105 protein-coding genes and 2 pseudogenes (2 of these 107 only partly in view) are annotated in these 114,967 nt (G+C 63.3%); 57 read left to right on the top strand and 50 right to left on the bottom strand.

What is annotated here, in order from left to right; all coding sequences use genetic code 11:
- Positions 1–399: the 3' end of an efflux transporter outer membrane subunit gene (locus M3I54_RS05105; protein WP_254333583.1), read on the top strand. It extends 1,125 nt beyond the left edge of the window; 399 of the gene's 1,524 nt are visible here — the last part of the coding sequence; its start codon lies beyond the left edge, outside the window; its stop codon occupies positions 397–399.
- Between the two features lie 34 nt (positions 400–433).
- Positions 434–1,729 carry an HlyD family efflux transporter periplasmic adaptor subunit gene (locus tag M3I54_RS05100; RefSeq protein WP_254333581.1) on the top strand — a complete coding sequence of 432 codons (1,296 nt, stop codon included), beginning with the start codon at positions 434–436 and terminating at the stop codon, positions 1,727–1,729.
- Here the strand turns inward: M3I54_RS05100 and M3I54_RS05095 are convergent.
- The 4 genes from M3I54_RS05095 to M3I54_RS05080 are packed head-to-tail and all read right to left on the bottom strand — an operon-like array spanning position 1,726 to position 6,468.
- Positions 1,726–2,670, bottom strand: coding sequence for a LysR family transcriptional regulator (locus tag M3I54_RS05095; protein WP_254333578.1), 945 nt, complete (start codon positions 2,668–2,670; stop codon positions 1,726–1,728). The genes M3I54_RS05100 and M3I54_RS05095 overlap by 4 nt on opposite strands.
- A 59-nt stretch (positions 2,671–2,729) precedes the next feature.
- Positions 2,730–3,029: a helix-turn-helix transcriptional regulator gene (locus M3I54_RS05090; RefSeq protein WP_254333576.1), complete on the bottom strand. Its 300-nt coding sequence runs from the start codon at positions 3,027–3,029 to the stop codon at positions 2,730–2,732.
- 28 nt (positions 3,030–3,057) lie between these two features.
- Entirely contained in the window at positions 3,058–3,624 is a 567-nt protein-coding gene (locus tag M3I54_RS05085) for a DJ-1/PfpI family protein (protein ID WP_254333574.1), read from the bottom strand.
- Between the two features lie 18 nt (positions 3,625–3,642).
- Positions 3,643–6,468: a 2-oxoglutarate dehydrogenase E1 component gene (locus tag M3I54_RS05080; protein ID WP_254333572.1), complete on the bottom strand. Its 2,826-nt coding sequence runs from the start codon at positions 6,466–6,468 to the stop codon at positions 3,643–3,645.
- A 466-nt stretch (positions 6,469–6,934) separates the two neighbouring features.
- Between M3I54_RS05080 and M3I54_RS05075 the strand changes: the two genes are divergently transcribed.
- Positions 6,935–7,900 carry a GlxA family transcriptional regulator gene (locus tag M3I54_RS05075; RefSeq protein ID WP_254333570.1) on the top strand — a complete coding sequence of 322 codons (966 nt, stop codon included), beginning with the start codon at positions 6,935–6,937 and terminating at the stop codon, positions 7,898–7,900.
- The gene (mug, locus tag M3I54_RS05070; protein WP_254333568.1) at positions 7,893–8,450 is read left to right on the top strand and encodes a G/U mismatch-specific DNA glycosylase; all 558 of its coding nucleotides are present in this window, start codon (positions 7,893–7,895) and stop codon (positions 8,448–8,450) included. The genes M3I54_RS05075 and mug overlap by 8 nt, the downstream gene beginning before the upstream one ends.
- On the opposite strand, the gene M3I54_RS05065 is transcribed toward mug, so the two are convergent.
- Both M3I54_RS05065 and M3I54_RS45090 read right to left on the bottom strand, forming a co-directional pair.
- The gene (locus tag M3I54_RS05065; protein WP_309249588.1) at positions 8,447–9,184 is read right to left on the bottom strand and encodes a LysR substrate-binding domain-containing protein; all 738 of its coding nucleotides are present in this window, start codon (positions 9,182–9,184) and stop codon (positions 8,447–8,449) included. The two genes, mug and M3I54_RS05065, sit on opposite strands and share 4 nt — an antisense overlap.
- Positions 9,185–9,280: 96 nt before the next feature.
- Positions 9,281–9,436 (bottom strand): annotated as a pseudogene (locus tag M3I54_RS45090) (LysR family transcriptional regulator); the annotation flags it as partial.
- 519 nt (positions 9,437–9,955) lie between these two features.
- Here M3I54_RS45090 and M3I54_RS05060 point away from each other — a divergent pair.
- The 5 genes from M3I54_RS05060 (at position 9,956) to M3I54_RS05040 (ending at position 21,646) form a co-directional block, all read left to right on the top strand.
- Entirely contained in the window at positions 9,956–11,581 is a 1,626-nt protein-coding gene (locus tag M3I54_RS05060) for an MFS transporter (RefSeq protein ID WP_254333564.1), read from the top strand.
- A 12-nt stretch (positions 11,582–11,593) separates the two neighbouring features.
- Positions 11,594–12,682 (top strand): HlyD family secretion protein, encoded by a 1,089-nt coding sequence (locus tag M3I54_RS05055; RefSeq protein WP_254333562.1) that lies wholly within the window; start codon positions 11,594–11,596, stop codon positions 12,680–12,682.
- Entirely contained in the window at positions 12,679–14,202 is a 1,524-nt protein-coding gene (locus M3I54_RS05050) for an efflux transporter outer membrane subunit (protein WP_254333560.1), read from the top strand. The genes M3I54_RS05055 and M3I54_RS05050 overlap by 4 nt, the downstream gene beginning before the upstream one ends.
- A 127-nt stretch (positions 14,203–14,329) precedes the next feature.
- Entirely contained in the window at positions 14,330–19,858 is a 5,529-nt protein-coding gene (locus M3I54_RS05045; protein ID WP_254333558.1) for an ATP-binding sensor histidine kinase, read from the top strand.
- Positions 19,859–20,128: 270 nt separating this feature from the next.
- Positions 20,129–21,646, top strand: coding sequence for a CoA-acylating methylmalonate-semialdehyde dehydrogenase (locus M3I54_RS05040; protein ID WP_254333556.1), 1,518 nt, complete (start codon positions 20,129–20,131; stop codon positions 21,644–21,646).
- 105 nt (positions 21,647–21,751) lie between these two features.
- On the opposite strand, the gene M3I54_RS05035 is transcribed toward M3I54_RS05040, so the two are convergent.
- The 4 genes from M3I54_RS05035 to M3I54_RS05020 form a co-directional block, all read right to left on the bottom strand.
- Positions 21,752–22,141, bottom strand: coding sequence for a nuclear transport factor 2 family protein (locus tag M3I54_RS05035; protein ID WP_254333554.1), 390 nt, complete (start codon positions 22,139–22,141; stop codon positions 21,752–21,754).
- Positions 22,119–22,397 (bottom strand): hypothetical protein, encoded by a 279-nt coding sequence (locus tag M3I54_RS05030; protein WP_254333552.1) that lies wholly within the window; start codon positions 22,395–22,397, stop codon positions 22,119–22,121. The genes M3I54_RS05035 and M3I54_RS05030 overlap by 23 nt, the downstream gene beginning before the upstream one ends.
- 161 nt (positions 22,398–22,558) lie before the next feature.
- The gene (locus M3I54_RS05025) at positions 22,559–23,458 is read right to left on the bottom strand and encodes a LysR family transcriptional regulator (protein WP_254333550.1); all 900 of its coding nucleotides are present in this window, start codon (positions 23,456–23,458) and stop codon (positions 22,559–22,561) included.
- A 93-nt stretch (positions 23,459–23,551) separates the two neighbouring features.
- Complete coding sequence (locus tag M3I54_RS05020) at positions 23,552–24,472, bottom strand: LysR family transcriptional regulator (RefSeq protein ID WP_254333549.1); 921 nt, start codon at positions 24,470–24,472, stop codon at positions 23,552–23,554.
- A gap of 142 nt (positions 24,473–24,614) precedes the next feature.
- On the opposite strand from M3I54_RS05020, the gene M3I54_RS05015 reads away from it, so the two are divergent.
- The 9 genes from M3I54_RS05015 to M3I54_RS04975 all read left to right on the top strand — a co-directional run bounded on the left by M3I54_RS05015 (position 24,615) and on the right by M3I54_RS04975 (position 37,291).
- Positions 24,615–25,844, top strand: a complete 1,230-nt coding sequence (locus M3I54_RS05015) for an MFS transporter (protein ID WP_254333548.1) — start codon at positions 24,615–24,617, stop codon at positions 25,842–25,844.
- 75 nt (positions 25,845–25,919) lie between these two features.
- The gene (locus M3I54_RS05010) at positions 25,920–29,108 is read left to right on the top strand and encodes an efflux RND transporter permease subunit (protein ID WP_254333547.1); all 3,189 of its coding nucleotides are present in this window, start codon (positions 25,920–25,922) and stop codon (positions 29,106–29,108) included.
- The gene (locus tag M3I54_RS05005; protein WP_254333546.1) at positions 29,098–30,276 is read left to right on the top strand and encodes an efflux RND transporter periplasmic adaptor subunit; all 1,179 of its coding nucleotides are present in this window, start codon (positions 29,098–29,100) and stop codon (positions 30,274–30,276) included. The genes M3I54_RS05010 and M3I54_RS05005 overlap by 11 nt, the downstream gene beginning before the upstream one ends.
- Positions 30,269–31,693: an efflux transporter outer membrane subunit gene (locus tag M3I54_RS05000; protein ID WP_254333545.1), complete on the top strand. Its 1,425-nt coding sequence runs from the start codon at positions 30,269–30,271 to the stop codon at positions 31,691–31,693. The genes M3I54_RS05005 and M3I54_RS05000 overlap by 8 nt, the downstream gene beginning before the upstream one ends.
- Positions 31,694–31,720: 27 nt before the next feature.
- The gene (gene dxs / locus M3I54_RS04995) at positions 31,721–33,514 is read left to right on the top strand and encodes a 1-deoxy-D-xylulose-5-phosphate synthase (protein ID WP_254333543.1); all 1,794 of its coding nucleotides are present in this window, start codon (positions 31,721–31,723) and stop codon (positions 33,512–33,514) included.
- A gap of 123 nt (positions 33,515–33,637) precedes the next feature.
- Positions 33,638–33,838: a copper chaperone gene (locus M3I54_RS04990; RefSeq protein WP_254333541.1), complete on the top strand. Its 201-nt coding sequence runs from the start codon at positions 33,638–33,640 to the stop codon at positions 33,836–33,838.
- A gap of 295 nt (positions 33,839–34,133) precedes the next feature.
- A complete protein-coding gene (ilvB, locus tag M3I54_RS04985; protein WP_254333539.1) occupies positions 34,134–35,999 on the top strand; it encodes a biosynthetic-type acetolactate synthase large subunit in 1,866 nt (621 codons plus the stop codon).
- Positions 36,000–36,185: 186 nt separating this feature from the next.
- Entirely contained in the window at positions 36,186–36,827 is a 642-nt protein-coding gene (locus tag M3I54_RS04980) for a DsbA family protein (RefSeq protein WP_254333537.1), read from the top strand.
- 101 nt (positions 36,828–36,928) lie between these two features.
- The gene (locus M3I54_RS04975) at positions 36,929–37,291 is read left to right on the top strand and encodes a nuclear transport factor 2 family protein (RefSeq protein ID WP_254333535.1); all 363 of its coding nucleotides are present in this window, start codon (positions 36,929–36,931) and stop codon (positions 37,289–37,291) included.
- Positions 37,292–37,358: 67 nt separating this feature from the next.
- On the opposite strand, the gene M3I54_RS04970 is transcribed toward M3I54_RS04975, so the two are convergent.
- Complete coding sequence (locus M3I54_RS04970) at positions 37,359–38,066, bottom strand: SDR family NAD(P)-dependent oxidoreductase (protein WP_254333533.1); 708 nt, start codon at positions 38,064–38,066, stop codon at positions 37,359–37,361.
- 174 nt (positions 38,067–38,240) lie between these two features.
- Entirely contained in the window at positions 38,241–39,203 is a 963-nt protein-coding gene (locus tag M3I54_RS04965) for a GlxA family transcriptional regulator (RefSeq protein ID WP_254333530.1), read from the bottom strand.
- Positions 39,204–39,532: 329 nt separating this feature from the next.
- Here M3I54_RS04965 and M3I54_RS04960 point away from each other — a divergent pair, with 329 nt between their 5' ends.
- From M3I54_RS04960 to M3I54_RS04950, 3 genes are all read left to right on the top strand, one after another.
- The gene (locus M3I54_RS04960) at positions 39,533–40,192 is read left to right on the top strand and encodes a response regulator transcription factor (protein WP_254333528.1); all 660 of its coding nucleotides are present in this window, start codon (positions 39,533–39,535) and stop codon (positions 40,190–40,192) included.
- A gap of 156 nt (positions 40,193–40,348) precedes the next feature.
- Positions 40,349–40,744: a response regulator gene (locus M3I54_RS04955; protein ID WP_254333526.1), complete on the top strand. Its 396-nt coding sequence runs from the start codon at positions 40,349–40,351 to the stop codon at positions 40,742–40,744.
- Positions 40,745–40,944: 200 nt separating this feature from the next.
- Positions 40,945–41,919, top strand: coding sequence for a LysR family transcriptional regulator (locus tag M3I54_RS04950; protein WP_254333524.1), 975 nt, complete (start codon positions 40,945–40,947; stop codon positions 41,917–41,919).
- Between the two features lie 607 nt (positions 41,920–42,526).
- Here the strand turns inward: M3I54_RS04950 and M3I54_RS04940 are convergent.
- Complete coding sequence (locus M3I54_RS04940; RefSeq protein WP_254333522.1) at positions 42,527–43,942, bottom strand: PLP-dependent aminotransferase family protein; 1,416 nt, start codon at positions 43,940–43,942, stop codon at positions 42,527–42,529.
- A gap of 57 nt (positions 43,943–43,999) precedes the next feature.
- On the opposite strand from M3I54_RS04940, the gene M3I54_RS04935 reads away from it, so the two are divergent.
- The 8 genes from M3I54_RS04935 to M3I54_RS04900 all read left to right on the top strand — a co-directional run bounded on the left by M3I54_RS04935 (position 44,000) and on the right by M3I54_RS04900 (position 48,956).
- Entirely contained in the window at positions 44,000–44,356 is a 357-nt protein-coding gene (locus M3I54_RS04935; RefSeq protein ID WP_254333520.1) for a hypothetical protein, read from the top strand.
- 21 nt (positions 44,357–44,377) lie between these two features.
- On the top strand, positions 44,378–44,581 hold the full coding sequence (locus M3I54_RS04930) for a DUF2970 domain-containing protein (protein WP_133179356.1): 204 nt from the start codon (positions 44,378–44,380) through the stop codon (positions 44,579–44,581).
- Between the two features lie 188 nt (positions 44,582–44,769).
- Positions 44,770–44,934: a hypothetical protein gene (locus M3I54_RS04925; RefSeq protein ID WP_254333518.1), complete on the top strand. Its 165-nt coding sequence runs from the start codon at positions 44,770–44,772 to the stop codon at positions 44,932–44,934.
- Between the two features lie 61 nt (positions 44,935–44,995).
- A complete protein-coding gene (locus M3I54_RS04920) occupies positions 44,996–45,151 on the top strand; it encodes a hypothetical protein (RefSeq protein WP_254333516.1) in 156 nt (51 codons plus the stop codon).
- 207 nt (positions 45,152–45,358) lie between these two features.
- On the top strand, positions 45,359–45,670 hold the full coding sequence (locus M3I54_RS04915; protein ID WP_254333514.1) for a DUF485 domain-containing protein: 312 nt from the start codon (positions 45,359–45,361) through the stop codon (positions 45,668–45,670).
- The gene (gene actP, locus M3I54_RS04910) at positions 45,667–47,337 is read left to right on the top strand and encodes a cation/acetate symporter ActP (RefSeq protein ID WP_254333511.1); all 1,671 of its coding nucleotides are present in this window, start codon (positions 45,667–45,669) and stop codon (positions 47,335–47,337) included. The genes M3I54_RS04915 and actP overlap by 4 nt, the downstream gene beginning before the upstream one ends.
- A 23-nt stretch (positions 47,338–47,360) precedes the next feature.
- Positions 47,361–47,915 carry a cytochrome b gene (locus M3I54_RS04905; protein ID WP_254333509.1) on the top strand — a complete coding sequence of 185 codons (555 nt, stop codon included), beginning with the start codon at positions 47,361–47,363 and terminating at the stop codon, positions 47,913–47,915.
- A gap of 3 nt (positions 47,916–47,918) precedes the next feature.
- Positions 47,919–48,956: a nitronate monooxygenase family protein gene (locus M3I54_RS04900; RefSeq protein ID WP_254333507.1), complete on the top strand. Its 1,038-nt coding sequence runs from the start codon at positions 47,919–47,921 to the stop codon at positions 48,954–48,956.
- A 24-nt stretch (positions 48,957–48,980) separates the two neighbouring features.
- On the opposite strand, the gene M3I54_RS04895 is transcribed toward M3I54_RS04900, so the two are convergent.
- Positions 48,981–49,931, bottom strand: a complete 951-nt coding sequence (locus M3I54_RS04895) for a LysR family transcriptional regulator (RefSeq protein WP_254333505.1) — start codon at positions 49,929–49,931, stop codon at positions 48,981–48,983.
- Between the two features lie 121 nt (positions 49,932–50,052).
- Between M3I54_RS04895 and M3I54_RS04890 the strand changes: the two genes are divergently transcribed.
- A complete protein-coding gene (locus tag M3I54_RS04890; protein ID WP_254333503.1) occupies positions 50,053–50,292 on the top strand; it encodes a hypothetical protein in 240 nt (79 codons plus the stop codon).
- 126 nt (positions 50,293–50,418) lie between these two features.
- Here M3I54_RS04890 and M3I54_RS04885 read toward each other — a convergent pair whose 3' ends face one another.
- The 4 genes from M3I54_RS04885 to coxB all read right to left on the bottom strand — a co-directional run bounded on the left by M3I54_RS04885 (position 50,419) and on the right by coxB (position 55,362).
- Positions 50,419–51,744 carry a ferric reductase-like transmembrane domain-containing protein gene (locus M3I54_RS04885; protein ID WP_254333501.1) on the bottom strand — a complete coding sequence of 442 codons (1,326 nt, stop codon included), beginning with the start codon at positions 51,742–51,744 and terminating at the stop codon, positions 50,419–50,421.
- 98 nt (positions 51,745–51,842) lie between these two features.
- Entirely contained in the window at positions 51,843–52,181 is a 339-nt protein-coding gene (locus tag M3I54_RS04880) for a hypothetical protein (RefSeq protein WP_254333500.1), read from the bottom strand.
- On the bottom strand, positions 52,178–54,715 hold the full coding sequence (gene ctaD / locus M3I54_RS04875; protein WP_254333499.1) for a cytochrome c oxidase subunit I: 2,538 nt from the start codon (positions 54,713–54,715) through the stop codon (positions 52,178–52,180). The genes M3I54_RS04880 and ctaD overlap by 4 nt, the downstream gene beginning before the upstream one ends.
- Complete coding sequence (gene coxB, locus M3I54_RS04870) at positions 54,712–55,362, bottom strand: cytochrome c oxidase subunit II (protein WP_254333498.1); 651 nt, start codon at positions 55,360–55,362, stop codon at positions 54,712–54,714. Before coxB ends, ctaD begins: the two co-directional genes overlap by 4 nt.
- Before the next feature lie 96 nt (positions 55,363–55,458).
- Here coxB and M3I54_RS04865 point away from each other — a divergent pair, with 96 nt between their 5' ends.
- Positions 55,459–55,971, top strand: coding sequence for a DUF2231 domain-containing protein (locus M3I54_RS04865; RefSeq protein ID WP_254333497.1), 513 nt, complete (start codon positions 55,459–55,461; stop codon positions 55,969–55,971).
- On the opposite strand, the gene M3I54_RS04860 is transcribed toward M3I54_RS04865, so the two are convergent.
- Together M3I54_RS04860 and M3I54_RS04855 are read right to left on the bottom strand one after the other, a co-directional pair.
- A complete protein-coding gene (locus M3I54_RS04860) occupies positions 55,935–56,447 on the bottom strand; it encodes a CopD family protein (RefSeq protein WP_254333496.1) in 513 nt (170 codons plus the stop codon). The genes M3I54_RS04865 and M3I54_RS04860 overlap by 37 nt on opposite strands.
- Positions 56,444–57,100 carry a cytochrome c oxidase assembly protein gene (locus M3I54_RS04855; RefSeq protein ID WP_254333494.1) on the bottom strand — a complete coding sequence of 219 codons (657 nt, stop codon included), beginning with the start codon at positions 57,098–57,100 and terminating at the stop codon, positions 56,444–56,446. Before M3I54_RS04855 ends, M3I54_RS04860 begins: the two co-directional genes overlap by 4 nt.
- 802 nt (positions 57,101–57,902) lie before the next feature.
- Between M3I54_RS04855 and M3I54_RS04850 the strand changes: the two genes are divergently transcribed.
- From M3I54_RS04850 to M3I54_RS04785, 14 genes and pseudogenes are all read left to right on the top strand, one after another.
- Positions 57,903–59,015: an efflux RND transporter periplasmic adaptor subunit gene (locus M3I54_RS04850; RefSeq protein WP_254333492.1), complete on the top strand. Its 1,113-nt coding sequence runs from the start codon at positions 57,903–57,905 to the stop codon at positions 59,013–59,015.
- Complete coding sequence (locus M3I54_RS04845) at positions 59,012–62,083, top strand: efflux RND transporter permease subunit (RefSeq protein WP_254333490.1); 3,072 nt, start codon at positions 59,012–59,014, stop codon at positions 62,081–62,083. The genes M3I54_RS04850 and M3I54_RS04845 overlap by 4 nt, the downstream gene beginning before the upstream one ends.
- Complete coding sequence (locus M3I54_RS04840; protein WP_254333488.1) at positions 62,083–62,610, top strand: Na+/H+ antiporter subunit E; 528 nt, start codon at positions 62,083–62,085, stop codon at positions 62,608–62,610. The genes M3I54_RS04845 and M3I54_RS04840 overlap by 1 nt, the downstream gene beginning before the upstream one ends.
- Positions 62,603–62,827 (top strand): annotated as a pseudogene (locus M3I54_RS04835) (monovalent cation/H+ antiporter complex subunit F); the annotation flags it as partial. The gene M3I54_RS04840 and the pseudogene M3I54_RS04835, both read left to right, overlap by 8 nt.
- 56 nt (positions 62,828–62,883) lie before the next feature.
- Complete coding sequence (mnhG, locus tag M3I54_RS04830) at positions 62,884–63,177, top strand: monovalent cation/H(+) antiporter subunit G (RefSeq protein ID WP_028202235.1); 294 nt, start codon at positions 62,884–62,886, stop codon at positions 63,175–63,177.
- A complete protein-coding gene (locus M3I54_RS04825; RefSeq protein ID WP_254333484.1) occupies positions 63,174–64,118 on the top strand; it encodes a hydrogenase subunit MbhD domain-containing protein in 945 nt (314 codons plus the stop codon). The genes mnhG and M3I54_RS04825 overlap by 4 nt, the downstream gene beginning before the upstream one ends.
- On the top strand, positions 64,115–64,465 hold the full coding sequence (locus M3I54_RS04820; protein WP_254333481.1) for a sodium:proton antiporter: 351 nt from the start codon (positions 64,115–64,117) through the stop codon (positions 64,463–64,465). Before M3I54_RS04825 ends, M3I54_RS04820 begins: the two co-directional genes overlap by 4 nt.
- The gene (locus M3I54_RS04815; protein ID WP_254333479.1) at positions 64,462–65,976 is read left to right on the top strand and encodes a proton-conducting transporter membrane subunit; all 1,515 of its coding nucleotides are present in this window, start codon (positions 64,462–64,464) and stop codon (positions 65,974–65,976) included. Before M3I54_RS04820 ends, M3I54_RS04815 begins: the two co-directional genes overlap by 4 nt.
- A gap of 2 nt (positions 65,977–65,978) precedes the next feature.
- Positions 65,979–67,625, top strand: a complete 1,647-nt coding sequence (locus tag M3I54_RS04810; protein ID WP_254333477.1) for a proton-conducting transporter membrane subunit — start codon at positions 65,979–65,981, stop codon at positions 67,623–67,625.
- Between the two features lie 70 nt (positions 67,626–67,695).
- Positions 67,696–69,162 (top strand): efflux transporter outer membrane subunit, encoded by a 1,467-nt coding sequence (locus tag M3I54_RS04805; protein WP_254333475.1) that lies wholly within the window; start codon positions 67,696–67,698, stop codon positions 69,160–69,162.
- A gap of 102 nt (positions 69,163–69,264) precedes the next feature.
- The gene (locus M3I54_RS04800; RefSeq protein ID WP_254333473.1) at positions 69,265–70,119 is read left to right on the top strand and encodes a patatin-like phospholipase family protein; all 855 of its coding nucleotides are present in this window, start codon (positions 69,265–69,267) and stop codon (positions 70,117–70,119) included.
- Complete coding sequence (locus M3I54_RS04795; RefSeq protein WP_254333470.1) at positions 70,094–70,696, top strand: hypothetical protein; 603 nt, start codon at positions 70,094–70,096, stop codon at positions 70,694–70,696. The genes M3I54_RS04800 and M3I54_RS04795 overlap by 26 nt, the downstream gene beginning before the upstream one ends.
- Positions 70,697–70,747: 51 nt before the next feature.
- A complete protein-coding gene (locus tag M3I54_RS04790; protein ID WP_254333468.1) occupies positions 70,748–71,200 on the top strand; it encodes a MarR family winged helix-turn-helix transcriptional regulator in 453 nt (150 codons plus the stop codon).
- Positions 71,201–71,214: 14 nt separating this feature from the next.
- Positions 71,215–72,438 (top strand): MFS transporter, encoded by a 1,224-nt coding sequence (locus tag M3I54_RS04785; protein ID WP_254333466.1) that lies wholly within the window; start codon positions 71,215–71,217, stop codon positions 72,436–72,438.
- A 22-nt stretch (positions 72,439–72,460) separates the two neighbouring features.
- On the opposite strand, the gene M3I54_RS04780 is transcribed toward M3I54_RS04785, so the two are convergent.
- Positions 72,461–73,816: an MFS transporter gene (locus M3I54_RS04780; protein WP_254333464.1), complete on the bottom strand. Its 1,356-nt coding sequence runs from the start codon at positions 73,814–73,816 to the stop codon at positions 72,461–72,463.
- 418 nt (positions 73,817–74,234) lie between these two features.
- On the opposite strand from M3I54_RS04780, the gene M3I54_RS04775 reads away from it, so the two are divergent.
- Complete coding sequence (locus tag M3I54_RS04775) at positions 74,235–75,794, top strand: methyl-accepting chemotaxis protein (protein WP_254333462.1); 1,560 nt, start codon at positions 74,235–74,237, stop codon at positions 75,792–75,794.
- Between the two features lie 53 nt (positions 75,795–75,847).
- Positions 75,848–76,945 (top strand): beta-propeller fold lactonase family protein, encoded by a 1,098-nt coding sequence (locus tag M3I54_RS04770; protein WP_254333460.1) that lies wholly within the window; start codon positions 75,848–75,850, stop codon positions 76,943–76,945.
- Positions 76,946–76,970: 25 nt separating this feature from the next.
- Here the strand turns inward: M3I54_RS04770 and M3I54_RS04765 are convergent, their stop codons facing one another.
- The 4 genes from M3I54_RS04765 to M3I54_RS04750 all read right to left on the bottom strand — a co-directional run bounded on the left by M3I54_RS04765 (position 76,971) and on the right by M3I54_RS04750 (position 81,187).
- Entirely contained in the window at positions 76,971–77,897 is a 927-nt protein-coding gene (locus tag M3I54_RS04765) for an MFS transporter (protein WP_254333457.1), read from the bottom strand.
- A 134-nt stretch (positions 77,898–78,031) separates the two neighbouring features.
- Positions 78,032–79,246 (bottom strand): MFS transporter, encoded by a 1,215-nt coding sequence (locus M3I54_RS04760; RefSeq protein WP_254333455.1) that lies wholly within the window; start codon positions 79,244–79,246, stop codon positions 78,032–78,034.
- A complete protein-coding gene (locus M3I54_RS04755; protein WP_254333453.1) occupies positions 79,243–80,034 on the bottom strand; it encodes a DeoR/GlpR family DNA-binding transcription regulator in 792 nt (263 codons plus the stop codon). The genes M3I54_RS04760 and M3I54_RS04755 overlap by 4 nt, the downstream gene beginning before the upstream one ends.
- A 118-nt stretch (positions 80,035–80,152) precedes the next feature.
- A complete protein-coding gene (locus M3I54_RS04750) occupies positions 80,153–81,187 on the bottom strand; it encodes a LacI family DNA-binding transcriptional regulator (RefSeq protein ID WP_254333452.1) in 1,035 nt (344 codons plus the stop codon).
- Positions 81,188–81,438: 251 nt separating this feature from the next.
- Here M3I54_RS04750 and M3I54_RS04745 point away from each other — a divergent pair, with 251 nt between their 5' ends.
- Genes M3I54_RS04745 through M3I54_RS04730 form a run of 4 tightly spaced genes read left to right on the top strand, consistent with a single transcriptional unit; the run spans position 81,439 to position 85,227 of the window.
- The gene (locus tag M3I54_RS04745; RefSeq protein WP_254333451.1) at positions 81,439–82,497 is read left to right on the top strand and encodes a fatty acid desaturase; all 1,059 of its coding nucleotides are present in this window, start codon (positions 81,439–81,441) and stop codon (positions 82,495–82,497) included.
- Positions 82,498–82,548: 51 nt separating this feature from the next.
- Positions 82,549–82,872: a non-heme iron oxygenase ferredoxin subunit gene (locus M3I54_RS04740; RefSeq protein ID WP_254333450.1), complete on the top strand. Its 324-nt coding sequence runs from the start codon at positions 82,549–82,551 to the stop codon at positions 82,870–82,872.
- Between the two features lie 55 nt (positions 82,873–82,927).
- Positions 82,928–83,962 carry a sugar ABC transporter substrate-binding protein gene (locus M3I54_RS04735; protein ID WP_375542091.1) on the top strand — a complete coding sequence of 345 codons (1,035 nt, stop codon included), beginning with the start codon at positions 82,928–82,930 and terminating at the stop codon, positions 83,960–83,962.
- A 17-nt stretch (positions 83,963–83,979) separates the two neighbouring features.
- Positions 83,980–85,227: an NAD(P)/FAD-dependent oxidoreductase gene (locus tag M3I54_RS04730; RefSeq protein ID WP_254333449.1), complete on the top strand. Its 1,248-nt coding sequence runs from the start codon at positions 83,980–83,982 to the stop codon at positions 85,225–85,227.
- Positions 85,228–85,327: 100 nt separating this feature from the next.
- Here the strand turns inward: M3I54_RS04730 and M3I54_RS04725 are convergent, their stop codons facing one another.
- The 10 genes from M3I54_RS04725 to M3I54_RS04680 form a co-directional block, all read right to left on the bottom strand.
- On the bottom strand, positions 85,328–86,458 hold the full coding sequence (locus M3I54_RS04725; protein ID WP_254333448.1) for a patatin-like phospholipase family protein: 1,131 nt from the start codon (positions 86,456–86,458) through the stop codon (positions 85,328–85,330).
- A gap of 143 nt (positions 86,459–86,601) precedes the next feature.
- A complete protein-coding gene (locus M3I54_RS04720) occupies positions 86,602–87,342 on the bottom strand; it encodes a GGDEF domain-containing protein (protein WP_254333446.1) in 741 nt (246 codons plus the stop codon).
- A 22-nt stretch (positions 87,343–87,364) separates the two neighbouring features.
- Complete coding sequence (locus tag M3I54_RS04715) at positions 87,365–87,751, bottom strand: DUF1987 domain-containing protein (RefSeq protein WP_254333444.1); 387 nt, start codon at positions 87,749–87,751, stop codon at positions 87,365–87,367.
- Positions 87,752–87,769: 18 nt separating this feature from the next.
- The gene (locus M3I54_RS04710; RefSeq protein ID WP_254333442.1) at positions 87,770–88,333 is read right to left on the bottom strand and encodes a SiaB family protein kinase; all 564 of its coding nucleotides are present in this window, start codon (positions 88,331–88,333) and stop codon (positions 87,770–87,772) included.
- 14 nt (positions 88,334–88,347) lie between these two features.
- Positions 88,348–89,580, bottom strand: a complete 1,233-nt coding sequence (locus M3I54_RS04705; protein WP_254333440.1) for a SpoIIE family protein phosphatase — start codon at positions 89,578–89,580, stop codon at positions 88,348–88,350.
- Between the two features lie 178 nt (positions 89,581–89,758).
- The gene (locus tag M3I54_RS04700) at positions 89,759–90,067 is read right to left on the bottom strand and encodes a non-heme iron oxygenase ferredoxin subunit (RefSeq protein WP_254333438.1); all 309 of its coding nucleotides are present in this window, start codon (positions 90,065–90,067) and stop codon (positions 89,759–89,761) included.
- Positions 90,068–90,112: 45 nt separating this feature from the next.
- Positions 90,113–91,183: a fatty acid desaturase family protein gene (locus M3I54_RS04695; RefSeq protein ID WP_254333436.1), complete on the bottom strand. Its 1,071-nt coding sequence runs from the start codon at positions 91,181–91,183 to the stop codon at positions 90,113–90,115.
- A 131-nt stretch (positions 91,184–91,314) separates the two neighbouring features.
- Entirely contained in the window at positions 91,315–92,436 is a 1,122-nt protein-coding gene (gene alr, locus M3I54_RS04690) for an alanine racemase (protein WP_254333434.1), read from the bottom strand.
- A gap of 133 nt (positions 92,437–92,569) precedes the next feature.
- Complete coding sequence (locus M3I54_RS04685; protein ID WP_254333432.1) at positions 92,570–93,172, bottom strand: alpha/beta fold hydrolase; 603 nt, start codon at positions 93,170–93,172, stop codon at positions 92,570–92,572.
- A gap of 37 nt (positions 93,173–93,209) precedes the next feature.
- The gene (locus M3I54_RS04680) at positions 93,210–94,103 is read right to left on the bottom strand and encodes a LysR family transcriptional regulator (protein ID WP_254333430.1); all 894 of its coding nucleotides are present in this window, start codon (positions 94,101–94,103) and stop codon (positions 93,210–93,212) included.
- A 102-nt stretch (positions 94,104–94,205) separates the two neighbouring features.
- On the opposite strand from M3I54_RS04680, the gene M3I54_RS04675 reads away from it, so the two are divergent.
- Positions 94,206–94,631, top strand: a complete 426-nt coding sequence (locus M3I54_RS04675) for a VOC family protein (RefSeq protein ID WP_254333429.1) — start codon at positions 94,206–94,208, stop codon at positions 94,629–94,631.
- Between the two features lie 22 nt (positions 94,632–94,653).
- On the opposite strand, the gene M3I54_RS04670 is transcribed toward M3I54_RS04675, so the two are convergent.
- Both M3I54_RS04670 and M3I54_RS04665 read right to left on the bottom strand, forming a co-directional pair.
- Positions 94,654–95,727, bottom strand: a complete 1,074-nt coding sequence (locus M3I54_RS04670; protein WP_375542093.1) for a linear amide C-N hydrolase — start codon at positions 95,725–95,727, stop codon at positions 94,654–94,656.
- 317 nt (positions 95,728–96,044) lie between these two features.
- The gene (locus M3I54_RS04665) at positions 96,045–96,350 is read right to left on the bottom strand and encodes a hypothetical protein (protein ID WP_254333427.1); all 306 of its coding nucleotides are present in this window, start codon (positions 96,348–96,350) and stop codon (positions 96,045–96,047) included.
- A 351-nt stretch (positions 96,351–96,701) separates the two neighbouring features.
- Here M3I54_RS04665 and M3I54_RS04660 point away from each other — a divergent pair, with 351 nt between their 5' ends.
- Positions 96,702–98,909: a TonB-dependent siderophore receptor gene (locus M3I54_RS04660; protein WP_254333426.1), complete on the top strand. Its 2,208-nt coding sequence runs from the start codon at positions 96,702–96,704 to the stop codon at positions 98,907–98,909.
- A gap of 58 nt (positions 98,910–98,967) precedes the next feature.
- Here the strand turns inward: M3I54_RS04660 and M3I54_RS04655 are convergent, their stop codons facing one another.
- The 10 genes from M3I54_RS04655 to M3I54_RS04610 form a co-directional block, all read right to left on the bottom strand.
- The gene (locus tag M3I54_RS04655; RefSeq protein WP_254333425.1) at positions 98,968–99,633 is read right to left on the bottom strand and encodes a DUF2278 family protein; all 666 of its coding nucleotides are present in this window, start codon (positions 99,631–99,633) and stop codon (positions 98,968–98,970) included.
- A 156-nt stretch (positions 99,634–99,789) separates the two neighbouring features.
- On the bottom strand, positions 99,790–100,143 hold the full coding sequence (locus tag M3I54_RS04650) for a RidA family protein (protein WP_254333424.1): 354 nt from the start codon (positions 100,141–100,143) through the stop codon (positions 99,790–99,792).
- A 55-nt stretch (positions 100,144–100,198) separates the two neighbouring features.
- A complete protein-coding gene (locus M3I54_RS04645) occupies positions 100,199–101,380 on the bottom strand; it encodes an FAD-binding oxidoreductase (protein ID WP_254333423.1) in 1,182 nt (393 codons plus the stop codon).
- Positions 101,373–102,803, bottom strand: coding sequence for an FAD-dependent oxidoreductase (locus tag M3I54_RS04640; RefSeq protein ID WP_254333422.1), 1,431 nt, complete (start codon positions 102,801–102,803; stop codon positions 101,373–101,375). The genes M3I54_RS04645 and M3I54_RS04640 overlap by 8 nt, the downstream gene beginning before the upstream one ends.
- The gene (locus M3I54_RS04635; RefSeq protein ID WP_254333421.1) at positions 102,793–103,167 is read right to left on the bottom strand and encodes a (2Fe-2S)-binding protein; all 375 of its coding nucleotides are present in this window, start codon (positions 103,165–103,167) and stop codon (positions 102,793–102,795) included. The genes M3I54_RS04640 and M3I54_RS04635 overlap by 11 nt, the downstream gene beginning before the upstream one ends.
- 7 nt (positions 103,168–103,174) lie before the next feature.
- On the bottom strand, positions 103,175–104,317 hold the full coding sequence (locus M3I54_RS04630) for an FAD-binding oxidoreductase (RefSeq protein WP_254333420.1): 1,143 nt from the start codon (positions 104,315–104,317) through the stop codon (positions 103,175–103,177).
- A complete protein-coding gene (locus tag M3I54_RS04625) occupies positions 104,314–105,111 on the bottom strand; it encodes an ABC transporter permease (protein WP_254333419.1) in 798 nt (265 codons plus the stop codon). The genes M3I54_RS04630 and M3I54_RS04625 overlap by 4 nt, the downstream gene beginning before the upstream one ends.
- Positions 105,112–105,123: 12 nt before the next feature.
- The gene (locus tag M3I54_RS04620) at positions 105,124–105,996 is read right to left on the bottom strand and encodes an ABC transporter permease (protein ID WP_254333418.1); all 873 of its coding nucleotides are present in this window, start codon (positions 105,994–105,996) and stop codon (positions 105,124–105,126) included.
- Positions 105,983–107,053: an ABC transporter ATP-binding protein gene (locus tag M3I54_RS04615; RefSeq protein WP_254333416.1), complete on the bottom strand. Its 1,071-nt coding sequence runs from the start codon at positions 107,051–107,053 to the stop codon at positions 105,983–105,985. Before M3I54_RS04615 ends, M3I54_RS04620 begins: the two co-directional genes overlap by 14 nt.
- A gap of 49 nt (positions 107,054–107,102) precedes the next feature.
- Positions 107,103–108,170 (bottom strand): ABC transporter substrate-binding protein, encoded by a 1,068-nt coding sequence (locus M3I54_RS04610; RefSeq protein ID WP_254333415.1) that lies wholly within the window; start codon positions 108,168–108,170, stop codon positions 107,103–107,105.
- Between the two features lie 180 nt (positions 108,171–108,350).
- Between M3I54_RS04610 and M3I54_RS04605 the strand changes: the two genes are divergently transcribed.
- Positions 108,351–109,298 carry a LysR substrate-binding domain-containing protein gene (locus tag M3I54_RS04605; RefSeq protein WP_254333413.1) on the top strand — a complete coding sequence of 316 codons (948 nt, stop codon included), beginning with the start codon at positions 108,351–108,353 and terminating at the stop codon, positions 109,296–109,298.
- A 9-nt stretch (positions 109,299–109,307) separates the two neighbouring features.
- Here M3I54_RS04605 and M3I54_RS04600 read toward each other — a convergent pair whose 3' ends face one another.
- Positions 109,308–110,237 carry a LysR family transcriptional regulator gene (locus M3I54_RS04600; protein ID WP_254333411.1) on the bottom strand — a complete coding sequence of 310 codons (930 nt, stop codon included), beginning with the start codon at positions 110,235–110,237 and terminating at the stop codon, positions 109,308–109,310.
- Between the two features lie 128 nt (positions 110,238–110,365).
- Here M3I54_RS04600 and M3I54_RS04595 point away from each other — a divergent pair, with 128 nt between their 5' ends.
- From M3I54_RS04595 to M3I54_RS04585, 3 genes are all read left to right on the top strand, one after another.
- Positions 110,366–111,316: a hydroxymethylglutaryl-CoA lyase gene (locus M3I54_RS04595; RefSeq protein WP_254333409.1), complete on the top strand. Its 951-nt coding sequence runs from the start codon at positions 110,366–110,368 to the stop codon at positions 111,314–111,316.
- A 16-nt stretch (positions 111,317–111,332) separates the two neighbouring features.
- Positions 111,333–112,484, top strand: a complete 1,152-nt coding sequence (locus M3I54_RS04590; protein ID WP_254333407.1) for a CaiB/BaiF CoA-transferase family protein — start codon at positions 111,333–111,335, stop codon at positions 112,482–112,484.
- A gap of 166 nt (positions 112,485–112,650) precedes the next feature.
- Complete coding sequence (locus tag M3I54_RS04585) at positions 112,651–114,090, top strand: MFS transporter (RefSeq protein ID WP_254333404.1); 1,440 nt, start codon at positions 112,651–112,653, stop codon at positions 114,088–114,090.
- A 48-nt stretch (positions 114,091–114,138) separates the two neighbouring features.
- Here the strand turns inward: M3I54_RS04585 and M3I54_RS04580 are convergent, their stop codons facing one another.
- On the bottom strand, positions 114,139–114,477 hold the full coding sequence (locus tag M3I54_RS04580) for a DUF2322 family protein (RefSeq protein ID WP_254333648.1): 339 nt from the start codon (positions 114,475–114,477) through the stop codon (positions 114,139–114,141).
- 218 nt (positions 114,478–114,695) lie between these two features.
- Positions 114,696–114,967, bottom strand: the 3' portion of a protein-coding gene (gene tssE, locus M3I54_RS04575) for a type VI secretion system baseplate subunit TssE (protein ID WP_254333402.1). The gene runs 160 nt beyond the window's last position; only the last 272 of its 432 coding nucleotides appear in the window; its start codon lies off the right edge, out of view; it ends in the stop codon at positions 114,696–114,698.

The following is a 114,967-nucleotide window of genomic DNA, read 5'->3' as shown; positions in this document are numbered from 1 at the left end:
TACGCCGAGTTCGATTACGCGGTGGCCGCTTACGATCAGACGCTCATTGGTGCGCTGAGCGGCGTAGCCACGCAGCTTGCGCAGATTCACTCGAGCGATGCGCAGCTCGTCGATGCGCAAACCGCGCAGCAGGCGGCACGCGACGCCGACCAGCTCGCGATCACGCAATACAAGGGCGGCCTGACCAATCAGCTCACGGTGCTCAACGCCGACGTCACGGCACTGAACGCCGACGAAGCCATCGCCAACCTGAAGATGGATCGCCGCGACGAGCAGATCGCGCTGGCTTCGGATCTGGGTGGCGGCTATGTCGACACCTCAGCCGATACCGGCCACCGGGCGGACGTTGCCGCCCAACCCACCCATCAAGCCAATTCCGTCATTGCCGCGGCTCGTTGAACGGCATGTTTGCAAACCAGTCAGGAGAACTGAAATGAGCGAAACGATCACGACCGACCGCGAGGCGGTGGATCAACTCGACGAGAAGAAAGGCGGCGCGCAAGCGGCCCCGGCCCAAGACAACAAGCAGGCCACGCCTCCGGGCCGCCGCAAGCGCCTGATCGTGTTGCTTGGCGCCGTTACGCTGATTGCGGGCGCGGCCTATGGCGCGTACTACTGCACGGAAGGCCGCTTTCACGAATCGACCGACGACGCCTATGTGAGCGGCAATCTCGTGCAGCTCACGCCGCAGGTTACGGGCACGGTGGTCGCCGTCAACGCCGACGACACGCAGATCGTGAAGGAGGGCGACCCTGTCGTGACGCTCGATCCTGCCGACGCAAGAATCGCGCTGGCCGATGCCGAAGCGTTGCTCGGGCAAACCGTGCGCCGCGTGAGCGGGCTCTATGTCAACAACGACTTCTATGCCGCGAACGTGGCGCAGCGCGAATCGGACCTGGCTCGCGCCAACGACGATCTGCGCCGCCGCGTGGCGGTGGCGGACTCGGGGGCCGTTTCCGCCGAGGACATCGCCCACGCGCGCGACGCCGTGCAGGCCGCACAGGCCGCGCTCGACGCAGCACGCCAGCAAGGGGCGGCGAATCACGCGCTGACCGATCGCACGTCGGTCGAACAGCATCCGGATGTGCTGGCGGCCGCCTCGAAGGTGCGCGCTGCGTGGCTCGCGTATGCCCGCGATACCTTGCCCGCGCCGGTGACGGGTTATGTGGCGCAGCGCCAGGTGCAGGTCGGCCAGCGCGTGTCGCCTGGCACGCCGCTCATGGCGATCGTGCCGCTCGACGGTGTGTGGGTGGACGCGAACTTCAAGGAAGTGCAGCTCAAGCACATGCGCATCGGCCAGCCGGTGACGCTCACTTCGGATGTCTATGGCTCGAGCGTGAAGTATCACGGTCGAATCGAAGGCTTCTCGGCGGGTACGGGCAGCGCATTCGCGACGCTGCCGGCGCAGAACGCCACGGGCAACTGGATCAAGATCGTACAGCGCCTGCCGGTGCGCATCGAGCTCGATCCACGCGAACTCGCGGCGCGTCCGTTGCGCATCGGCCTCTCGATGACGGTGGATACCGATACGCGCGACGATTCCGGCTCGCAGCTCGGCGCGGCGAAAAACACGCGCTATCGCACCGACGTCTTCGCGCAGTACGATGCGCAAGCCGACGGCGAGATCGAAAAGATCATCAAGCAAAACGAAATGGCTGCGTCTGCGAGTGCGTCACAACCCGCGGCGCAACGTGTAGCCGCGCGCGATCACAAGGGAAACGCGGGCTAGGGTAGTCTAGTGGCCCGGCACAGCGCTTGCGCATCCGCGGCGAGCGCTTTGGGCACCGCCTCGCGCAGGTGATCCATGAACGTCTTGATCTTGGCGTCAAGGTACTTTCGCGAGGCGTGCACCGCATAGGCGGTAAGCTTCTGCAGACGATATGCCGGCAATACACGAACCAGCGCGCCACTATCGAGCATGGCTAACGCCGTGGACATCGGCAGCGCGCCGATGCCCACGCCTTCGCGAAGGGCGACACTGAGTGCATCAGGAAGATTGATTTCGACGGGCGCCTTCGGGAACGCCACTGTCTCCCGGCCGTTGGGGCCGTTCAGATGCCAGCGATCGCGCGGAAAAAACGACGTAACAAACTGCAGGCACGTGTGACCTTCAAGGTCGTGCGCCGTGTGCGGCACGCCGTGTGCATCCAGATAGGCGGGTGCGGCACACAACACGTTATGGACATCGCCTAGCCGATGCGACACGAGCCGCGAGTCCGGTAACTCAGTCGTACTCAATTGAAGCATCACGTCGTAGCCTGCCTCGATGATATCGGGCGCATGCTGCGACAACGTCAACTCGATCGACACCGCGGGATAACGCTCGCGATAACGCACGAGCGCCGGGACCACATAGGCCTGGCCGAAGCTCGGCGACGCATGAACGCGCAGCCGCCCGGAGGGATCGACCTGCGCATTGGCCGCCTCGGCCTCGGCCTCGTCGACATACGCAAGTATCCGCTCGCATCGCTCGAGATAGCGCTGGCCCGCCTCGGTTAGGGAGAGCCGCCGGGTACTCCGATGAAGCAAACGCGTGCGCAATTGCGATTCGAGTTGTGTGACCGCCCGCGACGCATTGGCTGTTTGAATGTTCAGGCGCGAGGCCGCGCCGGTAAAGCTTCCTTCTTCCGCTATGCGGACAAATATCCGCATCATGTCCAGCTTGTCCATTGCGTGTTTTCCACGGAAAGATCTGCCTCGCACGCAACTTCGCGCTACGCCAGTTCCTCCTATAAATGTAGGGAAATCTGTTCGGCAAATGTCCGTATCACTTCTTCATTACGTGAAAGAAACATCCATTGCCCGACTCGCGTCGAAACGAGCAGTCCCGCTTCGACCAGTACGGCAAGGTGTGCCGAAACGGTCGACTGCGAGAGCCCGCTGCGTGCCTGGATGGCGTGTGCGGGCACGCCGCGACCCAAATCGACATGGCCCTCTGGAAAGGCATCCACCGGGACCTTCAGCCACGCCAGGATGTCGCGCCGGAGTGGATTGGCGAGTGCCTTATGAATCAGATTCGCGTCTATCATGGCGTTCCTTGCGCGCGCTCGCAGCGCTTCAATGCGGCTGCCTCAACAACATTCTGGCAATCGTTCCCACCGCACTTTCTCCAAGGTCTTCCCGCACGATCGACAGCGCCAGATGAATACCGGCGCATGCGCCGCCCGATGAATAGAGGTTGCCATCCCTCAGGCAGCCGGGACTGGACATGACATGCACCCGTGGATATTCGGCTGCGAGGCGGTGAGCGTCGTGCCAATGCGTGGTCAGCCAGCGACGGTCGGCAACGCCGGCGCGCGCCAGCAGAAACGCGCCATTGGAAATGCAGGCTAGCCTTCGCGTGCTGGGCCCCGCGTCGCTGAGCCACGTTACGAGTTCGCGATGCTCACGCGCCGAACTGACCACTGGAGACCCGGGTACCACGACCACGTCGAACGGCGCGCTCGTTTCGAACAGGCATTCTGTCGTGCCCACCGCGATGCCGTTGGAAGACAGCACGGGCCCACACGAGGTCCCGACGAGGTGCGGTTCATAAAACGCGCCGCCGTACAGGCGATTTGCTGCATGAAACACATCCATCGGGCCGCTCACCTCGAGCAGTTGAAACCCCGCATAGAGCATCATTGCGACCCGCATGCGCCGTCACCCCGTGAACGCCTGCTCGACCAGCGCAGATTGCGCGGCCACGTGCGCCGAATGGTAGCCCGGCGCTGTCGATGCACCGGCGTCAGGACCGGCGTAGACCAGCTTCGCACCCGAAGGCAGAAGCTCGCGTAACTGCGGCTCGACGAAACTCCATGCGCCCTGGTTGCGCGACTCCTCCTGGCACCAGACGACGGTCTTCAGGTTGGGATAGCGCGCGAGTTCGGCGGCCAACTGTTTTGCGGGAAACGGATAAAGCTGTTCGACGCGAATGATCGGCGTGTCGGTCGCGTTCGCGCGGCGATGCTCGAGCAACTCGAAATACACCTTGCCCGTGGCCACGATGACGCGTTCGACGCTGGAAGCCCGCGACGCCTCGACCTGTGTATCCGGGAGAACGTCGCGGAATTCACCCTCGCTCAACTCTTCGAACGTGCTGACCGCTTCCGGGTGCCGCAACAGCGACTTGGGCGTCATGACGACGAGCGGGCGGCGATCGCTCGCGAGCGCCTGCTTGCGCAGCAAATGGAATAGCTGCGCGGGCGTGGTCGGCTGGGCGACGCGCATGTTGTCCTGCGCGCTCAGCTGGAGATAGCGTTCGAGCCTCGCCGATGCGTGCTCGGGTCCCGCGCCTTCCTGCCCGTGAGGCAGGAAGAGCGTCAGGCCGCTGCGTTGCCCCCATTTGGCGGCGGCCGCTGCGATGAACTGGTCGATCACCACCTGCGCGCCGTTTGCGAAGTCGCCGAATTGCGCTTCCCAGATCACCAGCGCATCGCGGTTCACCGTCGTATAGCCGTACTCGAAAGCGAGCACAGCCGCTTCGGAGAGGATGGAGTTCGTCACGCTAAAGTGGCCCTGTGCATTGCCACTTGCATCACCGATATGATCGAGCGGAATATAAACGCCATCCGGCCGGTTCATCCGCGTTTGATCGTGCAACACGGCGTGACGATGATTGAACGTCCCGCGCGCGCTATCCTGCCCGCTCAGTCGAATGCTGACCCCAGCGCCAAGCAGTGAAGCGAATGCCAGATGCTCGCCCATGCCCCAATCGAGCGGCCGGTTTCCCGCGGCCATTTCCTGCCGCCCGGTCATCATCTTCTTGACGAGCGGATGAAGCGCAAGGCCTTCAGGAACGGTCGAAATCTGATGCGCGAGACTGCGCAGCGTTTCAGTCGAAGGGGCGGGGGAGGAAACCGGGCTCACCGCTTCCTCGCGTGAAGAGGAAGCATCGGAGCTGTCGGTTTCATTCGCACGCTTGAGAAGCTCACGCCGCGCGCTGACGTAGCCCTCGGCTTCTTCGGCTGTCAACACGCCTTGTTGAATCAGCTTCTGCGCGTAGCGTGTTCTCACGCCAGGATGACTCGCGATCGCGCGATACATGAGCGGCTGCGTGATGCCTGGCGTGTCCTGTTCCTGGTGCCCGTATTTGCGAAAGCACACGAGATCGATGACCACGCTCCGCTTGAACGCGGTGCGATAGTCGAGGGCGAGGCGCACCGCCATCGCGACGGCCTCGGGGTCGTCGCCATTCACATGCAGAATGGGCGCCTCGATCATCTTCGCGATGTCCGTGGTGTAGAACGACGAACGCGTGTCGCGCGGATCGGAAGTCGTGAAGCCGATCTGATTGTTGACGACGATGTGAAGGGTGCCGCCCGTGCCGTGTCCGCGCGTATAGGAGAGGCTCAAGGTTTCCATCACGACACCCTGGCCGGACATCGCCGCGTCGCCGTGAATCTCGACCGGCAGAACCTCGACGCCGTCGGCGCTGCCCAGGATCTCGCCCTTGGCGCGCGCCATGCCTTGCATAACCGGGTTCACGATTTCCAGATGCGACGGGTTGAACGCGAGCATCACTTCAACCGGCCCCTCAGGGGTATCGACCGAACTCGCAAAGCCCTTGTGATATTTCACGTCGCCTGCGGGAAGTCTTTCGGGATCCTTTCCATCGAACTCGTCGAACAGCGCGCGCAACGGCTTGCCGACGATATTCACCAGAACATTCAGGCGTCCGCGGTGCGCCATCCCCATCACCACCGTGCGCAACTTTTTCGAAGCACCGTAGCGGACGACTTCGTCGAGCATCGGAATCAACGATTCGGCGCCTTCGAGCGAGAAGCGCTTTTGCCCGACGTAGCGCGCGTGAAGGTACTTCTCGAGACCTTCTGCTGCGCTCAAGCGTTCCAGGAGCCGGCGTTTTTCCGCGGCCTGCAGCGACGGCCTGGCTCGCGTGGATTCGAGCTGCATCTGCCACCAGCGCCGCTGCTCTGCGTCGGTAAGATGCATGAACTCGGCGCCGAGCGTGCCCGTGTAGGTTCGCTCCAGCGCCGTGACGAGCTCTTGCAGCGTGGCGTCGTCGTCGAACAGGAACGTGTCGGCGGTGCTGAATGTCGTCGACATGTCCGTGGCCGTCAGGCCATAGTAGGCGGGGGTCAACTCGGCGTAGGCGCGTGGCGGCGTCCACATCAGCGGATCGAGATCGGCCGTGCGCGTGCCGATCGTCCGGAACGCGGCGATGAGCGACTGTACCGCGACCTGCTTGCGTGCGAGGCCAAGGCCGGAGTCACTGGCGAGCGCGGTATCGGCCTGGGCGATCGCGCGCGGCGACCGCTTCGCAAGCGCGACAAAGCTGGAAATGACGGGGGCGTGCGGCTCGTCGTCGCGATCGCTGCCATCGATAGCGGGCGTTTCGCGCAGTGCATCGAACCACGCCCGCCATTCACTGGTGACGGCATCCGGGTCAGCCAGGTAAGTTTCATATTGCTCTTCGACGTAAGGGGCATTGCCCCCGAACAGGAAAGAGGTCTGACGTTCCTTCAACATGATGAATCTGCCCTTGGTCGGTGTGCGGTCCAATATCGAGCGCAACACGTGGAGTGACGGCGATAACGCCTTCCGGTCCGCCCACGGTTCAACCTGGGACAGGCGCGCGTCACAATCGCCGTCCTGAGCGGGAAATTACCCGGTACGCCCGGGTTGTTTCCCCAGCCGCAATCGTCAACACAGTCTAGTTAAGCGAGGCAGCGAGAGATACGCGCGCATGGTGCCGCCGCCTGCCAATTAGTGGACGTTTTGGGCCACGCCTCCCAATTTGCCGAGAACTAACGACGCTTGGGATTTGGCCGAGGATTTGTTACACCGAAGCAAAATACTTTTTCCGGGGACAGACGGCATCAGCTATCCACGATGCGTTAAGCTCCCGGACGGTCCTTGTCGGGACACGGCGTGTCGATCTCGCGCCGGCCCGCAGTACGACGCAAACATAGCTACCATCACTGAAGGTCACGGCATGAAAGTCGCCATTGTTGTATTCGATGGTGTGCAGGCGCTAGATGTTGCAGGCCCACTCGACGTGTTTGCCGAGGCGAACACGTTTCTTTCCGAACATCAGCGCTACGAGGTGACGCTCGTAGGGCGTGAGGCGGGCGCCGTGACCTGCTCGAACGGCATGCAATTGGCGGTCTCGCTTGGCTATGCCGACCGCGACGTTCAATGGGACCTGCTCCTCGTAGCCGGTGGGCCGCAGTTGCCCGACGTTCATCCGTCGAACGAGTTTCTGGCGTGGCTCCAAAATCAGGCGCGCAGTGCAAGCCGCTTTGGTTCGGTGTGCAACGGCGCATTCGTGCTGGCGCATGCGGGGCTGCTCGACGGCAAGGAAGTGACGACCCACTGGTCGGATGCCGGCCGCCTGTCCAATGAATTCCCGCACGCCAATGTGCAGCCAGACCGGATTTTCGTTCGTGACGGGCGGCTATTCACGTCGGCGGGCGTGACCGCGGGCATCGATCTGTGCCTGGCGCTGGTTGCGGAAGACTGGGGACACGAACTAGCGGTGCGGGTTGCGAAGCGACTGGTGGTGTATATCCAGCGCGAAGGCGGTCAGTCTCAGTACAGCCCGTATATCGGCGCCGGCAAGGACGAGGACCCGATACTCAGCAAGGTATATCGCTACGTGAGCGAACATATCACCGATACGCTTTCGATCGAGGCGCTAGCGAGCGCGGCTGCCGTGAGCCGGCGCACCTTGTCGCGCATATTCGCCAAAAATGCAAAGGTCACGCCCTCCGTATTCGTCGAGCAGGTTCGCGTCGACACGGCGAGGAAGCTCCTGGAGGACACGGATTCGCCGCTCAAGACGGTCGCATTCAAATGCGGCTTTCATAGCGCCACGCATATGCGCACGACGTTCTCGCGGCGCCTGAATGTCACGCCAAAACAATATCGCCAGCGATTCCGGGGGGAGGCGAGTGCATAGCGACGATTCGCTGGTGGAGTTGGCGAACGCCCGTTCCGCGCCATTCCTTCCCGATATCATCGAGCCAGGTTTGTCGGTATTGTTTTGCGGGATCAATCCGGGCATGCGTGCGGTGGCCACGGGGCGCCACTTCGATGGCCGAGGGAACCGGTTTTGGCGAGTTCTCCATCGCGCTGGCTTTACGCCGGGGGAGTTTCGCCCCGAGAACGACCGTGAATTGCTGCAGGTTGGCTTTGGTCTGACTACGGCGGTCTCGCGTGCGACGGCGCGCGCGGACGAATTGTCGAGAGCGGAGATTCAAGCTGCCGCGGCGCAATTCGAACTGAAGGTTCAACACTACGCGCCACGGTTTATCGCCTTTCTTGGCAAGATGGCGCTTGCCGAAATGTCCGGCACGCGAGATATCCAGTGGGGTCTGCAATCCAGCAACTTCGGCGGCGCGCGCGCATGGGTTCTGCCGAACCCAAGCGGCTTGAATCGCGCATTCAGCCTCGACGCGCTCGTGAGTGCCTACCGCGAACTTCGTATTGCGGCTGAGTTGTCGATTTAATGAATCAGTGGCTGTAGATATTGCGCACGCGCTTCGGAATGCGTTTCGAGTTCGCGATTGCCTTGACGCCGCGCACATTCGCCTTCGCTTGTCACGCCGCTTTCACATTGAAGGTGTGGATTGTTTCGCAACGTTTCGGTAACGAACTCCACGAAGGACCGAATCTTTCCGCTCGTTCCGCGCCGTTCGACATGAAGCAGGTTGACCGGCGTCGATTCGGGCTCGTATGCCCGCAAAATGGGCACCAGATTTCCAGAAGAGACTTCACTCGCGGCCTGATAAGACAACAACTGGGTGATACCGACGCCGTCTTCCGCCGCCGAAATGGCGGCGGGTGCCAGATTGACAATCAATCGCGGCTGAAGCTTTACGGGGATTCTTGAATTATTGTCGTAAAACATCCACTCGAGCGGTTGGGAAACGCCGGTAAAGGAAACGCAGCGGTGGCTGACCAGGTCTCGCGGATGCACGGGTTCTCCACGCTCGGCGAGATAAGCGGGAGACGCAAAGGTCTGACGCCGCACGGATCCCAACCGCACCGCGAACGTCGACGAATCTTCGAGATGACCAATACGTATGGCGATATCCACGCCTTCTTCGAGCAGGCGCGTGGGACGATCGAGGTAAACCGCGTTCACGCTGACGTCGGGATAGCGCAGGGTGTAGGCGTTGACTAGCGGAGCGATGAAGCGCTGGCCGAGCTGGACCGGCGCCGTGATCGTGAGCGTGCCCACGGGGTTCGCGGGATCCGCGGCGATATGCGACTCCACGTCGGTGATGCCATCCAGCAGCTTGCGGCAGGCGTCGAGGTAAGCGACGCCCGCGTCCGTGGGCCGGACCGAGCGTGTCGTGCGCGCGAGGAGCTGGGCGCCCAGGCGCGTTTCGAGCGAGTTGACCGCCCGCGAAACCGCCGCTCGCGACAAGCCGAATTTTTCGGATGCGGCGCTGAAGCTGCCGCGTTCGATGATGGCTACAAAAACCTCCATCTCGCGTAATCTGTCCATCTTGACTTCCCAATCTGAGTCTCTTGCAAACGGATAACAAAAGTAAAAGCCTTTCGGCGCCTACCGTTGCTGGTTCGTTTTCAAACCTTCGTTAATCGTGTCTACCGCGATTAACCCGCGGCCTGGATGCATACGTCGCGATTCTAAGCATCGTGTGCCGCCTGGTAGCGCCTCGCAACCTGGATTGGCTCAAAAGCGTGCAGAAATGACCCATGCGTAATCAGTCAGGTTTGCGTTGCCGCAGCGCACACGCGCTGCCGGATCATGACCGGAGGGCCTGGCAAAATTCTCGTACTAGATGGCCCAAAATCAGACCAGGCGAGACTTTAAGAAATTGGGTTCATCTCTGACAATAAAGCACTCAGTGAACAGCAACAATGCGCGGCGCACCGACGGTGTGGTCATCGCATCGCGTGCGGACGCAGGAAGCTGAATTGCCTCGCAGTGAAATAGCTACATCAAACAGCACAGCTAACGAAACCAGAGAAGTTGCCGATCCTCATGACAACTGCTAACCCTTTGACGACTGGACCGGAAGCGGCAACGGCCCCGCAGGCGCAGGAGCCAGGCCCCGTACGCGAAGCCGTGGCGCCGACGCAGCCTGCCCCCGCGCAAATGGCGTTTACGGGGCGCATTGTCGTGGGCCTGCTCGGCATGTTGTTCGCTTCGTTGCTGGCTATCCTCAACGAACAGGTTACCGCGGCAGCGATGGCCGATATCCAGGGCGCGTTTCTGATCGGGCATGACGACGGGACGTGGCTGACCTCGCTCTTCGAAGCCGCCAACGTCGCGACGATGGTATTTGCGCCCTGGTTCGGCATCACCTTTACGCTGAAGCGCTTCACGATCGGCGCCGTGCTCGCCACGATGTTCTTCGGGCTGCTTTGCCCGTTTGCGCCGAACCTGGCGACGCTCTACGTCTTGCGTATCTGCCAGGGAGTCGCGGGCGGATGTCTGCCCCCCATGCTGATCATCGTGGCGCTGCGCTATCTGCCGCCCAAATTCAAGCTGTATGGGCTCGCCGGCTATGCGCTGACGGCGACCTTCGGGCCGGCGCTCGGCACACCGCTCGCGGCGTTGTGGACGGAGTTCGTGAGTTGGCGCATGGCGTTCTGGCAAATCATTCCGCTCGGCGTGCTGTGCTGTATCGCGATTCAGCAGGGGCTTCCCGCCGATCCGGTCAAGCTCGAGCGCTTTCGTTCGTTCAACTGGATCGGGTTGATGACAGGCTTCCCAGCGTTTGCCATGCTCGTGACCGGGCTTTTGCAAGGCGACCGGCTCGACTGGTTCGAATCGGAGTTTATCTGCGTCATGTTCGGCGCAGGCGGCCTGCTGCTCGTGGTCTTCCTCGTCAACGAGTGGTTTCAGCCCGTGCCTTTCTTCAAGCTCCAGTTACTGAAGCGCAGAAATTTCACGCATGGACTCTCGACCTTGCTCGGCACTGTGATCCTGCTGGTGGGCGTCGCGGCCATACCCGGCCAATTTCTCGCCCAAATTCACACGTACAGGCCGCTGCAGACGGCGCCGCTCTCGCTGTTGCTTGCCATTCCGCTGCTGATTACGCTGCCTTTGACGGCCGCTTTATTGAATACGCGGCGCGCCGATCATCGCTGGGTGATCGCGATAGGTCTGTCGCTGATGTTCGCGACATGCGCACTCGGGAGCTTCATGACGTCCGAGTGGATTCGCGACAACTTCTACGCGCTGCAGGCGCTGCAGATCATCGCCCAGCCGATGGTGATCATGTCGATTCTCATGGGCGTCACAACGGGTTTGCCGCCAACAGAGGGCCCGTTCGCTTCGGCAATGTTCAATACGGTCAAGACGTTCGCTGCCGCAATCGCGACGGGTCTCATAGAGGGCGTGGGCACCGCGCGCGAACATTTCCATTCGAGCATGCTCGTCGACCAACTGGGAAACCGCGCACTGGTGGCAAGCCCTGGCCTCGACATACCCTACGCGCTGGGGCAACTCGCGCACCGTATTCACGAGCAGGCCGTCGTTCTGACTTCCGCCGATCTCTATCGGGTGATGGCGTGCATTGCGCTCGCTCTGCTTCTTCTTGTTCCTGTGCTGCCGGTGCGTATCTATCCGCCATGGAGCACTACGCCGCCCGCTTCGAAATGAGGTACGTTTTTCATGTCATCGACCAAACCCACCCCCACACCGTCCAGGTTGAAATGGCTTCGTATTGCAGCAGTCATCGTCGTCATCGTCGTCGCTGTGTGGGCCGGCACGAAGCTTTTGTCTCACTCCAGTTCGGAATCCACGAACGACGCCTACGTCACCGCGGATTTCACGCTCGTCGCGCCGCGAGTCGCGGGGCAGATCACGGACGTATTGGTGAATGACAACGAGGACGTGAAGGCGGGTCAGCTGCTGGTGCGAATCGACGACCGCGACTTTCGCGCCGCTTTGATGAGCGCCGAGGCGGAGGTGGTGGGGGCGAAGGCGTCGGTCGCGAACTTCGAGGCGGAGATCGCGCGCCAGCCCTCGCTCGTCGATCAGGCGCGCGCCACGCTGCGCTCCGACGAGGCGGCGATCGGCTTCGCGCGGGCCAACGCTTCGCGCTACCAGAACCTTTCCACGGCGGGTGCGGGGACCGCGCAGGAGCAACAACAGGCTTCGAGCACGCTCGCCGAGCAGCTCGCGCAGCAGTCGCACGATCAGGCGGTGCTGACGGCCACCCAGCAGAATCTGGACGTCCTGCGCACCGAGCGAGACAAGGCCGCCGGTGCACTTCAACACGCCGAAGCGGTGCTTGAACAGGCGAAGCTCAACCTCTCCTATACGGAGATCCGCGCGCCAGTCGATGGCAAGGTGGGACGCCGGTCGGCGCGGGTCGGCGCATTCGTGACGCCCGGCGCCCCCGTGCTGGCCATCGTTCCGCTTTCGGATGCGTATGTCGTCGCCAACTTCCAGGAGAGCCAGATCACGCATATGCGGCCCGGCGAAAGCGTGCGCGTGACGGTCGACAGCCTTCCCGGCGTGGTGATTCGTGGCCGCATCGACAGCCTGGCGCCGGCGACCGGCGTGAGCTTCGCGCCGATCGCGCCCGACAACGCAACGGGCAACTTTACGAAGGTGGTGCAGCGCGTGCCAGTCAAAATCACGATCGATCGCGGGCAGCCTGCTGCAGCGCAGTTGAGCGTTGGGCTCTCGGTGGAAGCGGAAGTGGCCGTTGGCCGGGGCACAGACGCGACGGCCGAGGGAGCGGAAAGAAAATGAACACGAGCAAATGTACTATCCGCGCGATTCCCCTCACGGTTCTCGCCTGCGTGGCAATAGGCGGTTGCACGCTCGGTCCCAACTTCGAACCTCCGAAGTCGCAGACGCCGGAGGTCTTCAACCGCACGCAGATAGCGCAGGCGCCGAGCAAAGCCGTGGAAGGGCAGTTTGGTCCCGAATGGTGGACGCTTTTCAACGATCCGGTATTGAACGGCCTGGAAAAGCAACTCGCCGACGCGAACCTGGACGTGGCGGCCGCCTCCGCGCGCTTGCTGCAAAGCAGGGCCGAGCGCCGCGTGGCGGGCGCAGCCGAATATCCGACGCTCGACAGCGCCGCGTCGTATTACCGCGAACGCGGCAGTGAAAACGGCATTCTCTCGCTGCTTGGCGTGACGCCGTCGCAAAGTCAGCCGCAGTCTGCCTCCGGCAGCGCGCCCCTCGGCGTGTCGGCGATGCCGGGCTCCAAGGGTTCGCCCGCCTACAACCTGTATCAGGTCGGCTTCGACGCTTCATGGGAGGTCGATATCTGGGGCCGCGTGCGACGCAGCGTGGAAGCGGCGACGGCGCTTTCCGAAGCCTCGTATGAGGACCGGAACGCGGTCTTGCTGAGCGCACGCGCTGAGCTTGCGCGAGACTATATCGACCTGCGCGGCACGCAGGAACTCCTGCAAATCGCGCATCAAAATCTGGACATCGCCAACGACGCGCTGAAGCTCACGCAGGTGCGCGCGCGTGAAGGCGTCACCACGGATCTCGATGTCTCGAACGCTTCTGCGCAGGTGGAGAATATCGAAAGCCTGATTCCCACGCTCGAATCGCACTCCGAAACGACGATCAATGCAATCGGCCTGCTGCTCGGCGAGGAGCCAGGCGCGCTGCGGCAGACACTGGCTGCGACGCAGGAGGTGCCCGTGCTGCCCGCGCAGGTCCCGATCGGCTTTCCTTCCGAACTCGTGCAGCGCCGGCCGGATATCCGCAAGGCGGAAGCCGAGTTGCACGCGGCGACGGCATCGATCGGCGTGGCGAAGGCCGATTTTTATCCGCGCATCATGCTCAATGGCAGCGCGGGCTTTCAGAGTCTTCAACTCTCGAGTCTGGCCAGTTGGGCGTCCGGGCAGTTTGTCGCTGGCCCCTCCATTACCTTTCCCATATTCGAAGGCGGTCGCCTGAAAGGGACGCTCCAGCTGCGTGAGGCGCAACAACAGGAAGCCGCGATTGCCTACAAGGAGACGGTGCTGCGCGCGTGGCAGGAGGTGGACGACGCGCTGGTCACCTACGACGCGGAGCAGCGCCGCCGCGACCGGCTGGCCCAGGCCGTGACGATGAACCAGCGCGCGCTCTCGGTGGCGCGGGAGCGGTACAAGGCCGGGGCGCTCGATTATCTCGACGTCTTGAACGTGCAGAAGCAGTTGCTCGAAGCGCAAAGCAATCTCGAGCAAAGCAGAGCCTCGGCGGCCACGAATCTCATTACGCTTTGTAAAGCGCTTGGAGGGGGATGGGAGTCGACATATGGGGGGTAATCCGTAGCACGCATGCACGCTTGTCTCGCACGTCATCATTGTTCAGGACAATCGATGACTTTGCGGCGCTGGCAATGGCGCGAAGACAGGCGCGCGTGCACAATCATTTCCGGATGAGAATCGCATCATGACAGGAGTGTCCGTCGTGGATCTCGCTGGATATGAGCTTGAGCCGCTGCGCGACGACGGCGATTTTTCACTGTATCGCGCGCGCAAACGCAGCCATCCCGTCTCGGTGCTCGCGCTAGTCGCCACGCGGGCGAACTCGGTGGGCGTGAAGCGGCTCGAGCGCGAATACGGACTCGCCGCGCTGCTCGATTCCCGCTGGGCGGCGCGGCCTCTTGCGTTCTACGGGCACAGAGAGCCGCCCATGCTCGTGCTCGACGACGACGGCGGAGAACCACTCGATCGCTCGCTCGCTGGCCCGTTCGAACTCGCACGGCTGTTGCGCATTGCGGTCAATCTGGCGAAGGTGGTCGGCCACGTGCATCGATGCGGCCTCGTTCACAAAGACATCAAGCCAGCGAATGTGCTCGTCGACAGCAGCGGCAACGTGCGGCTCACCGGCTTCGGCATCGCTTCGCAACTGCCGCACGAACATCAGCCGCCCGCGCCGCCCGAGATCGTTGCCGGAAGCTTCGCGTATATGGCGCCTGAGCAGACGGGCCGCATGAATCGTTCGATCGACACGCGCAGCGATCTCTATTCGTTCGGCGTCACGCTGTACGAGATGCTCACCGGGTCGCTGCCGTTCAAGGCGTCGGACGCGATGGAGTGGATTCATTGCCATATCGCGCGCAAGCCCACGCCACCACGGGCCCGCCGCGACGCGATTCCCCAGGTGCTCGAGGGCATCGTGCTGAAGCTGCTCGCGAAGGCCGCCGAGGACCGGTATCAGACTGCGGCGGGCGTGGAGGCCGATCTTCGCTCATGTCTCACGGCATGGGAAGCGCGCCATCGCATCGACCCATTCCCGTTGGGGGAGCACGACGCGTCCGGCCAATTGCTGATTCCCGAGAAGCTGTACGGGCGCGAAGCTCAAATCGAAGCACTGACTGCCGCGTTCGACCGTATGGTGGGGAGTGGGTCGGTCGAGCTGGTGCTGATCTCGGGCTATCCGGGCATCGGCAAGTCGTCGGTCGTGAACGAGTTGCACAGGGTGTTGGTCCCGCCGCGCGGTCTCTTCGCTTCCGGCAAGTTCGACCAGTACCGGCGCGGCATTCCGTACGCGCCATTCGCGCAAGCCTTCCAGACACTCGTGCGCAATCTGCTGAGCAAGCGCGAAACCGAGGTCGAGCCGTGGCGGCGCGCGCTGAGGGAAGCACTCGGGCCCAACGGGCAACTCATTGTGAATCTGATCCCTGAGCTTGCGCTCATTATCGGCGAGCAGCCCGCCGCACCGACGCTGCCGCCTCAAGACGCACAAAATCGCTTCCAGATCGTGTTTCGACGCTTTCTCGGTGTATTTGCGCGGCCGGAGCATCCACTCGCATTGTTTATCGACGATCTGCAATGGGTGGATACGGCGACGCTCGATCTGCTCGCGCATCTCGCCACGCATCCGGACGTGCAGCACGTTCTGCTGGTGGGCGCCTATCGCGACAATGAGGTCGACGCTTCGCACCCGTTTGCGCGCACGCTCGAGTCGATTGCCCGCGCCGAGGGCAAAGTGCAGCAAATCGAGCTTGCGCCGCTGACAAGGGACAGCGTGACGCAACTCGTGGTGGATGCGCTTCACTGTGACCGCGCGAGCGCCGCACCGCTGGCGCAACTGGCGCATGAGAAAAGCGGCGGCAATCCGTTCTTCACGATCCAGTTTCTAACCGCGCTCGCCGATGAAGACCTGCTCACATTCGACCCACATGCCGCGAAGTGGGGCTGGGAGCTGCCGCGCATTCGCGCGAAGGGCTACACCGAGAACGTCGCCGATTTGATGGCGGCAAAGTTGAGCCGGTTGCCGTCCGCGGTGCGTGACGCACTAGGCCAGTTGGCGTGCCTTGGCAACGTTGCCGAAGTCGCCGCGCTCACCTGGGTTCAGGGCGGCTCCGAAGAGAAGATGCACGCGGACCTGTGGGAAGCCGTGCGAACAGGCCTGGTCTATCGCGAGGCCAATGTCTACGAATTCGCGCACGATCGCGTGCAAGAGGCAGCGTACGCGCTGATTCCCGCCAACGAGCGTGCTGCCGCGCACCTGCGGATCGGGCGGGCGCTGGTGTCGCGCACGCCGCCAGACGCACTCGAAGCTGCGATCTTCGACATCGTGAACCATCTCAATCGCGGCGCGGCGCTGATCGCAGATGAAACGGAGCGTGAGCGGGCCGTTACCTTGAACCTCATCGCGGGCAGGCGGGCCATGAGTTCGACGGCATACGTGGCCGCGCGCGGCTATCTGGCGCAAGGCGTTGCGTTGCTGTCGCCCGATGCGTGGACGCTGCGATACGAGAGCACGTTCGAACTCTATCTCGCGCTTTCGGAGTGCGAATTTCTGGTGGGCGATTTTGCAAAAGCGGACGCCCTGGCGGACATGATGCTCGCCAGGGCGCGCTCCAGTCTCGATTGCGCAAAGGTCAACAGCTTGCGCATCGAGTTGTATCAGCTTGCCGGAAGATATGACGAAAGCTTCGCGGTCGCGCTCGTTGCGCTTCGCGGCTTCGATATCCACTTTCCCGAGACCGATGAGGATATTCAGGCAGCCTTCCATACCGCTTTGCAGGACGTTCGCGTCAATCAGGCTGGCCGTTCTATCGGCGAACTCGTTGAGGCGCCGGTGGCGACGGACCCTGCGATCCACGCGATCGTCAATCTTCTCCTTCAGGCGATGAACTGCGCTTTTGCCGCGCGGCCCGCGTTTTATCCGCTCATCACCCTCAAGGCGGTCAATCTCTCGTTGCAGCACGGCAATACTGATAACTCGAGTTTTGCGTTCGGCAATTACGCGCTCATGCTGGTCTCGCTGATCGGCGATATTCCCACAGCGGTTCAGGTTTCGGAGATGTCACTCAAGCTCAGCGAGAGGTTCGGCAATCGGCACCTGAATGGAAAGCTGCTTCATCTGTATGGCGCACACGTCAATTTCTGGCGCCGCCACATCGCTGCGAATCTTCCGGTGCTGGAACGGGCGACAGCCGAGTGCATGGAAGTGGGTGATTTCGTTTTTGCGGGCAACGTGGCGTTCAATGCCGTTTGGCAGACGCTGGAGAGCGGGGCCGCGCTCGAAGACGTGCAGGCGATAGCCGAAAAGTACGCGGCGCTCATGCGGCAGAGTCACAACGACGCGGTCTACGAATTGATTCGGGTTGAGCGGCAATGCGTCATCAGTCTGCGGGGCAGGACGGCGAAACCGTTCGACCTGAATGACGAGACGTTCGACGAAACCGCCTGTTTCGAGGCGATCGTCAAGTCGAATTTCGGTTGTGCCATTGGCGTCTATCGAATCATCAAAGTCATTCTCGCGTTTCTCGATGGCCGCTACGTCGACGCTCTGGAGGCCGCGCAGCGGGCGCAGGCAGTGCTGAGTTCGGTGATGGCGCTGGCGATCGAACCGACTTTTCACTTTTTTCATATGCTCACCTTGACGGCGCTGTATCCCGAGTCCTCCGCCGGGCAGCAGAAAATCTACGAACGCATGCTTGCCGAGACGCTCAAGAAGTTTGAAACGTGGGCGGGACATTGTCCGGAGAACTATCAGAACCGCTATGCGTTGCTCAGCGCGGAACTCGCGCGTCTGGAGGGGCGCGATCTCGACGCCATGCGCCTCTACGAGGAGGCCATTCACTCCGCTCGCGAGAATGGCTTTGCGCATCACGAAGGCATTGCCAGCGAACTGGCTGGCCGTTTCTATTTGCGCATGGGCCTCGCGACGAGCGCCGAAGGCCATTTGCGCAATGCGCGCCGGTGCTTCGACGCCTGGGGCGCGCAAAGCAAGATCATGCAGCTTTACTGCGAATTCCCGCGCCTGACCGATCTGGAAGGGAACACGCTGGCGTCGACGCTCAGCTTCGATTGGCGCCAGTTCGATGCGGCAATGCTGCTCAAGGCTTCCCACGCGCTCTCCAGCGAGATCGAACTGAAGAACCTGATCGAGCGCCTGATGACGATCGCGCTGGAAACCGCAGGCGCCAACCGTGGTCTGCTGATCGTGCCCGAGCAGCCAGACGGGCACCGCATCGAGGCGGAAGCGCGTATCAACGGCAGCGGGATCGAGGTGAGGCGTTTGCCGGATACCGGCTCGGCCACCCCCGCCGCGCTGCTGCGGTACGTCATGCACACGGGCAAGCGCGTCATCATTGACGATGCCGTGACATCCAGTCTCTTGCCCGAAGACGAGTATCTGGCGAGCGGAGCCACGCGGTCCGTATTCTGCCTGCCGCTTGTCAGACAGGGAAAACTCAGTGGGCTGCTGTATCTGGAGAATACCGAGACTTCACATGTCTTCACCGCACGCCGCTCCGCGCTGCTCGATTTGCTCGCGTCGCAGGCCGCCATTTCTCTGGAAAATACGCGCCTATATGCCGATCTTCAGGAACGTGAAGCAAAGGTCCGGCGCCTGGTTGACTCCAATATCATCGGCATTCACATATGGGACTTCGAAGGGAATGTTATCGACGCCAACGATGCATTTCTGCGCATTGTGGGTTACACCGCAGCCGATCTCCGATCCGGGCAGATTCGCTGGCCCGATCTGACTCCGCCGGAATGGCATGAACGCGACGAACGTGTGAGGGCCGAATTGAAGGCCGCGGGAAGCGCCAAACCCTTCGAGAAGGAATTTTTTCGCAAGGACGGCAGCCGGGTGTCCGTCATGGTTGGCGCAGCGGCGTTTGGCGATCGCGAGGGGCAGGGCGTCGCGTTCATACTCGATCTGACCGACCAGAAGCGTGCGCAACAGGAAGTGCGCGACAGCGAACGACGCTACCGCGAACTCCAGATGGTGCTGGCGCATTCGAATCGCGTGGCGACGATGGGGCAGCTGTCGGCGTCGATCGCGCATGAAGTGAAGCAGCCGATCACCGCCATAGCGGCGTACGCGAGTGCGGCCTTGCGCTGGCTCGCGGCGCGCCCGCCGAATTTCGACGAAGCGCGTCTCGCGCTCACCCGGATCGTCGCGGACAGCGACCGCGCCAACGGCATTGTCGACAGGACCCGCGCCTACTTCAAGAAAGAGCCGCTGCGCACAGATGGGCTCGATGTCAACGACATGATTGGGGAGCTGATCGCGCTCATGCGCGGCGAAGCCAGCAAGTCCGGGGTTGAACTCACGGTGCAGCTCGCGGAGGGGTTGCCACGCGTTCAGGGCGACCGGGTGCAATTGCAGCAGGTCATGCTCAATCTCATGATCAACGCCCTCGAAGCGATGAGCGAAGTGAAAGCCGGCGAGCGGACGCTACTGATCCGAACCGGCAAGACCGACGAAAACGAACTTTGCATTACCGTGCAGGATTCCGGGCCCGGACTCGCCGGCGGCAATCTCGAGGGCGTATTCGAGGCTTTTTTCACGACCAAGCCCGCCGGCCTCGGCATGGGGCTGCCCATCTGCCGCTCGATCGTGCAAAGCCACGGAGGGCGCTTATGGGTGACGCCGAACGCTCCCGTTGGCGCGAGCTTCCATTTCACGCTTCCCGCACAAGGTCAGGCCTCGCTGCCTGCGCGTGTTTAGCGCCACGTCGCCAAGCCATTCGACCCTTCAGATAGCGGGAATTTCCGCTTTGTCGCGATGGCCGGAAACGAGCCGGGAATGTCCCCAAACCGTCGCAGCTAGCCCATCGGCCGAGAGCCGTAAAACGTAGACTTGTTGTCGTCGGCGATCAATGACTGCCGATCCTGGCGGGGAGTCATGGAGATGCCCGGCCACTTGACTTGATGCGCGCTGCAATGCGGATGCTATTCGATCCGCGCGCAGCGCCCGGACCCCCTAAAGGAAAGACGTATGAGCGAAGCAAACCAGGGCGCGGTGCGCCAACTGAGTCATTTCATCGACGGTCAAAACATCGCTGGCGTGAGCGGGCGATTCAACGACGTATACGATCCCGCGCAGGGCCGCGTGACGGCGCGCGTGCCGGTTGCGAATACCACTGAGGTTGCCACCGCCGTCGCGGCCGCAAAAACCGCGTTTGCGGCCTGGCGCGAAACCCCGCCGCTCAAGCGCGCGCGCTTGATGTTCAAGTTCAAGGAGTTGCTCGAGGCGCACCTGGACGAAGTCGCCGAACTCATTACACGCGACCACGGCAAGCTCTTTTCGGACGCCCGGGGCGAGGTGATGCGCGGTATCGAAATCGTCGAATTCGCGTGCGGCATCCCGAACCTGCTCAAGACCGATTTCACCGATCAAAGCAGCAGCGGTGTAGACAGCTGGAATTTGCGTCAGCCCGTGGGCGTGATTGCCGGCGTCACACCGTTCAATTTCCCCGTGGTGGTGCCGTGCTGGATGTTCGTCATGGCGGCCGCGACCGGCAACACATTCATCCTCAAGCCTTCGGAGCGCACGCCGTCGTCGTCGATCCGGCTCGCTGAACTCTTCATCGAGGCGGGTTTTCCCAAAGGTGTCTTCAACGTGGTGAATGGCGACAAGGGCACCGTCGATGCGCTGATTCAGCATCCCGACGTGGCCGCGATGTCCGTCGTCGCCTCCACGCCGGTGGCCGAATATATCTACGCAGAGGGCGCCAAACGCGGCAAGCGCGTGCAGGCGTTGGGGAGTGCCAAGAATCATCTCGTCGTCATGCCCGACGCGAATCTCGATCAAGCCGTCGATGCGCTGATCAATTCGGCATACGGCTCGGCGGGCGAGCGGTGCATGGCGACGTCGGTCGCGGTGGCGGTAGGGAGCATCGGCGACGAACTGATCGAGCGTCTCGCGCCGCGCGTGCGCGCGCTGCGCCTCGGTGCGGGCATGGAGCCCGATCTGGACATGGGGCCGCTCATCAGCGCCGCGCATCGCACCAAGGTGCTGGGTTATATCGATGCGGGTGTCGCCGCTGGCGCGAAGCTCGTGGTGGACGGGCGTGGCCAGACCGTGGCGGGGCACGAAGAGGGTTTCTTCCTCGGCGGCTCGCTCTTCGACGACGTGCAGCCGGATATGAAAATCTATCGGGAAGAGATTTTCGGGCCGGTGCTTTCGGTGGTGCGCGTGCCGGATCTCGCCAGCGCAATTGAACTTGTCAACGCGCACGAACTAGGGAATTGCGTCACCCTGTTCACGGCCGATGGGGCCGCGGCACGCACGTTTACCCGGCAAATTCAAATCGGCATGGTGGGCATTAACGTGCCGAGTCCGGTGCCGTCGGCGTGGCATTCGTTCGGGGGCTGGAAGCGCTCGCTGTTCGGCGATCATCACGCATACGGCGAGGAAGCCGTGCGCTTCTACACGCGCTACAAGAGCGTGACGCAGCGCTGGCCCGACAGCATCGACAAGGGCGCGGAATTCGCCATGCCCGCGTCGAAATAAGCCAGGCGCGGCGTGAGTACGCCGCGCGCTCGAAGATAGCCGGCGCGGGCATGGCCGGCTATCACTCGCTTCCCAGCTCGCGTAGTGGATCTTTCGAAGCGGACGTTAACTGGGCGTAATCTTCTGAACCCATTGGCTGCGCCAACCGGGCGCTTCAAAGGAATCCGAAAAATATTGGGTCTCGTGTACGACCTTGCCGTCACGGAATTCCATGATGCTAACGGTGAAAGCAGATCGCCCCTGGTAAGCGATGGTGTATTCGGTCACCCAGAGATTGCCTTCGCCCTGCATTCGCCTGACTTCGAAACCGGAAGGCTTGTCGGGATGATGTCCGCGAAGCGCCTGCAAATTCCTGCGCCCGAGAATGCGTTCACCCGATTGTGGATAGTCGCAGATGGCGTCGTCGGCGTAGATGTCGTGTTCGGCTTCGAGATCGCCAGCCGCCGACGCCTGCCAGTGCGCATTCAGCGCTTCATGTAGATTCGCGTGTTGCATGAAAAACCTCCGGGATAAAGTGTGGCAGCACTTCGCTGTGCAACTCCCCCAGTACGTCGGCGTACGGGCGCGGCGTGACTTTCGGATTCAGCGCGACGTGGCTCACGCCCGCTTCGCGTGCCTGCTCGAGAAAATCCTCGAGCGAGCGGCTGCCGATGGCGAATCCGCCCTTGATGGCGCGGAACGGATAGTCGGGCCTCGGATGCAGATAGAGGTAGCCGCCAAAGGCAATCGGCTTGAAGGCTTCGCGGCCCATCGACTGAGCGACCTGATCTTTCCAGCGGTGATTGCTGACATATCCATTGCGTTTCGCCTTGCGTTTCCCCTATCGGGAGCCAAGGTTACCCACGAACGACGCTGATAAAAACCACCTGCGATGAACAACAGTTGATACTCGCGGTCAATAACGCGGGGAACTCAAACGGCGGACATGCGCTCCTTGAGGCGCGGTGACATGAAGTCGAGAAACGCGCGCAGCTTGAGCGGCAGCGGCGTTTGGCCGGCATGGACGAGATGGATCGGCATGGGCGCCAGCTCGAACGTTTCCAGAACCAACTGCAACCGGCCTTCCTGCACGGCGCTCGCGACCTGATAAGACAGAACCCGAGTCAAACCGGTCCCGAGCGTCGCGGCGTCGATGGCCGATTCCGCCGTGTTGGTCACGAGCCGCGCGTGGATGGGCACGTTCTGTTCCGATTTTCCGCCGCCAAACGTCCACGCGCGCGACGCATTGATTCCCTCGAAACCGATGCACGCATGATTGGCGAGATCGGCCGGGTCATGCGGCGTGCCACGCTCGGCAAGATACGCGGGGCTCGCGCACACCACGGGGCGCGTTTCACCCAGGCGTATCGCAACGAGGCTGCTGTCCGGCAATTGGCCGATACGCACCGCAACGTCCACGTGGTCTTCGAGAAAATTGACGTTGCGATCGGTCAGCACGAGGCGGGCGTCGATTTCCGGATAGTGCGCGAGAAATGCCGCCATGACAGGGACGACGTGCAGCCGCCCAAAGACCACGGGTGCCGTGGCCACGAGAGAGCCTTTCGGGGCCGCATACTCGCCGGTCACGGCGCGCTCGATTTCGCCGATGTCCTCGAGAATGCGCCGGCACGAAGCGACATAGGACTCGCCGGCCTCGGTGAGCGAGAGGTGCCGCGTGGTGCGATGGAGCAGGCGGGTCTTCAGGTGCGCTTCGAGATCGCCGACTTTGCGGCTGACTGTCGCCAGCGGCTGGCCGAGCTGCCGGGCCGCGGCTGACAAACTGCCTGCATCGACGACTGCGACCAGGATGGACATCCCTTCGAGACGGTCCATGGTCTTCTCGATTATTGGAAGAGAGATTCCCGATGTTAACGGATTCGCTCCCGGTGCGAGCGCGGAGCGCCTTTACGCGGGTGGCTCAGGTGCTCACGCGGTCACAGCGTTCGCGAGTTCGCCCGACGTGCGCTCGCGCAGGCGCGGCGACGCGAAATCGAGGAAAGCGCGCAGCTTCAACGGCAGGGGCCCTTGCCCCGCATGCACGAGATTGACGGGCAGCGGCGCCGCTTCAAAAGCGTCGAGCACGACGCGAAGTTCGTCGGCGCGTACGGCGTGCGCAACCTGGTAGGACAGCACGCGTATCAGCCCCACGCCGAGGATCGCGGCTTCGATAGCGGCGTCCGCCGTATTCACGGCAAGCCGCGAATGAACGGGCACGGACTGCTCCGACTTGCCGGAGCCGAAAGCCCAGGCGCGCAGCGACGCGAGCGCCTCGAAGGTAATGCATTGATGGCCGGCGAGGTCCGCGGGCTCAGCAGGCACGCCATGCTTCGCGAGATAGGCGGGGCTGGCGCAAATGACCCGTCGCACCATGCCCACTCGGGTCGCGATCAAGGTGCTATCGGGCAACTCGCCAATACGGACCGCGACGTCCGCGTGTTCATCCATCAGATGAACTACGCGATCCGTCAGCAGGAGATTGATGTCGATCTCCGGATAGTGCGCGAGGAATTCCGCCACCACCGGCACCACGTGCAAGCGGCCAAACGCAACGGGCGCGGTGACCACGAGCTCGCCTTTGGGCGCGGCGTATTCCCCCGTTGCGGCGCGCTCGGCTTCGCCGATGTCTTCGAGAATGCGCCGGCACGCGGCGACGTATGCGCTGCCGGCTTCCGTCAATGAAAGCTTTCGTGTCGTGCGGTGAAAGAGACGCGTCTTCAGGTGCGACTCGAGTTCCCCAACCTTGCGGCTGACCGTGGCGAGCGGCATGTCGAGGCGCCGAGCGGCAGCCGAGAGACTGCCGGCGTCGGCGACCGAAACGAGGATGGCCATGGCTTCGAGGCGATTCATGGACCCTATCAAATAGTGGAAGGATGAATCTTGATCGTGAGGGATTCTCTTCGTAAATGCAAGCGCGTAACGTTCGACCTCAATCTGGATCGCGGCAATTCGCTGCGAAGACCGGAGAAATTCAACGAATAAGGAGGTTGTCTTGAGCGGCTTACCCAGCACCCCAGAACGTGCAGCTACGCCCGCCGTCGCTTCGCGCGGCAAGATCGTCATGATGGCGATTGTCGCGGGAGCAGTGATCACCAACATCTATTGCACGCAGCCGATCCTGCCGCTGATCGCTGCGGGTCTGCAGGTCAACATCACAACGGTCGATCTCGTCGCGGCGGCGGCGCTGCTCGGCTTCTCGACCGGCCTCGCGTTGCTGTTGCCGCTTGGCGACCGCTTCGACCGGCGCAAGCTCGTGCTCACCCAGATCGCCCTCGCACTCGTTTTTGCGGCGACGGCGGCGGTTGCGCCCGGCATCTGGGCACTGATCGCGGCTTCGTTTGCGCTTGGTATCGTGAGCTGCGTGCCACAGCAGCTCGTGCCCTTTGCCGCCGTCATGTCGTTGCCGAGCGAGCGGGGGCGTAACGTCGGCACCGTCGTGAGCGGCATCATGGTCGGCATCCTGGTCGGCCGCACGATCGCCGGTGTGATCGGCGCGGCGTGGGGTTGGCGTGCGGTCTACGGCGCGGAAGCCGCGTTCATGGTGCCGGTCTTTATCGCCGCCGCGACGCTTCTGCCGAAGGGCGTGCCGTCCACGAATCTTTCGTATGGGCGTCTGCTCGCTTCGTTGTGGCCGCTCGTTCGCGACAATCGTCCGATTCGTGAATCGATGATTATCCAGGCGTTGCTTTGGGCCTGTTTCAACGCCTTCTGGGTCAATCTCGCGGCGCTGCTCAAAAGCGGGCCGTGGCACCTCGGCAGCGCCTGGGCGGGCGGCTTCGGCATCATCGGCGCAGCTGGCGCGTTCGCCGCATCGTTGGGTGGTAATGCCACCGACCGGGTGGGATTTCGCAAGGTCATCGGCGCGAGTATCGGCATTGCAACGCTTGCCTACCTGCTTCTTTCCGGCGCGGCCACGTCGCTCACGCTGCTGATCGTGGGCGTGATCGTGCTCGACATCGGCGTGCAGTCCGGTCTCGTTTCTAACCAGACTCGCGCTTTTTCGGTCGATCCGAAAGCGCAGGGCCGAATCAACAGCCTCTATATGACGGCCACCTTTTTCGGCGGCGCCTTCGGTGCGACGGTCAGCGGCTGGCTCATGAGCCGCTTCGGCTGGTCGGGCATCGTCGTCTTTGGTGTCGTGCTCGGGATCGTTGCTTCCGCCATCCACTGGATCGGTGCGCCTCGCGAGTCCGCGGGCCAGGTCCCATCAAACGCAGATTGATTCAGGGCATCGCGAATCTGCTTGCTGGAATCCGCCGCGCTCAGGTCGATGCCAGCTTCGAATACTGGAATTATTATGATTGGCATCGTGCGCGTTGCGCTGAAACGGCCTTATACATTCGTCGTTCTGGCCGTGTTTATCCTGATCGTTGGCGTTCTGTCGGCGTTTCGTACCCCTACGGATATTTTTCCTCCGATCAATATCCCGGTGATTAGCGTGGTGTGGCAGTACACGGGGCTTTCGCCCGACCAGATGGAAGGTCGCGTGATGGCTCCGTACGAGCGGGTGTTGACGACCACCGTGAACGGCGTTCAACACATCGAGGGCACCTCGCTTACCGGCTACGGTATCGTCAAAATCTTCTTTCAGCCGGGCACCAATATCGGTACGGCGAATGCGCAGGTGACGGCCATTTCGCAGGAGATTTTGAAGCAGTTGCCGCCTGCGGCAACGCCGCCGTTCATCATCAATTACAACGCTTCGACCGTTCCGATTATCCAGCTCGCGCTTTCGGGCAAGGGCCTCTCGGAACAGAATCTGGCGGACCTCGGCAAGAACCAGCTGCGGCCGATTCTCGCGACGGTGAACGGTGCGGCGATCCCGTTTCCGTTTGGCGGCAAGGACCGGCAGGTTCAGATCAACATCAAGCCGTCCGAACTCGAAGCGCGCTCCTTGTCCGCTGAGGATGTGCTCAATGCGCTGACGGCGCAGAACCTCGTGACGCCGGTCGGCACCGAAAAGATCGGCAACTACGAGTACACGCTGCAGTTGAACGATGCGCCGGCGACGATCGCGGCCATTGCGAATCTGCCCATCAAGTCCGCCAACGGCACGGTTGTGCACATGCACGACGTCGCCGACGTGACCGACGGCAGCCCGCCGCAGCCGAATATCGTTCACGTGGAGGGCAAGCGTTCGGTGCTGCTCACCGTGTTCAAGAACGGTTCGGCATCCACATTGTCGATTATCGGCGGCATTCGTCAGAAGGTTGCCGATGCGAAGGGCTCCTTGCCCGACGCGCTTCAAATCGATGCGATTGGCGACCAGTCGATCTTCGTTCGGTCTGCGATCAAGGGCGTGGCGCGTGAGGGCTTGATTGCCGCCTTGCTCACGAGCGTGATGATCCTGCTGTTCCTGGGTAGCTGGCGCTCGACGGTCATCATTGCGACCTCGATTCCGCTCGCGATTCTCGGGTCGATTGCCGTGCTCTCGGTGCTCGGCGAAACGCTCAATATCATGACGCTCGGCGGGCTCGCGTTGGCGGTGGGCATTCTCGTGGACGACGCGACAGTGACCATCGAGAACATCAACTGGCACCTGGAGCAAGGCAAGGAGGTCGAAAGCGCGATTCTCGATGGCGCGGCACAAATCGTGACCCCGGCGCTCGTCTCGCTGCTTTGCATCTGCATCGTATTCGTGCCGATGTTCTTCCTGAATGGCGTGGCGAGGTTCCTGTTCGTGCCGATGGCCGAGTCGGTGATCTTCGCCATGATTTCATCGTTCATTCTGTCGCGTACGCTCGTGCCGACGATGGCGAAATACCTGCTGAAGTCGCAGGCGCATGAACAGGGACATCGCGAGTCTTCCGGTGTGTGGGCGCGCTTCCACCGTGGTTTCGAGCAGCGCTTCGAGCGCGTGCGCTCGAACTACGCTGCGATGCTCGAACGGGTGCTGGAACGTCGCCGCACGTTCGTGATTGGCTTCTTTGCATTCGTCGTGGTGTCGTTCGCGTTGATGCCGCTGCTTGGGCGCAACTTCTTCCCGGACGTCGACGCGGGCCAGATCCTGCTGCACGTGCGCGCGCCGGTGGGTACGCGTGTGGAGAGAACCGCCGAGATTTTCGCCGAAGTGGAAGCTCAGGTTCGCACGACGATTCCGCCGTCCGAACTGGGCACTGTGGTGGACAACATTGGACTCTCCACCAGCTCCATCAATACGGCCTACAACAACACGGGCACGATCGGCCCGCAGGACGGCGACATTCAGATCTCGCTGAAAGAAGGCCATGGGCCCACGGCCGCCTACGTGCGCAAGTTGCGCGAATCGCTGCCGCGCGCGTTCCCTGGCGTGACGTTCTCGTTCCCGCCTGCGGACATCGTGAGCCAGATCCTGAACTTCGGCTCGCCCGCACCGATTGACTTGCAGATTCGCGGCAACAATCTGCCGGCCGATTTTGCCTACGCAAACTCGCTGCTGCGTCAGATCCGGCACGTGCCTGGCGTTGTCGATGCGCGCATCGAGCAATCGCAGGCCAACCCGCAATTCAATATCGACGTCGATCGCGACCGCGCATCGCTTCAGGGCCTGACCGAACGCGATGTGACCAATAGCCTGGTGGTGCACATGGCGGGATCGAGCCAGATCGACCCGACCTACTGGCTCAATGCGGCCAACGGCGTGGAGTATTCGATCGTGCTCCAGACGCCGCAATACAGCGTGGATTCGCTCTCATCTCTGGTGAATCTGCCCGTGAGCGGCGGGGCCGAGGCGAACGATGGGCAAATCCTTGGCGGGGTGGCGAGCATTCACCGCACGGCGAGCAACGAAGTGGTGAGCAACTACAACGTGCAGCCGATGGTCGAGGTGTTCGCCACGACCCAGGGCCGCGATCTGGGTGCCGTCGCCGCCGACATCCGCCACATCGTTTCGGCCAATGCCAAGGACGCGCCCAAGGGTGCGAAGGTCGTTCTGCTTGGCCAGGCGCAGACGATGAACAACGCTTTCGGCGGATTGTCGTTCGGGATTTTGGGCGCTGTCGCGCTGATTTACCTGCTCATCGTCGTCAATTTCCAGTCGTGGTCCGATCCGCTCGTGATCGTGGCCGCCTTGCCTGGCGCGTTGGCCGGCATCGTCTGGATGTTGTTTGCGACGGACACCACGCTTTCGGTGCCCGCACTGACCGGCGCAATCATGTGCATGGGCGTGGCGACGGCCAATTCCATTCTGGTAGTGAGTTTCTGCCGCGAACGTCTGGCCGAGCACGGCGACGCGTTCAAGGCGGCGTTGGAAGCCGGTGCGACCCGGTTTCGGCCGGTCCTCATGACGGCGCTCTCGATGATCATCGGCATGGCGCCGATGGCATTGAGTCTTGGCGAGGGCGGAGAGCAAAACGCGCCGTTGGGCCGAGCGGTGATTGGCGGGCTGCTGTTCGCCACTGCCGCGACGCTTTTTCTCGTGCCCGCTATTTTTTGCATGATCCACTCGCGTCGGGGTCGCACATCGACGGCCGCGCAGATTACCGGAGATTCGATCCATGTCCTCTGAACCCACAACGCGCGCCGCGCTCGCGCAACGTCAGCTTTCTTTTACAGGCATTGTCGGCGGTGCACTCGCCGTCCTCATCATGGTTGGTGGCGTCTCGCTTCGCATGAAGCATGAACATCAACTCAAAGACTGGACCGAGGCACAAGCGGTTCCGTCCGTGAATGTCGTCGTGCCCGCCCCGGAGGCGCCGGGCGGCTCGCTGGACCTGCCTGGCAGACTGGAGGCCTTCGAAAGCGCGCCCATCTATGCACGGGTGAGCGGTTACCTGAAATCGTGGAGCGTCGACATCGGCACGCCGGTGAAGGCAGGCCAAACGCTCGCCGAGATCGAGACGCCTGAACTGGATCAGCAGTTGATTCAGGCGAAGGCCGACCTTACAAGCGCGCAAGCCGATGCCGCGCTCGCGAAAACGACCGCCGCACGCTGGCAAAGTCTTTTGGACTCCGATTCAGTGTCGCGCCAGGAGGTCGATGACCGCACGCAGGACTATGTGGCGAAGCAGGCTCGCGTAGCGGCAGCGCAGGCGAATCTGGACCGGCTGGTCGCGACTAAGAGCTTCGCGCGGATCGTCGCCCCGTTCGACGGCGTGATCACCGCGCGCAACACGGACGTTGGCGCGTTGATCAATGCGGGTGGCGGGACGGGGCCGCAGCTCTTCTCCGTATCGAGCGTGGACAAGCTGCGTGTGTACGTGCGCGTGCCGCAGGAATACGTGCCGGCGGTCAAGCCGGGTGGAACCGGCACCTTCACCGTGCCGGAGTATCCCGGCAAGACATTCACTGCCACGGTCGTGGGGCTGGCCGACTCGGTGAACGCCGCATCGGGCACGTCGCTCGTCCAGTTGATGGTCGATAACCCCGGGCATTTGCTGTTGCCGGGCGATTTCGTGAATCTGCGTTTTGCGTTGCCGGCACGCGCCGACGCGTTGCGGGTGCCGGCCAGTGCGCTGATATTCGACAACCGGGGGCTGCGGATCGCCACCGTCGATCATAGCGACACCGTTCACTTCAAACCCGTTTCGATCGTGCAGGACCTCGGAAACGCGGTCGATATCGGCTCGGGGCTGGCGCAAAGCGACCGCGTGGTCGATGCGCCGCCAGATGGACTCGTCGAAGGCGACCATGTTCAGGTGGTCGCGCCCACGGCCAAAGGTGGCAAGCATGACTAAGTATCTGAAACTGGCCACGCTGGTGAGCGCCATGGCGCTCGCTGCGTGCTCGCTCGCGCCGCAATACGAGGTCCCCGAAACTCCCGTTGCGGCGCAGTACCAGACCCAGGGGCCATGGACCGTGGCGAGCCCCGCTGACCAGCTCGAGCGCGCGGGATGGTGGAAGCTGTACCAGGAGCCCGAACTCGACGACCTCGAACAACGGCTGATCGCGAATAACCCCGACCTGAGCGCGGCGCTGTTTCACTATGAGCAGTCCCAGGCGTACATCAGGCAGGTCAAGTCGCAGATGTACCCGCAGGTTTCCGCAGCCGGCAATGTCCAGCGCGCGCGCGAGTCCGACACGCGGCCGTTGCGCAGCCCGACTGGGCCGACCGATTACAATTCAGCCACGCTGGGTGTCGAAGTCGACTACGAAGTGGACCTTTGGGGACGCGTGCGCGATTCCGTTGCCGCAAGCAAGGACGAAGGGCAGGCGTCGAAAGCGGATCTCGCGTCGACGCAGTTGAGCCTGGAAATCGAGCTGGCCCGAAGCTATATCGACCTGCGGGGCCTCGATCAGCAGATTCAGCTTATCGAGGGCACCCAGGAGGCGTACCAGAAGGCGCTCGACCTGACCCGCAACCGGCATGGCGCGGGCATCGTGTCGGGTCTCGACGTCGCGCGCGCGAGCAACCAGTTGTCATCGGTCCAGTCCGAACTTACTCAGGTCAGGGCCAGGCGCGCTTTGCTGGAACACGCGGTGGCGGTGCTCGTCGGCGCGTCGCCTTCGGAGTTTCAGCTCGCGCCGAGTACCGATTCCATCGCGTTGCCCGTCGTTCCGGTCGGGGTGCCGTCAACGCTGTTGCAAAGGCGGCCTGACGTCGCCGCGGCCGAGCGGCGGATCGCAGCGGCAAATTCAAAGATCGGCGTGGCACGCGCGGCGTACTTCCCGACGCTCACGCTCAGCGCGCAAGGTGGCGTGCAAAGCTCGGTGCTTGGGAATCTGCTCAGCCTTTCCAGTTCGTATTGGGCGATCGGACCGTCGCTGGCGGTGTATCTGCTGGACGGCGGCAAGCGCCGGGCGCAGCTGGATTCCGCGAAGGAGGCCACGGCCGAGGCAGGCGCACGCTATCGCAGCGTGGTGCTGGCGTCGTTCAGGCAGGTGGAGGACAACCTCACGTTGCTCGACGATCTGGGCACCGCGACGAATCAGCAGCAGGACGCGGCCAGTGCAGCCCAAACCGCGCTCAACCTGGCGCTCGCGCGCTATCAGCGCGGCGCGGTGAGCTACCTGGACGTGGTCGAGGCGCAATCCTCCGAGCTTGAAGCGCAACGCAGCGTAATCGAGCTTCGCACGCGGCAACTGGATGCGAATGTCGACCTCATTCACGCGCTGGGCGGCGGCTGGACCACGGATGACCTGAAAGCCGGTTGAATTCAACACATCAAGGATTGAAACGTCATGAACTTACTTGACATGATCGATTTCCCGAGCAATTTGCGCGATCTGGAGGAGGGTGAGCTTCAGCGCCTGGTGGACGAGGTTCGAGAATTCGTGATCGAAAGTGTGTCGAGTACCGGCGGCCACCTGGCATCGAACCTCGGTGTGGTGGAGTTGTCCGTTGCGCTTCACTATGTATTCGACACGCCGCGCGATCGCCTGGTGTGGGACGTGGGACACCAATGCTATCCGCACAAGATATTGACCGGCAGAAAAGCGGGCATGGCAAGCGTGCGGAAAGTGGGTGGGATGGCCGGTTTCCCGGCGCGTGAAGAGTCGCCTTACGACGCTTTCGGTGTCGGGCACGCCGGCACGTCCATTTCGGCGGCAGTCGGCATGGCCTTGGGCCTGCGCGGTCGAGACGCCCGCGTCGTTGCGGTCATCGGCGACGGCGCACTGTCTGCGGGTATGGCGTATGAAGCGCTGAATCACGCGGGGTCCTGCGAGGCGCTGCCGCTGACGATTATTCTGAATGACAACCGCATGTCGATTTCACCGGCAGTAGGCGGACTGAATGATCATCTCGAGTCGCTGGTTACGCGTTGGCGCGACGAAGCGAATGTCCCTCCATCCACGCTATTCGAAACACTGGGTCTGGATTACGTCGGTCCCGTCGATGGCCACGATATTCCGAAACTACTCGCCGCGCTGCGGGACGCGAAGACACGCATACGCCCGCACGTCATCCACGTGGTGACGAAGAAAGGAAAGGGTTATCGACCGGCGGAACGCGAGCCCGTTGCTTATCACGGGCCCAGTCCGTTCAAACCTGAGACAGGGCTCGTGCGTCCGAGAGGCGGCAAGCTGACCTATAGCCAGGTATTTGGCCAATGGCTGTGTGACTCGGCGACGACGGATGAACGAATCTTCGGCATCACGCCCGCGATGAGCGAAGGGTCCTGTTTGACCGAATTCGAGCGTCGTTATCCGGATCGCTACATCGACGTGGGTATCGCGGAACAGCACGCTGTCACGCTGGCGGCCGGCCTCGCCGTTGAGGGAATGAGGCCCGTTGTCGCCATCTACTCGACGTTTCTTCAGCGCGGGTATGACCAGCTGATTCACGATGTTGCCCTGCAGAATCTGCCGGTTTTGTTCGCGTTGGATCGCGCGGGGATTGCCGGGGGCGATGGTGCTACGCATCTGGGTGCGTTCGACATCGCGGCCCTGCGCTGCGTCCCGAATATGGTGGTGATGACCCCGTCCGATGAAAAGGAATGTTATCGCATGCTGAACACGGGTCTTGCGTGGCCTGGACCGTGCGCCGTGCGATACCCGCGGGCGACAACCGGGTCTGAGGTCATTGAGCAGACAAAAGAGACGCTGCCGCTCGGAAGAGGCGTGATTTGCCGGGTGTCTGGCGAGCAGGGCGGCGCGCGGGTGGCGTTTCTGGCGTTTGGGCCCTTGCTCTCGGTCGCGATGGAAGTCGCAAAGGAGATCGATGCGACCGTGGTCGATATGCGCTTCGTGAAGCCGCTCGATGAAGATTTGTTGCTGACGGTTGCAAACGAGCACGAGGTGATCGTGACACTCGAAGAAGGCACCGTGATTGGCGGAGCGGGTGCCGCATGCGCCGAACGGATCGCGGCGGAAGGGTGGGCTGTACGAATGCTACGGCTCGGACTTCCCGACGAGTTCGTCCAGCACGGCGACCGTTCTGAACTGCTCCGATTGAATGGCCTGGGTGTCGCAGGCGTGCGGGCAGCGGTCATGGCATTCACCGAAGAGGTAGACGTACTCGACAAAGTTGGATGATCGCCTCGTGCCGCTGGTTTTGGTTACGCGATGTAAAGAGTGAATTGAGGCTGGCCTGGTTGGCGGCATTGGGCGTTGATCCTATAGTTATCCAGACTGGTTATCCAGACAGAGAGGTGAAAAATGAAGTTCGCGATGAAAACTGAAATCCGTACGGACGATCTTCCGACGATCGTGCATGCGATGAAGTCCGTGGACGCCGACGCGAAGGTCGATGTCGATGTTGGCGCGCAAACCGTGAGCGTCGACTCATGGTTGATGCCCGAAGAGTTTCTGGTTGCGTTCTACGACGAGGAGCTGGACGTGGGCATTGCCGAATGGTAGGAGTAGGCAACGGTCAGCCGTCGTGGCCCGGATGCGACTCATCCTGGCCCACAGACCACCTAATTGCCGACGCACACCGCTTCAATCGTTGTCAGAATCTTCAGAGCCCTTTCTCACGGTATTTCCAGGCGCACGTCAAAAGAGTGCCGGGTGGACTGTGCTTCGTGCGGAGAACCCGCTGAAGCCGTCGTCCACGAACTGGTAGGGGACATACGCTGTTCTTGAGTCGGAAGGGAAATGATCTGTTATGTTTGGCCGCTGATCGCATCAGCGCCCGTTTCCGTGCGAGTCAGGTATGACCCAGAACCCAAAAATAGCTTCAGAAGCCCCCCATAAAGCGCCGCTTCCCGGCGAACCGATGTCAGGCGCCGACATCATCTTGCGCGTACTGAGCGAACAGGGTGTCGATACCGTGTTCGGCTATAGCGGCGGCGCGATCTTGCCGACCTACGACGCGGTGTTTCGTTTCAACGAACTGCATGCCGACGAGCCCGAGCGTCAGATCAACCTCGTCGTACCCGCCAACGAACAGACCGCCGGTTTCATGGCCGCGGGGTACGCGCGCGCGAGCGGAAAGGTTGGTGTGTTCATGGTGACGTCGGGTCCCGGCGCGACCAATGCGGTGACGCCGATTGCCGACTGCAATGGCGATTCGGTCCCGGTGGTCCTCATCTGCGGGCAGGTGCCGCGTGCTGCGATCGGCAGCGACGCGTTCCAGGAAGCGCCGGTGTTCAACATCATGTCGGCGTGTGCCAAGCAAGTGTTTCTGGTGACCGACCCGGACAAGCTCGAACAAACGCTGCGCACTGCGTTCGAAGTCGCGCGCACCGGTCGTCCCGGCCCGGTTGTCGTGGATGTGCCCAAAGACATCCAGAACTGGACCGGCGCCTGGCAGGGGCACGGCACGTTGGCGTTTCGCGGCTATTCCGACCGGCTTCGCAAGGTGGCGAAGGGAGCACGTCTCGAAGAGAGCAAGCGCCATGAATTCTTCGATCTGCTGGCGCAAAGCAAGCGCCCGCTGCTCTATGCAGGCGGGGGCATCATTACGGCCGGCGCCACGGCGGATTTGCGCCAGTTCGCCGAGCGCTACCGGATTCCCGTCGTGAACACGTTGATGGGGCTCGGCTCGATATCCGTGAAGCACGAGCTGGGGCTCGGCATGCTGGGCATGCACGGCGCGGCGTGCGCGAACTACGCGGTGGAAGATTGCGACTTCCTGATTGCCGTGGGCGCGCGATTCGACGATCGCGTCGCCGGCGGCCGCCCTCACGCCTTTGCGCCGCGAGCGCGCTATGTCGCGCACATCGATATCGACGAAGCGGAGATCAACAAGGTGAAGCGCGCGCACTGGACCCATGTGGGCGACGCGAAGGACACGTTGCTTTCGCTGATGAAACACGAAGCGCAGGTCCAGGCGCCTTTGGCGTGGCTCGACCACATCGCGGAGCTCAAACAGCGCTACGGCATGAACTACGACCGCAAGAGCCCGCTCATTCAGCCGCAATTCGTTGTTGAGAAGTTGAGCGAGATTACCGGCGGGCGGGCTATCGTCACTACGGGCGTGGGCCAGCACCAGATGTGGGCCGCGCAGTTCTTCGACTTCGTCGAGCCGCGAAGCTTTCTCACCTCGGGCAGCATGGGGACGATGGGCTTTGGCTTGCCCGCTGCGATCGGCGCCCAGTTGGGACGCCCGGATGCCCTCGTGATCGACATCGACGGCGACGGCAGCATGCGCATGAATATCGGCGATCTGGAGACCGCGACCACGTATGGCGTGCCGGTCAAAGTGCTGCTGTTCAACAATGTCGGTGACGGGATGATCCGGCAGTGGCAGCGTCTCTTTTACGACGGGCGCCTGTGTGTGAGCGACAAGTCGCTTCATCGAAAGGACTTTGTCATGGCCGCGCGTGCCGACGGGTTCGAGTTCGCGCAGCGCGTCGAGGCCCTGGGCGAAGTCGAGGAAAAACTTAGGGCTTTCGTGGCGTTTGACGGTCCTGCTTTCCTCGAAGTCATGATCGATCAGGATGCCGATGTGTTTCCGATGGTCGGGCCTGGCATGAGCTATTCGGACATGATCACCGGGCCGTTCATCCCGTCGAGGGATGCAGAGGAGTCCGGGGGCACGCGTGCAGGTCATCAAACGCCTTCGGACATGTTCTAGGCCAGTACGACCGCGCCAGTCTGCTCGTGAGGCGCATTTCGTCTTTCCGCCATGTAACAAAAGAAGTTCTGGCTACGGCGTTTATCGAGTCAGGCCGGAACCCTATAGTGACTCTGATGGCTGGGAGCGATGCGGGGCATGGGGTCCTGCGGGCCCTGCGTTGTCTCTTCATTTGAGCGAGCAAGAATGAAACTGATCTATGTTGGCGATCCGATGTGTTCGTGGTGCTATGGCTTTGGAAAGGAGCTTTCGGCGCTCGTCGCGCGCGTGCCGGATCTGAAACTGGAAATCGTGGCCGGCGGTATTCGCGCTGGCGCGACCGATGTTCTCGACGCAACCGGCAAGCGTTTCCGGCTGCAGCACTGGCAGCGCGTGGAAGCGCTGAGCGGCTTGCCGTTCAACCGCGAAGCGTTCATGGCGCGCGAGGGGTTCGTCTACGATACCGAGCCGGTATGTCGTGCCGTTGTGGCGGCACGCCGCTTCGCGAGTGGAGACGCATTGCTCTCGATGTTCCGCGCGCTCCAGAACGGATTCTATGTGCAAGGGCTGGATACGACCGACGGTCGCGTGTTGAGCGATATCGCCGCAACGGCGCTGGATGCCGTGGGCGTTCAGGTGAGCGCCGACGCGTTCTACCAGGCATGGGCAGCAGCAGAAACGAAAGAAGAGACGCAGCGCGATTTCGCACGCGCGCGAGCGCTTGGCGTCGCGTCATTCCCGACCTTGCTGCTTGAAGAACAAGGCCGGACGTACGCTGTGCATTCGGGCTATGCGAGCGTCAACGTCCTCGAAGAAAGGCTCAACGAGATCGAGGGGCCGCTTGCCTGATCGCTCTTGATCGTGGTTTTTCGAAGCGGGCTGCGCAAGCGATTGCACAGCCCGCTTCGAATTCTCAGACCGAGGTGGGAATCAAAAAGGAGTGTGACGCAATGAACGAAAGCAACGAAATCGTCGAACTCGTCCAGCGCTATTTCGACGCCACCTGGCGAGGCGATGTGGAGCAGTTGAGAACGGTGTTCGATCCGCGCGCGGTCGTAGCGGGGGAGGTGAATGGTCAGCCCTACTACAAGACGATCGAGGAGTATCTTGCGGGTGTGGCAAACAGGAAATCGCCAGCCGAATTGGGCGAACCGGTCAAAACGGAACTGCTGATGCTCGATGTTCAGAAAAACATCGCGACGGCGAAACTGCGCGTACGCATGCTGGGTTTCAATTACTACAATTATTTTTCGATCATGCGCCAGCGTGACAAATGGCTTGTCATTACGAAGACGCTAACCAACGTGGAATAAGTGGCTGCCCCGCGCCCCCTGCCTCGACGACCCATCGAGGCAGGGGGCGCGGGCGATGCTCAACCGCTCATTGACCTGCGCTCTGGCCGCCGTCCACGTGCAGGATCTCGCCCGTCACGAACGGTGCCGAGTCGAGATAGAGAATCGCATTGACGATGTCGCTCATTTCGCCCATGCGACCGACCGGATGCATTGCGCCGAGCGTGGCGTGCGTTTCGGGAGCATGCATCGGCGACTTGATCACCCCAGGCGAAACCGCGTTGGCACGGATTCCCGCGCGCGCATACTCGATTGCGAGCGACCTCGTCGCAGCGTTCAGGCCGCCCTTGGTGAGCGAGGCAAGAACGGACGGGACTTTACTGTTTGCCTTGTCCGCAAGCGTGGTGGTGACGTTCACCACGTGGCCGCTGCCGTGCTTCTGCATCGCTTCGATCGCATATTGCGTGATGTGGAAGAAGCCGTTCAGGTTGACGTTCAGGATCGCGGCGTAGTCGTCGGCGGTGTACTGCGTGAAGGGCTTCGCAATGAAAATGCCCGCGTTGTTGACGAGCGTATCGACACGACCGAAGTGCTCGATGGCGGCGTTCACCACGCGGCGAGCCGTGGCGGCGTCGCCGATGTCGCCGGCCACGGCAACATAGTCGGCCTCAGCGGCCGGCGTGATGGAACGGGCCGTGGCGACCACGCGATGGCCCTGCGCGCGAAAGGCCTTGACGGTTTCGGCGCCAATGCCTTGCGATGCTCCGGTGACGATGACGACCTTGGAAGTGCTCATTGTGTATCCCGCAGTATGGGTAAGTCGGCCGGGTGGCCGTTCGAATCAAGGGATCCGATGGACAAGCACTGTAGGCGCATCCGTTGCGAGTACGAACACACACCATGGACTAAGAGTCTTGCGTCGCGTGAACAAATCGCGGCGAGATTGCGAGGCTGCGCACGCGGCGATTGCTCAGGCGGCGACCTCGGTATTGTGGGACTGTTGGCGGTATTGCCGAGGGGTGACCTTCAGGCGCCTCTGAAACACCATGCGCATATGCGCAGCGTTATGAAAGCCACAGTCGAACGCAACGGTTTTCATCGGAACGTTGCGTTCCTCCAATAGCCTTTTTGCAGCACCAACACGGAGCTGATCCACGAAAGCGGAAGGTGTCGTGTGGAGATACTTCGCAAAGATCCTCGCCAGGGTGCGCCGGCTCACGCAGACCGCGTCGGCGAGTTGCTCTATCGAAAGCACATCGGAAAGATGGTCGTCGATATGACGTTGTACTTTTCCTATAAGCGAACTTTCATCGGTTAGCGCTGCAATGTAAGGATTACGTTGGTATGGCTCGCTCTGCAGATGAGCGCCAAGACGTCTTGCCACCTGTTCGGCGAGCTTCTGGCCCCAGTCTTGTGCGATGAGAGCGAGGCCAAGATCGAGCCCGGCGGTCGCGCCGGCAGATGAAATCAGACGTCCGTCGCGTATCAGGTTTTTATCGGGACGTATCCGGGCACGCGGGAATGCGCTTGCCAGCTGGCTCGCGTCGGTCCAACGCGCGGCAATCTCCTTGCCATCGAGCAGACCTGCGCGCCCGAGCAGCCATGCGCCGTTGCAAACGCAGCCGTATCGCTTCGACTCGAGTGCGCGCCGCCGCAGCCAGTCCAGAAAATCTTGTTTCGGCCGGACGTTCGTTGCGTGGGAGGCGCCTGTCACCAGCAGAACATCGATGTTTGCACGAAAGTCCGCATAGACCCACGGCATGCAAAGCTGCATTGCGTTCGAACAGGCGACCCCGCCTGCGTGCTCTCCAATGAGGGGCACCTGATACTGGCGCGCCTCGCCGAGCAAATGGTTTGCTTCGGAGAACGCGTCGAGCAGGCCTGCCATATCCATGGCCTGTACACCATCAAGCACCACAATAGCGACTTTCATTTTGCGCACCCAATCTGGCCAATGATCCCGATAGCGCGATGACCCGTAGTAAAAAGGTTAAGCGTGCAGCGGTAAGCTGACCATTCTCCGAATGGCTGAAGCTGTATCTAGCCGGCATGTGGTGCCTAATACGCCGGTATGAACCGTGTAGTTCCCAGGCGTGGTGCACCAAAAGGGGCCGGGCTAAAGCGCATGAGTTATGTGGGCGCCTGCTTCAAAGGCGGGCACCGCTCACAGCGTGCAAGCGGTAGCGATAAGTCTTGCTATTGCTTACCATATGGCGAGCATCGGCACTTTTTCGCCATCACGAACTTTTCGAAGATCGAGCGATGAAACACGATAGCGTTGGGACGCGAAGTGAACAACTACCGGACTCGCTCGTGTACGTGATCGACGACGACGAGTCTATTCGAGGCGCGCTAACCAGTCTGCTCATGTCAGTGGGCATCGAGGTTCGGGCATTCGAATCGGCTGACGAATTCCTCGCCGTGAAAATGCCGGACGTGCCGAGTTGCCTCATTCTCGACATTCGACTACGAGGCGAGAGCGGTCTCACGCTTCAGCAGGAAGCCTTTAAAGAGAGCATTCGATTTCCCATCGTCTTCCTGACGGGACATGGCGATATAGGCATGACCGTCAAGGCGATGAAAGCGGGCGCTTTCGATTTCATGACAAAGCCATTCAAGGATCAGGATCTGCTCGATACGATCGCTGCGGCGCTCAAACGCGATGGCGAATTGAGGCGCCAGGCGAGGCTCGTTGCAGGCATTCGTCAAGCGTACGATTCGCTGACGGCACGCGAGCGCGAAGTGATCGGGCTGGTGACGGAAGGTCTACTGAACAAACAGATTGCTGACCTCCTGTGCCTCAGCGAGGTCACGGTCAAGATCCATCGGGCGCAGGCCATGCACAAACTCAATGCGCGATCCGTGGCCGAGCTCATCAGGAAGTTGCAGCAGGTGCAGCCGGTTCCTCAGAGCGCCAGATAGGCATTTGCGCATTCGCTGCGCGATGGTGGCCTTCGTCAGCGCGCGGATCTCGCCCCGCTAATACGCACTGTCACAAGAATCATCCGAAGGTGTGATTGCTGCCCCCCCGGCGGCCCTGTACTTTGCAGAAAGATTCTACCTTTCTGCATCATTTCGATGGCCACCGGAACCCAGATAAAACCAGCGCGCTCGTCTGCAACGATCGCCATGGTGGACGACGATCAATCCGTCCGGATGGCGCTGTCCAGTTCGCTGCGTTCGGCGAGCTGGAACGTCATCGACTACGCGTCCGCCAACCATCTTCTGGGCGATACGCGCCGCTCGAAACTGAAACTCGTCGTTGCCGATATCCAGATGCCGGGCATGGACGGCTTTGCGCTGCTCGAGTCGATCAAGCTATGGAAGCGTCCAATCCCCGTCATTTTCATTACCGCGTACGCGACCGAGGAAATGCTCGAGCGCGCAAAAAGTAACGGCGCCGCCGGCTTCTTTTCGAAGCCCGTGGATGACGCAGGACTTCTCGCACTGGTTAGTGAATTGCTGAAAAAGTGACGTGGCCGAACGTCCGAAATTCGGGCGCTGCCGGGCCTGACGAACTTGCCGCTATGCCGGTCGCTCGTTCAGGCCATCCGAATGGATTAGACGCGCACGCGCCTGCATAAGGCATCACATCATATCGAACGATACCGTTGCGCGGCTTACGCGCTTACGCTTGAATCGTCGGTCAGGGCAAAACACTCGTGAGGTGCGAGATGGATCAGCTTTACATGTTGCGTGCATTCGTCGCAGCTGCGCGGTATCAGAGTTTCAGCAAGGCCGCCGAATCGTTGAATGTGACCACCGGATCCGTGTCGAAAGCGATAGCCAGGCTCGAAGAATGCGTCCAGACAAGAGTCCTGCTCAGGACGACGAGGTCCGTTTCCTTGACAGACGCAGCGCAATCGTACTACCTGATTTGTTGCCGTTTGCTCGAAGAGCTCGACGAAGCGAACCGGCGTATTGCGATGGAGCATGAGGTCAACGGCGGAAAGTTGCGGCTTGTCGTGCACCCTATGCTGGTGAGCGGAACGTTCTCGCAGTTGGTACGGCGCTATCGCGCGATCGCGCCTCATGTGAGTCTGGTGGTTTCCGTTCAGGATCACGCCACGAACCTGTTCGACGGCCGTTTCGATATCGCCATTCTTCCGCCAAATCTCGTCGAGCAGTCCACCGTGATTCGCCGGACGCTATCCCGGTCGCCTCGCATTCTCGTGGCCGCACCCGGGTATCTCGAGCAATACGGTGCACCGGAATCCGCTGCGAAGCTCACCAATCATTTTCTGCTAATCGATCCGGAAACGAGAAAGAAGAATGCGGACTTCATCGATCTGCGTGAGGGCGGACGGAAAGTGAGCATTACGCCCATGTCGTCGATGGAAGGCAACGAGGTGGTGCTGCGCGCGGCGGCGCTCAACGGAACCGGCATTGCCACGCTGCCTGAAACCATGGTTCGCGAAGATATCGATATGGGATATCTCATGCACGTTCTGCCGGAATGCACGGCGTCGGATAGCAGCGTTGAAATTTGCCTTTTCTATTCTCACCGGGAGCTGATACCGGCCCGGCTCAGGATGTTCGTCGACTTCTGCACCGAGTTCTATCGGGCGCCTGCGAAGGCGGGTGCCGATGACGTGATACGCGTACCGCAACCAATGAAGCGAAGCGAAGATCTTGCGATGATGTCATGACGGCTTGCCGCGAGATGCATGCGAGGTCGTCCAGCGCCAAAGAGGAAGCGATGTCTCACGTATTGCACAACTGGATATTCGTTGGTAGTACTGCCTATGACGAATACACCTTCGTTCCGTGGCTGAACAGGAACGTCTACCGCCGCACGGTGGATTTGAGTCGTGTTTGCCTGCTGTGAGTGTCCGCGCGTTCTGCGCAGGCCGATTTCCCGATACTCCCATGAAATGGAAGGATCATTCCCGGGGCTGCAGGATTCTCTTATCTATTGAAAGTGATTAATCTGGCCAGGCTGTTTCCCCGGAGGCATCGCCTCCATCACCTTGCTAGAGAGATTGAAATGAGATTCCTTACTGCTGTCCTTTTTGCATGTTCGCTGTCGGCTAGCTTCGCTGTCCACGCGGAACCCCTCGCTCCCGCGCAGGCGGATGTTCAACAAACGGCCCAGGCGAATACGTCGCGAGCGAATACTTATCAGGCGCCGCGGCGTCCGGCCAGGACGCCGGCAAGGGACGCCAATGCTTGTGTAGGCCCGGCAAGCTTCTGCAACCTGTTCTTTGGCAGTTAAGGCTGCCATGGGTTGGCGCCGCGCGCATCGATCGATCGCGATTAGGCACACACATCGGGATGAAGGAGCAGTTCACCGAGCGTGCGGATTGCCTCATCGATGCGCGGCGACCAGGGATGCCCATAGTTAAGACGTATGCAATTTTCGAATGCACGTGACGCGGAAAAGAGCGGGCCGGGCGCGACACTGATCCCGCGTTCGATCGCGAGACGATGGAGCGCCATGGCGTCGATGCGCTCGCGGAACGTGAGCCACAGAAAATAGCCGCCCTCTGGCCGCGTGTACTGCGTGCCTTCAGGCAGCCATCGGCGGATCGCCTCGATCATCGCATCGCGCTGCGTTTGCATGGCCAGCCGGATCTTCTTCAAATGACGCTCGTAGCCGCCGTGCTCCAGATAGTCGGCAATGCCGGCCTGTGCGGGAATGCTCGCCGAGATCGTCGTCATGAGCTTCAGGCGCTGCACGCGTTCTGCGAAGCGGCCGGCGCTCGCCCAGCCCACGCGGTAACCCGGCGCGAGGTTTTTCGAAAACGAGCCGCAGTGCATGACGAGACCACGCCGGTCGAACGCGATGGCCGGCGGCGGATAGTTCGGTGCGTAGTGCAACTCGCCGTACACATCGTCTTCGATGAGCGGGACCTCGTGTTTCGCGAGCAGTTCGACTAGCGCCTCTTTCTTCGCCGCCGACAAGGTGACGCCCGTCGGGTTCTGGAAATTCGTCATGAACCAGCAGGCGCGGATGGGGTGCTTGTTCAGCGCTTGCGCCAGCGCGTCGAGGTCGAGCCCCGTGGCGGTATCCACGGGAATTTCGACCGCGCGCAGGCCAAGCCGTTCGATCGCCTGAAGCGCGGCATAAAAGCCCGGCGACTCTACGGCGACGATATCGCCGGGCTGCGTGACCGCCATCAGGCAAAGATTGAGCGCTTCTAGCGCGCCGTTGGTGATGATGATGTCCTCGGCGGGCTGCGAGATGCCAACCCGCATGTAGCGCAGCGCAATCTGCCGCCGCAGGTTCTCATTGCCGGGCGGCAGATCGACCACCGTGCTCCACGGACTCACGCTGCGCGCGGCCTGGCCGAGCGATTTCGCTAACCTCGACAGCGGAAAGAGCAACGGAGAAGGGAAGGCGGAGCCGAGCGGCACGATGCCCGGGCGCTTGGCGGCATCGAGCACCGAAAACACCAGCTCGCTGATATCGACAGTGGCGCTTTCGCCCGCCGTCGCGCGCGGGTGCGCCTTGTTGGGCTTCGAGAGCGGCGCGACGTAATAGCCCGAACGTTCTTCGGCGCGCACGAGGCCCCACTGTTCGAGCACATAGTAAGCACGCGCCGCCGTGGACTGGCTCACGCCGTGCTGCGCAATGATCTGCCGCAGCGACGGCATGCGCGAGCCCGGCTTCAGGTTGCCGGAGCGAATCTCGGCGGCCATGCTCTGTGCGAGGCGTTCATAGCGTGTCATGCGTCCTGGTTCTTCCAAAGATGTCATGGGTGGACTCGTGCTTCGATCGATTTTCTCATGGCACGCCGGACCGGGAATCCGATCTGCTACGGTCAATTATGCGTCGACTGCTTCTATACGCGCTTCCTGCGAGGGCGGATCATTGCGGCTAGTGCGCATCGCAGTCCGGGTCTGTTCTCCCGGGATGCGCCGGGATTACTGCGCGAGTGCCTGGATCATCACCTAAACCCGCAGAGCTTGCGGCTCTTTTTGCCTGTAGCGTGGCAAGCCTTTCGCCCCGGTGCGCGAGTACCGGGGCGTTTCTTCGTCTGTGCCTGCCAGCGCGTGCATCTGCTGCATCGCTCGAATTGTTCGCAACTGCTGCTTTTTTTGTCAATGCGCAAGGTTGAAGATCAGGCTATCCGATCGACCTGATCGACGTAACCGGAGTCAATGATGGAACTCGTTCAAATGATGCGCATGGTTCTGTGGAGCTTCTTCGGCGTGCGTAAAAGCGCATCGCACGAAGCCGATTTGGCCAGCGTGAACTTCAAATGGCTGCCGTTCGTGGCGGTCGTGCTGGCTGCGATGATTGGGGCTTGCATACTGGGTGTCGTGCTGTTGGTCGCGCATTCTACGGGAACCGCACAAGGGTTCTGAGCATGCGGTGTCGCCGAAAACATGGGGCGTCAGCGAAGCACCGTGAGACATGAGATTGTTCGGCATTTCATAACGGTGATTTCGTCCCCGCTGCGTTGATCTTTGCGGTGCTGCGCGTAATCTGGTTATCAGGAAGCGCTGCATTTCACGCGACGCGATTCACCCAGTTTTGAGGCAAGGAGTGTGAGATGGATATCCTCAATCTCGCCCGACAATCCGGCATGACGGTTGTGCTCGATGCACGCATTGGCCAACAGGAATACCACTCCGTTCACAGCAGCGTGGCAGCGCTGGAGCGGTTCGCTGCGCTGATCGAGGCACACCGGCAAGCCGAGCCAGAGAAGCACATCTGATCCGCTTCATAAACCATCTCATTGGAGCCATGTCGTGAAAGATGATGGGCGGGATTTTCGTATGATCGAAAGTCACGGCAGCGCAGGCGACGCAACAGCAGGTCAGCAAACGCGCCATGCCGCACTGTCGCGCAACTGGGCCTGGACTCACCAAGGCGAGTCGTACGACTGGATGGATTCGGCGGGGCCATTCCCGCTCGAGGTCCTGGCGGAGTAGGCACTCGGGAATACTGCCGTGAGCACGGCTGTGATGCGACGCGCGACGCTTCACTCAAACAGATTGCAGCCATCACTAAACATCATTTGAGGAGATTTTCGGTTCGACCTATTGTGAAGTTCAGGAGAAGCGGCAGCCCCCGGTGGATCAACGGCGATATCACGGGACAGGGCATGCCGGACACCTTCCATGGACGGAGACAATCGGATGAACCCCACGACCCTGCATGGGATTCGTAGCAATCCCCTGTTCGCCGCGCTGGTCAAACGCCGGCGCAGATACATTGCGTGGCTGACGGCCATCACGCTGATTCCTTATTGCGCGTTTATCGCGCTTGTCGGATTCGCCCCCACTTTGCTCGCGATCCGGCTTTCCGCCGACAGTATCGTCAATATCGGCTGGCCGATTGGCGTTGCGCTGATCGTCGGCAGCTGGTGCCTCACGGGCTTGTACGTTCGCCGCGCCAATGGCGAATTCGACGCGCTCACTGCCCAGATCCTGGCGGGAGCGAAACCATGAGCCGCGCCGGTCTTGCTCTGGTCTTCACGCTCCTGCTGGGCGTCGCGACCCACGCGGCAGCGTCGGAGGTCCTGCACGGCGTTGAACAGCGTCCCCTCAATCTCACGGCGATCGCGATGTTCCTTGTCTTCGCCGTGGCGACGCTGGGCATCACGTACTGGGCGGCGTCACGGACCCGTTCGATGGACGACTTCTACACCGCTGGGGGAGGCATCACCGGATTCCAGAACGGCATGGCGCTGGCCGGGGACTATATGTCGGCGGCGGCGTTGCTGGGCGTGACCAGCATGATCTTTTTCCACGGCTACGACGGCGTGATCTACGCGATCAGCTTTTTCGTCGCCTGGCCGCTGCTGCTGTTCCTGTTCGCGGAGCGCATCCGGAATCTGGGCCGTGTCACGATCGCCGATATCGCATCGTACCGGCTCGACCAGAGCCGGATTCGTACGATGACCGCCTTCGGCTCATTGACCGTCGTCTGCTTTTACCTGGTTGTCCAGATGGTCGGTGCGGGGCAATTGATCCAGTTGCTGTTCGGTCTTCCCTACAACGACGCGATTATCGTGGTCGGCCTGCTGATGGTAGTCTATGTGACCTTCGGCGGCATGGTGGCCACCACGTGGGTGCAGATCATCAAGGCTGCGCTGATGCTGTTCGGCGGCACGCTGCTGGCCGTTCTCGCGCTTTACAGGTTTGGTTTTTCGCTGAACGCGCTGTTCGAGCAGGCTGTCGCCGCGCACAAGAACGGCGTGCACATTCTGCTGCCGAGCAAGCTGGTGTCCGATCCCATCGCGCTGATTTCGCTCGCGATCGGACTGGTGTTCGGCACAGCGGGGTTGCCGCACATCCTCATGCGCTTTTTCACCGTGCCGGATGCGAAAGAAGCACGCAAGTCGGTGTTCGTTGCCACGGGCTTCATCGGATTCTTCTATCTGGTCATCATGGTGCTCGGCATGGCGGCGATCGCCATTGTCGGCCGCAACCCTTCGTTCTATGTCGATGGCCTGACCGGTGGCAAGCTGATCGGCGGCAGCAACATGCCGGTCATGCATCTCGCCCAGGCGCTCGGTGGCAATTTGCTGCTGGGTTTCCTGTCTGCCGTTGCGTTCGCAACCATCCTTGCCGTCGTTTCCGGTCTCACGATGGCGGGTACCTCAGCCATCTCGCACGACCTCTATGTGATGGTGCTCAAAAAGAACCGGGCCGATCCCGCCAGCGAGCGGCGGGTATCCAGAATCGCGTCAGTCTGCATTGGCGTGGTGGCGGTGCTGCTGGGCATCGTGTTCAAGGATCAAAACATCGCCTTCCTCGTTGCACTGACTTTCGGTGTCGCCGCCTCGGTGAATTTTCCGATCCTCGCGCTTTCGATGTACTGGAAGGGACTGACGACGCGCGGCGCGCTCACCGGCGGCATCGCGGGCCTCGTGAGCGCCGTCACGCTCGTCATTCTGTCGCCCGCCATCTGGGTCACGGTGCTGGGCCATGCGAAGGCGATCTTCCCCTACGATTATCCGGCCATCGTTTCGATGACCCTTGCCTTTCTGTTCGCCTGGTTGGGGTCCGTCACCGACCGCAGCCAGCAGGCGCAGCGCGAGCGGGACGACTTCGGCGAGCAGGCCATTCGCGCGCAGACCGGTTTCGGCGCGTCCGGAGCGGTCAGCCACTAGACAACGATAGCAAGGAGACAATCATGCAAATGCGTGACAACGGTCTGGGTTTCTCGCCCATCACGATCGCGCTGCACTGGATCGTGGCAGCGCTGCTGTTGTCGATCATCGGATGCGGCATAGCGCTCATCTTCACCGCGGACGACGCGCAACGAATGAGCCTCGTCCGTACGCAGAATCTGCTGGGCGCCGTGCTGTTCGTCGTTTCGATCTACCGGCTCTGGGCACGGCTTTCTTCGTATCATCCGCTGCCCGTGGGCTCGCCGAACCCCGTCGAAGTGATCGTGAGCCGCTCCGTTGCGGTGGGTCTCGCGCTCGCGATGGTGCTTCTGCCGGTTGCCGTATGGCTTTCCCGGGCGGCGGCCGGTGTCGCCGTCGAGCTGCCGGGGGGATTGGCGATCCCGACGCTCATTGAACCCAGCGTGCCAGTGCAACGGGTCGTGGATATTCTCTTCGATATCGGGGCGACGGTTTTTCTCCTTGGCCTCGCGTTGCATCTGTTCGGAGCACTGAAGAATCATTTCGCTCTGGGCAATGATGCCCTCAAGCGGATGCTTGGCAAACATGTGGAGCTTTGAGCGATGAGCGAATTCGAATCGGCCTTTGGCGGGAACGCGGTCACGCAGCTGTGCGGCGTCCGGTATCCCGTCTTTCTCGGCGGAATGGCGGCGATTTCCGGCCCGAAGCTGGTTGCCGCGGTGGCGAATGCCGGTGGCATGGGGACGCTTGGCGGCCTGCGTTTGCCGCCGCTCGCACTGCGCAAGTGGATACGGGAAACGCGGGAGCTGACGGACAAGCCCTTCGGCGTGAATCTCGTGCCGAAGTTCGGCGGCCCGACCGTGTTCGAGGCCCAGTTCCAGATCGTGTTGCAGGAGCGCCCGCGGATGCTGTCGCTGTTCTACGCCGAAGACTATGCGGCGGACATGATCCCGCGCGCCAAGGATGCAGGCATGATCGTCATGGTGCAGGTGGGCTCGGTTGCGCTCGCCCGGCACGCGATCAGACACGGCGCGGACATCATCGTCGCGCAGGGCAGCGAATGCGGAGGTCACCTCAACCGGGGCACCATCGGCGTCATGTCGCTGTTGCCTGCGATCTGCGAGGTCGCGCAGGGGCGTCCCGTGCTGGCGGCTGGGGGGATCACGACGCGCGATGACGTGCGCGCCGCGATGTTGCTCGGGGCGTCGGGTGTGCTCGTGGGCACCGCGTTTGTTGCGACCGACGAGTCGAATGCGCACCCGCTCTACAAGCAAAAGATCGTCGAAGCCAGCGTGGACGACATCGAGTATCGCACCGGATATTCGTTCGGCTGGCCGTACGGCACGCCCCATTGTGTGATTCCCAATCGCGACAAGTGGAACCTGCTGCGCTTTGTTGGCGGTGGCGCACGCGCGATCGACAAGCCGCGCATGGCGCAGAAGCTCTCGCTCTACGCGGGGCAGGGCGTCAGCAAGATCGGCAGCGTGGTGCCGGCGGCAGAGCGCGTGGCAGAGTTGGTGGCGGGCCTGCCGGCGTCGATGGTTGCGGCGAATGCCCGCGCGATGCCCGATGGCCTGGCATACGTCGCAAGCCGTGCGTTGGGACAGAGGGAGCCGGCTGAGTGCCGCGCCGCATACTGACCCCGATGCGGTGTTCGGGGGCGCTCAGGCCGCCGCCGTCGAACGCCGCGTGCTCTTGCGATTCGGCGTAGTCGCGCGCTTCGCTTTCGTGTCGTCACTCGAGAGCGCGAGTTGGTCGCGCGCGAGAGCGACAAACGCGCTCAATGCCGGTGTCGCCAGCGTGTCGTTGCGCCGTATGAATACTGTCTTGACATTGGCGAACTCAAGAGGGAGCGCGTGAAGGGCGATAGCCTGGCGCGATGCGTAGTTTTGCGCAACGGCCTTTGGCAACAGCGTCACGCCCATCCCCGCGGCCACGCATGCGAGGATGCCGTCGAGCGTGCCCAATTCGAGCACCTGGTTGGGGACGAGTCCGACCTGATAGAACCAGTGTTCGAGTGTGGAGCGATAGAAGCAGCCCGTGCGGAAAACCAGCACCGTCTGCTGTGGCATGACATGGATGAGTTCGTCGAGCGAGGCGAACTCGCAGCTGCTCACGAGGACGAGCTCCTCCTGGAAGACCTCGTCTTGCGCGAGCACCGGGTTCTGGTGAAGACCGCCGACGAATGCGCCGTCGAGGCGATGACTCTCGACGGCCTTGATCAATTCGGCGGTCGTGCCGGTGAGCAGTGACAAGTGGACCTGAGGATACTGCTCGCGGTATTTGGCCAGTACCTGGGGCAGGCGTATTGCCGCGGTCGTCTCCATTGAGCCGAGCCTTAACGTGCCTGCCGGCGTTGCGGTGTCGAGTAGCGCGTTGCGGCTCTCATCAGTGAGCTGGAGGATGCGCTGGGCGTAGCCCAGAAACGTTTGCCCGGCCGATGTGAGCACTACGCCGCTCTTCTGCCGGATAAACAGTGGCTGACCGAGCTCGGCCTCGAGTTCCTTGACCCGCATCGTGACGTTGGATTGCACGGTGTGCACTTTCTCGGCCGCCGCTGTGAAGCTGCCGTGCTCCGCCACCGCACAGAAAATTTTCAGCTGACGCATCTCCATGGCGAATTCCAAGAATCACAAATAATGATGGAGTACATCATTTATCATCACTTTACTGGATTGATCGGCGCCAGCACAGTGTCGTAAACGCGAACCTACGCGGCGGAGAATTACACACGCATTGAGAATCACCGGCTGGTACTACCGCGTTGTACGCCCGGGCATGATTGCGCCAGGCGACGCCATCACGCTTGTCGACCGGCAAACGGAACGCTTCTCCATCGACGAGTTCTGGAAGGTGCAGTTGTCGCATCGTCCGTCCACTGATGCGTTGGTCGAACTGATTGCCATTCCCGGCCTTGCGTCCGACTGGAAGCGGCGCCTGGGCGAGCGGGAAAAATGGCTGCGTGCGCGTCAGTGACGCGTTCGGTCATGCTAGTGCACAGAGGTCACCCGCAGATACGCAAACAGCAGCGACAGCACAACCACAATGATGCCCGTCGCAATCACCAGGCGATTGGCAAACAATCGACGCATCGCAAATCTCCTAGACGAAGCTGTAGCGTTCGGAATGGTATCGGGAAAGCGGCACTTTCATTTCGCCGAGCGCGGACTCGATTGCATCCATCATCGGATCGGGCCCACAAATGAAATATTCATGATCGGCATACTCGGGGGGAAGATGACGTCGGAACAATTCCGCGTCAATGCGACCGGTGTCTCCATCCCAGCCATCGGGCGGATTTGCCAGCACGTAGGCAATCCGCAGATCGAGGCGAGTCTTCAGAGTGTCCAGTTCCTCACGGAACGTGAGCGAGTCCCAGGTCTTCGCGCCGTATATCAGCACGAGCGGACGCTTGTCGCCGCGATCTGCGAGCGTACGGATCATGCTCATCATCGGCGTGATGCCGATACCGCCCGCAATCAGCACATGCATATCGGTTGGATTGCCGATCGTGAAAGCGCCATACGGCCCATCGAGATACACACGCTTGCCGACGGGTATCTTGTTCACGGTACTCGTGAAGTCGCCGAGATTCCGAATCGTCATTTCGACGCGGCCGTCCGGCGCCTCCGCGCTCGACGAAAAAGAAAAGGGGTGTCCCGTGACCCTGAATGGTCCGCTCCACACGGTTAGCCAGCCGAACTGACCCGGCTGGAAGCGCCAGCCTGCATGGCCGTCGGGCAGCATCACGAGCGTCGTTGTGGCGCCGCGTTCCGTGCGCACCTCCGCGATCCGGTAGGGGCGTCGCAGCATAAAAAGCGGCTTGACGAGTCGCACGTAGAGCAGCAGGAAGATCCAGAAGATCGCAAGGCAGATCCAAAGCGTCCGCTTGAACGGATCGGTCAGATAGAAGCCCCAGCCGATCATGTGAAGCATGCCCGCGCCGATTGCCGTCAGCGCGAGCACGATATGCGACAGGTGCCATATCTCATAGCGGATTTTCAGTTGTTTGCGCCATAGAGCCGTGATCACGAGAACGATGAGCGAGCCAATCGAGAGGATAGCGAACCAGGCGCCCCACGGGACCTCACTGAGGGATTCTGGCATCGCGACTGATTCCGAGCGAATGGCGACCAGAATAAGCGGATGAACGATGACGAGGCCGACCGCCAGCAGCGAAACCCGTCGATGAAAGTGATAGATGACGTCCTCGCCCCACGGCTCGGTCACATGACGAAAGCGCGCGGTCAGACCAAATTGCAGGCCCATTATTGCAAGCCCCGAGTAACCGAGCGCAACCGCAAACTCGGTGCCGAAGTTTCGAGCGGGCGGCAGTGTGCCTGCGAGCAACGCGAAGAGCGGGGCGAGTATGAAGAGCAGATAGATGGCGGACCAGATGGCCCTGCGTATGAGGTCACGTGACAGCATGAAATGCCTCTCTATCTCTGCAGCGAAATAAACGGGCGTCTCGCTGTCCGGGGCGCCGTCCCTCGCATGAAAGAGGCCGCGCGTCGCTCGCCTGCCGCTCAGATGCACGTGGTGAGCAGAAGTGCGGGGCCAAAGGTAATGACGGTCGCAGCCAACGCGGAAATCAGGGTCCAGATAACGACCGCGTGCATGAACGTGCTGATGCGCTCGGGACCAGGATCACGGCGCGCGGCGGCACGATAGCGCCATAGCCAGCCGATCGCGACCAGATGCAGGAGTAGTACGATTGCGAGACTCGCGCGCAGTGGGCCGGCGGCCCAGCCGAAGGCGCAGCCGATCGCATGCAGCGCGTAAAGAACGGCAAGCGCAAGGCACCAGACAGTGAAGCCCGCGGCTAGCCACCACAAGCGCCGGGGCGGAAACGGACGCGCATTCATGGTCTGGCTCCGAGCATGCCCACGAGGCCGGGCAGCGCGAGCACGAGGCCCAACGCGATGATGGCCGTCGCCAGCGTGTAGTCGACCCAGAGGCGCGTGAGGCGCAGGTCCGTCAGCCGTCGTGCGGAAATGAAGCCGGCGCCGAGGCGCAGCAGATTGCTGATGAGGAACAGCAGGCCGATACCCGCATGTACCGCGACATACGCGAGCAGTGCCGCAGCCGTCGCGCCGAGCGCATGTTCGCGAGGGTTCGGCGTGACACCGTTGATCAGCGCGACGGCAGCGGCCAGCGCGACGGCGAGCGCCAGCACAGTGAGGCCGATCGTGCTGTATGGCTTGCGTTCGCTGGCGGCGGCGCGCAGCGAGCCCCGCGCCGCCGCCGCCCCGATGGCCAGTGCGGCAACCGTGACGAACGCGAGCAGGCGGCTGGGTTGCGGCGTCACCGCAGCCGGCCAGTTTGGCGCGGCAATCCACAGATAGAATGTGCCGAACACGAGCGATGTAAAGAGCGTGCCGTTCGCGACCAGCGTGCAGGTCAGCGCGAGCCAGGCTGGCGCGCTCGAAACTTCGGTGTGCGGCGGAACGCTCACGCCATGGCCAACCGGCAGCGCGCCATAGTCGCGTGCGAGCCCTGCGCTCTGTCCTGCATAAATGAACAGTCCGAAGGTCACGAACGCGAACGCGAGCGACACCAGGTAGAACTTGAACAGCATCGCGAGCACGGCTGCGCAGGTCACGAGCGCGGTGACGAGCGGCAGATAGGTCGCGCGCGGCAACACGATCAACTGCTCGGGCTCGCCTGAAGTCATGTGTACGCCGAGCGTTTCCTGCCAGCCATTGCGTGTGAAGCCGAGATAGCCTTCGCCGCGCGCGAGCGAGGTCGCCAGCAGGCCGGGGGCGACACCTTCCGTTTCGGCATCGATACGCGGGATCGACGCAAATGCGTACGGTGCGGGCGGAATCGGCATGGCCCATTCGAGCGTGGTCGACTCCCATGGGTTGCGGCGCACGCGCCGGCCGAAGCGCACCTGCACGACGATGTCGATCACGACCAGCGCGAAGCCGATCGTCATCACGAAGCTGCCCACCGACGACAGCAGATTGAGCCAGTTCCAGCCTTCATCGCCGCTATACGTATAGATGCGCCGCGGCATGCCGAGCAGGCCGGTCAGGTGCATCATGAAGAATGTCATGTTGAAGCCGATGAAGACCAGCCAGAAGGCCGGTACGGACAGCCTGTACACTGCCGTGCGTCCGGTTAGCAAAGGCAGCCAGTAGTAGAACGCGGCGAGCATCGGAAACGCGAGCGCGCCCGCCACCACGTAATGCATGTGCGCGACGACGAAGTACGTATCGTGCGCTTGCCAGTCGAATGGCACGATCGCGAGCATCACACCGGTGAGCCCGCCTGCCGTGAACACGAAGAAGAAGCCGAAGATGTACAGCATCGGCACGTCCCAGCGCGGCCGGCCGTGCGACAGTGTGGCGAGCCAGGCGAAGAACTGGATCGCAGTCGGCACCGCGACGATCGCGGAGCCGGCCGAGAAAAACGCCAGCGCGAGATGCGGTATTCCCACCGTGAACATGTGGTGAACCCAGATGCCGAAGCTCAGGAACGCGAGTGCGATGATCGCGACGACGATAACCCGGTAGCCGACGAGTGGACGTCCCGCAAAAACCGGGATGATGGTCGACAGCACGCCTGCCATGGGCAGGAAGATGATGTACACGTCCGGGTGGCCGAACAGCCAGAACAGATGTTGCCAGAGCAACGGGTCGCCGCCGCGGGTCGGATCAAAGAACGGCAGATTGAACGCGCGTTCCACCTCGAGCAGGATCGAGCCGAGAATGAGCGGGGGAAAGGCCACGATCATCATCATCGCGGTCACGAGGATATACCACGCGAAGATCGGCATGCGGTCGAGCGACATGCCCGGCGCCCGCATCTTGAGGATCGAGACGACGATTTCCATTGCGAGCGAAAGCGCCGAGATTTCGACAAACGTGATCCCGAGCAGCCAGACGTCCGCGTTGATGCCGGGTGTGTAGACGTTCGAGCTGAGCGGCGTGTACATAAACCAGCCGCCGTCCGGCGCGCTACGCAGAATCAGCGAGACCGCCAGGATGGTGCCTCCCAGCAGATAGCACCAGTAGCCGTACGCGGTCAGCCGCGGAAACGCGAAGTCGCGCGTGCCGAGAATCTTTGGCGTGAGGTAGACCGCGAAGCTCTCCACCATTGGAATGGCGAACAGGAACAGCATCATGGACCCATGCATCGTAAAGACCTGGTTGTAGGTCTCCACGTCCATGAAGGCCGCATGCGGCGTGGCGAGCTGGACGCGCGTGAGCATGCCGAGGACGCCCGCGATCGCGAAGAACACGAACGAGGTGATCATCATGCGCATACCGAGGACCGTGTGATTCACGGCGGCAAGTTTCTGCACACCCGGCCCGGTAGCCCAGATCGCGGTGAGCTGGCGATGCAGCCGTAGCGCGCTCATGCCCTCTGAAGGCGGCTCGACGGGCACACTCATTTCTTCACCTCCCCGGCGGTGGCGGCGCTTTTGACGGCAGCGGAAAAGTCTTCAGGACGGTCGACGACCACGGCGAAATGCATCTCGGCATGGCCGATGCCGCAAAACTGGTTGCATTGTCCAGCGTATTGGCCCGGCTGATCGGCCTGGATTCGAAGCCGGGTTTCGTGACCCGGCACGGCATCGATCTTGCCCGCAAGGCGCGGAATCCAGAAAGCGTGCACGACGTCCTTGCTGGTGACGATGATGTCGACCGGCACGCCCGCCGGCATATGCAGCACGTTCCCGGTTTCCAGTCCGCCCTCGTCCGGGTAGCGGAAGGTCCAGCGCCATTGCTGCGCAATCGCCTCGATGCGCACCGGTGCCTGCGCTGGCAGCGGCAGCAGCCGTTCACCCGCGAGCAGTGCATAACAGACCAGCGGGATCAGGATGACGGCAGGCAGAACAAGGCCGCCGAGCACGATCCAGCGCATGGGCGACACCCGCGAACCCCAGCCCGGACGCCAGGTCACCATGAAGAACAGGATGAGCACCATCGCGAACAGCACCGCCGCCCCGGCGAGCATGACCCACCACAACCCGGCGATGGACTTCGCCGAGCGGCCTGACGGGTCCAGTGCCGAAAGTGGACCGGCGCAGCCGGACATGCCGACTGCCGCCAGGAGCAATCCTGCTTGGACCGATGCGCTCAGGAAGCTATGATGGTTTGCGGCGTCATTCAATCGACGCGAGGAGCTTCCGTCATGGCAAAGGAAGGCGATACCGGAGCCGAAACCAGGAGCGAAGTGCTCCTGGAACTGCTGCGTCTCGATGCGGGTTCCGCCGTTGCACTCGTTGGTCATCCGATTCACGTGATGATGGTGCATTTTCCGATCGCGTTCGTCGTCGCTACCCTGGGGGTGGACGTGATCTACTGGTGGACGGGCGATCCGTTCTGGGTGCGGGCGGGTCTGTGGGCCGCCGGGTTCGCGTTCTGGAGCGGCGTGGGCGCAAGCGCCGTCGGCACGGCTGAATTGTTGCTCGTGCGCGGCATCCGGCTGCGCGAGGCGAGCTGGTCCCATGCGGTCGCCGCCATGACGCTCGTTGCCATCGCGGGCGCCAACTGGGGCGTGCGTCTCTTTTTCCCCAACGAGGTTCTGCCGCATGGGCTTGCGCTGTCGACACTGGCCTCGGTGATGACGGGCTTCGCCGGCTGGCATGGGGGCAAGCTCGTCTTCGATCATGGCGTGGGTATTCTCGTGTCGCCGAAGGACTGATGCAGCCACCGGCCAAGCCCGCCGGGTTCGAACAGATGCGGGGCGATCAGGGTCGAGTCGATGTGCGGTTTGGCCAGCACGACCCAGATGATCGCTACGATGACGACGACGTAGGCCGTAGTCAGCCCGATCTCCGAGAACCGGCTGAAATGTCCGTCGGGCGAATAGAGTTGATGCATCACGAGGCCGGCCACCACGTGCAGCATCGCCATGATGCCGACCAGCACCATCTTCGCGGAAAACCATTCCACGAACGTAGCCTGCAGAAAGATCAATGCGGTGCCGCTGGCGATCGCCACGAAAGCGGCAGGCGAGGTCAGTTCCACGTACACCAGCCGCGTGACACGGTGCAGCCGGTCGAGATCGGCGGTGGCCGTGAGCGCGCGGCGCTGCCCGAACAGGAAGGGCAACGCGATGAGGCCGCCCGACCAGATGGCAATCGCGCCCAGATGGATGAATTTGAGGACGGTCGTCACAGATGAGGCTCACTGACGCGCAGGCCTGACCAGGCGATCCGCAACCCCGCGACGAGATAGGGGACCATCGCCAGCACCCACATCAATAGACCGGCTAGTTGCTGATCGGCGAGCGGAGTCAGTCCCCAGGCAGCCGTGGTATCGAAATGCACGGCATACAACGGCACGGGCGCGAATACGATCAGCGCGCCGAGTAGACCCATGTGCCCGATCGTCGCGACGAGCGCCATCAATGCGGCGCCTGTCTGCACGGACGCCGCGAAGATGCCGCGCCACATCAGCCAGGCGCTTCCAAGCAGCGTGATCTGCATTAGCCAGTAAGCAGGTACCGTAGAAAGTCCCCATGCGTAGAGCCCCGGCGCATGCCAGAGCCAGATGAAGCACGCATGCGCGGCGACTACCGGCGCGAGCGGGGGATAGACGAGGCGCGGCATCGGAAAGGCAATGGCGAGCAGCGGCGCGACAGCCGCGATCAGAATGACGTGATGAGTCACGCGTGCCGAGAATAATGCCGAAGACAGAGCGCAGAGGGGAGAAACGAATATGACGGCCAACAGTGCGATCGCTGCCCAGCCTGCTCGCGCGTTCGCCGACCAGCCACGCCCGACGACGAACGCGAGCGCAGCAAGCGACGCGAGTAGCAGCGGGTCCATATTCCAGCGTATCCAGAAGCTGTCGGGGACACTCGCAGGGCCACAGTAAGCGACCGGAAAATATGGCATGGCGCAATATCTTCGGCAAGTCCGGGTTCAGTACCGTGCGCTGACCGCAAAGGAAGAGGAACCTGGCGCGTTTGTCGGGACGGCAACGATCTTGTCGACTGCAGAAGCACTGTAGCTCAAATAACTCGCTCGGGGCTCCAAATATGCTTACGCTGCCCTTGAGGATTGCGAATAGATTACGATTCCCATCGGCAAACGTTCGTATCCGCCAGACAAAGTCCCGCTACGGGCGTAAGCCCGATACCACGGATGCGTGCCAGATGTTTGCAGCGCTCACGTTCCGCTCGCGTGGCCCCAATTTCGTGAAACGCCGTGCAGGGAAGGCGTCCGCGCCGTCTTCGCTGACCCATGAGTGCTTCATGAGATGGCTCTTCTTCGCGGTTCCGTCGGCAACATTACAATGGATTTTGTGAAGGGAAAGACCGGTTCCCTTATGGATGCCAAATCAAAATACGGCTTTTAAAAAAATCGGCTAGTCTCTACGCCTATACGACCGGAATACAGGGGCGACGGCAGGTTCGAGAATAAAGCACCAATAGCGCGGCGCGAATCTGGTTTGCATATCGCCGCCCAGCGTCGTGCTTTCCTGCGACCGTAACACCCGTGCGAATCCACCACTTCGTAAGGTGTTTGCGCGGGAGTCACCCGCGCGCCCAGCGGGGCTGCTACAGGGCGCGCTATCAAATCAGGGTGGATTCTGGCAGCCTGTTCAGGAATCCAGAGGAAAACGCCAGTGTTTGCGAACCATGCAACGGGTCGAGCGGTATCCCTGCCTTTCGCCGTGACGCTGTGTGTATTGGCAGCAGGTGCACTGTTGGCGGGCTGTCGCAAGGGCGAAGAGGCGCCGGTGGCAGAAGTGCGTCCGGTACGTGTCATCAGGATAGAGAAGCAGGAGGCGGGGAGCACCATCGCCTTGACCGGCCGGCTGCAGGCACAGGCCGAGATCAATCAGTCGTTCCGTATCGACGGACGAATGATCTCGCGCAACGTCGATGTCGGAGACCGCGTCAGATCTGGCCAGGTGCTGGCGCGGCTTGACCGGATGAACGAACAAAGCAGCCTGGAGTCCGCTCGCGCACAACTGGCCGCAGCTCAGGCGCAAGCCCTGGAAGCGCGCACCATGTTCACCCGCATGCGCGATCTGCTTGCGGAACATGCGGTGTCGCGTGCTTCCTTTGAGCAGTCCGAAGCGATGGCCAAGATCACACAGTCGCAAGTCGATTCGGCGCAGTCGCTGGTGAGCATCGCACAGAACCGCCTGAGCTATACCGATCTGGTTTCAGATGTCGCGGGCGTGGTGACGGCGCGCGGTGCGGAGCCGGGCGAGGTGGTTCCGGCTGGCCGCATGATCGTGCAGATCGCCCGCGAAGGCGCGGTGGATGCGGTATTCGACGTCCCCGCCGCAATCAAGGACGCCGCCCCGGAAAATCCTGACATTGTCGTTGCGCTTGCCAGCAATCCGGAGGTGACCGCCGTTGGTAAGGTGCGCGAAGTATCGCCCCGCGCCGATCCGGTGACCGGGACTTTTGCGGTCAGGGTGCGATTGCTCGATCCACCGGCGACCATGCGCCTGGGCAGCACGGTCATTGGCCACATGAAGGTCCAGCGGCCGCCCGCCATCGAAATTCCCTCGAGTGCCTTAATCCAGCCCGGTGGCAAACCGGCGGTCTGGGTGGTCGATACGAAGACGGGCACGGTTTCGGCGCGTGAGGTGCAGCTTCAGGCGTATGGCGAGGACCGCGTTCAGGTATCGCAAGGCCTGGCCACAGGCGACGTGGTCGTGACTGCCGGCGTGCAGGCATTACGGCCGGGACAAAAAATTCACTGGACCGAGGCAGCCAGGTGATTGGCCCGAATCTATCCGAGTGGGCGCTTTCGAAGCGCCCCCTGGTCGTGTTCCTCATGATCGCTGCGCTCGCCGCGGGAACCCTGTCATTTTTTCGGTTGGGGCGCGCTGAAGATCCGCTCTTCACATTCCGCACCATGGTGGTGTCCGCCGTGTGGCCGGGTGCTACGGTCGACGACACGCTCTCACAGGTGACCGAGCGGCTCGAACGCACGCTGCAGGAGACCCGTCACCTGGATCGCATACGCAGCTATACGACCGCGGGTCAGACGACGATCTTTGTCGATCTCCTGCAATCCACGCCGCCTTCCGAAGTCCAGGACATCTGGTATCAGGTTCGCAAGAACGTGGGCGATATGCGCCAGACGCTGCCGGCCGGAACGCTCGGGCCGTTCTTCAACGATGACTTCGGCGACACCTTCGGCATCATTTACGGATTTACCGCCGACGGCTACAACATGCGGGAGCTGCGCGATCGCGTTGAGGCGATCCGCTCGCGTTTGCTGCTGGTGCCGGACGTTTCGAAGATCGAGGTGCTGGGCGCGCAGGACGAGCAGATCTACATTGAATTCTCGACCACGCGCCTCGCGGGTTTGCGTCTGGATTACCCGTCCATCGTCGCGGCGTTGCGATCGCAGAATGTCATCAGACCGACGGGCGTCCTGCAAACCGGGCAGGAGCGGGTGTTCTTCAGGGTCACGGGCGCCTTCGATTCCGAACGCGACATCGAAAATGTCAACCTGGTGCTGGGAGGACGCATCGTTCGCCTGGGCGACATCGCCACCGTGAGACGCGGCTTCGCCGACCCTCCACAGCCGATGTTCCGCGTCAACGGGAAGCCGGCCATCGGCCTCGCCATCGCCATGCGCGATTCGGGCGACATCCTCGCACTCGGCCATAACCTGAAGGCCGAGATGGCCGACGCGACCGCGAACCTGCCTGCCGGCATCGAGCCGTTCCTGGTCGCCAATCAGTCAGATACCGTCGATGTCGCCATCAGCGACTTCATGGCGTCCCTCTGGCAGGCCATCATCATCATCCTCGTGTGCAGCTTCGTGAGTCTGGGCATCAGGCCGGGGACGGTGGTGGCGTTGTCGATTCCGCTCACGCTGGCGATCGTCTTCGCGATCATGGACGTCGTGCATATCGACCTGCACCGCGTGTCGCTGGGGGCGCTGATTATCGCGTTGACGCTGATGGTCGACGACGCCATGACCACGGTCGACGCCATGATCAACCGGCTCGCCGCCGGGGACAGCAAGCATCAGGCAGCGACGTTCGCGTACCGGACCCTGGCCGCGCCGATGCTGATCGGCACGCTCGTGTCGATTTCGAGTTTCGTGCCGATTGGTTTCGCGAAAAGCTCGGCCGGCGAGTATACGTTTTCCATTTTCGCGGTGGTCGCGATCGCGCTGCTCGTGTCGTGGTTCGGTGCCGTGATTTTCTCGCCGCTGGTGGGCGAGGCCATCCTGAAGGCGCCCAAGGAAGGTAAGGAGCCGAAGAAGCCCGGCAAGATGCTCATGGCCTATGACCGCTTCCTGCGTGGCGCGCTGCGCATGAGGTGGTTGACAATTGCCGTTACGCTGGCTGCGTTCGTGGTATCGATTTTCCTGGTTCGCTTCGTGCCGCAGCAGTTTTTCCCGGCGTCGGATCGCCCCGAGTTGACGATGGATCTGACCTTGCGCCAGAACGCGTCGATCCACGCCACCGAGGTGCAAGTCGAGCACATCGAAGCGATTTTGAAAAGCGATCCCGATGTCGATCACTTCAGCAGCTATGTAGGTCGTGGCGCGGTGCGCTTTATTCTCACGCTGAATGTCCAGTTGCCCAATCCGTTTTTCGCGCAGATCATCGTGGTGGCGAAAAATCTGGAGGCGCGCGACCGGCTGCATCTGAAACTGGAGAAGGTGCTGAGCGACCAGTTTCCCGGCATCGTGGCTCGGGTGTCGCCGCTGGAACTGGGGCCGCCGGTGGGTTGGCCGCTGCAGTATCGCGTCTCGGGACCCGATCCGGCACAGGTGCGCAGAGTCGCACTCGATCTCGCCGGTATCGTGGGTGCGGACCAGCGCACGCGTCATATCAACTTCGACTGGATGGAGCCGGCCCGGCAGATCCGCATTCACATCAACCAGGATGAAGCGCGCCAACTCGGCGTGAGCAGCGCTGCGCTGGCCGCCATCATGAACACCGTCATTACCGGCACGCCGATCACGCAGATACGCGACGACATTTATCTCGTCAATGTCGTGGCGCGAGCGCAGGAGGAGCAGCCGCTGACGGTGCAGTCACTAGGCACCTTGCAGGTACCCACGCCGAGCGGCCGGATGGTTCCGCTCAGCCAGTTCGCGACGTTCACGGAGGAACAGGAATCGCCGCTGGTATGGCGGCGAAACCGCGTACCGACGCTCACGGTTCGAGCCGACGTGATGCATGGCGAACTGCCCGACGAAGTCGTCGCGACCCTGGCGCCGAAACTCGTCGAGTTCAATGCGAAGCTGCCCAAGGGCTATCGGGTCGAGACCGGCGGCATATTCGAGGAAAGCGCGATCTCGCAGGCATCGGTGTTTGCCGTGGTCCCGGTCATGATCGTGTTGATGCTCACGAGCATGATGTTGCTGCTGGTGAGCTTCCGACGCCTCGCCATGGTGGTTTCGGTCATGCCGTTGGGCCTGATAGGCGTGGTGCTCGCGCTGCTGGTCTTCAACCGGCCGCTTGGCTTCGTCGCCATTCTGGGCATTCTGGCGTTGATCGGCATGATCGCCAAAAATGGCCTGATCCTGATCGTGCAGATCGAGACCTATCGCCACGAGGGCATGGGTGTGCTGGAGGCCGTGGTCGCCTCGGGCACGTCGCGCATACGGCCCATGATATTGACCTCGATCTCGACCGTGCTCGGCCTGATCCCGATTGCGCCGACGGTGTTCTGGGGCGCGATGGCCTTCGCGATCATGGGCGGATTGCTGGTGGCGACGCTGTTGACGCTGGTGTTTCTGCCCGCCCTGTACATGGTGGTGTTCGGCAAGGAAGACCGGCGCGGCGGGTCTTCCCTAAAGGAGGCGCCTCTTTGATGATCTCATCATCGCTGCGTGCTTTCCTGCTCGACTGGCGTTCGCACTGGCGCGTCGGGTTGGCCCGCGCGCTGTGTTTTCTGGCGATATGGTTCGTCCTGATGCCGAGCGTGAAGCCGGCCGATCTCGCATGCGGCCTGATCGCGACGATCATCGCGACGCAGATGAGCCTGCGTCTGCTTCCTCCCGCCGCTGGACGGTTGCGCCTGGGTGCTTTACTCGTTTTCGCGCCGCATTTTCTCGCGCAGTCCGTGCTGGCGGGCATCGACGTCGCGCGCCGCGCATTGGACCCGCGCCTGCCTTTGCAGCCGGGGACGGTGGTCTATCACGTCGGCTTTCCGCCGGGGACGGCGCGCAACGGTTTCGCCATCATCACGAGCCTGTTGCCGGGCTCGCTCCCGGTAGACGAGACCGCGGACGGGCTCGTCTACCACTGCCTCGACATCTCGCAGCCGGTCGCCGAGCAACTGGCGGACGAGGAGCGGCGCCTCGCCGGCGCGCTGGTCAGCGGTGAACGTCATGGCTGACGTGCTCATCGCCGTCTGCGCACTGGTGCTGCTAATGGTGGCCGTGGGGCTGCTGAGCGTGCTGCGCGGGCCCACGCGCGCCGACCGCATGATGGCCGCGCAACTGTTCGGCACGGGCGGGATTGCGGCGCTGCTGCTGGTCGGCACGGCAACCGGCGTGGATTCGGTCGTGGATGTCGCGTTGACGCTTGCCGTGCTCGCGGCGTTCGCTTCGGTCGCCTTCGTGAAGGCCGATCTCCAGTCAGAAGGCGATACCGCGAATGAGGACCGGAAATGAAAACCGCAGCCGACGTCTTCACGATCATTGCCATGCTGGCCGGCCTGTTCTTCTTCGTGGCCGGCACGGTTGGGCTGTTGCGGTTTCCGGACACGTACACGCGGCTGCATGCGCTCACCAAGGCCGATAATCTGGGCCTCGGCATGGTGGTGGTGGGGCTGTTGCCCCAGGCCGGTCATATCGTGGTCGCCCTCAAGCTGATCGTGGTCTGGCTGCTGGTGATGCTGACGTCGTCCGATGTGTCGCAGCTCATCGCACGCGCCGCGCGCCGGCAGGAGAAACGCACGTGATCTCCGCCATCTCCGTCGGCATCGGGATTCTGTTGCTGGCGCTCGCGCTCTGGACTGTCGTTGTGCGCGATACGTTCGCCGCGGTCGCCGGGTTCATTCCTTACGGCCTGCTGCTCACGCTCGCCTGGCTGGTGCTTCGCGCTGTCGACGTGGCGTTGACCGAGGCGGCCATCGGCGCGGGCTTGACCGGCGCGCTGCTGATCCGCGCGGCTTCGCGGCTGCGTCCAACCGAAGCGGCTGCCCAAACCGAAACGCCGGGCCTCGGAATGCGTGTTGCGGCCGGCGTCGCCGCCGCGGCTGTGGCCGCCGTGATCGCCTTGTGCCTGCTGCGCTTGCCGGACCCCGCGCCGACACTCGCGCCCGAGGTGGCGCGGCACATTCAGGCAACGGGCGTCGGCAATCCGATCACGGCGGTCCTGCTGTCGTTCCGCGCGATCGACACGCTGCTCGAAGCGATCGTGCTGCTGTTCGGCGTGGTCGGTGTCTGGTCGCTGGCGCCGGACCGCTGTTGGGGCGGCAGACCGGGACTGGCGCAGGCGGTCAGCCCCAACGACATTCTGGTGTACCTGGCGCGAGTATTGCCGCCGATAGGTGTCGTAATAGGCATCTACATTTTCTGGGTCGGCGCCGATCATCCGGGCGGTAAATTCCAGGGCGCCACGGTGATTGCGGCAATGTGGCTGCTCGTCATGATGTCCGGTCTGCGCGACGCGCCTCCGGTCAGCCGGCGCTGGTTGCGCGCCGTGCTGATTCTCGGACCGGCTGTCTTCATCGTGCTCGGCCTGCTCGGCGCGGTCATGGCAGGGGCGTTGCTGGCGTACCCCGATGGGTGGGCGAAGGTGTGGATCATCATCATCGAAGCCGCGCTGCTCCCTTCGCTTGCCGTGACCCTGGTACTCCTGCTTGTCGGGCCGCCGCAGCGGCCGGAGGCGAGTCCATGAACGTCTCGCAGCTGTTCGGCTTGACTGCCGCCGCTCTGGTGGGTTTGGGCGTGTATGGCCTGATCGTCAACCCGCAGCCCTTGCGCAAGGTGCTGGCTTTCAACCTCATAGGCAATGGCGTTTTTCTGGCCTGTGCCGTGATCGCGCATCGTGGCGCGGGCGCTGGCATGTCGGGTGATCCGGTGCCGCAGGCGCTGTTGATCACGGCGATCGTCGTATCGTTCGCCGCTTCCGCGCTCGCGGTCGGACTCATGCTGCGCCGGTTTGCGGAAACCGGCACGAATTCGCTTTCGGCGGACGGCGATGCCGCGCCGGGCGAGGCGCGCACCAATACGGAGGCCAGGTGACGACGCTGGCGCTCACAGGGCAATCGACGCCGGGTGGCCTGCTGCTGGCGCTCGCGGTGCTATTGCCTTTTGCCGGCATGCTGGCCGGATTGACGCCAGGTGGCCGCCACGCGCAACGTGTAGCCTGGGTGACGATCGTCATCGGCATAGGCATCGTGCTGGAGATCGCGGCCAGGCTGCTGGTCTCGGGCGACGCATTGCGCTATGCGCTCGGCGGCTGGGCGCCGCCGCTCGGCGTCATGCTCCGCGCGGACGGCCTTTCGGTCTGCATGATGCTGGTGGTTGCCGTGGTGGTTGGCGCGGTGGCCATCTACGCCAACGGCGATTTCGGCACGCCGCCCGGCGCGCGCGAGGCGCGCGCGCCGCTTGCCTTCTGGCTGCTGCTGCTAGGGGTATGGGGAGCGCTCAATCTGGTGTTCGTGAGCGGCGACATCTTTACGCTCTACGTCGCGCTCGAACTGCTGACCTTTGCCGGCGTCCCTTTGGTATCACTGGACGGTCGCGCCGAAACCTTACAAGCGGCGTTGCGTTATCTGCTCTATGCGCTGATCGGCTCGATGCTGTATCTGCTGGGTGTTTTCCTGCTTTACGGCGCGTATGGCACGCTGGACATCGCGCTGCTGGCCGGGAGGATCGCTCCCGACCAGCTAGTGTGGACGGCGGTGGCCTTGATGACCGCTGGCATGCTGGCCAAGACCGCACTGTTCCCGCTGCACCTGTGGTTGCCGCCTGCCCACGCGGGCGCGCCCGCCGCCGCGAGCGCGCTGCTGTCGGCATTGGTCATCAAAGGATCGTGGTTCGTGGTGGTGCGGTTGTGGGTCGATGTCTTCGGTGGCATGGTGAGCGGGTCCGTCGCGCAACTGCTTGCGGGCCTGGGCGCCATGGCTATCCTCTTTGGCAACGTGGTGGCGCTGCGCCAGGTCCGCCTGAAGCTCCTGATCGCGTATTCGACGGTTGCCCAGATCGGCTATCTGTTCCTGCTGTTTCCGCTCGCCGCGCAGCATGAGAGCGCCCGCGCCGTCACGGGCGGCTTGTTGCAGGCCGTCTCGCATGCGAGCGCGAAAGCGGCCATGTTCCTCGCGGCCGGTCTGATCTATAGCACGTTGGGTCACGACCGTCTGGCCGACCTGCGCGGCGCGGGGCGCGCCTTGCCCATGACGCTGACAGCTTTCGCGCTGGCGGGCGCCACGTTGATCGGCTTGCCGCCCTCGGGAGGCTTTCTGGCCAAGTGGCTGTTGATGTCGGCGGCGCTGGCGACCGGGCAATGGTGGTGGGCGCTGGTGATGCTGCTCGGCGGCCTGCTCACGAGCGTCTACGTCTTCATGGTGGTCGTGCGCGCGATGGAGCCCGCCGCACCCGGCTGGTCGCCAAAGAAGCAGGTGCCCCGTTACCAGCAGCTCGCGGTGCTCGGCCTCGCCACGTGCTCCTTCCTGCTGGGCCTGGCCGTGCTGCTGCCCGTCGACGTGGCGCAGATTGGCCGCACGGTGATACTGCCGGCGGGGATGCCATGAACTTGTCCCAGAGTCTGCTGGCCACAGCCGTTGGCTTGCCGTTGCTGATGCTGCTGCTTTGTGCGTCGGCGAATATTCGCAGGCGCTTGCCCTCATGGTTCGCGATCGCTCCGCTGCCCGCGTTGGCGGCGGCCGTCGGCGCTAGCCCGAGCGAAATGTTCATGCTCGGCAACAGCCGTTTCGCCCTGCGTTTCGCAATCGATATGCCGGGCGCGCTGTTGCTCGGCACGGCGGCGCTGTTGTGGCTCTTCGCCGGCATCTACGCCGCGCGCTTTGTTCGCGACCAGGAAGTCGAAGGCGACGGCGTCGCTGGATTCATCGTCTGCTGGTTCATGGCGATGACCGGCAGCGTAGGCGTGTTCCTGGCGGCGGATCTGATCGGCTTCTATCTGATGCTGGCGGTGTTGAGCGTCGGCGCCAGCGGGTTGGTGCTCCAGGGGGCGGCGCCCGATGCGCGATATGCGGGTGGCCTCTATCTGGGCATTGCCCTGCTGGCCGAAGCGTTCGTGCTGGGCGCGCTGATCCTGCTGGCACAGGCCGCGCCCGGCGGCAGCCTGCTGATTCGTGATGCGGCAGCGGCCTTGCCGGGGTCGCCCTGGCGCGACACCACGCTGCTCTTGCTGCTCGTTGGCCTCGGCATGAAGGCCGGGCTGGTGCCGCTGCACTTCTGGATGCCATATGCCTATCGCGCGGCGCAAGTTCCTGCGGCGGCGGTGATGAGCGGCGCGGTGGTCAAGGCCAGCGTGATCGCATTGGTTCGCTTTCTGCCATTCACGCTCAACGACGCGTGGCCGCGCTTCGGCATCCCGCTGGCGGCGCTGGGCATGTTGGGGGCGTTCTACGGCGTGGCGATTGGCATCACGCAGTCTCAGCCGAAGGTCGTGCTCGCCTACTCGAGCGTCAGCCAGATGGGATTTCTGATGGCGGTGATCGGCATGGGGCTGGCCGCAGGAGACCCCGCTACCGTCGTGGCGGCCGCCTACTATGCCGCGCACCATCTGCTGGTGAAAGGCACGCTGTTTCTGGCCGTCGGCGTGGTCGCGCTGACGGGCGCCGGATCGCTGCGCTGGGTTCTGGCGCCTACGGCAGTTATCGCGCTCGGGCTGGGCGGCTTGCCGTTGACAGGCGGCGCACTGGCCAAATACGCAGCCAAGGATCTGCTGGGCGGGGATCTCGCAGGCTCGTTGGCCGTGGCGTCTTCCGTCGCGACGACACTGCTGATGCTTCATTTCGTGCGCTGTCTGAGTGCCACCGCAGCGGCGGATCGCAATGCCAGCGCTCCAGCACCGATCACAGTCGCATGGCTGGCCATGGTGCTGGCCTCGCTGATCGGGCCGTGGGTGTTGTATCTGCATATCCCTGTTGGCACGCTGCCTGAGGCGCTCGCGCCCGCGGCGTTGTGGTCGGCGCTTTGGCCTGTCCTCGCTGGCGCGGCGCTGGCCATTGGCTGGGATCGATGGAGGAAGAACGTCCCCCCCGTACCGGTAGGGGATGTGGGCGTGATCCTGCGCGAGCTCCAGCGGGCCGCAGCGGCGGCAGGGCGGTTCGCTCAGTGTACGGATGCATTCGTGCGGGGATGGTCCGTGTCGTGTCTGACGCTGTTGCTCGCAGCGCTGCTGTTCGGTGGCCTGCTGGCCCTGGCGGCCTGATGTGTGTGTCGCAAGCGACTGCGGCGCGTGCGCATACCGTGCGCGGTCGAAGCAGAACCTGGAGTTCGTCATGAGAAGGCTGACGCGTGCTGCACTATTTGCCGCCGCTACCAGTTGCCTGGCCGGCTGCATTACCGTGGGACCCGATTACAGTCGCCCCGAAGTCGAGGTGCCGGCAACGTGGCGAATCGACTTGCCACAGGCTGAAGAGGTCGTGAACACGGCATGGTGGGAGCAGTTCGACGATCCGGTGCTGAACGACCTGATTCAATCCGCGCTGCAGGGCAATCTGGACGTGCGCATCGCGGCGGCGCGCGTCGACCAGTTCATCGGCGTGCTACGCTCCGCGCGCTCACAGGGCCTTCCGCAGATCGGCTACGGCGCCAGCGTGAGCCGCAACCGGGCCAGCCAGGTCGGCATGCCACCGCTGCCACCCACGCTCGACCCCGTATTCAATCTCTATCAGGGCATGCTGTCCGCCTCATGGCAAATCGATTTGTTCGGGCGGGTAAGGCGCCTGACCGAAGCCGCACAGGCGCAGGTCTATGCCAGCGAACAGGCTCAGCGGGGCGTCGTGCTTTCGCTCGTGACAGGCGTGGCGACCAGCTACATCACGCTGCGCGGGCTCGACCGGCAACTTGAAGTCGCGCGGGCCACTGCGAGCAATTTCGGGGAAACACTGCGCATATTCGAGCTGCGCTACCGGGACGGCCTCGTTTCGCAGACGGAGCTTTCGCAGGTGCGCTCCCAGTACAAGCTGGCGCAAACCGCGATCCCGGCCATCGAGCAGCAGATTGACATCGTGGAAAACGGCATCTCCATTCTGCTCGGGCGCAATCCTGGGCCGATTCCGCGAGGCAAGTCGGTGAGCGAGCTCGCGCTTCCTGTGATTCCGGCGGATCTGCCTTCAACACTGCTCGAGCGGCGTCCCGATATTTTGCAGGCCGAACAGAATCTGGTCGCGGCGAACGCGAATGTAGGCGCCGCCCGCGCACTTTACTATCCGACGATCTCGCTGACGGGGGCGCTTGGCTCGGTCAGCACCGCGTTCGGCGACTTCCTTTCCGGCCCGGCACAGGTCTGGTCGCTCGCGGCGGGGCTGACCGGACCGATCTTCACGTCGGGCGCCATCGGTGGTCAGGTGCAGTCGGCCGAGGCACAAAAGAGCCAGGCCGAACTGGTTTACAGGCAGACGGTGCTGGGTGCGTTCGGCGATGCCGACAATGCGCTCGTCAGCTCGCAGAAGACCATCGAGCAGGCCGAGCTTCAACAGCAGCGCGTAGATGCATTGCGTGAATATGCGAGATTTTCGCGGCTCAAGTTCGAAGACGGTCTCATCGGCTATCTCGAAGTGCTGGTTTCCGAAAACGACCTGTTCTCAGCGGAGCTTGCCCTCGCGAGCTTGCAGGCCGCGCGCTACAACCAGGTGATCGGTGTGTATCAGGCAATGGGCGGCGGCTGGGTAGATATCGCTGATTCGCGTACGCCCGTGTCCCTGAGCGCCGAGCGAAAGGGCGTTGCCCCGCAGGGAAGGTGATATCACGCTGGCCTTAAGGACATCGTCGTGCGTTCATGGAAGGACTCCATAGTACTTTCGGTCACACTGTTGATACTGCTTGGCGGATGTGCGACGCGGCCCGTGAACCCACCGATCATTCGATACGACCCGCAACAGCTGAGCCCGTTTGACCGGCTGGACGGAAACAGGGGCGGCCGGCAGGATATGGTCATTCTGGCCTTCTCTGGCGGCGGCATGCGCGCGGCCGCATTTTCATACGGAACACTGGAGACACTGCCGCGCATCGAAGTGACGACCACGTCGGGCAAGAAAGTCCGCTTGCTCGACGAGGTGGACCTGATCACCGGTGTTTCCGGAGGCAGCTTTACTGCGCTCGCGTACGGGCTTTACGGCGAGCATCTGTTCGACTTCTATGAGGATCGCTTTCTCAAGCGCAATGTGCAGGGGCAACTCATTGCCCGGATCCTCAATCCTGCGAACTGGCCCGCACTGGCTTCCGCGCGCTGGAGCCGCTCCGAGATTGCGGCGAAGCTGTATGACGAAGTCCTGTTCAACAATGCGACATTCGCCGAACTCGAGGACAAGGGCGGTCCGATGATCGCAGTCAGCGCAACAGAACTGACGACGGGATCGCGTATCGTGTTTCTCCAGCAAAACTTCGATGTCATGTGCGCGGATCTCGGGCCAGTCAAGCTTTCGCGTGCGGCGGCGGCATCCTCTGCGGTGCCGGTCGCTCTGGCTCCGATTACGATCAACAACTACGGCGGCACGTGTGGTTACGAGGAACCCGAGTGGAGCCATGCGCTTGCCCAATCCGACAGGGCGCAGAGATCCGCGAGTCGCATCCTCAATCGACTGGCGGACTTGCGCGAAATTGTCGACGCGCAGCAGAACCCGTATTTCCACCTTGTAGATGGCGGGGTATCCGACAATCTCGGGCTTAAGGGGCGTGCTCGACTTCATCGGCACATTTGAGGCGCTCCACGAAGCCGGTCAGCCCGCGCCGCTCGACAACGTTCGCAGATTGATTATCTTCGTGGTGAACGCGGCCTCGTCGCCGTCGACTAGCTGGAATCTCTCGGAGCGTCCACCGGGCACGATCAGGACACTCGTGCGGGCGGTCGGCGTGCCGATCGACCGGTTCTCCAGCGAATCAGTCGAGTTATTGCAGGACATCAAGGCACGATGGGCCTTATTGCGCAAGATCCGCAATTCCGAGGCATTCAAGGATAGCAAGGACCCAGCACTGGCCGAGGCTGTGGACGCGCCCGATACCGATATCTATGTGGTCGACGTGTCGTTTGACGCGCTGGCCGACAACGTCGAGCGGAACTACCTCAATCAATTGCCGACATCGCTTGCGTTACCGGATGCAGCGATCGATCGCCTGCGCAGTGCCGCAAGCGCGATCATCCTGGACTCGCCGGAATTCCAGGCCGCAGTCAAGAGCGGAGGTGCCCGTATTGTTGAGCAGCCCGACGCCGTAAAGGCCAAATCGGACTTCGTACACGCCCATTGTCGCTCGACCCCGCAGGACGGCGATTGCCCCTGAGATGTGAAGGTTATCTTTGCAGTTTACCTTCGCATCTTCTAGAATGCGGGGATGACCGATCGCGCCAAAACTCATCCTCCCGACCTTGCCGCGGCGCTTGCCGGCGACCTGCGCGCGCTGGTCGGGCAACTGCGCCGCCGCTTTCGCGAGCAGGCGATCCTCGGCGACTTCACGCCTTCCCAGATGGCCGTGCTGCAGCGGCTCGAACGCGAGGGGCCGTCCACGGTCTCGAGCCTCGCGCGCGCGGAAGGGATGCGCCCGCAGTCCATGGGCACGCTCATCGCGCCGCTCGAGGCGGCGGGCCATATCAGCGGCGCACCGGACCCCAATGACGGGCGCCAAACGCTCTGGTCGCTCACTCGCGCCTTTCGCGAGTGGCTCAAGCAAGGACGGGCGGCGCGTCAGGACTGGCTCTCGCGCAAGATAGAGATGCGCCTTTCCGGCGCGGAGCAACAGCAGCTAGCCGCCGCAGTCGAACTGCTCAAGCGGCTCGTGGCCGACTAAGGCGAGGCGGTCACATGGGCGCTCCAGCATCCGGATTCTTTCGTTCGCTCAGGACTTACAACTATCGCGTGTGGTCGGCGGGCGCACTCGTCTCGAACGTCGGCACGTGGATGCAGCGCACAGCGCAAGACTGGCTCGTCCTCACCGGGCTCACGCATCACAGCGCGGCGGCGGTCGGTATCGTGATGGGCTTGCAGTTCGGCCCGCAAATGCTGTTCATGCCGTGGTCGGGTTTCGCCGCCGACCACTTCGACCAGCGCAAGCTGCTCATGGTCACGCAGGCGCTGCTCGGCGCGCTTGCCATTGCACTGGGCGTGCTCACGGCAACGGGGCTCGTGCAGCTTTGGCACGTATACGTGTTCGCGTTCCTGTTCGGCTGCACGACGGCATTCGATGCGCCGGTGCGGCAAACCTTCGTCTCGGAACTGGTGGGCGACGCCGATCTCTCCAACGCCGTCGCGCTCAATTCCACCTCGTTCAACGCCGCGCGCATGATTGGGCCGGCCGTTGCGGGACTCGTCATTGCATCGGTGGGCGTGGGCTGGGCCTTCCTGCTCAACGGCCTTTCGTTCGTCGCCGTCCTGATCTCGCTCACGCGCTTGCGCGTGGACGAGCTGCGTTCGGCGAGGCGTGTGCAACCTGCGAAGGGCGGTATTGCCGCGGGGTTCCACTACGTGTGGGCACGCCCGGACCTGCGGGCCATTCTCGTCATGCTGTTTTTGATCGGCACCTTCGGGCTGAACTTTCCGATCTTTATCTCGACGATGGCCGTGAACGTCTTTCACGCCGACGCGGGTCGCTACGGACTCCTTTCCTCCATGATGGCGGTGGGCACCATGAGCGGCGCCTTCTTCGGGGCGGGGCGCAGCCATCCGCGTTTCGTCTCGCTGCTGTTCGCGGCGGCGGCGTTCGGGGTGGGATGCGTGCTGGCGTCCGTTGCGCCGGGCTACTGGTGGTTCGGCGGCGCGCTCGTAATGATCGGCATCGCGGCGCTCACGTTCACCACCGAAACCAACAGTCTCATGCAGCTTTCCACCGAGCCTGGCATGCGTGGCCGCGTGCTGGCGATCCGTCTGGCAGTAGCGCTGGGCGGCACGCCCATCGGCGCGCCGATCGTGGGGTGGATAGCCGACCATTGGGGGCCGCGCTGGGCGTTGCTGGTGGGCGCGGCTTCCGGCTTCGCGGCGGCTATCGTCGCGGCCCGCACGCTAGCGCGGCGGGCCCACGAGAAGTCATAGCGCGCCGCACGATCACGCACAATCAGGCAGCCTTCAACTCCACGCGCTTGATGTCCTTCACGATCACGAGATAGCTGATCACCGTAACGAGCGCGTTGATGCCGACAAAAGCGAGCGCGCCGTTGAACGAGCCAGTCTCCGCCACGAGATAGCCGATCACGATCGGCGTGACGATGCCGGCCACATTGCCGAACATGTTGAAGATCGAGCCCGACAGTCCGATGGCTTCGCGCGGCGCGGTATCGGCGATCACGGCCCAGCCGAGTGCGCCCAGGCCCTTGCCGAAGAACGCGAGCGACATGAGCGCGACCACGATCCAGTCGCTGTTCACGTAGTTGCAGCCGACGATGCACGACGACAGCACCATGCCGCCGACGATCGGCACCTTGCGCGCCATGGTCAGGGAGCGGCCGGAGCGGATCAGGGCGTCCGAAGCGACGCCGCCCAGCACCCCGCCCAGGAAGCCGCAGATAGCCGGCAGCGAAGCGATCAGCCCCGCCTTCAGGATGGTCATGTGGCGCGCCTGCACGAGGTAGATCGGGAACCACGTGAGGAAGAAGTACGTGAGCACGTTGATGCAATACTGCGCGAGATAGATGCCCAGCAGCATGCGGTTGCCGAGCAGCTGGCGGATGACCGCCCAGTTCGCGCCCTTGCGTTCTTTACGCTCTGCACGCGCTGCGCGTTGATGCCCGTTCACGATGCCGCCGCCCGCCTCGATGTATTCGAGTTCCTGCTGGTTCACGCCCGGATGATCGGCCGGATTCTTCATGAACCTGATCCACGCGAAGGCGAGCACGAGACCGCCCAAGCCCATCACGATATAGACGTGATGCCAGCCATACGCATGCGTGAGCCACGCCATGAGCGGCGTGAACACCACGGCCGCGAAATACTGAGCTGAATTGAAAATAGCCGAGGCCGTGCCGCGCTCGCTGGCCGGGAACCAGCTCGCCACCACTTTCGCGTTGGCGGGGAAGGCGGGCGCTTCGGCCGCGCCCATTGCGAAGCGCAGTGCGAAGAGGCCCGCAATCGCGGCGCCCGCGCTGCCGAGCAGACCAATCGAGCTTTGCAGCAGCGTGAAGAGCGACCACAGGAAGATGCTGCCCGCGTACACGCGGCGCGCGCCGAAACGGTCGAGCACCCAGCCCGCGGGCACCTGCGCGAGCACATAGGCCCAGCTGAACGCCGAGAAGATGTAGCCCATGTGGATGGCGTCGAGACCGAACTCGGTGCGCATGGCCGAACCCGTGACCGAGAGCGTGGCGCGGTCCGCGTAGTTGAGCGTGGTGATGATGAAGATCAGCGAGAGGATCAGGTAGCGCACCCTGGTGCGCCTGGCGACATCGGACTGCGTGGCGGTGCGGCTCAACGACATGTGGATCGACCTCTCTCGTGCGCGAGATTCAGACCGCCTGGGTCACGATGCGGCCTGAATCTGTTGTCTCCAGACGGCGCGCCTCGTGCGCGCCGCATCTACTTACGCAAGAACGCGCCTGACTCGCGTCAAGCGCGTTCCGTTTGCGGACTTGATCCGCTGCTTGTTCAGCCAGTTGTCATCAAGTTGTTTGACATCGTGGCTGGTTGTCAGAGCCAATCGTACAACGCTACGGAAGCCAAAGCAACCGGACCGTGCGGCTCCTGAGTCGAGATCAGGGTTAACTCGAATTTCAGAATAGCCGCGCGACTGTGGGATGATGCGGACAAGTTGTTGGACAACATGGCGGGCGTACCCTCAAGACTCCGGCGTTTCAGCCGTAAAGAAGAACACCATGGAAACCGGGGATTGAAGCAACATGCGCAACACGACGGTACGAGCCAGCCTCCTTGCAGTGCTGGTGATCTTTGGCGTGATGATCCTGATTGGCGGCTTCGCGGGCGTGCTTTCGCTCAGGGAGTCGAACGCCAGCGCCCAACGCCTGCACGAAATCGCGCGCCAGACCATTCTGGTCAACGACGCCTACAAGGACACCACGCGCACGCGCTCGGCGCTCGTGCGCGGCTATAGCGCGCTCAAGGAGCGTAACGACACGGCCACGCGCGACTCCGCGCTGAAGAGCGCGGCGCATAGCTTCGAGCTTTCGACGAGCGAGACGCAGGCCTTCGCCAACGCCCCGGCGTTCGACGGCATGGACGCTGACCTCAAGCGTCAGTTGCTCGAGTCGGCTGCGCAACTCTCGAACACGCTCACGCGCGCGACCGACGCGCTGCGTAACGGTGACACAGCGGCTTACGTGGCGCTCAACGACACCGACATCACCGCCGCGGGCGCAGCCTATTCCGTGAACGTGGAGAAGTTCCAGAAGCTCGCCAGTGCACTCGCCGAGGCAACGCTCGAAGACGGCAACGCGCGCTACGCATGGATCGTCACGCTCGTGGTCGTGGGCGTGGCCATTGCGCTGGCGCTTGTCGTCGTCACGCATTTCGCCTTGCAGCGCATCGTGTCGCGCCCGCTGGCCGAAGCCGCGGCGGTGCTCGACCGCATCGCTTCGAACGATCTCACCGTGCGCGTGCCCGAAGCGGGCCGTAACGAAATCGGCCTGCTGTTCGCGGCAATGCGCCGGATGCAGGCGGGGCTCTCGCGCACCGTGGCCGGCGTGCGCGACAGTTGCGATGCGATTCACACGGCCGCGCGCGAGATCGCTGCGGGCAATCTCGATCTGTCGAGCCGCACCGAAGAGCAGTCCGCGTCGCTCGAAGAAACCGCCGCGAGCATGGAAGAGCTCACCTCGACCGTGAAGCAGAACTCCGCGAACGCATCCGAGGCCAGCACGCTCGCCACGGGTGCGGCCGATCTCGCGCAGCGCGGCGGCGACGTGGTGGGACGCGCCGTGCAGACCATGCAGGACATCAGCGCCAGTTCGCAGAAGATTGCCGAGATCACGAGCATGATCGACAGCATCGCGTTCCAGACCAATATTCTTGCGCTCAACGCCGCCGTGGAATCGGCGCGCGCGGGCGAGCAGGGACGTGGCTTCGCCGTGGTCGCGGGTGAGGTGCGCACGCTCGCGCAACGCAGCGCGGGCGCCGCGCGCGAGATCAAGGAACTGATTGGCGCCTCGATGGAAGACGTGCGCAACGGCAACGCGCTCGTCGCGCAGGCAGGCGAGGCGATGAACGAGATCGTCAACTCGGTGCGCAACGTCGCCACCATCATGGCCGAGATCACCACGGCCACCGCCGAGCAGAGCACGGGCATTCAGCAGGTGGGCATGGCCGTGAGCCAGATGGATCAGGTCACGCAGCAGAACGCCGCGCTCGTGGAGCAGGCGGCCGCCGCCGCGAGCGCGCTGGAGCACCAGGCGCAATCGATGAAGGAAGCGGTTTCGGTGTTTCGCGTTGGCGCGCTTGCGTGAAGACTGAAACGCGCGAGACCATTCAATATAACTAACAAACCTGAAAGGACGACATGAAGAAGAAGGCAATGGTGCGTAGCGTGGTGGGCGCCGTTTTGGGGCTCGCGGCATCGGTGGCCGTGCATGCGGCCAGCTACGTGTATGTGTCGAATGCCGACAGCCAGGACATATCGGTGTTTCGCCTCGATGCGCAAAACGGCGCGCTGGCCGCGGTCGAGACCGTGCCGGTGGGCGGCACGGTGATGCCGATGGCGTTCTCGCCCGACCATCACCACCTGTATGCGGCGCTGCGCTCGAAGCCGTATCGCGTGGTGAGCTTCGCCGTGAATCCGCTCGATGGCCGTCTCGTCGAACTCGGCCGCGCGCCGCTCGCGGAGAGCATGGCCTATGTTTCCACCGACGGCACGGGGCGCTATCTGCTTTCCGCTTCGTACGGCGGCAATCTGCTGGCGGTGAACCGCATCGGCGAGAACGGCGTGGCGGGCGACACGCTGCAAACCGTGAAGACGGGCCCGATGGCGCACATCATTCGCACCTCGCCGGACAACCGCTACGCGTTCGCCTCGGTGCTCGGCGCCGACGCATGGCTGCGCCTGAAGTTCGACGCCTCGACAGGCGCGCTCACCGAAGACGCGAAGCCCGCCTGGTCGCTGCCCAAGGATTCCGGCCCGCGCCACTTCCAGTTTTCGCCGGACCAGCGCTTCGTCTATCTGATCGACGAACTCGACGGCAAGCTGCACGTGCTCGCCTTCAACGCGGCGAACGACACGGTCAAGCCGATCCAGACGATCTCGATCCTGCCCGCCGGCTTCTCCGGCGACAAGCCGTGGGGCGCCGACGTGCACCTCACACCCGATGGCCGCCACCTGTATATCTCGGAGCGCACGTCGAGCACGCTGGGCGCGTACCGCGTGAACCAGGAAACGGGCAAGCTCACGCGCATCGGCACGTATGCCACCGAGAAGCAGCCGCGCGGCTTCAATATCGATCCTTCGGGCCAGTATCTGTTTGCCGTCGGCCAGCTCTCGCCCACGCTGAGCGCTTACCGCATCGATGCGAAGAGCGGTGCGCTGCATGAGCTTGGCAAGTACCCGGTGGGCAAGGGTGCGAACTGGATTGAAGTGGTGGATTTCGACGGTTCGAATGACTAAGCAATAGGGGGCGACTTCGGTCGCCTTACTCCTGCGGGTTCTCAGCCGCGAAGCGCATTGCCTTCGCGTTGCGCGGTTCGGCTCGCGCTGCTTCGAGACCTTCGATCGAGCGCAGCCGCGCGGGCGCCGAGAACACGATGATCGCGAGCTGAACGGCGAAACCGCACGCGGCGCCCACGAGGCAACTGGTCATGCCAAGGCGCGTGCTCAGGAACGCGCCGAGCAGGGCGCCGAGTGGGCGCGCGCCGAACGTCGCCATCATGATGACCGACGAGACGCGCGCGATCAGTTCGCGAGGCGTGACGATGAACTGCACGCCGTCGAAGAGTTCGCGTGCGAGCGCGCGACGCGAACGCGGACGCGGCGCCTCGGCGGGCAGGCGCGCGAGAAACCATGCGCTGGCGAGCGACAGGGCGAACGCCGCGAGAAACGCGAACACGCCCGACGCCCAGCCCGCAAAAATACCGCCCACGGAAGGCCCCGCCGTATAGGCGATGCTGCGCGCGATTTCGAGCCGACGGTTGGCGGCGAGCAGGTCGCCCGTTTCGACCATCGCCGCGACGAGCGAGGGCGCGCTCACGCTGAAAACCACGGTGCCGGTCGCGATGGCGACGCCCAGGGAGCCGAGCGTGTAGAGCGAAAGCACGCGCGCATGGAACAACGCGAACAGCACGAAGAGGGCGGCGGCACGCAGCAGTTCGGTTGCGATCATGAGCGGCTTGCGCCGGCCGCGATCGGCAACGAGGCCGGCGGGCAGCGAGAGCAGCAGGAAGGGCAGCGTGTTGATGGCCTGGAGCGAGGCGCTTTGCTGCGCAGTCGCGCCTAATGCCACCACGGCGACGATTGGGATGACCGCAATGGCCATCTGCTCGCTGAATTGCGCGGCGAGACTCGCGTGCGAAAGATTGACGACGACACGCTGTGGCGTGGCGTTTCCTGATGTGATGCCCATTGTCGATGTCCCGAAGAGCGATCCGGTGTGGGCCGGATGCGATGGTTTGAGCTTCGGGATCGAGTCTACGTAGCGTGATTGGGCGGAGATATCCGGATCTTGTGGTGATATTCGATGCGCCGAGCGAGCGCAGGTCACTCCGCCTCGATACGATCCGCGTCGCGCGTATCTCTGCGCACCGGCGCATGCGTTGCCGATTCGCCGCGCGACGCATCGACATCGCGAACCGCACGACTACCCGCAAAGCACACCGCGAGCGTGGCGAGCGCCAGCACACAAAGCGCGAACTGCAAGCCAACGAGCCCCGCGCCAAAGCCAATGATCGGCGGCCCCACGAGAAAGCCCGCATAACCCGCGGTAGCCGCCATCGAAACGCCGGTAACGGGCGGATCGGTCGTGCGCCCGGCCGCGCTGAAGATCACCGGCACCACATTGGCAAGCCCAATGCCGACGCAGATGAATCCCGCCACCGCCGTAGCGAGCGCTGGCGCGGCGAGCACAGCCGCAAGGCCCGCAGCCGAAAGCAGGCCGCCCAGCGCGACCACGCGCACCGCGCCCAGCCGCCGCACGAACGCGTCGCCCACCACGCGGCATGCCGCCATGGCAAACGCGAACGCCGTATAGCCGATGCCCGCGCTATCCGCATGAGCGGGCAATGCGGTTCGCAGGTACACGGCGCTCCAGTCGGCGATGGCGCCCTCGGTCATCATGCAAAGGAACGCGAGCGCGGCGAGCTTCACGACGCCCGCCTGCGGCAACGCGAAGCCGCCGCCCGACGCAGCCACCGGGCGCGTGCCTACGTCGCGCAGCGAGAACAGCGCCGCACCGACGATCAGCACGGCGATGGGAATAGCGGGCAGCGCGAGACCGCTTGGCACACCGAATCCTGCTTTCTGCAGCACCGTGCCAACGGCTGCGCCCGCAAGGCCCCCCGCGCTCCAGGCCGCGTGGAACGACGACATGATCGGCGCGTTCCACACTTTTTCGATCGCGCTGGCATGGCCGTTCATGGAAACGTCGAGCGCGCCATTGAGCGCGCCGAGCAGCAGCAACGCGGCACACAGCAGCGCCGCGTTGGGCGCGAGCGCGGGCATTGGAAACGCGGCGACGAACAGCACGCCGAGCAGGGCGGTCGCGCGGCCGCTGCCGAACTTCGGCGCGAGACGCCCCGCAAGCGGCATGGCGACGATGGCGCCCAGCGCGAAGGCAAAGAGCGCGACGCCGAGCAGGGAGTCGCCAAGGAGCAGTTTGTCTTTCACGCGCGGTACCTCGACAGCCCACGCGCCAATGCCGAAGCCGTTCGCCAGAAAGACCGCCGTGGTGGCGTAGCGTTCGCGCAGGGGCCTCATCGCGCCACCGTCACGTCGCCGCATACGGCTTTCAGTTGCTTCAGATGGAGTTTCGGTACGTCGGCATCGACGATCAGATAGTCGAGCGAAGCGCACGGTGCGATGACGTAGGGCGCGGCTGTCATGAGTTTTTCGGTGGTGACCGCGGCCGCGATCTGGCCGCTTGCTGCGACCATCGCGCGTTTCATTTCGGCATCCTCGGCATCGAAGGCTGCGATCCCTTCGGAAGGATCGAGCGCGCATGCGCCTAGAAAGCAGAGGTCGGCCTTGAGCTGCTGAATTTGCACGAGCGCCGTCGCGCCGAGCGCGCCCGCGGCCTGCGCGCTCACGCGGCCGCCGATCAGAATGACTTCGATGCCCGGGCGCTCGAGCAGGCGCACGCAGGCCTGCGGCGAAGTGGTGACGACCGTGAGGCCGGCGTGTTCGGGCAGTGCCGCCGCGATCTCGACGTTCGTGGAACCCGCGTCGAGCAGGATCACCTGATTGGGCTTGACGAGCGCAGCGGCGGCGCGCGCAAGGCGCGCCTTGGCCGGCAGTTGCTCGCGCATGCGCACGGACGCGGGCTTGTTGGCGGGCGAGGTGAGCAGCGCTCCGCCATACACGCGCTTGCAGTGGCCCGCCTCGGCCAGGTCGCGCAAATGCCGGCGGATCGTGTGCTCCGAGGTGTCGAGCTGCGCGGCGAGTTCGGCGGCCAGCACGCGGCCCTCGGCGCGCAGTTTTTCGAGGATCAGGCGCTCGCGCTCGTCGGGGAGCAGGCCTTCACTGGCCTCCTGGCGTGTTCGTTGCATGGGTTTCGGCTCCCGCTTGCTCGCTGGCTTGCTCGTTGAACCGAGCAAAAACGAGCATAAAGTATCGTAAACGGGCGGTGCATGCAACCGATAGCGCAATGTTCGGGGCGCGGTCGCTTCAGGGAAGGGAATAGCGCGAATACGTCTCGATCGGCACGAGCGCCTGCGCAGGCGGCGTGCCGCCTGCCGCCGCGTTGCGCATCTGTTCGACGGCCGTGCGCAGCAGCAGACGCAAATCTTGCGAGAGCAGATAGTCGATCACGTCCGCGCGCAACAGCGGCTCCGTCACGGCGTTCACCTCATGCGTCACATAGAGCGTGCGGCCCGCAAGGCCGCGCTCGCGCAGCGCCGCCGCGAGCCCTTCGTTGCCGCCCGCCACGTTGTAGATGCCGTCGAGCGCGCCATGCATTTCCATGCAGCGCCGCGTGGCCTCGTAGGTCGCCGGACCCGAGTCGGCGCCCTTGATCACTTCGACGACGTTCACGTGGGGAAAGCGCTGGCGCAACAGTGAACGAAAGCCGATCTCGCGGTCTTCGTGACAGGTGTACGAGAACGTTGCGACCACAACGGCCACGGACGGCGAGGGCCGTCCCTCCAGGTGCCGGCCAACGAGGAACGCGGCCGACTGGCCCGCGGCGCGGTTGTTCACGCCCACGTAGGTGTGGCGCGCATCGGCGTCGACGTCGGTGATGAGCGTCACCACGCCAAGGCCCCGCGCCATGCATTCGCGCAGCGCCGCTGTAATGGGCGGTGTGTTCGTGCAGATGATGCCGATGGCGTCGGCAGCCCCGTGCGCAGCCTCGCGCACGCGCAGCGCGACGTCCTCGTCGCTGGCGCCCACGCAATTGACCCCCTCGAGCGTCACGCCCGCCACGGCGAACTCGGCTTCGAGGCTTGCTGCCGTGCGCGTGAGTTCCGCGGTGAAGGCGTCGCCCGCCTGGAGGAGCAGGCGCACGCGCAGCGCATTGGACGAGGTACGCAATGCCGTGGGCAGCGCGTGGTCGTCGCTTGCGCCCAGTTGTCTGAGCGCCGCTTCCACGGCGCTGCGCGTGCGCGGGTGCACGCCGGGCCGGTCGTTGAGCGCACGGTCGATGGTCGCGCGGCTTAGCTGCGTGAGTTCCATTAACTGCTTCAGCGTGGGGCGGCTCTTCATCGAGGCTCCGCAGCAAGTGAGTACGATCGCATTTTGCCTCAAAATGAGTCTTTCGACGCGCATATTTGAATTTTATCTCCACGTGGAGAACGTTTTCAGGCGCTGACGTTTTAGGGGAATACCCTTTAATGCTCAAAATGAGTCATTTGAGCCTTTGACGATGGCTCATTTAGAGCCTGTAATTCGACTCAAGGATGAGCGAACTCAAAGCGGCTCATCAGCGTTCAACGTCATGCACGGGAGTTCGATTCATGTCCGCACAGCAAGGCTCGCCACAGGTCATCACGATGGACGATTGGTACCGTTGTCCGCTCGACCGCAAGGTGCTCAAGGAGGTTACGCGGCGCAACGACCGGGTTGCCCTGAGGTATTTCGGCGGCTTCATGGCGCTTGTGCTCGCCACCGGCGCGCTCGCCTGGCTTTCGTTGGGCACGCTCTGGTGCATGCCGGCCTTTCTGCTGTACGGCACGATCTACGCGTTCGCCGAGGCGATGGAGCACGAGCTGCGTCACCGCACGCCGTTCAGGAGCGAGTGGCTCAACGAGTCCGTGCACTGGGTCATCTGCTTCATGACCTGGCGCGAGCAGATCTATAGCCGCTGGTCGCATGCGCAGCATCACACCTATACGCACCTCACGGCCACGGTGCCCGCCGACGCTGAAATCGCCGTCAAGCGGCCGCCCAATTACCTCAAGCTCGCCACCGACTTCCTGCGCGTTTCACATGGCATTCATCATCTCGGCAACATCGTGCTGCATAGCCTCGGCATGGTGACGAGGAGCGCGAAGGCCGTCGTGCCGGTGGTCGAATACCGGGCGATGCGCCGCAATTCGCGGGTCATTCTCGCGCTCTACGTGGGTATTGGTGTGTGGGCCTTCGTCGCGCATAGCTGGCTGCCGGTAGTGTTCCTGCTGCTGCCCCGCGCATACGGCGCCTGGCTGCATGAACTGCTGGCCATTACGCAGCACACCGGCCTGCGCGAGAACGAACTCGATCACCGCTTCTCGACCCGCACGCTGCGCCTGAACCCCGTGCTGCAGTTCCTCTACTGGAACATGAACTATCACGTCGAGCACCATATGTTCCCCAACGTGCCGTTTCATGCGCTGCCCAAGCTGCGCAAAGCAATCGAAGCCGACTTGCCGCCTGCTTATGACGGTCTCTTCGACGCGTGGGCCGAGATCCTGCACGTGTTGCGCACGCAGCGCCACGACCCGGACTACATGATCACACCGCAGGTGCCCGGCAAGACCGCGGGCGTGAAGCACGAGATCGCGGGTGCGAATGTCTTTGCCGCCGATACGCAATGACGCCTGGACTACCCGCCAATTGTTCGAAAGATGAAGCTGGAGGAGGCGACCATGAACATTCTTCAATGGCACGAGGTGTGCGCGAGCGACGAACTCGAAGAAGAGGACGTGATGGAGTTCGAGCACGAAGGCGAGCTTTACGCGATCTATCACACGCCCACGGGCTACTACGCTTCCGCGGGGGTCTGCACACACGAAACGGCGCGCCTCGCGCAAGGTCTTGTGTTCGGCGACATCATCGAATGTCCGATGCATATGGGGCGTTTCCACATTCCCTCGGGCGCGGCCAAGGGGGCGCCGGTCTGCGTGAATCTCGCCACGCACCCGGTCAGGGTGGAGGGTGGAACGATCTATCTCGGGCTCACCGCTGAATGATTCGGCATACGAATCTTTGAATCACCACGATAACGATGCAACTTTGGAGACAGCCGTGAATGTTCCTTTCCTGAAGGTGTTGCCGCTGGCGGCTACGGTGTTCGCACTCGCGCTGAGTCCTGCGGCGCACGCGGACCCCGTCGCGCATTTCGACTTCATTTCGCACGCGCCCGATTCGGATGCGTGGTGGAACACCGTAAAGAACGGCATCAAGCAGGCGGATCAGGACTTCAATGTTCAGACCGATTACCGTAATCCGCCCAATGGCGATATCGCCGACATGGTGCAACTCGTGAATCAGGCGGCGGCGCGCAACTACGACGGCGTGGTCACGACCATTGCGGATTTCGATCTGCTCAAGGGCGCCGTGTCGCGTCTGAAAGCGAAGAACATTCCCTTCATCACCGCGAATACGGGCACTGAGCAGCAAAGTGCCGAGCTTGGCGCGCTCATGCACGTGGGCCAGCCCGAATATCTCGCGGGCAAGGCGGCGGGGTTGCGCGCGAAGGCGGACGGCGTGAAGACGTTCCTGTGTGTGAATCATTACGCCACGAATCCGCTCTCGTTCGAACGCTGTCGCGGCTTCGCCGACGCCATCGGCGCAAACATGAAGACCTCGGTGCTCGATGCGGGCACCGATCCCACGGGCATAGAATCGAAGGTCAGTGCGTATCTGCGCAACCACCCGGACACGCAGGCCGTGCTCACGCTCGGTCCGACCTCGGCCGATCCGACGATACGCGCGGTGAAGAGCCTCGGACTTGCGGGCAAGATCTGGTTTGCGACCTTCGATATCGACTCGGACGTCGCGAAGGGCATCAAGGACGGCACGATCAAGTTCTGCACCGATCAGCAGCCGTACTTGCAGGGTTATATTCCGGTTGCCCTGCTGGCGATCATGCATCAGAACCACAACAACGATGTGCTGCAGGCGCGCACCGCACTCGAGCAGAACCCGAAATTCCAGCAGCGGCTGAAGGACTATGGGCTCAAGCCCGTGTATGAGGCACGCAATATCAGCTCCGGGCCGGGCTTCATCACGCCGCAGAATATTCAGCAGGTGTCTGCGCTCGCGGGGCAGTATCGTTGAGCGCGCAAGGAGTCAGCATGAGTGCGGGCGATGCCATGGTGGTGATTGGCGGCGGCCAGAGCGGTGCACGCGCCGTGCAGGTGCTTCGCGAAGGCGGCTGGGAAGGCGCGATTACGCTGATCGCCGACGAAGCCGCACAACCGTACGAGCGGCCGCCGCTTTCCAAGGCGGTGCTGCTGGGCGAGCGCACGCCGGAACAGGGCGCGATACACCGCGAGGCGTTTTATCGCGAGCAGGGTGTCGATCTGCGCAGCGGCTGCGCCGTGAGCGCGATCGATTGCGCCGCGCACACGGCGACGCTCGCGAACGGCGAGACGCTTGCCTACCGTCGCCTGCTGATCGCGACCGGTGCCGAGCCTCGCCGCATGAGTGTGCCCGGTGCGGATCTCGCGGGCGTGCACGTGTTGCGCAATGCCGGCGACGCGCTCGCCATCGCGGGCGAACTCGGACCGGGGCGCCGCATTGCGGTGGTCGGCGCGGGCTTCATCGGGCTCGAAGTCGCGGCCTCGGCCGTGCAGCGCGGTTGCGAAGTCGTCGTGCTCGAAGCCGCACCGCGCGCGTTGATGCGCGCGGTGCCCGCGGAGGTGGCGCAGTGCCTCGTGGACCTTCATCGCGAGCGCGGCGTGGACGTGCGCTTCGACGTGCAGGTGAAGCGCTTCGAGGGCGAAGGGCGCGTCAATGCCGTTGTGCCCGGCGACGGAACCGTCGTGCCTTGCGATGCGGTCGTGGTCGGCATTGGCGTGTCGCCGCGTGTGGCGCTCGCACAGGAGGCGGGTCTCGCGATCGACAACGGCATTGCCGTCGATCCCATGCTGCGTACCAGCGACCCGGATATCTACGCAGCGGGCGACGTGTGTTCGTTCGTGCATCCGCTGTACGGGCGGCGCATTCGTCTTGAATGCTGGCGCAACGCCGAGGATCAGGCGCGCGTGGCAGCGCTCAACATGCTAGGCCACGACGAGGCGCACAGCGCCGTGCCGTGGTTCTGGTCCGATCAATACGACATGACGATCCAGATCGCGGGCTTGCCCGCGTTCGGCTCGACCAGGGCCGTGCGTGCAACGGGCACGGCATCGAAGGTGTTCTTCGCGTTCGACGAAGCAGGCGTGCTGGTGGGCGCGAGCGGCGTGGGGCAGACAGGCGAAATCGCCCGAGACGTGCGCATTGCGCAGGAACTGATTGCGCGCCGTGCGCGGATCGAACCCGAGCGTCTTGCGGACAGCGCGACCAAACTCAAATCGCTGCTCGCTGCAGGCGCGCACTGAACGACCGGATCGATCAGCTCGGCCGGTGGCTCCACCCGCCGGCTTTTTTCCACTGTGGTTCGAGTGGGGCGATATGGGCTTCATGCCCTATCGCTTTCTTTTATTCTTCGTCCGCGCTGTAGACGCTGAGTCCTTCTATCGGGTCCATCGGTGCTTCCCAGGGTCTCGCTTCGATCGCGCGCATGGCGGCCTCGTAGCCCGCGCGCCGGCGCGCGGCAATGCCCGACGGTGTGAAGTCGATGTCCTTCAACTGGTCGTCGCCGTCGAGTCGTGGCGCCGCAAGCTTGATGAGCCGCATGGTGGTCTCGCAGCCCCAGGCCGCTAGCTGCTGCACATCGATTGTGTCGCGTTCGGCCTCGGGCACGCGCTTCGCCAGTTCGCGGATCACGTGGCGCAAGCGGTGTATCTGCTGCTGGCGCGCGATATGGCTTTCCGTGCGGCTCGCGTACTGAATATCCTTTTGCCGCTCTGCGATCTGCCAGATGCTTTCCGGTTCCGGGCCCGCGGGATTCCACACCTGCACCGAGAAGATGACCGAACTGTTCCGCGGCTTGTCGTCCAGCACGACCTCGACCGGCGTATTGGAATAGATGCCGCCGTCCCAGTACGGCTCACCGTCGATGCGCACCGCCGGGAACGCGGGCGGCAGCGCACCCGAGCTCATGATGTGCTCGACGTTCAGGCGCTGGTCGCGCGAATCGAAATAGTGCATCGCACCCGTGCGTGCGTTCACCGCGCCCACGGTGAGGCGCGGGTGCCCGGCGTTCAGCAATTCGAAGTCAACCAGTGAAATGAGCGTGTCGCGCAGTGGTGCGATCTTGTAGTAAGACGCGCGATCTACACCCAGGCGCGCGAGCGGACCGAACCACGACGCCGGGTTGGGCTGAAAGAACCCCGCAATGCCGCCGCCGATGATCATCAGTTTTGCAAACGTCTTGTCCCAGCCGGGCGCGAAGCCGGGCCATGCTGCCGCCACGTCGAGGCGGGTGCGGTCGGTGACGCGATGCCAGAATTCGTCCAGGCGCTCGAAGCGGTGCTCCGGTGCGTTTCCGGCGATCAACGCAGCGTTGATGGCGCCAATGGAGGTGCCGATCACCCAGTCCACATGGATGCCGGCTTCGTACAGCGCCTCATAAACGCCGAGTTGATAGGCGCCCAACGCGCCGCCACCCTGCAACACGAGTACGACTTGCCCTGGCAATGCCAGGTTTGCCGGCTGCTTCGCTGTCATCGATCGCCTCGCTGATTTGCTCTACCGACGCGCGATTTCGTGACCTGCATTCTTCATACGCGTCGCCATTTTCTCCGCACCATTGTAGTGGCGTTCGGAAAAGACGAGCGTGGCGTGGCAACGGCCCGAATAGCCACCGTCGCTCAACCTGCCGAGGCGATTTGCCCTTCGAACGTCACGCAGTTTCGGCCGCCGCGCTTGGCGGTGTACAACGCGGAATCGGCGAGTCCGTACGCCGTGTCGAAATCGATGCCCGCCGGATTGTCGCTTACGCCGAAACTGGCAGTAATGGGGCGGCACACCGGCGCGGGGAACGCGTGATTCGCAATGGCCGCGCGCATGCGCTCGGCGAGTTGCAAGGCATCGGCAATCTCGAAGCCCGGCAATACGACCGTGAACTCTTCGCCGCCCACGCGTCCGATGATGCCGGTCTCGCCGAGAATGCGCCGCAGGCAGTTCACGATGCCCGAGATCACGCGGTCGCCGGCCGGGTGCCCGAATTCGTCGTTGACCTTCTTGAAGTCGTCGATGTCGAGCAGGATCATCACCGCCCGATTCGCGCGCAGCGCTTTCACTGTGCGTTCGATCACGGCGCTGCGATTCAACACGCCGGTCAGCGCGTCGTGCGTCGCGCGATATTGCAGTTGCTGCGTGAGCGCCTGCATTTCGCGCTCGGCGCGATCGCTGCGCCCGATCAGGCGGCGGGTTTCGCGCATCAGGCGCTCGTAATGCTGGATGAGCTCGAGGAGCGCCTCGCGATGACTTTGCGCGTGCGACTCCGGACCCTCGGCAATCGCCCGGGCCCGCTCCAGCGCCTCGCTTTCGCTGCGGAACAGGTCGAGGTAATGATCCTTCAATGTGTCCCGTAAGGCAGTCGTATCCACGCGCGTCGTCCTCAAAGCATCCTCACGTTGCAACCGGGCAATCGTTGAACTTGATTGCCGTGAAGTCGGTCTGCAGTTCCTCGCCGAATTCGAGGATCGTTTCGTCTTCTTCGTCGCGGTACCAGTTCACCTGCACCTGGTTGCCCGCCGCTGCGGCGCGATCCAGTGCGTCGAACACGCTGAACAGCATTTTGGTGCTCGAACTGTTGAAGTAGGTGAGCGTGACATCGACCGTGATCGCGGCGTTTTCGCATCCTTTGAGCCAGAGATTGAGCCGCTCGATGATCGGCGCGTAGAACGCGGCGGCATGCTCGGGATACGATTCGCCGCGCAGTGACAGCACGTTTGCGTCGAAGCGGAAGTCGATTTCAGGCGACGTTGCCGTGGCGGCGATAAAAAGGTTTTCCATTTTGTACGCGTGCCCTGGTCAGATGATGGTCTTGAGGCAAAACAGTGTGGTGCCCGTATCGTCTTCGCGTGGATGAAACGCGAATTCGAGCGGCGCACTGGCGTCGCGCGCCATCGTCAGAAAACCCAGTCCCGCGCCTTTGCTGTCAGCAGGCGTGTCGGCGCGCAACGACATCTTGTAGGCCTGCTTGATTTCTTCGATCGACATGTTGCGCAGCGGCGCCAGCTTCTCGCGCAATTCGTCCACGGCCGCCGTGGCGATGGGATTCACGCATACCATGAGGTGGCGCTCGCCTTCCGCGGAAATGCACATCGCGCCTTCTCGTATTGCACCGCCCTGGCCTTGATCTTCGGACAGCGCGTCGCACGAGTAGTGCACGATATTGTGCGAAAGCTCGATGAACGAAGAGAAGATCCTTCTGCGCGTGGACGTGCTCAGTCCCGCCACTTCCAGTTGCAGCTTCACGACCTCGCTCATCGCCGCGACGATGCTGTGCGAAAAATAGCCTTTGTGATAGAAGAGCAAATTGCGCTTCTGTGCGATTTCGAAGAAGCAGCAGTTTTGATCCAGAATTCCAGACATATTGGTGAACTACCTCAAACTCGTGCGAAGAAAAGCGTGACATCGTCGCGGCGCGCCTGTGAGCCTTGCCATGCCGCAAAGGTCTCGAGCAAACGTGCGCAGATGAAAGAAGAAGCGTTCTCGCGCTCAGCGAGAATCCGGTCGAGCGTCCGGCGTTTCCCGAACGCGATTTTTCGCGGGCCGCCAATCTGATCGGTCAGACCATCGGTGGAAACGAACAGCAGGCTGCCGTGGGGCACGGCTACGGCGTGCTGGCTCCAAGTGTAATCGGCGAGGCTGTCGACATAGCCCACGCCCATGCGGTCGCCGGCAATGCTTTCGAACTGTTCCGCATCCGCACGCAAGACATGCAGCGCGACCCGCGCACCCGCAAAGTGCAGCACCTGTCTGGCGGCGTCGAACCAGAAGAACGCGGCGTCCAGACCGTCGTTGGACTGCGGGGCGTCGCCTGTGCCGTTGATTTGCCCGAGCAGGCCCTTCACATTGCGATTGACGGCTGCCAGCAGCGCGGAGGGGTTACGCGGGCCGATCTGTTCGAGCGCCTGCGAAAGCGATGCCGAGGCGAGCAGGGTCATGAACGCGCCGGGCACGCCGTGCCCCGTGCAATCGGCCACCGCGCCGAACCAGCCGTCGGCAAACGCCGCGAAATGGTAGAAGTCGCCGCCCACCACGTCGCGCGGCTCCCAGACGAGCGCCGCATCGGGCAGCATGGTCGTGAGCGTTTCGCGCGAGGCGCGCAGCATGGCTTGCTGGATCACGCTCGCATACTCGATGCTCTGCATGATCTGACGATTCTTTTCCGCCTGCATTTCCGCCACGACGGAAAGCAACCGCAAGCCGTTGCCCACACCAACGAAGCGGCCTTCGCGCGTCACGATGAAACCATCGACTAGCGCCTTTTCGCCGACTTCAACGGTTTTGAACGTGAGCGCCTCGATGCTCATGTCCACGTCGACGATCAATGGCTCCTTGTCCATGAACGCGATGCAACTCTTCTTGTCGTATAGCTCGCGATGAAACGGCTTGCTCATTTGCGACAGAAAAATATCGCGGTTGATGAGCCCGACGGGGCGATCGTTTTCGATCACCGCGAGACTGGCCATGTCGCGCCTCGAATAGAAAATCTCCATGACGAGAGAGTTCGAATCCGAAGCGTCGATGGCCGGCACTTCCAGAGCCAGTTCTCCGGCGCTGCGCGGGCCTACGGGAAGACCCGGACGACGAAACTGCGCGAGCGCGGGGTGCATGACTATCCATTCCGATTAATATGGAGAATCAGCACGCTAATGGCTATTTATGTCATTCTCGTTACATGGGCGAGAGTAAGCGTTCAACTTGGCTTGTTTAATACACCGTAATGATCGGCAAACGCCGCGCTAACGTTTGCGCGGCTTTTTCGCTTCCTTCGTGCAAGGTTTCGGTGCATCACACTTCAATATAGATCCGTCCACCTTCGACCTTTGCCGGATACGTTGCGAGCTTCTCGCATACCGGTGCACAAAGCGGCTTGCCGTCACGCACGTCGAAGCGACCATTGTGCTTCGGACATTCGATCACATGGCCCATCACGAGCCCGTCGCTCAGGTGCACGTGTTCATGTGTGCAGAGCCCGTCGCTCGCGTAGACCTCGTCTTCCACGCGGTAGATTGCAAAGGTGCGTCCGCCGTGGTCGAAGCGCATGACGTCTTCGTCTTCGATATCGTCGAGTGCGGCTGCGTCGATCCATTGGGGCATGGGGTGAGTCTCCAGATTCGTATTGAAGGTTGTGTACGCAACGGGTCAGGCTTCGGCGTGACCCGGGACCGGGCGCGCCACGTGATAGGAGGGATCGCGTGTTTGCCGCACGAGCGCGGGAATGATTTCCGCGTAGGCGGCAAGGCTGCTGCGATAGGGCGGCGGCATATCCATTTTCACGACTTCGTGCAGGCGCTGCAGCGCGTGAAAAGGAATCATCGGAAACATGTGATGCTCGACGTGATAATTCATGTTCCAGTAGAGAAAGCGGAACACGGGATTCATCATCACCGTGCGGCAGTTGCGCCGGTGGTCGAGCACGTTCTCGGGCATGCCCGCGTGCTGCGTGAGGCCGAAGTAGAGATAAAGCCACGCGCCGTACAAGCTCGGCAGGCCGATATAAAGCAGCGGCACGATGGTGCGAAAGCCGATACACGCGCCAATCACAATCGCGTAGACAAGCAGGCTCAGGCGCGCTTCGCGAATGGCCTTGGGCCATTCGGAGGCGGGCACGAAGCTTTGTTCTTCCGCGCCCAGACGTCCGCACGCGGCGGAGATCATGCGCGGCGACTCACGCGAGACGTGCTTGAGCGCAAAGATGTTGAGGGCGAGCGAGAGCCAGTCGGTGGGGCGCGGCGCGGCGATCTCGGGATCGCGGCCCACCACCAGCGTGTCGGTGTGATGGCGCGCGTGGCTCCAGCGCCAGATCGTCGCGCAGCGGAACACCTGGAACGAAGCGATCTGATAGAGCACGTCGTTCATCCAGCGCGTTTTGAATGCGGTGCCGTGCCCCGCTTCGTGCCAGCGCGAATCGGCGGGGCTGCAATAGAGCGTGCCGTAGAGCAGGAACGCGGGCAGCGCCCACCACGAATGCGCGTGCCAGAGGAACCCGGCGAGCACGCCGCTCGCGACGATGGCCGCATACCAGATCACGGTGTCGCGCATGGCTCGCGCGTCGCTGCGCTGCATGAGCTGTTTCATCACGAGGCGCGGCACGGCGCACCGGTACCAGTGCGCGTTGACGAGGCCCGCTGCGCGCGCGCGTTCGCCTGCGCCGCCGATGAGCCGGTAGTCCGCGTGATGCGGCGCGTACGCGTGAGTCTCCTGGTCGGCCACGAGTGTCTCCTTGAAGTGTTGGCACCGCGCGGCGCGCAATGCGCCGGGCGTGTCTACACAAAAATAGGTGACGCAAGGCCGGGGCTCAACCGGAAGTTTGACGAAATTTCGTCAGCGAGCTTTCGGCGTAGTCAGGCTGCTACGCGCGCGCCGTGTGCTTGCGCAGCGCAGGCCGTATCCGCGCCATCGGCCACGATCACCGGCACGCGCAGCGCGAGTGCGCACAGCAGCTCATAGCCGATGGTGCCGGACGCTTCGGCCACTTCGTCCACGCGCACCTGGTCTCCCCACAGCTCGACGCTCGAACCGATGTCTGCCTTCGGGCACGGCGTGAGATCGACCGTGAGCATGTCCATCGAGACGCGCCCGACCACGCGCGTGCGCACGCCATCGACGGCAATTGGGGTGCCGGTGGGCGCGTGGCGCGGATAGCCGTCCGCATAGCCGCACGCCACCACGCCGATGCGCATCGGCCGGTCGACCTCGAAGGTGCGGCCATAGCCGATGGTCTCCTGCGGCGCGAGCGTTTGCACGCCGATGATGCGGCTCGTGAGCGTCATGGCCGATTGCAGCCCGAAGCCTTCCACGTGGCGTGCCACGCCCGTGGGCGACGCGCCATAGAGGATCGTGCCGGGCCGCACCCAGTCGCGATGCGCGCGCGGGTGCCAGAGTACGCCCGCCGAATTCGATACCGACTGCTCGCCGGGAATGTCCTGCACCGCCGCGTCGAACGTCTCGAGCTGCCAGTCGACCTGGCCGTCGTCGGCGTTCGCGAAGTGCGTCATGAGCGCGATCGCGCCGATCGACGGAATGGCGCGCGCGCGCTCCCACGCGGCGCGATACGCATGGGGGCGGAAACCCAGGCGGTTCATGCCCGAGTTCATCTTCAACTGGATATCGATGGGATGCTGCGGCTTCGCTGCCGCGAGCAGATCGAGCTGCTCGTCGCAATGCACGGCCATGGTGAGCCGGTGCGCCACGGCCAGCTCGACGTCGGCGGGTTCGAACACGCCTTCGAGCAGCAGCAGCGGCTTGGTCCAGCCCAGTTCGCGCACGCGCACGGCTTCATCGAGGTCGAGCAGGGCGATGCCGTCGGCGCCCGCGAGCGCCGGATAGATGCGCTCGATGCCGTGACCGTACGCATTAGCCTTGATCACGGCGAAGGCACGCGAGCCACCGGCGAGCCGCTTCGCCAGCTGCAGGTTGTGACGGATGGCGTCGGGTTGAATGCGGGCGACGATGGGGCGCGGCATAGGCGTTCCTGTGGGTTGGATGGCGAAGGTCTAGTGATTTGTGCAATCGTATTGATTTTCGTCCAGTTATTTTTAATGTATTTTTCGGCGAATTTGGTCGAAACGACTCTCACCCGTCCCGCGAGGCAACGGATCAGTGCGCCATCAAATGTGCATCTACGAGCGGCGCCAACGCTTCTGCGTGGACGCTCGCGAGATCGTGCTCGCCGCCGCGCACCACATGCAGCGTGGAATTGGTGAGCAAGGCGTTGAGCCGCTCGCCAACCGCGACGGGACTCAACGGATCGTTGTCGCCCCAAAGCAGCAGAGCCGGCTGGGTGATGCTGGCGATGCGGTCTGAAAGGTCCGTATGGAACGAGACGAACCACTCCGGAAAGGCGCTCGTGTCGCCCGCGCGCCAGTTTTGCGCGCCGAGCGTCGCGGTTTCGATGCTACCCGACGTGACCGAGAGCACCAGATGCGTGACGAACTGCGGCTTCTCGAGCGCCGCGCGCACGGCGACTACACCGCCCATCGACTGGGCGATCAGCGCCGTGGGTCGATCGAGCATGGCCAGCACGCGTTGCACGATGTCGTCGATGCTGGCGACTGCCGGGTCCGCCGGTTCGCCGCCAAAACCCGGATAGCCAACGACGCGACGTGCTGCCGGCGCGACGAGGCGATCGGACAGCGGTTGCCAGAAGGCTTTGTTTCCAGCGGCGCCCGGCAGGAAGAGCAATTGCTCGGGAGTGCTCAAGTGTGTTTCTCCAGTGGGCTTGAAAGGAATGATGTGTTCATTGCGCCTCGCCCGCCTGCTGTTGCTCACGGGCGCGAGTTTCGAGCAGTTGGATCAGCAGGCGCGCGGGGTCGCTCAGCGTGCCCGGTGCGCGATGCACGAGGCCGACGTCGCGGTGGAAGGTGTGCTGCCCGAGATCGATCGCGCGCACCTTGGCGGGCCAGCGCCGCCACGCCGACGTTTGCGGCACCAGCGCGACCCCTACGCCGTTTGCAACGAGCCCGACGATGGCCTCCAGTTCGTCGAGTTCGCTCAGGTCCTGCACGGTGTAGTGTATGCGGCGCAGGAAGCGGTCTACCTGGCGTCCGCCAAAAGAGGCCCGATCGTAGCGGATGAAGGGTTGTGTCGCCAGCAGTTCGGCCCAGTCGTGGCCTTTTAGATGACGCGGCACGATGAGCCGGAACGGCTCGCGCGCGAGCGTGGTCCAGTGCAAATCGCTTTGCAGTGCGAAGGGTGGCCGGATGATGGCCGCCATGTCGATTTCGCCGGCATCCACGAGATTGTGAAGCTCCATCGAAACGCCGGGGATCACGCGCGTGCGGCAGCCGGCACAACGGCGGTGGAATTCGGCGAGCGCCTCTGGCACCAGCGCGCGCTGCACGGAAGCGATCGCGCCGAGCGTGACGCGTCCGGTCGCCGCGGGGCCGGCTGTGCTCGAACTCAGGTTTTCATAGAGCCGGATGACTTCCTGCGCCTGCGCGAGGATCTGCTGGCCCATCGCGTTCAGGCGCGCCGTGCGCCCTTCGCGGTCGAACAGCGTGAAGCCCAACTCCGCCTCGAGGCGCTGTATTTGCGCGCTTACGGCGGCCTGGGTCAGGCCGATCTTCTGTCCCGCCGCGGCGAACGTGCCTTCTCTCGCCACGGCAACGAGGGTTCTAAGTTCGCGTATCATTCATCAAGAATATTTGTGAATCAGAAAATTATATGTTGATTTTGTTTTTGCTTCGGTCTGTCTACCATGGCGGGATCGCTTTCGAAGACAGTGGAGACACGCATGTCGCTTTCCCCCTTTCACCTCGCCATTCCCGTTTATGACCTCGCAGCTGCGCGCGACTTCTACGGCCGCGTATTTGGTCTTGCGGAGGGGCGCTCCAGCGCGCAGTGGGTCGACTTCGACTTCTTCGGACATCAGCTCGTGATTCACGAACACCCGAAAACGGCCTCGCAGGACCATGCGCACACGAACCCCGTGGACGGCCACGACGTGCCGGTGCCGCATTTCGGCGTCGTGCTGAGCTGGGGCGACTGGGAGGCGCTGGCCGAGCGCCTCAAGACCTTTGGCGTGAAGTTCGTGATCGAACCTTACGTGCGCTTCAAGGGGCAGGTGGGCGAGCAAGCCACGATGTTCTTCCTCGACCCGTGCGGCAATGCGCTCGAATTCAAGGCGTTCAAGGACATCGGCCAGCTTTTCGCCAAATAAGCGCGAAAACGCCGCGAGGCGATCAAGGCGCGGGCGCAGGCATGAACTTGAACGACGGCGTCGCCACGAAATTGCCCGACACCTCGCCTGAATACACCTGGCCCGAATCGATGGTGAGTTTCATCACGGGCGCGCCGGGCTTGAGATCGAGCTTGCTCAGCGAGATCCAGAAGGTGTCGGGGCGCGTGGCGGAATCGAAGTAATAGACGCGGTTCGTCTGATCGGCGACCGTGCGCCAGATCGTCGACGAAAGATTCGGCATGTTGGGCGTGGTAATACCGAGCGGCACGCTCACCGAGCGCATGAGGCTCATCACGCTCGCCACAGCCTGATAATTGGGGTTCTGCTGCGGCACGCCCGCCATATAGGCAGGGTCGGGCTTCTTGGGAATGGCGTCGAGCAGGAACGAGGTGCGCACGAAACGGTCGGCCGCGCGATTCGTGCCGGGCAGAAAGGCGAGTCCGCCCACGCTTTTCCAGTACGTGTCGAGCGCGAGCTGTTCGGGGTAGATCGGCGAGTTCGTCATCACCTTGTATGCCTTGTCGTGCATGATCACGAGCTTGCCGTCGATATATTCGAGGATGGCCGAGTCGCCATGCGAATCGGAAAGCGCGAGGTGAATGGAGATTGGTTTTCCGTCGGGTAGCGGCGGCGCAATGATCTGGAACGGCTCGTGGCCAAGTGCATCTACGGCCTCGCCAACGGTGGCGAAATTGTCGAGCACGTATTGCGCCCACAGGCTGATGGCGAGCGGTTGCCGCCCCGAGTTGGGCTTGCCGTAATCGGTTTCGGCGAGATAGAGCGCGTTGGTCACGAGGCCGCGCTCGTTCATGCCGTCCACACTGCCGATATCGTAGCCCGAGACCACCACGCTGCCATATTTCGAGCGCCAGTGCGGCGAGCGCGGGCCCGCGCTGCCGTCGCGTTCAATTCCAGCCGGAAAGACCCAGACGTTCGAGCGCATGTCCTCGGACCAGTCCATCGAACGCCCCGTGATGACGAGACCGCTGTCGCCCACGTAGAGTGCGCGCGTGCAGGCTTGCGCGGGATCGGTAACGAGCGGTGCGGCCAGCAAGGCGAGCGAAGCGGCCAGCACGCAGACTTTCAGGCGAAGATGCGAACGAACCAGACGGGGCACGATGGTGTTCCAGTTTCAGGACGCGCCGATCATGTCATGGAACTCGCTTTTGGCCGTTCTAACGTGGCCGGAGCGCAAGCATGCCCTCGCGCGCGCTATGCGCAGCGGATATTCAGGTGCGGTTGTTGCTAGCCGGCTGCCTGCTGTGAAAGCTTAAGCGCGTAACGGCATCGCAGCGAGCGCCAGTATGGAGCCGCCAGTTCATTCTGGCAGCTGGCGACAATAATCAGGAAAACTGAAGATCGCAACCCATGCAGGCATGCAGCGTGTGAATGCTAGGGCTGCTGCCAGTGGAAACGATCGCCGCGCAAGGGTGCACCTTCATCGTCGAGTTTCTTGTCGCCACCCGGGAGCGTTTCGAAATACGACTTGCCGTCATGCTGGGTGCCCGTATGCAACGCGGCGCGCGAAATACCGGGCGGGACAGACGAGGGCGAGGCGGGAGGCCAATGCAGCGTGGCAGGCGCCGCGCCCTGGGGAGAGGGCAGATCCGTGTTTTTGTTCGCCGAGCCAAGGCCCATAGCCCATGCGGCCGGGACCGAAGCCAGAACGATCAGCACGGGGAACGTAGCGTGTCTCATACGCGGTCACCACGTGAATGGACTGACTGGGCCTGTATTTTATGTCGCGGCTTAGCGTATTTCCAGGCGCCGACAGTGCGCAATGCAGCAAGCCGGGCGCACCCGCGCCACGTTTCGTGCGGCTGTCCAATCCAGACGATTTTCGACGATTTTTGCGCAAATTAGACATTATCTGGCCGCTTCGAGTCCGTTTTGAGCAGGATTTCGAAGGAATCCATCAAATCTGACGAATGAGACGGGAGTTCTAGGAAAAGTCGTAAGGGTTTGTTAATATCGCCCGCCAATGGAAATGAGAATGCTTCTCATTGAAGTATCCGGCAAGCAATGGCGAGACGACCCTTCCAAAACGACATGAACAACCGAGAACACGCGCGGCAAGCGCGACGCACGCTGCCGCGGCCGTTGCATATTGCGGCCTGGCTTACTTTTGCGGCGGCTCAGGCCGCTGTTGCCCAAACGTCGACACAGGACAGCGCCGCGACGAGCGCAACCCAGAAGGCGCCGCCGCAGGCCGCCGCCGGTACCGCCGGCACGGACCAGGCGCTGCCCGCCGTGAAGGTGAGCGCGAGCGAGGTCGCCGATTCGCCGCTGCACCTGAACACGCCAGTGAACAGCGGCGCGCTCGGCACGCGCTCGCAGCTCGACACGCCGTTCTCGACCACCGTCGTGACGGGAGAGGATCTGGCCGAGCGCCAGGTCTACAAGCTCGGCGATGTATTTGCCGGCGACGCCTCGGTCAGCAATAACAGCAACGCCTATAACGCGTGGGCCACCTACATCACCATTCGCGGTCTCCCCATGGACTGGCAAAACGGCTTTCGTATCGACGGCAATCCGTTCATTTCGTACGGCATCACCATGCCCTACGAGCAGTTGGAGCGCGTGGAACTGCTCAAGGGCCTGGGCGGCTTCATGTACGGCTTCGCGCAGCCGGGCGGCCTCGTCAACTACGTGACGAAGCGGCCGGAGAAGGACCCTGTCACGAGCCTCGACGTGGGCTATCGCATGGACGGCGTGCTGAGCACGCACGTCGACCTGAACCGCCGCTTCGGCCCGGACGACATGTTCGGCGCGCGCCTGAACTACACGAAGGAAGCGGGCAAGACCTATAACGCCGGCGATATCAACCGCAACTCGGTTTCGCTCGCGCTCGACGGCCAGCTCACGCGCGACCTGCAGGTGTGGTTCAACGCGCTCTACCAGACGATCCGTTCCAGCGGCCAGACGCCCGCGATCTATACGGGTAGCTACACAGCGTCGAGCCTGCCCGCGGTGATCAGCGGCGGCAGCAACCTGCTTGGCGGCACCGACCAGCACATCAACACTAACCTGCAGCTCTACACGGCGGGCGTGCGTTACCAGATCACGCCCGACTGGTCGTTCACCACCTCGGGCAGTTACAGCAAGTCGGCGCGCGATCGCAACGAGAGCACGCTCACGCTGCTCAACCAGGAAGGCGACTACACCGACGCGCGCTGGAACGGCGACGAAGGCCATCAGGACGTCTACTGGCAGGGCATGTTCGAGGGCAAGGTGAAGACCGGGCCGTTCACGCATCAACTCGTGATTGGCGGCGCGTACCAGCACCAGACCAACAACTACGCGTTGAACTCGATCTATACGGTACTCGGCAACGGCAACCTGTATCAGCCCAACCCGTGGCGCTTCTATTCGGGCGGCGGGCTCGAAACGTACCGCACGAGCGATATCACGCAGGCCTCGGCGTTCGTGAGCGACACGATGCAGATCACGAGCCGCTGGTCGGTGCTCGCGGGCCTGCGTTACACGAACTATAGTCAGAACAACTACGCAACCACGGGCGAGAAGACGTCCCAGTACAGCCAGAGCGGCGTGCTCACGCCGACCTTCGCGCTCATGTACAAGCTCGAGCCGAATACGACGCTGTACGCGAGCTACGTCGAGGCGCTGGAGCAGGGCGCGATCGTGGACAGCATCTATGCGAACGGAGGCGCGATGCTGCGCCCGCTGCGCTCGCGTCAGTACGAAATCGGCATCAAGAGCGAGCACGAGCGCTGGAGCGCAACGGCGGCGCTGTTCCGCATCGAGCGCGGCGCGGCTTATGCGAACAGCGACAACGTCTACGTGCAGGATGGTAACTCGATCTACGAAGGCGTCGAGGCGGCCGGCCGCGTACGGCTTGGCCGCAGCTGGCAGGTGGCAGGCAGCGTCACGCTGCTCGATACGTGGTACGCGAAGGGCCAGTCGTACAACGGCAATCGTGTAGCCGGCGCGCCGACGTTCGTCGCCGCGGGCCGCGTGACTTACGACGTGCCTTACGTGCAAGGCCTGCAACTGGCCGCGGATGCGAAGTTCACGGGCAGCACCCAGGTGCGTCCGGCAAACAATCTGGAAACGGGCGGCTACATGCTCGTGAACGTGGGCGCGAACTACTTCACCCGCATTGGCGGCCACGACGTGACGCTGCGCGCGGCGATCGACAACATCACGAATCGCCGTTACTGGATGTACCAGTACTCCGATTACATCGCGCCAGGCGATCCGCGCACGGTCAGCCTCAACGCGAAGATCGACTTCTAAACGTTCGATCAGCTCGAAAGTGCGGGCGCATGGCGGGATTCCGGCATGCGCGCGCCGCTTACGAAATCGGCTGCGAATCCGGCGTGGGATTGCCGAGGTCGTCGGTGGGCACGTATTGCTGATCGAACGCCGCCACATACAAGGCCCATTCGGGGTCGCCCAGATCCACGAGCAGCGCGCCGTCCTGCCAGATGTCGTTGTGGTCGTTCGCGTCGTTGCCCGCCTTGTGGATAAACTCGCCCTTCGAGCCCTGGTTCATGTGGACGTCGTGGATGCCGTCGCCTTCGCTGTAGAAGCGGCCAAATACGTAGACGTCGAGCGACGCTTGTTGCGCGCGCAACAGAAGGCGCTGCAGCGAAGCGACGGGCTCCACCTGGTCGGAGCCGTCCATCACGTCGCTGATGCGCCACGCGCCCGTATTGGCGAGAAAATCGCTGCGCTGAAAGTCGATGGCGGGCAGCGCTTCGGTGCCCGTGAGATCGGTCGAGCCCTCGGCCGCGCCCTCGAGCGTGGTGAGCACGCTGTGGTTGAAGTCGAACACGAGCTTGTACTTGAGCAGGTCGTCGGCATCCGTGGTGCCCACGTTGACGGCGATGTCCCATTGCGCGCCATTGACCGTCACGCCGAAGTGCAGGTGGTATTGGACTTCGTGTGGCCGCCGCGTGGCCTTCAACTGCGGTGCGGAAACAATCTTCGCCTTAACGTAGCCGTAAGGAAGGGCCATCGCGCGCTCCTCTAAGTTCGGGTGGGTTCGCCATTGTGCCGCGCGAACGTGAACTTGCGCTTACAGCGTGCTTTGATCCCGCGCCGTCGCTTTACGGTTGCTCGACTGTGGCTGTCGGCGTGCTTTCACGGCGGCGCCGGCAGCCTCGCGCGGCGCTTAACCCAGGGCCACAACCGCGATTTCCACGAGCAATTGCGGCGACGCCAACTGCGCCTGCACCGTCGCGCGCGTGGGCGCGCAACCTGCGGGCACCCACGTGTCCCACACCTCGTTCATGCCCGCGAAGTCGCGCGCGATATCGGCGAGCCAGACCTGCGCGGAGACGAGCCGGGTCTTGTCGATGCCGGCCTTGGCGAGAAACCCGTCGATTTTCGCGAGCACGGCGGCGGTCTGGGTTTTCACGTCGGGCGACGGATCGGCCGAGGTCTGGCCACCCACGAACACGAGCCCCGCGGCCTTCACGACGCGGCTCATGCGCTGATTGGTTTCGATGCGAACGATATCGTTCATGTGTCTGCAAGCTCCTTCGCCGCAATGGCGATACGGGGTGAGGGAATCGATGGCATCAATGCGCGGCAACGCCGGCCAGTGGCGCCTGCACCGCGGCGCGCTCGAAGCGGTCGATCGCGAACGCATCGAGCGAAAGCGAAGGCGCGCCGTCGAGCACGAGTTCGGAAACGAGCCGCCCGCACGCGGGCCCGAGTTGAAAGCCGCTGCCGCAATAGCCGAACGAGTAGTAGAGATTCGCGGCGCGCCGGCTTGCCGAGATGATGGGCAGCGAGTCGGCCGTGAACGCTTCCACGCCGGCCCATGCGCGGTTCACGCCCAGATGGCGCAGATGCGGAAACAGATCGACAACGGTCTGCGCGCTTTTCACGAGCCGCATGAAATCGACTTCGCCGTGCCGCCCCGGCAGATCCGCGATGCCGATCAGCTTGCCGCCGATCACCACCGTGCCGTTGTCGAACTGCTTGAACGAAAGCGGGCGACCCGTGGCGCCGAGCGTCGCGCGGCAGAAGGGCGCCACGCGGTGGGTGACCATCAGCATGAGCCCTTCGGGGTGCACGGGCACCGGCTCGCCGGCCTGGCGTGCCAGCTCGCCCGACCACGCGCCCGCGGTGACGAGCAGCTTGCGCGCGGCAAAGGTGCCGCGCGGGGTTTGTGCGATCCAGCGCTCGCCGCGCGGCTCGATGTGCGTGACCGCCACGCCTTCGTAAAAGCGTGCGCCATGCTTTTGCGCGCCGAGGCGAAACGCCGTGGTGGTGCGAAAGGGCAGTGCATAGCCGTCGCGCTCGACCCAGATACCGCCCGTCACGTGCTTCGCCAGCGCAGGTTCGAGTTCGAGCACTGTCTCGCGGTCGATCAGCTTCTCGTGCGTGAAGCCATGCGATTCGAGCAGCGTGACGCGCTCGCGGCACTCCTCAAGTTCTGCATCGGTTTCGGCAATCTTCAGTTGTCCGGAAGGAACGAAGCCACCGTCGTCACCGATGGTTTCCGGCAGTGCGTGCCAGATTTCGCGCGACATGAGCGCAAGCGGGATCTCGGGGAGCGGGCGGCCGAGCGTGCGCACGCCGCCCGCGTTCACGCCCGACGAATGGCGGCCCACGTAGTCGGCTTCGAGCACGATCACGCTCGCGCCGCGCCGCGCCATGTGGAAGGCGCTGCTCGAACCGTGCAAGCCGCCGCCGATCACGAGCACGTCCGCTTCCTGCACGGCGCTCGCAGGGGGAGTTCGGACGTCATTCACCGGCGAGCTCTCCAAGAGTGAGCGGCTTGATGGGCGGGCGGATGCGGTAGTAGCCCACCTCGGCTGGCGGCACCTTGCGCGCATCGGCGATCACTTCGGTCACGGTGAGGCCGCACATGCGGCCCTGGCACGGCCCCATGCCGCAGCGGCCGAACGACTTCGCCTGGTTCGGGCCGAGGCAGCCGAGGCCGACGAAGCCGCGCAGCTCGCCCGCCGTCACCTCTTCGCAGCGGCAGACGATAGTGCTGTCAGCGGGGATGCGATTCGCATCGCGCGGGCGGTAGAGGCTGTCGAGGAACGGACGGATGCGCATCACCCGGTCGAGTTCCGCGCGATGGGGGGTGGCCTCGCGATCGCGCGCGGCTGCATCGATCGAGCCTAGCTGCGCGGCGGCGGCAAGCGCCGCAAGCACGCCCTGTTGTGCTGCGGCCTGGGCGCCGCCGATGCCCGCGCCGTCGCCGGCCACGAAGATGCCGGGCACGTCGAGCTCGCCCCATGCATCCGTTTGCGGTGTGAAGCAAAGCTGCCCGTTGTCCCAGCGATGCGTGGCGCGCAGCGCCTGCGTGAACTGCGTGTTGGGCACCACGCCCTGGTGCAGCAGGATCACATCGGCTTCGATTCGGTGCGCGCGGCCTTGCGACGTGAACGTGAGCGCAGCTGCGCGCTGTACGCCGTCGCCGCCCTGGCGGCCTTCCACGGCGAGGTCGTCGGCGGCTTCGAAAATGGGTACCCTGGCCTCGCGCAGCGTGCGGATCAAATGCAGGCCTTTGCTCAAGAACGGCCACGAGCGCAACGCGGCAAGCAGGTGGCGTTTCGCGCGCCAGCGGTCTTCGTGGCGCGTGGTGTCGACGAGCGCGCGAATCGGCACGCCTGCCCGTACATATTGCCAGCCGAGCAGGTAGAGCAGCGGCCCGCAGCCCGCGAGCACAGGCGGCGCGGCGGGCACTTCGCCCGCACTCTTGAGCAGGATTTGCGCGGCGCCCGCCGTGAGCACGCCGGGCAGCGTCCAGCCCGGAATGGGAAACGGCCGCTCCAGCGCACCGCTCGCGAGAATCACGCGCTTCGCCTGGAAACTGCCTACTTTGCCGTCCTTGAGGTAGTGAACGACATGTTCGCGCGTGACCTGCCATACGCTGGCATGGGCGACATGGCGTGCGCCGGAATGCGCGAACGCCTGGGCGATGGCGTCGCCCGCCGCGTAGTCGGGGCCGAGTATCTCCTTGCGGCGCGCGTCGGCGCGGCCTATCGCGCGATAGATCTGGCCGCCCACGGCGTCCTGCTCATCGATCAGGACCACTGAGAGTCCGGCGCGCGCCGAACGCGTGGCCGCGCTCATCCCGGCGGGACCTGCGCCGACCACGACGACATCGGCGGCTTGCGCATCGAAATCGGCTTTGGCATCGCCTTGATAGTCACCGGGCATGAGCGTTCTCCTCGAGCGTGTCGGCATTCGCGCCGGGTTCGGGCGGCAGGTCGCGCGCACCTTCCTGCGAGCGGACATGCATCCCGGCGCGCACGGGCACCATGCAACTCTGGCGGCTGGGCACGCCGTCTATCTCTACAAGGCATTCGAAGCACGCGCCCATCATGCAGAACGGCGCGCGCGGCGCACCCGAGACGGGCGTGGCGCGAAAGCGCGATACGCCAGCGGCGAGCAGCGCAGCGGCGACGGAGCGCTCGGCGGGCACCGAGAGCGGCTGGCCGTTGAACCAGATATCGACGCGCGTTTCGGCGTCGGAGAGCGTCTTGAACAGCGGCGCGGGCGCTTGGGTAGATTGGGCTGTCATGGCGGGATTAGTGAGCGAGGATCGGTTCGGCAGCCGCGTCGGGCGCGAAGCGGCGCGCGGAGAAAGCGGGCAGTTCGACGGGCATCGGGCCGCCCGTGATCCACGGCGCGATGCGCAGCGCGTGGGCTGCGGCGAGCGTCACGCCGCTATGGCAGGTGACGACGAACGCGCCCGGATGCGCCTCAGACTGATCGTAGACCGGAAAGCCATCGGGGCTGTACACGCGCAGCGCGGCCCACATGCGCACGAGCCGCACATGGGCGAGCATCGGAAACGCGCGCACGCCGCGCGCGGCGATCTGGCGCAGGATCGGCGTGGTGGTGAAGTCGTTGAAGCCGGCTTCTTCCATCGAGTCGCCGAACTGCACCGTGCCTTCGTCGGTCTGCCGCACGTTGATGGTCGGGTAGCGCAGAAACGGCTCGACGCGCTCGCTCACGAGCACCTGGCCGCGATTGGGCGCAACGGGCGCATTGAGGCCCACGTGCGGCGCGAGCGTGCGATTGCCGAGGCCGGCTGCGAGCACGACACGCGCAGCGTGATAGACACCGCGCCGGCCCTGCACGCTGAACCCGCCCGGCCCGGCGACGATACGCTCGGCGCGCTCCCCCGAGACGAGCACTACGCCGCGCCGCTGCATCGCGACATGCAGCGCGCGCAGCAGCTTGAGCGGGTTGACGTGGCCATCCATCGGCGTATAGCTCGCGCCAACGACCGCCGGGCCGATGCCGGGCAACTGCTCGCGCAGCTCGCGATGATTTAGCAGTTCGAAAGGATAATCGCCGATCTCGGCCTGCAAGGTGGAGAGCCGTTTATGGCGCTCGGCGAGTTCTTCGTCCGAGAAGCAGATGTGAAAGCCGCCAGGCTGGCGCAGCGCGACATCCACGCGCGCCTCGTCGGCGAGGCTTTGCGCGAGCAGCGGCCAGCGCTGCGCCGAACTGCGCGACCAGCGCGCGTAGGGCGAAAGGCCGTAGCCCTTGCCCTGAATCCAGACGAGGCCGAAGTTGCCTCGCGAGGCGCGAAAGCCGCCGTCGTCCTCGTCGAGCACGGTCACGCGCGCGCCTTCGCGGGCGAGCCCGTAGGCCACGGCGGAGCCGACGAGGCCGCCGCCGATCACGAGCACGTCGGGGCTCGCGGTGGAGTTCTGTGTCATCGGGCTTCTCCGATCAGGATGCGGTCCAGCCCGACCATGCGGTCGAGCAGCAGCATCAGCAGGATCGTGCCGACGATCAGCACCGCCGACACCGAGGTGACGAGCGGATCGATCGTCTGCGCGATCTGGTTGTACATGGCAACGGGCAGCGTGGTCGTGCCGGGGGTAGCGACGAAAATGGTCATGGTGAGTTCGTCGAAGCTCTGGATGAACGACAGCACCCAGCCGCCCGCCACGCCGGTGCGGATCATCGGCAGCACCACGCGGCGGAATGCCGTGAAGCGGCTCGCTCCACATGAAAGCGCCGCGCGTTCGGCGTCGCGGTCGAGGCCGACCGCCGAAGAAAGCGCGAGACGCAGCGCATACGGCAGCACAATCACCACGTGCGCGGCGACGAGTGCCCAGAACGAGCCGTTCAGGTTCAGCAGCGAGAGAAAGCGCAGGAACGCGATGCCGAGCACCACGGCGGGAATCATCATCGGCGAGAGGAAGAAGCTCACCAGCGCAGCGCGCCCCGGAAAGCGGTAGCGCGCGATGGCGAGCGCGGCGGGCACCGCGAGCGCCACGCCGATGGTGGCCGCGGCGAACGCGAGGCGCACGGAGAGCCAGAACGCCGAGACGATGTCGCCGTTCTGCAGGATCGCGCGAAACCAGCGCAGCGACGCGCCGTCGAACGGCATCGAGATATAGCCCTTGTCCGTGAAGGCCACGAGCAGCACCACGACGATGGGCGCGAGCATAAAGGCGAGAAAGAGCGCGTTGAACGCGAGTCCGAGGAATCCGTTGCGTTTCATGGCGTGCCCCCTTCAGTCGAAGATGTGCTTGAAACGGCGTTCGGCGAGACGGCTGCAGCCCATCACGATCGCCACGTTGGCGATCAGCAGCAGCACGGCAATGCTCGCGCCCAGCGGCCAGTTCAAGGTGCCGAGGAACTCATCGTAGGCGGCCGTGGCGACGACCTTCATGCGTCGTCCGCCGATCAGCGCGGGCGTGGCGAACGCGGAGGCCGAAAGCGCGAACACGATGATCGAGCCCGAGAGCACGCCCGGCATGATCTGCGGCAGGATCACGCGGCGGAACACGCGCAGGGGCGAGGCGCCGAGCGAGCGCCCGGCCCATTCCACCTGCGGATCGAGCTTTTGCAAGGTCGCCCAGACAGACATCACCATGAATGGCACGAGCACGTGCGTGAGCGCGATGATGGTGCCCGTCATGGTGAACACGAGGCGAATGGGCTCGTCGGTGATATGCAGTGCCTGCAGCGCGTTGTTGAGCACCCCGTTATTGCCCAGCAGAATTTGCCAGCCGAGCGTGCGCACCACCACCGAGATCAGCAGCGGGCCGAGCACGATCAACAGGCAAACGGATTGCCAGGGCCTGCGCATGCGCGCGAGCACCAGCGTTTCGGGCACGCCCAGCACGATGGACAGCAGCGTGACGGCGAACGCGAGTCCCGCCGTGCGCAGGAAGATTTCGCCGTAGTAGGGATCGCTCAGGACCTCCAGGTAATTGGTGACGGTCCAGCCGCGTTGCACACCCGCGATGTCGCTGAACACGTGAAACGAGAGCACGAAGGTGAGCAGGAGCGGCACCAGCAGCAGCGCGAGAAAAAGCAGCAGCGCGGGCGCGGAGAGCAGCCACGGCGCGGCGCCCGCGCGCGAGTCGTCAAGCGTTGCCATGAGCGCCCTCCCGCGTGAGCACGCGCAGGTCGTCGTCGGTCCAGGCGAGTCCCACTTCGTGGCCTTCCTCGGGCGGCGGTGCGCCGTGGTTGGGCTGGGTGACATGCAGCTTGCCGAGCGAGGTTTCCACGGCGAGCAGCCATTGATTGCCCACGAACACGCGCGTCGTCACGCGCCCCGTGAGGCGCGCGTCGCCGTTGGCCAGATGCACTTTTTCAGGGCGGATGTAGACGTTCACGGCGCCCGCCACCTCGCGGCCTTCGTGCGGCACGTGCAGCATCGTCCCGGCTACCTCGACCTCGGCGCAACGCGGATTGCGGCGCAGCACTTCGCCCGCGAGCGTATTGGTGCGGCCAAGGAACGTGGATGCGAAGGGCGTGGTCGGGCGCTCGTAAGCGTCGAACGGCGTGCTCAACTGCGCGATGGCGCCGCCGTGCATGACGGCGATGCGGTCGCTCATCGTCATCGCTTCCACCTGGTCGTGCGTCACGAGAAGGGTCGTGATGCCAAGGCGTTTCTGGATGGCGCGCAGTTCGATATGCATCTCTTCGCGCAGCTTGGCGTCGAGGTTCGACATCGGCTCGTCGAGCAGCAATAGTTCGGGCTGCATGGCAAGTGCGCGGGCGATCGCCACGCGCTGGCGCTGGCCGCCCGAAAGCTCCTTCGGAAAGCGCGCGTCGAGCCCGCGCAAACGCACGAGTTCCAGCGCTTCGGCAATGCGCTCTGCGCGTTGTGCGCGCTTCATCTTGCGCATCTCCAGACCGAAGCCCACGTTACCGGCCACGGTCATGTGCGGAAAGAGCGCATAGCTTTGAAACACCACGCCAATGCCCCGTTTCTCCGGGCGCTCGTGGGTGATATCGCGGCCATCGAGCGTGATGCGGCCCGTGCTCGGTGTGACGAAGCCCGCGATCATCTGCAGCGTGGTCGTCTTGCCGCAGCCCGAGGGCCCGAGCAGCGAGAGAAACTCGCCGCGCGCGACCGTGAGGTCGAGCCGCTCGATCGCCGTGAAGTCGCCGTAGCGCTTCGAGATGCCTTGCAGGGTGAGGAAGCTCATGAGCGTCGGTCCTCGCTGTGCGTTGGGTGCGGGGCGGGGAGCGGGCGCATCAGCGCTCGACCGAACGGTTCCAGCGCTCGGTCCACTCGGTGCGATGCTCGTTGATGGTGGTCCAGTCCATCGCCGTGAGCTTCGCGATCTGGTCAGGACCGTAAGGCACGCGCGCGGCCACTTCGGGCGTGAGCTTGACGGTCTTGTTGACGGGGCCGAGGCCGATGTCCGCCGCCTGCTGCGCCTGCACTTCGGGGCTCAGCAGGAACTGGATGAACTGCTGCGAGAGCTGCGGCTGTGCGTTCTGTGCAATGGAGCACGCGGCCACCTGCAGCGCCACGCCGCCTTCCTTCGGGTAGATGAACTTGAGCGGGAAGCCGGTGTTTTGCAGCGCCACCGCGCGGCCGCTGCCGTAAGGCGCGATGATCACGTCGCCGGACTGCATGAGGCCGTCCATTTCGCCGGGCGTGGGCGCCCACGAAAGCACGTTGGGCGCGACCTGCTTCGTCATGGCCTTGAAGCCGGGGTCGATGTCCTTCTCGCCGCCGCCGTTCAGGCGCGCGAGCATCACGAGTGTATGCAGGCCGTAGGTGTTGGTGATGGGCGGCACGCCGAGTTTGCCTTTCACGCGCGCGTCTTCGAGCGACTTCCACGAATTGGGCGCGGGCAGGCCGAGCTTTTTGAACGCCTGTTCGTTATAGCCGATGCCGGTCGCCACCATGCCCACGCCCACGGCGGTCGGGCCAATGTGCGCGAGCGGATAGAGGTCCTTCATGACCGGGGCGTCGTCGAGCTTGCCGCACAGGCCGAGTTGCATCGCCTGGTACATCGGGCCGTCGTCCATCACGGCGACATTGATCTGCTCGTGGCCCTTTTGCGCCTGGAGCTTGGCGAGCGTGTCGCTCGAATTTCCCGCCACGTAGACGATCTTGACGTCATGCGCCTTTTCGAACGTCGGGATGATCTTCTGACGATAGAGTTGCTCGTTGGAGCCGCCGACGTTGGCGACGTACAGCGTGGTTTCGGCCTGGGCGAGCGAGGCCGCAGCGAGTGTGCCGGCGACGGCGAGTGCGACGAATGCGGCTTTGGGGGGGAAGGTTGAACGACGGCGCATCGCGGCTTTCATGACGACGATCTCCATTCGATTGTGGGGAGCGGCGAACCGGACAGTGCGCCGATGCATCGCAGTCTGTGCCGGGCTGGCCATATCGTCCAATACGAATAAAATGCCAACCTATACGGAAATGATATGGGCCAGGGTTAGGCCCTGGCGCAAGAATCAGGGTTACGCCCAGGAGAGATCATCTTGAATCTGAAGCACGTCGAGGCGTTTCGCGCGGTGATGGTGTCGGGCTCGATGACGGCCGCCGCGAAGGCGCTCTACACCTCCCAGCCCAACGTGAGCCGCCTGATCGGGCAACTGGAGCGCGAGACCGGGCTCACGCTGTTTCAGCGCGTGGGCATCCGCCTCATTCCCACGAGCGAGGGCAATGCGTTTTTCCGCGAAGTCGAGCGTGCGTATGTGGGCCTGCAAGGCCTCAGCACCGCCGCCGCGCAAATCCGCAATCTCGGCAGCGGGCGTCTGCGCATCGCCGCCATGCCGTCCGCGGGGCTGACGCTCGTGCCGCATGCCATCGACAAGTTCCGCCGCCTCTATCCGGGCGTGACGGTCTCGCTGCACGTGAATACATCGGGCACCGTGAACCACTGGACCGGTTCGCAGTTCTGCGATCTGGGCGTGGCGGTGTACATCAGCGAAGCGTCGAATTGCGAGGTCGAATTGCTCTCGAAGGTCTCGGCTGTATGCGTGATGCCGGCCTCGCACCCGCTCGCGAAAAAGGCCATGATCCGGCCCGCCGATCTGGAGGGGGAATCGTTCATCTCGCTGTGCCACGGCGACGGCACACGCACGCAAATGGACGAAGTGTTCCAGCGCGCGGGCGTGGAGCGCGTGCTCGCCATCGAGGCGCAGTACACGGCGATCTGCTGCGAGATGGTCCGCTGCGGAATGGGCGTGACGCTCGCGCATCCCATCGTCGCACGTGATTTTGCGGGGCCCGATATCGCGATCCGGCCGTTCTCGCCGGCGGTGCTGTTCCCCACCTACTTGCTGTTTCCGCCGAACCGGCCGCGCGAGCGTCTCGTGGCCGAATTCGTCGAGGTGCTGCGCGAACACCACGACGGTTTGATTGTGCAGATGAAAGCGGCCGATCGTGAGCCCGCGCGCAAACGCGCGAAGAAAGCGGCGGCTTGAGGCGCGCGATCAAGCGTTGCTTTTCGCGCCGCGCTTTTTCTGTGCCGCCCGTTCCGCGAGATGCTCGACCATGTGCTGCGCCGCGGGCTGAAGTGTGTCGAACGAACGAAAGCAGACGATGAAACGCCGCCGCGCCCAGGCGTCGGTGAGGGGAATGGTGTGCACATCCATGATGCGGCGGTAGGTGTTGCTCACCTCCTGGGGCACGACGCTGATGCCGAGATTGGCGGCCACCACGCGAAACGCCGCGTCGAGCGTCGACACCACCGCGCGATAGGCGACCGTGCGCCCGCTGCGCGCCGCCGACTGCCGCAGCATCGTATGCACGGCGGTGGAGGGCGGCAGGCCCACGTGCTCGTAATCGAGCGTCTCCTCGAAGGCGATGGTGCGGCGTTTCGCAAGCGCGTGCTCGGGATGCACGGCGAGCACGAGCCGGTCTTCGCGCCAGGGGCGCGATTGAAGTCCCCCGAGTTCCACGTTGTCCCAGCACACGCCTAGCGAGGCCGCGCCGTCGCGCACGCGCTCCACGAGTTCGTGCGAGGTGCGCTCTTCCACGTTCACGCGAATGTTCTGATACGCGGGCAGGCGCATGAACGACGCGAGATCGTCGAGCAGCGCCTCGGCGATTGCGGAAGCCGAGGCGCATACGCTCACGCTGCCCGAGAGGCCGCTGCCGAGCGCGGCGACGTCGCTGGCGGCGCGCTCGAGCGTGAAGATCACGCTGCGCGCATGCTCGAGCAGCGCGAGACCCGCCGCGGTGGGCTGTACGCCACGGCGCGAGCGCGTGAGCAGCGGCACGCCGAATTCGCTTTCGAGTTGGGCGATGCGCTTGCTGATGGCCGAGGGCTCGATGTGCTCCTCGCGCGCCGCGCGCCCCATGTTGCCGTGCTCGCACACGCTCACGAGAAGGCGCAGGGTCTTGAGGTCGATGTCGTGCACGGTGTCTCCTTGCTGCGCTTTTGTGTGTTTCCGGATTGGAATCTTAAAGCTTCCAAAATACCGCTTTATGTATTTCGTGGAATGCCTAAAGTTAGCACATCGCTGGAGACAAAAACGGAGACACCTTCATGCCCCCATTACCTCAGTGGGCCCAGACTCGTGCAGTCATACGCGAAGTCGGCCTGCGCGACGGCCTGCAGAGCATCCAGACGGTGCTGCCTACCGAGCACAAGATCGAGTGGATACGCGCGGCGCACGAAGCCGGCCAGCGCGAGATCGAAGTGGGTTCGTTCGTGCCTGCGCGCCTCCTGCCGCAGCTCGCGGATACGGCGGAACTCGTCGCATACGCAAAGACGCTGCCGGGTCTCGTCGTCTCGGTGCTCGTGCCGAACCTGAAGGGCGCCGAGCGCGCGCTGGAGGCGCAAGCGGACCTGATGCTCGTGCCCCTTTCCGCGAGTCAGGCGCATAGCCTCGCGAACCTGCGCAAGACGCCCGATGAAGTCGTGGCCGAGGTGGCGCGCATGCGCGCCGCGCGTGACGCCAGCGGCGCGAGGACGCTGATCGAAGGCGGCATCGGCACGGCGTTCGGCTGTACGCTGCAAGGGCGCGTCGAGTCAGCGGAGGTGCTGCGCTGCATGCAGGCGCTGCTCGACGCGGGCGCGGACCGCGTGAGCCTGGCCGACACCGTGGGCTACGCGAACCCCGCCGCCGTGCGAGAACTCTTCGAGGCCGCGCGCAAGATCGCGGGCGAGCGGCTGTGCTGCGCGCACTTTCACGACACGCGCGGCCTCGCGCTCGCCAACGTCTATGCGGCGCTGGAAACGGGCGTCACGCGCTTCGACGCCACGCTCGGCGGCATCGGCGGCTGTCCGCATGCGCCGGGCGCGAGCGGCAATGCATCGAGCGAAGACCTCGCGTTCATGCTCGCCGACATGGGCATCGACACCGGCATCGACATCGAACGGCTGCTGGCGCTGCGCGCGCGCGTGGCCCAGTGGCTGGAGGGCGAAACGCTGCACGGCACGCTCTGGCGCGCCGGCCTGCCGAAGACCTTTGGCGCAATCGCGCATCATGCCTGACTAGTTTGAGATCCTTATGAATACGCAAAACCGTTTGCCGCTCGACGGCGTGCGCGTCGTCGAATTCACGCACATGGTCATGGGTCCCACCTGCGGGATGATTCTCGCGGACCTGGGCGCCGAAGTCATCAAGATCGAACCGCCCGGCGGCGACAAGACGCGCAATTTGCCGGGCCTCGGCATTGGGTTTTTCCGCTCGTTCAATCGCAACAAGAAGAGCGTGGTGCTCGACATCAACACCGAATCGGGCCGTGCAGCAGCCGTCGAGCTGATCGGCGAGTGCGACGTGATGCTCGAAAACTTCCGGCCCGGCCTCATGGAAAAGCTCGGCCTCGATTACGCCACCCTCTCGCAGCGCTATCCGCGCCTCATCTACGTCTCGCACAAGGGCTTTTTGCCGGGCCCGTATGAAAAGCGTCTCGCGCTCGACGAAGTCGTGCAGATGATGGGCGGCCTCTCGTACATGACCGGGCCTGTGGGTCGGCCGCTGCGCGCGGGAACCTCGGTGAACGACATCATGGGCGGCATGTTCGGCGCGATCGGCGTGCTGGCCGCGCTGCGCGAGCGCGACGCGACCGGGCGCGGACAGGAGGTGCAGAGCGCGCTGTTCGAGAACTGCGTGTTCCTGAGCGCGCAGCACATGCAGCAATACGCCATGACGCATGAAGCACCGCCTCCCATGCCTTCGCGCGTTTCGGCCTGGAGCGTGTACGACGTGTTCACGCTTGCCGAGGGTGAACAGCTTTTCATCGGTGCGGTGAGCGACAAGCAGTTCGTCACGCTGTGCGACGTGATCGGCTGCCCGCAGCTTGCCGACGAGCCGCGCTTCGCGAACAACGCCTTGCGCGTGGCGGTGCGGCCCGAACTGCTCGAGCGCCTCGGCACCGTGCTCGCCACGCAGCAGGTGGCCGAACTCATGCCGCGCCTCGAAGCGGCCGGCATTCCGTACGCGCCGATCGTACGCCCCGACCAGTTGCTCGACGACCCGCACCTCAAGGCGAGCGGCGGACTCGTGCCGATGCAGACCGACGACGGCGGCACGACCGAAGTCGTGCTGCTGCCGCTCATGATGGGGGGCCGCCGTCCCGGCGTGCGTCAACCGCTCGCGCGGGTGGGCGAGCATACCGACGAGGTGCTGGCGGCCCTGAAGTCACGCGCAGCGCCCTGAGTAAGCGGCAGACGAAGTAGACGCAGCACGTTCGCGGTTCCCCCCGCCGGTTTGCCATACGGTTGCGCGTGCAACGAGCCACCAGAAGCTCGCACGCGCGCCGCGCGCGCGCGGGCCCGGCGTTCACAAGAATGACGCCCAGCGAGGCGTCGTCACGGAGACAAGCATGCAACGAATCCTCGGCGCAGACGCCCCGCTCGACGCCGTCACGACCCCACCTGTGGGCAATCGCGCCGCCGCGGCGCTTTCCGCGCGGCTCGACCGCCTGCCCGCCACGCGCCAGCTCTGGATGCTGGTCATGTTGATCTCGCTGGGTGGCTTTTTCGAGGTCTACGATCTCATCTTCACGGGCTATATTGCGCCGGGCATGGCAAAAAGCGGCATGCTGCAAACCACCACGCACGCATTCTTCGGCTTCAACGGCATTGGGGCCTTCGTGGCCGCGACTTTCGCGGGTCTTTTCATCGGCACATTCTGCTTCGGCTGGCTGCCCGACCGCTTCGGACGACGAAGCGTCTTCACATTCTCGCTGCTCTGGTATTCGGTGGGCTCGGTGGCGATGGCGTTTCAGCATACCTCGCAGGGGCTGATCCTGTGGCGCTTCATCACAGGTATAGGCGTGGGCATCGAGATCGTCACCATCGACAGCTATGTCACGGAGATGGTCCCGCAGCAGATGCGCGGGCGCGCCATGGCGCTGAATCAGGCGATCATGTTTTCGGCGGCGCCCATTTCCGCGTTGCTTTCCTGGTGGCTCGTGCCGCAGGCGCCGCTCGGTCTCGACGGCTGGCGCTGGGTCGTGCTCGCCGGTTCGCTTGGCGCAGCGATCGTGTGGTTCGTGCGCCGCGCCGTGCCGGAAAGCCCGCGCTGGCTCGTCACGCACGGTCAAACCGAGGCGGCCGAACGTGTGATCGCTCAGATGGAGCAACGCGCCGTGCGCGAAAGCGGCAAACCCTTGTCCGAGCCTTCGCCCACGCTCGTGCTGCCCGCGCACCGGCGCGCCTCGCTCGCGGAGCTCTGGAAGCCGCCGTACCGTGCGCGCCTCATCATGCTGATCGCGTTCAACCTGTGCCAGGCCGTGGGCTATTACGGCTTCGCGAACTGGGTGCCCACGCTCCTGATCGGGCAAGGCGTGAGCGTCACGAAGAGCCTGCTCTATGCAGTCGTGATCGCCGTTGCGCTGCCGTGCGGGCCGCTGCTCGCGATGCTCGTGGCCGATCGCATCGAGCGCAAGTGGCTCATCGTCGGCTCGGCTTTCGCGGTTATCGTGTTCGGGTTGCTGTTCGCGCAGGCGCGCGGGCCGCTCGCGCTGATTTCGCTCGGTGTCCTGATCAGCCTTGCGGGGCAGACCATTTCCGTGTGCTATCACGCTTACCAGGCTGAGCTTTTCCCCACTGCGATACGTTGCAGCGCCAACGGCATCGTCTATTCCGCGAGCCGCGTGGGCGCGATGATGTCGGGTTTCATCATCGCCGCGTTGTTGCGCGATTTTGGTGTGGGCGGCGTGTTCGCCGGCATCACCGTGTGCATGCTCGCGGTGATGATTTCCATCGGCGGATTCGGGCCGCGCACGAATGGCGTGCGGCTCGAAGAGCTTTCGGCGTGAGGGTGGGGGAAAGAGGCGTGCCGGCCGGCACGCCTGCGAAGGCAACGCTCAGGCTGCGGCGATCACGTCGATGCGCAGCGTCGGGCCGCCTGCCGCGATTTCCAGCAGACGATCGACGTTCGGGTGCGCGCCCGGGCGGTTGCGCGCGTCGGCGGTGTGCTCGGCGAACACGGCGAGGCCATGCTCGGCCGCGTTGGCGTCGAGCGTGCCGAAGGCTTCGCGCAGATAGTGGTAGATCGCGAGCGAGCCCTGCTTGCCGGGCTTGTTTTCGATGCTCGCGGCCACCTTGCCCTGAGCGTCCACGAGATCGATGCGCTCGATGCCGTCGATGCCCGGCAGCAGTGCGAGATTGTCCTTGAAGACGGCGCCCGGTTGAATTGCCTGAATCACTGAAAACACTCCGTTGGTTCGATAAATGGCTTTTGCGGAGCCGTATCTTAGCCGATCGGGGCGGGGGCAGGTCGATGTAGTCGGCTGCGGTGCGTCGCGTCGGCTTCGATCGTCGAGGGCGTGAGCGTGGCCGAGCGCGAATTGCGGTCGATAGACGCGCGTCGAACGCCATTTCGGATTCGAGGCGCTGTCGCATAAAAAGGATCGGAAACGGACTAGCGCTCACGTTCGCGATTGACAAGCCGCTCGACACGCATGCGCCCGGGTGGCTCGAAATACGTTCCGAACCGAACCAGCCCGGCCTTCCTCAAATGGCAGACCATCGTGAAGCTCACGAGGAGCCCGGGATCGGGCCTGTCGCTGATCTCGATGTCGATCGAACGCAGGCGCGGCTCGAACTTGAGCAGCGTGTTTTCCATCTGGTTGCGTAAATCGTGGACTGACGCTGGCAGGTTCTTGTAGACGTCGGTGAGGTCCGGCAATCCAT

This window comes from Paraburkholderia sp. CNPSo 3274 (genome assembly GCF_024206475.1).
In the GTDB taxonomy this organism is placed as follows: Bacteria; Pseudomonadota; Gammaproteobacteria; order Burkholderiales; family Burkholderiaceae; genus Paraburkholderia.
The sequence above is the reverse complement of the archived record's forward strand: the minus strand, read 5'-3'. Positions and strand labels throughout refer to the sequence as shown.

Coding starts and splice junctions, on each gene's coding strand:
- M3I54_RS04590 (WP_254333407.1), top strand. CDS start 111,333: ATGAATACGCAAAACCGTTTGCCGCTCGACGGCGTGCGCGTCGTCGAA.
- M3I54_RS04920 (WP_254333516.1), top strand. CDS start 44,996: ATGATCGAAAGTCACGGCAGCGCAGGCGACGCAACAGCAGGTCAGCAA.
- M3I54_RS05020 (WP_254333549.1), bottom strand. CDS start 24,472: ATGAATCGCCTCGAAGCCATGGCCATCCTCGTTTCGGTCGCCGACGCC.
- M3I54_RS05000 (WP_254333545.1), top strand. CDS start 30,269: ATGACTAAGTATCTGAAACTGGCCACGCTGGTGAGCGCCATGGCGCTC.
- M3I54_RS05005 (WP_254333546.1), top strand. CDS start 29,098: ATGTCCTCTGAACCCACAACGCGCGCCGCGCTCGCGCAACGTCAGCTT.
- M3I54_RS04660 (WP_254333426.1), top strand. CDS start 96,702: ATGAACAACCGAGAACACGCGCGGCAAGCGCGACGCACGCTGCCGCGG.
- M3I54_RS04620 (WP_254333418.1), bottom strand. CDS start 105,996: ATGGCAACGCTTGACGACTCGCGCGCGGGCGCCGCGCCGTGGCTGCTC.
- M3I54_RS04905 (WP_254333509.1), top strand. CDS start 47,361: ATGCAAATGCGTGACAACGGTCTGGGTTTCTCGCCCATCACGATCGCG.
- M3I54_RS04585 (WP_254333404.1), top strand. CDS start 112,651: ATGCAACGAATCCTCGGCGCAGACGCCCCGCTCGACGCCGTCACGACC.
- M3I54_RS04595 (WP_254333409.1), top strand. CDS start 110,366: ATGCCCCCATTACCTCAGTGGGCCCAGACTCGTGCAGTCATACGCGAA.
- M3I54_RS04755 (WP_254333453.1), bottom strand. CDS start 80,034: ATGCAACGAACACGCCAGGAGGCCAGTGAAGGCCTGCTCCCCGACGAG.
- M3I54_RS05045 (WP_254333558.1), top strand. CDS start 14,330: ATGACAGGAGTGTCCGTCGTGGATCTCGCTGGATATGAGCTTGAGCCG.
- mnhG (WP_028202235.1), top strand. CDS start 62,884: ATGAAAACCGCAGCCGACGTCTTCACGATCATTGCCATGCTGGCCGGC.
- M3I54_RS05090 (WP_254333576.1), bottom strand. CDS start 3,029: ATGATAGACGCGAATCTGATTCATAAGGCACTCGCCAATCCACTCCGG.
- M3I54_RS05010 (WP_254333547.1), top strand. CDS start 25,920: ATGATTGGCATCGTGCGCGTTGCGCTGAAACGGCCTTATACATTCGTC.
- M3I54_RS04775 (WP_254333462.1), top strand. CDS start 74,235: ATGCGCAACACGACGGTACGAGCCAGCCTCCTTGCAGTGCTGGTGATC.
- M3I54_RS04665 (WP_254333427.1), bottom strand. CDS start 96,350: ATGAGACACGCTACGTTCCCCGTGCTGATCGTTCTGGCTTCGGTCCCG.
- M3I54_RS04950 (WP_254333524.1), top strand. CDS start 40,945: ATGGATCAGCTTTACATGTTGCGTGCATTCGTCGCAGCTGCGCGGTAT.
- M3I54_RS04940 (WP_254333522.1), bottom strand. CDS start 43,942: ATGACACGCTATGAACGCCTCGCACAGAGCATGGCCGCCGAGATTCGC.
- M3I54_RS04750 (WP_254333452.1), bottom strand. CDS start 81,187: ATGAAGAGCCGCCCCACGCTGAAGCAGTTAATGGAACTCACGCAGCTA.
- M3I54_RS05055 (WP_254333562.1), top strand. CDS start 11,594: ATGTCATCGACCAAACCCACCCCCACACCGTCCAGGTTGAAATGGCTT.
- M3I54_RS05100 (WP_254333581.1), top strand. CDS start 434: ATGAGCGAAACGATCACGACCGACCGCGAGGCGGTGGATCAACTCGAC.
- M3I54_RS05040 (WP_254333556.1), top strand. CDS start 20,129: ATGAGCGAAGCAAACCAGGGCGCGGTGCGCCAACTGAGTCATTTCATC.
- M3I54_RS04655 (WP_254333425.1), bottom strand. CDS start 99,633: ATGGCCCTTCCTTACGGCTACGTTAAGGCGAAGATTGTTTCCGCACCG.
- M3I54_RS04955 (WP_254333526.1), top strand. CDS start 40,349: ATGGCCACCGGAACCCAGATAAAACCAGCGCGCTCGTCTGCAACGATC.
- M3I54_RS04975 (WP_254333535.1), top strand. CDS start 36,929: ATGAACGAAAGCAACGAAATCGTCGAACTCGTCCAGCGCTATTTCGAC.
- M3I54_RS04960 (WP_254333528.1), top strand. CDS start 39,533: ATGAAACACGATAGCGTTGGGACGCGAAGTGAACAACTACCGGACTCG.
- M3I54_RS04745 (WP_254333451.1), top strand. CDS start 81,439: ATGTCCGCACAGCAAGGCTCGCCACAGGTCATCACGATGGACGATTGG.
- M3I54_RS04700 (WP_254333438.1), bottom strand. CDS start 90,067: ATGCCCCAATGGATCGACGCAGCCGCACTCGACGATATCGAAGACGAA.
- M3I54_RS05075 (WP_254333570.1), top strand. CDS start 6,935: ATGAAAGTCGCCATTGTTGTATTCGATGGTGTGCAGGCGCTAGATGTT.
- M3I54_RS04980 (WP_254333537.1), top strand. CDS start 36,186: ATGAAACTGATCTATGTTGGCGATCCGATGTGTTCGTGGTGCTATGGC.
- M3I54_RS04675 (WP_254333429.1), top strand. CDS start 94,206: ATGTCGCTTTCCCCCTTTCACCTCGCCATTCCCGTTTATGACCTCGCA.
- M3I54_RS04805 (WP_254333475.1), top strand. CDS start 67,696: ATGAGAAGGCTGACGCGTGCTGCACTATTTGCCGCCGCTACCAGTTGC.
- M3I54_RS04615 (WP_254333416.1), bottom strand. CDS start 107,053: ATGAGCTTCCTCACCCTGCAAGGCATCTCGAAGCGCTACGGCGACTTC.
- M3I54_RS05025 (WP_254333550.1), bottom strand. CDS start 23,458: ATGGACCGTCTCGAAGGGATGTCCATCCTGGTCGCAGTCGTCGATGCA.
- M3I54_RS05060 (WP_254333564.1), top strand. CDS start 9,956: ATGACAACTGCTAACCCTTTGACGACTGGACCGGAAGCGGCAACGGCC.
- M3I54_RS04710 (WP_254333442.1), bottom strand. CDS start 88,333: ATGTCTGGAATTCTGGATCAAAACTGCTGCTTCTTCGAAATCGCACAG.
- M3I54_RS04705 (WP_254333440.1), bottom strand. CDS start 89,580: ATGCACCCCGCGCTCGCGCAGTTTCGTCGTCCGGGTCTTCCCGTAGGC.
- M3I54_RS05050 (WP_254333560.1), top strand. CDS start 12,679: ATGAACACGAGCAAATGTACTATCCGCGCGATTCCCCTCACGGTTCTC.
- actP (WP_254333511.1), top strand. CDS start 45,667: ATGAGCCGCGCCGGTCTTGCTCTGGTCTTCACGCTCCTGCTGGGCGTC.
- M3I54_RS04865 (WP_254333497.1), top strand. CDS start 55,459: ATGGCAAAGGAAGGCGATACCGGAGCCGAAACCAGGAGCGAAGTGCTC.
- dxs (WP_254333543.1), top strand. CDS start 31,721: ATGAACTTACTTGACATGATCGATTTCCCGAGCAATTTGCGCGATCTG.
- M3I54_RS04885 (WP_254333501.1), bottom strand. CDS start 51,744: ATGCTGTCACGTGACCTCATACGCAGGGCCATCTGGTCCGCCATCTAT.
- M3I54_RS04790 (WP_254333468.1), top strand. CDS start 70,748: ATGACCGATCGCGCCAAAACTCATCCTCCCGACCTTGCCGCGGCGCTT.
- M3I54_RS04725 (WP_254333448.1), bottom strand. CDS start 86,458: ATGACAGCGAAGCAGCCGGCAAACCTGGCATTGCCAGGGCAAGTCGTA.
- M3I54_RS05085 (WP_254333574.1), bottom strand. CDS start 3,624: ATGATGCTCTATGCGGGGTTTCAACTGCTCGAGGTGAGCGGCCCGATG.
- M3I54_RS04900 (WP_254333507.1), top strand. CDS start 47,919: ATGAGCGAATTCGAATCGGCCTTTGGCGGGAACGCGGTCACGCAGCTG.
- M3I54_RS04820 (WP_254333481.1), top strand. CDS start 64,115: ATGAACGTCTCGCAGCTGTTCGGCTTGACTGCCGCCGCTCTGGTGGGT.
- M3I54_RS04740 (WP_254333450.1), top strand. CDS start 82,549: ATGAACATTCTTCAATGGCACGAGGTGTGCGCGAGCGACGAACTCGAA.
- M3I54_RS04610 (WP_254333415.1), bottom strand. CDS start 108,170: ATGAAAGCCGCGATGCGCCGTCGTTCAACCTTCCCCCCCAAAGCCGCA.
- M3I54_RS04930 (WP_133179356.1), top strand. CDS start 44,378: ATGGAACTCGTTCAAATGATGCGCATGGTTCTGTGGAGCTTCTTCGGC.
- M3I54_RS04895 (WP_254333505.1), bottom strand. CDS start 49,931: ATGGAGATGCGTCAGCTGAAAATTTTCTGTGCGGTGGCGGAGCACGGC.
- M3I54_RS05095 (WP_254333578.1), bottom strand. CDS start 2,670: ATGGACAAGCTGGACATGATGCGGATATTTGTCCGCATAGCGGAAGAA.
- M3I54_RS04925 (WP_254333518.1), top strand. CDS start 44,770: ATGGATATCCTCAATCTCGCCCGACAATCCGGCATGACGGTTGTGCTC.
- M3I54_RS04635 (WP_254333421.1), bottom strand. CDS start 103,167: ATGACAGCCCAATCTACCCAAGCGCCCGCGCCGCTGTTCAAGACGCTC.
- M3I54_RS05080 (WP_254333572.1), bottom strand. CDS start 6,468: ATGTTGAAGGAACGTCAGACCTCTTTCCTGTTCGGGGGCAATGCCCCT.
- M3I54_RS04640 (WP_254333422.1), bottom strand. CDS start 102,803: ATGCCCGGTGACTATCAAGGCGATGCCAAAGCCGATTTCGATGCGCAA.
- M3I54_RS04715 (WP_254333444.1), bottom strand. CDS start 87,751: ATGGAAAACCTTTTTATCGCCGCCACGGCAACGTCGCCTGAAATCGAC.
- M3I54_RS04625 (WP_254333419.1), bottom strand. CDS start 105,111: ATGAAACGCAACGGATTCCTCGGACTCGCGTTCAACGCGCTCTTTCTC.
- coxB (WP_254333498.1), bottom strand. CDS start 55,362: ATGTCCGGCTGCGCCGGTCCACTTTCGGCACTGGACCCGTCAGGCCGC.
- M3I54_RS04935 (WP_254333520.1), top strand. CDS start 44,000: ATGGCACGCCGGACCGGGAATCCGATCTGCTACGGTCAATTATGCGTC.
- M3I54_RS04965 (WP_254333530.1), bottom strand. CDS start 39,203: ATGAAAGTCGCTATTGTGGTGCTTGATGGTGTACAGGCCATGGATATG.
- M3I54_RS04760 (WP_254333455.1), bottom strand. CDS start 79,246: ATGAGGCCCCTGCGCGAACGCTACGCCACCACGGCGGTCTTTCTGGCG.
- alr (WP_254333434.1), bottom strand. CDS start 92,436: ATGCCGCGCCCCATCGTCGCCCGCATTCAACCCGACGCCATCCGTCAC.
- ilvB (WP_254333539.1), top strand. CDS start 34,134: ATGACCCAGAACCCAAAAATAGCTTCAGAAGCCCCCCATAAAGCGCCG.
- M3I54_RS04840 (WP_254333488.1), top strand. CDS start 62,083: ATGATCTCATCATCGCTGCGTGCTTTCCTGCTCGACTGGCGTTCGCAC.
- M3I54_RS04765 (WP_254333457.1), bottom strand. CDS start 77,897: ATGGGCATCACATCAGGAAACGCCACGCCACAGCGTGTCGTCGTCAAT.
- M3I54_RS04650 (WP_254333424.1), bottom strand. CDS start 100,143: ATGAACGATATCGTTCGCATCGAAACCAATCAGCGCATGAGCCGCGTC.
- M3I54_RS04785 (WP_254333466.1), top strand. CDS start 71,215: ATGGGCGCTCCAGCATCCGGATTCTTTCGTTCGCTCAGGACTTACAAC.
- M3I54_RS04970 (WP_254333533.1), bottom strand. CDS start 38,066: ATGAGCACTTCCAAGGTCGTCATCGTCACCGGAGCATCGCAAGGCATT.
- M3I54_RS04990 (WP_254333541.1), top strand. CDS start 33,638: ATGAAGTTCGCGATGAAAACTGAAATCCGTACGGACGATCTTCCGACG.
- M3I54_RS04680 (WP_254333430.1), bottom strand. CDS start 94,103: ATGATACGCGAACTTAGAACCCTCGTTGCCGTGGCGAGAGAAGGCACG.
- M3I54_RS04730 (WP_254333449.1), top strand. CDS start 83,980: ATGAGTGCGGGCGATGCCATGGTGGTGATTGGCGGCGGCCAGAGCGGT.
- M3I54_RS04780 (WP_254333464.1), bottom strand. CDS start 73,816: ATGTCGTTGAGCCGCACCGCCACGCAGTCCGATGTCGCCAGGCGCACC.
- M3I54_RS04915 (WP_254333514.1), top strand. CDS start 45,359: ATGAACCCCACGACCCTGCATGGGATTCGTAGCAATCCCCTGTTCGCC.
- M3I54_RS04880 (WP_254333500.1), bottom strand. CDS start 52,181: ATGAATGCGCGTCCGTTTCCGCCCCGGCGCTTGTGGTGGCTAGCCGCG.
- M3I54_RS04770 (WP_254333460.1), top strand. CDS start 75,848: ATGAAGAAGAAGGCAATGGTGCGTAGCGTGGTGGGCGCCGTTTTGGGG.
- M3I54_RS05035 (WP_254333554.1), bottom strand. CDS start 22,141: ATGCAACACGCGAATCTACATGAAGCGCTGAATGCGCACTGGCAGGCG.
- M3I54_RS04855 (WP_254333494.1), bottom strand. CDS start 57,100: ATGGACCCGCTGCTACTCGCGTCGCTTGCTGCGCTCGCGTTCGTCGTC.
- ctaD (WP_254333499.1), bottom strand. CDS start 54,715: ATGAGTGTGCCCGTCGAGCCGCCTTCAGAGGGCATGAGCGCGCTACGG.
- M3I54_RS04630 (WP_254333420.1), bottom strand. CDS start 104,317: ATGACACAGAACTCCACCGCGAGCCCCGACGTGCTCGTGATCGGCGGC.
- M3I54_RS05030 (WP_254333552.1), bottom strand. CDS start 22,397: ATGGGCCGCGAAGCCTTCAAGCCGATTGCCTTTGGCGGCTACCTCTAT.